The sequence below is a fragment of the Streptomyces sp. SID5464 genome, assembly GCF_009862985.1.
Classification (GTDB): domain Bacteria; phylum Actinomycetota; class Actinomycetes; order Streptomycetales; family Streptomycetaceae; genus Streptomyces; species Streptomyces chartreusis_D.
Window position 1 is genome coordinate 30,832 of record NZ_WWIQ01000002.1, and the last position, 115,343, is coordinate 146,174.

Genomic DNA, 115,343 nt, shown 5'->3' on the forward strand with positions numbered 1-115,343 from the left:
GACTGCCCGCAGCTCACGGGACGGGGCCTGCAGCTCCGTTACTTCAGGGCGCTTGCCACCAAGTGTGCTGCCCTCTTCACCCGGGGCCTTGCCACCCGTCGCGCCACCGGGCCGATCAGCCTCGCCGTCAGGCCCACCGGTTCCCAGCGGACCTGCAAGCGGCCCGGGCCGTGGCCCTCTGGTTCGAGGGTCAGGCGGTGGTGGGGGACCCGGGTCGTCAACGTCGGGAATGCCAGGGGCGCCAGGAGCAGGCCCGTGTGGGTCAAGCCCTGGTGCTGCAGGCGCAGCAAGGGGTGCCGGACTCCGGCGAAGCCCTGGAAGGGGAGGGGTGCCGCTGCCAGGTCCAGGTGGACGTGGCCCTCGAAGATCCCGGGGCGGACGGGGGAGAGGCGGAACGGGACGCTGAGACGGCGCCGGCCCGGGGCGATGAGGAGGGTCGCGCGTTGGGGGCCGACGGGGAGGCGCAGGGCCGGGTCGTACGTGCGGACGGTGAGGTCGACCGAGGCGCCCGGGCCCCGGGTGATCTCCGTGATCTCGTGGCGGAACTGGGCGCTCGGGAAGGGGCGCGTCTCCAGGTCCAGGTCGGTGATGTCGAGTTCGCGGCGGGCCCGTTCGGTCGAGGGGACCCGGTCGCCCCAGTAGGTGCGGCCCTGTTCGTCCGCCGTCACCTGCCTCGGGGCCACGCCGTGGCCCAGGCCCCGGGCCGCCAGCCCGGCCTCCGGCAGGCGGCGGTCGCGGACCAGCTGGAGGACCACTCGCTCGGCGCGGGGGAGCCGGGCGAACGCGCCCGGCGTGAGCGTGTCCAGGTACGGCGTGACGATGTCCGCGGATGAGGACAGCCACTCCTCGTCCCGGTAGGGCAGGTCACCGGCGTACATCCGGAAGTCGTGCTTGAGGAACTTGTGGTCCTTGTCCTCCCGCAGCGACTCGTGCCCGCTCTCGGCCAGGAACGTGTCGATGAGGTGCTGGACATGGATGCGGTCGCGCACGTTGGCGAGTTTGTGCCGCTGGTTGGATATCGAGGCCGCCTCCGAGGCCGCGAAGGGTGCCACGTACCAGCGGTAGACCGGCTCCGGGATGATCGTGAACGCCTTGGCCAGGCAGTACGCCTGCGCCGAGAACAGCTGGTCCTCGTAGTGGATGCCCTCCGGGAAGCGCAGGCCGTGCCGGTCGAGGAAGGCGCGGGCGTACATCTTGCTGGTGGAGAGGTGCTCGAAGAGCAGACGCGGGTCGGCCTCGATGCCGTCGAGGGTGCGGCGCTCGGCGACCAGGTGCGGCATCCACGTCGAGCGGCGGCCGTTGTCGACCCGGACGCGCTGCACCGCGCCCATCGCGAAGTCGATCTCGCGTTCGCGGTGCGCGGCGAGGAGCAGTGCGACGGCGTCCTCGGGGAGTTCGTCGTCGCTGTCGAGGAACATCAGGTACGGCGCCCGGGCGATCTCCAGGGCGCGGTTGCGCGGTGCGCTGCAACCGCCGCTGTTCCGCTCCAGGCGGAGGTGGCGGATGCGGGGGTCCTCGGCCGCCAGACGCCGTGCGACCTCCGGGGTCTCGTCCGTCGAGTGGTCGTCACTGATGACGATCTCCACGTTCGCGTGGGTCTGCCGGCGGACCGAGTCGACCGCGCGGGTGAGGCGTTCGGCGTCGTTGTAGACGATGACCGTCACGGTGACGTCGGGGGTGCTCATGCGGTCGCCTCCTGCGGGGTCGGAGCCGGGGTGCGTTCCTCGATCGGCAGCACCGGCGGCAGGGACCGCTCGTCCTGGCCGAGGAAGACCCGGCGGACGACGCGTTCGGCGGCGCGTCCGTCGTCGTACTCGCAGAACCGGCGCCGGAAGACGGCCCGGGCCTTCGCCGCGCCCTCGTCGCGCCAGGCCTCGGTGGTGAGGATCTCCGTCAACTGCTCCTGGGTGCGGGCGACGGGGCCCGGGGCCTCGGCCATCAGGTCGAAGTAGACGCCGCGGGTGGTGCGGTACGTCTCCCAGTCGTCGGCGTGGATGACGATCGGCCGGTCGAGGTTGGCGTAGTCGAACATGATCGAGGAGTAGTCCGTGACCAGGGCGTCCGCCGCCAGGCACAGCTCCTCCACCGGGTCGTAGGAGGAGACGTCGATGATCCGGCCGGTGCGGCGCAGGTTGGTGAGCGGGGAGGCGGCGCCGCCGTAGAAGTAGTGGCCGCGGACGAGGAGGACCGTGTCCTCGCCGAGGCGGTCGGCGAGGGCGGCGAGGTCCAGGCGCGGCGTCCAGCCGGCCTCGTAGTCGCGGTGGGTGGGCGCGTAGAGCACGGCGCGGCGGCCCGGCGCGATGCCGAGCCTGTCCCGGACGGCGCGGATGTCCTCGGAGCCGGCCGTGTAGTAGACGTCGTTGCGCGGATAGCCGTGGTCGAGGGAGACGTAGTGCGACGGGTACGCGCGCTCCCACATGCGGGTGGTGTGGCTGTTGGCGGAGACGCTGTAGTCCCACTTGTCGATGCGCTCCAGCAGCGCCTGGAAGTCCAGGCCCTGGGCGGCGGCCGGGTACGCCATCTGGTCGATGCCCATCCGCTTCAGGGGCGTGCCGTGGTGGGTCTGGAGGTGGATGGCGTCGGGGCGTTTGACCACCGCGTTGGGGAAGTTGACGTTGTTGACGAGGTACTTGGCGGTCGCCAGCACCTCCCAGTAGCGGCGGCTGCCGGGCACGACATGGTCGGTGCCGGGCGGCAGGAGGGCCGCGTTCTCCCCGGTCACCACCCACACCGGGTGGATCTGCGGGGCGAGTTCGGCGAGCTTCGCGGCGATCGCGGCGGGGTTGCAGGCGACGCCGCGGTTCCAGTACGCGGAGAACACCGCCAGGTGGGGATTGACGGGGCGGCCGAGCGCCCTGCGGTACTGGTGGTCGCGGAGCTTGGCGCCGGCCTGCCGCTTCCGGGCCCGTACGGCCGACTTGGCGGTGCGGCGGGTGCGGTTGACGGCCTGGAAGGCCCGGTACCTGCCGTAGGCGCCCTCTTCGAGCAGGGAGCGGCGGACGCCTTCCAGACCGGCCGGGCGCCGGTAGCCATCGGGGCGGCGGCGCAGGGCCGCCAGGGACGCCCGGCGGAAGAACTCCCGCGCGACCTCCTCCGGCATGTCCCCGCGCGCGAAGGTGCGCAGGCAGTCGCGGACCATGACGTCGTAGAGCACGGCGTGGGCGGCGCGGCGCTCCCGGGTCAGGTCGAGGAGCGACTCGTAGCGCTCGACGAGGCCGTAGCGCTGCTGGGGAGTGACCGGGGGCAGGCTCGCGGGGCGCAGCCGGCGGTCCTCGTAGGCGATGTGCGGGAGGCAGGCGACACGGTCGGCGAGCAGCAGGGCGGCCAGGGCGGCGTACGGCTCGTCGTCGGTGGTGAGCCGCTGCTCGTGCGCCCGCCAGAAGTCCGTGCGCAGCACGCGCGTGCCGAGCAGCGGGGTCAGGCGCAGCAGGGGCGCGCAGTCGTCGAGGGCGACGTCGGCACGGCCCGCCCCGGCCAGCAGGGATCCGTCCCGGGAGGGCATGCCGGAGGTGTGCCAGGTGCTGCGGACGTGGTCGAGGAGCAGGACGTCCACTTCGCCGGGCAGCTCGGCCACCCGCTCGGCGACCGTGCGCGGGGCGCCGGCGGGCAGGCCGTCCTTGGCGTGGACGAAGTGCAGCCAGCGCCCGGAGGCCCGCGCCGCGCCCGCCGCCCGGGCCGCGGCGTCACCCGTGCCCTCCGGCAGCGGGACCACGTCGACCGGACCGCCGTCCGCGGCGTGCCGGTCGGCCGTCTCCCGGGCCCAGTCGCCGACCGCGGCCACGATCAGCTCGGCGTCCGGCAGCGGATGGGCGGCGAGGGAGTCGAGGAGCTCCGTCAGATGATCCTGAACGTTCGGCCCGTGGACGATGACGCTGAGCTCGGCCATCACCAGGACTCCTTCATCTCGTCGCGTTCACGCCGCGCCGGACGCACCGTATTCGGTCATGGTGCCATCTTTGTGACAAAAGGGCCGACCGGGGTGCGCCTCACGAGGGAACGGGCACCTCGGGCTTCGGCTTGGCCTTGGGGGACTTGTCGCCGGTGAACGACTCGTACTCCTTCAGGACGTCCTCCGTCGGCCCGTCCATGCGCAGTTCCCCGCGCTCCAGCCACAGCACGCGGTCGCAGGTGTCGCGGATCGACTTGTTGTTGTGGCTGACCAGGAACACCGTCCCGGCGTGCTTGCGCAGCTCGCGGATGCGGTCCTCGGAGCGCTTCTGGAAGGAGCGGTCGCCGGTGGCCAGCGCCTCGTCGATCAGCAGGACGTCGTGGTCCTTGGCGGCGGCGATGGAGAACCGCAGCCGCGCCGCCATGCCGGAGGAGTACGTGCGCATCGGCAGCGTGATGAAGTCGCCCTTCTCGTTGATGCCCGAGAAGTCGACGATCTCCTGGTAGCGGTCCCTGACCTGCTCGCGGGACATGCCCATGGCCAGGCCGCCGAGGTACACGTTGCGCTCGCCGGTCAGGTCGTTCATCAGGGCCGCGTTGACGCCGAGCAGGGAGGGCTGGCCGTCGGTGTAGATCCGGCCGTTCTCCACGGGGAGGAGCCCGGCGACGGCCTTCAGCAGGGTCGACTTGCCGGAACCGTTGGTGCCGATCAGGCCGATCGCCTCGCCCCGGTACGCGACGAAGGACACGTTCTTCACGGCGTGCACCCGGCGCACGCCCGACGCCTTCTCCGTCTGCTTGCGGCGCACGATGCGGTTGAGGGCCGCCGTCGCGGAGCCGCGCCCGGCGCCGGTGCCGTTGACGCGGTAGACGATGTCCACGCCGTCGGCGACGACGGTGGGGATCCTGTCGTTGGTGAGGTCAGCCACGGCCGTACGTCTCCTCAGCCTTCCAGAAGTAGATGAAGCCGCCGACGCCGGCGACCAGCGCCCAGCCGGCGGCGAGCGCCCACACATGGGCCGGGAGCTGGCTCGCGTGGAAGCTGTCGATGAGGGCGAAGCGCATCAGGTCGATGTAGACGGCGGCCGGGTTGGCCGCCAGCGCCACGGTCACCACGTGCGGGAGGCTGTCCTTCTGCGCCAGCTTGTCGATGCTCCACATGACGCCCGAGACGTACATCCAGGTGCGCAGCACGAACGGCATCAGCTGCGCGATGTCCGGTGTCTTGGCGCCCATCCGGGCCATGACCATGGAGACGCCCGCGTTGAAAGTGAACTGCAGGAACAGCGCCGGCACCGCCAGCAGCCAGGACACGCGGACCGGCACGCCGAAGCAGAGCAGGATGACGACCAGGGCGCCCATGGAGAACAGCAGCTGCTGGAGCTGCTGGAGACAGAACGACAGGGGCAGCGCGGCGCGCGGGAAGTGCAGGGCGCGCACCAGGCCGAGGTTGCCGGAGATGGCGCGGGTGCCCGCCATGATCGAGCTCTGCGTGAACGTCCAGATGAACACGCCCGTGACCAGGAACGGGATGTAGTCCGGCACGCCGTGCTTGGTGCCGAGCAGCACGCCGAAGATGAAGTAGTAGACCGCCGCGTTCAGCAGCGGGGTCATCACCTGCCAGACCTGGCCGAGCTTCGCCTGGCTGTACTGGGCGGTGAGCTTGGCGGTGGCGAACGCGGTGATGAAGTGGCGGCGGGCCCACAGCTGGCGGACGTACTCGGGCAGGGAGGGGCGGGCGCCGCTGACGGAGAGGCCGTGGCGGGCGGCGAGGGCCGCGAGGTCGTCGTCGGCGGGGGCCGGTGCTTGGGGCGGTGTGTGGAGGACCTGGCTCACATCCGCTGCTTTCGTTCGGGGGGTGTGGGACCTATGGAGTCGTGAAGAGCGGTGCCGTGGGGCGGTTCTTACCGGACTCTTCATGGCTTCTTACGTCGGGACGGGACCGTATCGTCGCAACGCGAGCGTATGCCGTCCGAGCGTCGGAACGCAACCGTTTCGTCGTGACGCCCTATGCTGTCGGCATGACGACGAAGCCCGACGAGCCCCAGCAGCCCCCGCGCCGCCGGGCCCCCGCGGGGGCCGCCGTACTGCGGGAGGACGTGACGGAAGCCATCCGGGCAGCCGTCTTCGAGGAGCTCGCGGCCGTCGGCTACGCGCGGATGTCCATCGAGGGGATCGCCCGCCGGGCGGGGGTGGGGAAGACGGCGGTGTACCGCCGCTGGCGCTCCAAGCTGCACCTGGTCCTCGACATCGTCTCGGCACTCGCCGTGCAGGGCCTGCCGGCGCCGGACACCGGCTCCCTGGAGGGCGACCTGCGGCTGCTGTACGAGGTGACGTCCCGCGCCCTGCGCCACCCCGTCGCCTCGCAGATCATCCCCGACCTCCAGGCCGAGGCGGCCCGCAACCCGGACATCGCCGAGGCCCTCCAGAAGGCGCTGCGCGAGGGCCAGCACGGCGTGGCGACCGGAATCGTCACGGCGGCCGAAGCCCGCGGTGAAGTCCGCCCGGGCCTCGACCACGACCTCGCCCTCGACCTGATCTCCGGCCCGCTCTACTGGCGCTCGGTGGTGATCCGCAGCCCGAAGCTGCCCAAGGGGTATCTGGGGGCGCTGGCCCGGGCCACGGCGGGGGCGCTGAAGGCGTTGTAGGGGCGTTCTTGCCGGGTGCGGAGGGTCAGCCCCGGGCCGCCTCCGGATGCAGGCGTACCCAGCCCTCCCACGCCGACGTGATCATGTCCTGGACGTCGTGCCGGGCCTTCCAGCCCAGCTCGGCGGCGGCGCGGTCGGCCGAGGCGACGACGCGGGCCGGGTCGCCCGGGCGGCGGGGCGTGACCGTGGGCGGCCGGTCGTAGCCGGTCACCGCGTTGATGCGGTCGATCATCTCGCGGACGGAGACGCCCTCGCCCCGGCCGATGTTGAGCGTGAGGTCGCGGCCGGGGGCGGAGCGCAGGACCCGGGCAGCGGCGACATGGGCCTCGGCCAGGTCCACGACGTGGATGTAGTCGCGTACGCAGGTGCCGTCCGGGGTCGGATAGTCGTCGCCGAAGACGCGCGGCGGCGCGTCCTCCGTGAGCTTCTCGAAGACCATGGGGACCAGATTGAACACGCCGACGTCCGCGAGCTCCGGGCTCGCCGCGCCGGCCACGTTGAAGTAGCGCAGGGACGCGGTCGACAGCCCGGTCGCCCGGCCCGTCGCGCGGACCAGCCACTCACCCGCCAGCTTCGTCTCGCCGTACGGCGACATGGGCACGCACGGGGTCTCCTCGGTGACCAGGTCCACGTCGGGCATGCCGTAGACCGCCGCCGAGGACGAGAAGACGAAGGACCGCACCTTCGCGGCCGTCACCGCCTCCAGCAGGACCCGCAGGCCCTCGACGTTCTCCCGGTAGTAGTGCAGCGGCTGCTCGACCGACTCGCCCACCTGCTTCTTCGCCGCGAGGTGGACCACGCCCGTGACCGAGTGGTCCGCGAGGACGCGCGCGAGCCGTTCGGCGTCCAGGGTCGAGCCCACCACCAGCGGCACCCCGTCGGGCACCCGCTCGGCGATTCCGGTGGACAGGTCGTCGTACACCACCGCCTGCTCCCCCGCCGCGGTCATCGCCCGTACGACGTGCGCTCCGATGTAGCCGGCGCCGCCGGTGATCAACCAGGTCATGTGCGGCTGTCCCCTCGTCAGTTGGCCCATGGTGGTGGTGCTCTGTGCGGATACGTCGTCGTGCTCTCAGTGAAGCAGGCGACGCAGCCTTCCGCGTGCGACGGACAGCACACCGCGTACGCCGGGCGCCACGCGCAGCGCCAGCGCGCCCGAGTGGGTGGCGTACGGCTGTACGAGTACCACGCCGTGCCGGGCGCTCGGGACGGCGCTGCGGCGCAGCAGACCGGCGCCCGTGAGGGCGTGCGCCGTGACCTCGCGACTCACGCCGTCGCGGAAGCGGATCCGAAGGCGCAGGTCCCAAGTGCCCACGCCGGGCGCGGCCAGCGCGGCCAGGGCCACGGTCGTCTCCGCAGACCAGCCGCCGGCCGACGGCACCAGCACGGCCGTACGGCGGACCACCTCGTCCCCGTCGTCCCGGTGCCGCCATTCCACCTCCACCGCCTCCGGGCCCGCCTGCGCCAGCCGGCCGTACAGCTCGTGCAGGCGCAGCCGGAGCCGGGCGCCCCGCGCGCGTGGCCGCAGGTCCGCGTCGACGGCGAGGGGCAGCACGTGCACGGGCCGGGTGAGCAGGGGCTCCAGGGAGACCTGCGGGAGGTCTACCGACCAGACGGGCGTGCCGTCCGCGGCCCGGGCGTACGGCGGGTACAACCGGGCCGGGCGGGCCGCCAGCTCCCGCAGCCGGGGCAGGTCGCGCGGCTCCTGGGACGCCAGGACGACCCGCCCCACCAGCCGGCCGGGAGCGGCCGGGTTGCGGGCCCAGTCGTCCGCGTCGTACTCGGCGAGATGCGCCCGCGTGAGCTCCCACCACGCGCGCTGGTAGGCGGCGTCGCGCAACCCCAGTTCCCGCAGGTACATCCGCAGATCGTGGTCGAGGAACTTGGCGCGCGCGACCCGGGCGAGTTCCTTCTGCCCGGCGCCCAGCAGGACCTCGTACGCCTGCCGGCACGCCTCGGTGCGGGCCCGCCAGTTCTCGACGCCGGCCCGGTCCAGCGAGATCGACAGCCGCTCGGCGGACCGGCGCACGTGCCAGACGTACACCCGGTCCGGGACCAGGGCGATGCGCGGGGCCGCGGCCAGCACGCGCGCGGCGAAGACGACGTCCTCGTACGGGAAGCGGCCCTCGGGGAAGCGGATGCGGTGCTCGCGCAGGAAGCCGGTGCGGTAGAGCTTGTTGACGCAGAGCGTGTCGTGGACCAGGAGCGGGCGCTGCGCGGGGTGCGGTACCACGGCGTGCAGCGCGTACAGGCGCGCCTGCCAGGGCACTTCGCGCCCCGACGGCAGTTCCCGGCGTACGCACAGGCCGCTCGCCACCTCAGCGTGCGTGCCCGTCGCCGCGTCGAGCAGCGCGTCGACCGCGCCGGGCGGCAGGACGTCGTCGCTGTCCAGGAACATCACGTACGGCGACGTCACCGCGTCGAGCCCGGTGTTGCGCGGGGTGCCGCAGCCGCCGCTGTTGGCCCGGCGGCGGATGACCTTCAGACGGGGCTCCGACGCGGCGAGCCGGTCGAGCAGGTCGGCGCTGCCGTCCGTCGAGCAGTCGTCGACGGCCACGACCTCGCGCACGGCCGGCCCCTGGGCGAGCGCCGAGCGCACGGCGTCCGTCACATGGGCGGCGTCGTCGTAGCCGATGACCACGACGGCGACCTGGGGGAGAGGCCTCCCGGGGTTCTGTACGGCATTCATCACGGCGGATCGTAAGCCGGGCGAATGACATGAAAGTGGTAACACACCATCAAGGGTCACCAAAACCTGTGCAACAGCACAGAATCGGGCCGTGACGATCGGACAGTCGAGGGGGAGCGGCCGGTTGGGTACGGGCGTGGTGCCCGTGGCGGTTCCCATGGCGGTGATGCCGGGGATCGGACTGTGGGGCCTGGACCGCGGTGGCATGTGGGGTGACGAGAGCGTCACCTTCCAGGTCGCGCAGCGCACGGTGCCGCAGATCTGGCGGCTGCTGCACGACGTGGACGCGGTGCACGGCCTGTACTACCTGTTCATGCACGCCGTCCTCACCGTCCACCCGAGCGAGGTCGTGCTGCGCCTGCCGTCGGTGTGCGCGGCGACGGCGACCGCCGGCCTGGTCGCGGCCCTCGGCGTCCGGCTGGCCGGGCCGAGGGTCGGCCTGTGGGCCGGTCTCCTCTACGCGATCACGCCGATGACCGGCCACTACGCCCAGGAGGGACGGTCGTACGCGCTCGTCGCGGCGGGTGTGGCGGGGGCGACGCTGCTGTTGCTCAGGGCGGTGGAGGCGGCGACCGCCCGGGCCTGGTGGCCGTACGGGACCGTCGTCGCCCTGACCTGTCTGCTGCACGAGCTGGCGGTGCCGGTGCTCTGCGCGCACGCGCTGACGCTTGCCCTGCTGCGGGTGCCGAGGGAGGTGTGGTCGGGGTGGGGGCGTGCGGCCGGGGCGGCGGTGCTGGTCATGCTGCCGCTGGTGTGGGTGTCGCAGGGGCAGTCCGGGCAGGTGGCGTGGCTGGTGACGCCCGGGTGGGACAGGGCCGAGAGGCTGGTGCGGAACTTCTCTCCCGGCCCGGCCGGGGTGGCCTTCTGGGGGGCGCTGCTGCTGATGGCCGTCGGGCTCCGGGCGCGGCGACTGACGGCGGTCGCGCTCCCGCTGCTGGTCGTGCCGCCGGGGATCCTGATGACCGTGTCGCAGGTGCGGCCGCTCTTCCACGACCGGTACGTGCTCTACTCCCTGGCGGGAGCGTCCCTGCTGGTGGCCGCCGGGGCCGGGCGGGTGGCCGGAGCGCTGGGGCGGGTGCGGTTCGACGGGCGGCGGGTGCGGGTCGGTGGCCGGCGGGTGCGGGCCGTGCTGGGCGTCGCCGGCGTCCTCGCCCTGATCGGCACCTTCCTCCACCAGCTCCCCGTCCACCGTCAGGACCGGTCCGCCGCCCACCGCCCGGACAACCTCGCCGCCGTCTCCGCACTCGCCCTCCGCCGGCTGCGCCCCGGCGACCCGGTGCTGTTCGTGCCGTCCGTCGGGAGGCTCGCCGCGCTGGCCTACCCGAAGGGGTTCCGACAGGTCCGGGACATCGCGCTGCGGGAGTCGGCGCCCCGGTCCGGGACGCTGTGGGGCCGGGAGGCGACCCCCGGGCAGCTGCGGCACAGGCTCTCCTCGGTGGACCGCGTCTGGGTCGTCGCCGAGGCGTACGCGCTGGACCCGGGCTGGTCTCCACGCGATCCGGTCGAGCGCGCGAAACTGGCCGTCCTGGCGGAGGAGTTCACCGTCCGGGAGGAACACGCCCGGGACGGGGTGGTCCTGCGCCTTCATGTCCGGCGGGAGGCCGCGGAGGTGCCGCCGAGCGTGTCCCATGTGCCGCCCGGCTCCGCTACGACCGCTCGTCTGCCCGCGAACCACCCCGCGGCTCCGCGAGCGCGGCCGCGTCCAGGGCCGTGGTGAGCTCGTCGAGGCGGGCGCGCAGGGCGCGCACCTCGTCGGGGCCGAACCCGGTCGAGGCGGCGATCCGGCGCGGCACCTGAAGCGCCCGCCGCCGCAGCGCGGTGCCCTCCTCGGTCAGCCGCACCTCCACCGACCGCTCGTCCCGCGTGCTGCGCTCCCGGCGCACGAGCCCCGCCGCCTCCAGCCGCTTCAGCAGCGGCGACAGCGTGCCGGAGTCCAGGCGCAGATGCTCCCCGAGCTTCTTGACGGGCAGCTCGCCGTGCTCCCACAGCACCAGCATCACCAGGTACTGCGGGTACGTGAGCCCGAGGTCCTTGAGGAGCACGCGGTAGACGCCGTTGAAGGCGCGGGATGCCGCGTGCAGGGAGAAGCAGATCTGCTGGTCCAGGCGGAGCCAGTCGTCGTCCGGCGTGTTCATGCTCCCAGGGTAGCTCGTGCCCGCCATTCAATTGCGTACAACTTAATTGTGTGCTCTAATTCCGGGTGTCAGGCGGCCCGGAAGCGGGCCGCCGAACGTTGACGTGTGAGAGGGAAGGACTTCCATGGACGCGCTCTACACCGCTGTCGCCACCGCCACCCACGGCCGCGAGGGCCGCGCCGTCAGCTCCGACGGCGTGCTGGACCTCGCGCTGGGCATGCCCCAGGCGCTGGGCGGCAACGGCCAGGGCACCAACCCCGAGCAGCTCTTCGCCGCCGGGTACGCCGCCTGCTTCGGCAGCGCGCTCGGCCTCGTCGGTCGCCAGGCCAAGGTCGACGTCAGCGACGCCGCCGTGACCGCCGAGGTCTCCATAGGCAAGCAGGGCGAGGGCTTCGGGCTCGCCGTCACCCTCCGCGTGGAGCTCCCCGACAGCGTGGACGAGGCGACCGGCCGCAAGCTGGTCGAGCAGGCCCACCAGGTCTGCCCGTACTCCAACGCCACCCGCGGCAACATCGAGGTCGACCTCGTCATCGAGTAGCCACCGGCACCTCAGCCCCCGACCCGCGCCAGCACCTCCCCCGTCCGTCTGCTCCACGCCACCACCACGGCCTCCTCGGGCACCGGGTGCCAGCGCGTCAGCAGCAGCCAGCGCACGTGGTAGCGGCGGACGACGGCGGCACGCTCGGCGCGGGTCGAATCCGGGGCCAGATAGGCGCGGACGTCGGCCGCCCGGCGTTTGCGTTCCCGTTCGTCCAGGGCCGGGTCGGGCCAGATGGGCGCGGCGAGGTTCGGCCCGTACCCGGCGATGGAGTGGCCGGCCAGATACCCGTCGGTGATCACCACCTCGCCCGGCCCGATGTGCCGAGCCGCCCAGTCGTACGACGGCCAGCGCGTCGGCTGCGTGAACCCCACCGGGTCGACCGAGCGCGGCACGACCGCCCCGGCGTGCACGGTGACGAACCCGACGCACACCCCGGCAGCCGCCACCCCGCCCAGCACCCTCCTGGCCCACCGCCACGGCCGGGGCGCCGCCAGCTCCACCGCCAGCGCGAACTGCAGCGGCACCAGCACGGCCCACAGGGCCCTGGCGTACGTGTAGTGCCCGCTCACCCAGCCGTACGCCACCAGCAGGCACTCCGCCAGGAACATCAGCACCAGCGGGTCCCGCACCGATCCGCGGGCCCGCGCCCACAGGGCGGGCAGGCCCAGCAGCGCCAGCCAGGAGTTGGCGAACATCCGCTCGTACAGCTGCCGGTGCATCGCGTCCATGCCGGTGTCGCCCACCAGCGCCAGGACGTCGTAGTACGGCCAGGACACGGCGACCGCCGCGCCGGCCGCACCGGCGAGGGTCCAGCGCGCCACGACCGGCCGGCGCCACCCCCGCTGCCGCGACGCCACGATCGCCACCGCCCCGACCAGCGCCGAGGCCGCCGTGACGGGGTGGGTGAGCAGGATCAGCCCGTACAGGACGCCGATCCCGGCGTACCCCCACCAGCCGCCGAGCCCGCTCGGGCCGACGAACCGCACGGAGGGGGCGTCGTCCCGCGCGCGCACGCAGGTCCAGGCCCACGCCCAGAACGTCAGCCCGATCGCGATCGCGGACGGATACCCCAGGTTCGTCGTCATCGACATCAGCCCGAGGTAGCCGCTCCACAGGATCCGCGCGGTGCCCCACAGCAGCGTCATGAACAGCAGCGCCAGGACCGGCGCCCACGGGCGCGGGGTGAGGGCCCGGACGAAACGGCCGATCCCCGTCAGCAGCACCAGCAGATGCACCGGCCCGGCGAGCTTCACGACCGCCCAGCCGGACAGCCCCGTCAGCCGCGCCAGGACGCCCTGGGCGACGGCGTAGGGCCCGTAGTACGGGCTGTTCTCACCCGGCAGATCGGCCATGGTGTGGGCCGGATGGAGCAGATCGGCCTTGAGACGCTCGACGACCGCCGCGTGCTGACCCGCGTCGCAGCACAGCGGGACGCGCCAGTACGCCAGCGTCATCACCAGCCAGAACAGGGCGCCGAAGAACTGGTACGGGGTCGGCCGCCCCACGCGGCCGCCGCGCAGCGCCGTCGCGCCGCGGACGTTCCGCCGGAGGAGGACTCCGGCGCTCACAGGACTGTCGGGAAGGGGAGGGACTGGGGCATGCGCCGAATGTTCCCGCCGGTGCCGGAGGCCTGACCCCGGGTCACTTCATCGGGTGAGGCGACTGCACCCACCTGCCGACGTCAGTCGCACAGCGCCCGCTCCGCCGCGGCCGGCCAGCGCGCGAACCGGAACCGCGTCCGCTCGAAGGAGCCCGTGAGGTTCTGCCAGAACCGCTCGGCGGTGAGCGGCGCGCGCACCGACTCCCTCAGCTCGGCCAGCTCGCCGCAGCCCAGCGCCGCCCGGGCCGCCTTAACCGCCTCCCGGGAGGCCCCGGCCCGCAGCAGGTCCCGCTGCGGCGGGTGTTCCACCGCCCACTCCGCGAAGACCCAGTAGTTGCGCAGGAACTTCTCGTGCCCGGGCCAGCTCCACCGCTCCAGCGCGAGATGCGCGCCGACGGGACTGGCCAGCCCCCAGGCGTCGTTCACATAGGCGTCGAGCGGCGCCGCGGCTCCCGTGACACCGAGATGACGCCCCACGATCACCACGTGGTACGGGGAGTCCTCCCGCATCGGCGTGGCGTGCAGCCGGCGCGCGGCGTCGAAGTACAGCAGCGTCGGCCGGGGCGCCCGCGCGGCCCGTGCCAGCATGCCGCGCCCCTCCGGCAGGGCCGGCCAGTTGGCCACCCAGGTGGCGGTGCGCACCGGGTTGTGGTCGCCGAGGCCCTCCACGTCGGAGCTGCGCACGTTGAACGAGCCGGGCGTGCTGCGCACGTCGAACGGCGCCCGCAGCGGGCTGACCGCCGCGCACAGCCACACCAGCAGCAGCGCGCTCGCGACCCCCGTGAACCTGGTCGCCGGCACGACCAGGACCGGCAGGAGCAGCAGCAGGAGGGCGGGCAGGATCATCCGGGCGTGCATGTAGTCGCCGCCGACGCGGACGACGTACCCGGCCAGCAGCGCACCCGCCGCGAGCGGCGCCAGCAGCACTGCGAGCGAGGCCCGGCCCGGGGCGCGGTCCCGCCGCTCCCGGCGGATGCGCCGCACCAGCAGGACGGCCGTCGCGGCGAGCACGGGCACGACGGGCCACAGCCAGTACGGCCCGAGCGTCTCCTGCACATAGCCGGCGCCCCGGCCCCAGTCGCTGGCGCTCGCCTCCTTGGCGATGGCGGGCAGCGGCACCAGGATCCCGTAGTACCCCGCGCGGAACACCTCGTACGCCAGCGGCAGCGCCACCGCCGAGGCCGCCACGGCCGCGGTACCCCGCCGGGACGGGCGCAGCACCCACCACTGCGCCGTCAGGAAGCACACCGTGACCACCGCGAGATCGGGCCGGACCAGCGGCCCCAGCCCGAACACGAAGGCGGCGGCGTACGTCACCCGCGCCTGCTGACCGCGCCGGGTGCCCGTCAGCAGCCACCACGACAGGCCCGTCCAGAAGGAGCCGAGGCCGCTCTCCAGGCCCGAGGTCATGTACGACCAGAACGGCGGCACGGCCAGCAGCACGAACACCCCCGCCGGGAGCAGCAGCCCCGCGCCCCGGTGCAGCCGGCCCGTGGCGTACAGGGCGAGCCCGAACCCGGCCGTGCTCAGCAGCAGCCCCAGCCCGACCGCGAGGAACGCCGGGTCCTCGCCGGTGACCCAGGTGCCGAGCGCGAGCAGCCACTGCCACAGGGTGCCGGTCGAACTCTCCGCCCGTTCCCCCACGTTGAACACGGGCCCGTTGCCCGCCAGGATCTGCCGGACCGGACGCAGATAGATCAGCCCGTCGTCGCAGATCCAGCGCCGCCGGTAGCCCAGCACGAACAGGGCCGCGGTCGGTACGGCGACCAGGGCCGCGTGCCACCAGCGCACCGGCCGCAGCCGCTCGACGGCGCCCGGCGGCCGGGCCGATGAGGCACGCTGGCCGGGCAGGGAGGGCACGGCCTCGGGGGTGGCGGGAGTCGTCATCGCTCGACCAGCGTCCCGGACCGGGCCGGCAACCCCGGGGTGCGGCGGGCCGCGGGCAGCGGCGCACCGCCCCGCTCGCCCAGCATCAGCAGGCGTACGACCCGCTCGGCGGCCTGCCCGTCCTCGAACTCGCAGTACCGCTCCCTGAAGCCCGCCCGCAGCCGCGCCGACTCCGCGTCCTGCCAGGTGCCGGACACGAACAGCCAGGCCAGTTCCCGGTACGAGCGCGACACGTGCCCCGGCGCGTCGGCCGTGATGTCGAAGTAGGCGCCCCGGCTCGCCGTGAACGCGCCCCAGTCGTCGGCGTGCACCACGACCGGCCGGTCGAGGAGGACGTAGTCGAACATCAGGGCGGAGTAGTCGGTGACCAGCGCGTCGGCGGCGAGCAGCACGTCCTCGACGTGCGGCTCGTCGGTCGCGTCCACCACCACGCCCCGCCGGTGCAGGTCGGCGAGGCCCAGGCCGCGCGCCACGCCCCCGGCGAGCGACGGGTGCAGGCGGACGACGAGCGTGTGGCCGGGGCCGAGGTCCGCGGCGAACCGGGCCAGGTCGAACCGGTCCACGTGCCCGCCCCGCCGGTAGTCGCGACGGGTCGGCGCGTACAGCACGACCGTGTGGCCGGCGGGGATGCCGAGCCGCTCGCGCACGGCCCGGCCCCGCTCCGGGCCGGCGCCGACCAGCACGTCGTTGCGCGGGCTGCCCGTGCGCAGCGAGGTGAAGTGGCACGGGTACGCCCGCTCCCAGGCCCGCTCCGCGTGCCGGCCCGCGACCAGGCTGTAGTCCCAGCGGTCGGCGCGGTACAGCATCTGCGGCACGTCGAACCCGTGCCGGGCACCCGGCTTGGTCAGCAGGTCCGCGCCCATGTACTTGAGCGGGGTGCCCTGGTGGGTGTGGATGTGGACGCTGCCGGGGCGCTTGGCCAGGGTGCCGGGCCAGTTGACGTTGTTCACCCAGTACGTGGCCCGCGCCATGACCTCGTGGTAGCGCCGCGAGCCCGGCGTCACGTGGTCGATGCCGGGCGGCAGCGCGTCCACGGCGTCCTCCCGGACCACCCACACGCCCCGGATGTGCGGGGCGAGCTCGCGCGCCTTGGCGTGGATCGCGGCCGGGTCGCCGGACACGCCCCGGTGGTGGGTCGCCGAGTAGACCGCGAGATGCGGATCGAGGGGCCGCTTCGACTGGGCCCGGTACCAGGTGCGCACGGCGACGTCCGACGCCTTCCGCGCCACCCGCCGCCGCCCTCCCAGGGCGGCCGCGCGTACGTCCCGCAGCCCCCGCACCACCGCGTACGACGCGTAGGGCGCCGACGCCAGCAGCCGCATCTCGACCCCGCGCCAGCCGGCCGGCTCCGGGAAGCCGCCCTCGGGGAGGTGGCGGCGGTGGAATGAGCGGATCTCACGGTAGAAGTCGCCCCGGTCGGCGGGCCGCACCCGGTCCTCCCGGGACAGCACGAACAGCATGTGGTCCAGGGCCCGCTCCAGCAGCAGCGGCCGGGCCCAGTCGAGGTCGGGGCGCTGCTCCAGGAACGCGAACAGGCCCTCGTACTGCGGGAAGATCTCGAAGTGCCGGCGCCCCGGCGTCTTGGTGATCGCGCCCTGCCGGCGCTGCCGGTACTCCACCCCGATCCGGTCCAGGCAGGCGATGCGGTCCGCCAGCACCATCGACCGGTAGGTGACCGGCGCGTCCTCGTACAGCCCCGGCGCGTACCGAAGGCCGTGCTCCTGGAAGAAGGACCGGCGGTACGCCTTGTTCCAGGCGACCAGGAAGAGGTTCAGGTACTGCGGGCTCTCCCGGATGCCGAAGGTGTCCGTGCCCGCGGCGGCCAGCAGGTCGGCCGCCTCACTGCGCCCGCCCCGGCCCCACCAGTAGGTGCGCACGTGGTCGAAGACCAGGATGTCCGGCTCGCCGGTCGTTTCGAGGCGGGCGGCGACGGCCGCCAGCAGGCCCGGCGTGTAGTGGTCGTCGCTGTCGAGGAAGAGGACGTAGTCGCCGGCCGCCTGCTCCAGACCGGCGTTGCGGGCCCGGCCCAGGCCGACGTTCTCGGGCAGGTGCAGCACCCGCACCCGGGCGTCGCGGCCCGCGTACTCGTCGAGGATCGCACCGCTGCCGTCCGGCGAGCGGTCGTCCACGGCGATCACCTCGAAGTCGCCGTACGACTGGCCGAGCACCGAGTCGAGACACTCGCGCAGGAAACCCTGCACCTTGTAGACGGGGACGATGATGCTGAAGCGGGGCACTTCTTCGGTCAGCTCCTTACGAGGGTGGCTGCGGCGGGGGCCGGGACGCGCTCCGCGAGCGGGATCACGGGCGGGATCGACTCGGGCGGCTCGCCCAGGAGCACCCGGCGTACGACGCGCTCGGCGGCCCGCCCGTCGTCGAACTGGCAGAAGCGCTCCCGGAACGCGGCGCGCAGGGCCGTGGCGGACTCGTCCGCGTAAGTGCCGTCGCGGAAGACGGCCGCCAGTTCCTCGGGCGTGCGGGCGACCCGGCCGGGCGGGAACCGCATCAGGTCGAAGTAGACGCCCCGGATCTCCCGGTAGACCTCCCAGTCGTCGGCGTACACGACGATCGGCCGGTCCAGGTTGGCGTAGTCGAACATGATCGACGAGTAGTCGGTGATCAGCGCGTCGGCGGCCAGGCACACGTCCTCGGAGGAGCGGTGCCCGGTGACGTCGATGATCCGGCCGCCGCCCCGGCTCGCCCCCTGGTCGTAGAAGTAGTGGGCGCGCAGCAGCACCACGTGGTCGTCGCCGATCGCCTCGCAGAACTCCGCCAGGTCCAGGCCCGACTCGAAGCCGGTGGCGTAGTCGCGGTGCGTGGGCGCGTAGAGCAGGGCCTTCTTGCCGTCCGGGATGCCCAGCTCCTTGCGGACGCGGGCGACGTCCTCGGCGGACGCCGTGCAGTAGACGTCGTTGCGCGGATAGCCGTACTCGAGGGTCTCGTGCGCGCCCGGGAACGCCCTCTCCCACATCTCGGTGGAGTGCCGGTTGGAGGTGAGGTTGTAGTCCCAGCGGTCGACCCGGGCCAGCAGCTTGGCGAAGCTCCCGGTCGCCGCGGCCACCACGGGGTACGTCGCCTGGTCGGCGCCCATCTTCTTCAGCGGTGTGCCGTGCTGGGTCTGCAGGTGCACGCTGCCGGGGCGTTTGACGACGGCGTCCGCGAAGTTGGCGTTGTTGACGAGGTACTTGGCGCGGGCCAGCACCTGCCAGTACTTCCGGCTGCCGATCACCGCGTACTCCACGCCGGGCGGCACGGCGTCCACCGCCCCCGGCTCCACCAGGAACACCGAGCGCAGGTGCGGGGCGAGCTCGCGGGCCTTGGCGTGGATCGCGGCCGGGTTGCAGGCGTAGCCGCGGCCCCAGTACGCGCAGTACACGACGAGGTTCTCGTCGAGGGGGAGACGCAGGCCCACCGCGTACCGCAGGCGGGTGCGCAGCCCCGTGGGGCGCGGCAGCAGCGCGGCGGCCCGCACGGCCCGCCGGTTGGCGGCGCGCAGGGTACGGAACGCGGCGTACGACCCGGACGCCAGCAGCCGGTGCTGGACGCCGAGGCTGCCGCCGGGCGGCTGGTAGTCCGCGGGGCGGTGCCGGCGGTAGAGCGTGCTCGCCCGGCGGAAGAAGGCGCGCCGCCCGGCCGGCAGTCGCCGGGGACGCGCGGCCGTCTTCAGGACGGCGGCGAAGAGCTGCTCGAACAGCGGCTCCAGCCGGTCCGCGGGCAGCCCCTGCTCGACGGCCCGCGTCAGTACCAGCTCGGTCTGGTCGAGAAGCTCGGCGTGGTGCCCTCCGGGCAGGTTGAGGCGGTTGCCCTGCCGGCGCAGCAGATGCCGGACGACGACCGCGCGCAGGGTCGCCACCCGCTCCGCCCGCAGGGTGACCAGCCCGCCGAATCCGGTGTCGGTGAAGTGGTCCCCGGGGAAGGCGATGCCCTGCTCGGTGAGGAAGGCCCGGCGGTAGGCCGCGCTCCACGCCGGCAGCGCCACGCCCGTCAGCCGCGGGACCCGGCCGGGCGAGAAGGCCCCGTCCGGTGTGCCGGCCAGCAGGGGCGCCGCCGGGTTGACCGGCTCGCCCTCCCACCAGGGGGTGCGCTCGTGCTCGAAGTACAGGACGTCGACGTCGCCCACCTCGCCCAGCCGGGCGTCCAGCGCCGCCAGCGCCCCCGGCACCAGGACGTCGTCGCCGTCGAGGAAGAGCACATGGCCGCCGACCGCCGACCGCAGCCCGGTGTTGCGCGCCCCGGCCAGACCGGCCGACGGCGGCGAGTGCACCGGCGTCACCCGGGAGTCCCGCTCGGCGTACCCGGCGACGACGTCCGCCGCGGGTGAGTCGGGCGCGTCGCACACCGGGATCAGCTCGAAGTCGCCGAACGACTGGGCGAGGACCGAGTCCAGCGCCTGGGACAGCCGGCCCGCGACCCCATGGGACGGGACGACGATGCTGAAGCGGGGCATTCTGCTCTTTCTGTCGAGGGTCGAGGGACTACGGAAGCGGGGTCGCGTCAGACGACGCGACGGCGTACCGGCCTCCCGGACGGGCGCCAGGAGGGCGGCCGGCTCGGTGTCGGCCGCGACGGGCTGGAGGGCATGTGAACTCCCACGCGTGAGAACGGCTTCAGAGGACGTCGGTGACGACGGGCGGACCGGCCGGCTGCGGCACCGTGGCGAGCGGCTCGCGCGCCAGCGCGGCCGCCGCCGACGGCACCGGCCTGCGCTCGTCGAGCGGTACGACCGGCGGCAGGTCCGACTCCCCGAGGACGACCCGGCGGACGACCCGCTCGGCGGCCCGGCCGTCGTCGTACGTGCAGAACCGCTCCCGGAACGCCGAGCGCAGCTGGGCCGACCGGGACCCGCGCCAGTGGCCGGTGGCGAAGATGTCGATCAGTTCGTCCTCACCGCGCGCCACCGCGCCCGGCGGGAAGGAGCGCAGGTCGAAGTAGGTGCCGCGGGCAGCGTCGTACGCCTCCCAGTCGTCGGCGTGGATCACGATCGGACGGTCCAGGTTGGCGTAGTCGAACATCAGCGAGGAGTAGTCCGTGACCAGGGCGTCCGAGGCCAGGCACAGCGACTCGACACTCGGGTGGTCACTGACGTCGACGACCCGGCCGCAGGTGCTGGTCAGCGGGGCGTCGTAGGAGTGGTGGGCGCGGGCCAGCACGAGGAAGCGCGGGCCCAGGCGGCGCACGATCCGCTGGAGGTCGAGGGCGTGGAGCTGGGAGCGGCGGTAGTCGCGGCGGGTCGGCGCGTAGAGGATCGCCACCGTGCCCTTGGGGATGCCGAGGGAGGCGCGCAGCCGGGCCACGTCCGCCGTGGTCGCCGTGCGGAACACGTCGTTGCGGGGGTAGCCGTACTCCAGCGTGGTGTAGCGGCCGGGGTGGACCCGCTCGTGGGTGAGGGTGGTGTGGCGGTTGGCGGACAGCACGTAGTCCCACTGGTCGAGGCCCTTGAGCAGCCGGGCGAAGTCCCTGCCCCGGGCCGCCGCCGGGCGCTCCTGGAGGTCGAGGCCGATGTGCCCCAGCGGGGTGCCCTGCCCGGTCTGGATCAGGGTCTGGCCCCGGCGCTTGACCAGACGGTGGTCGAAGTCGGTGTTGCTGACCAGGTAGGCGGAGCGGGCGAGTGCCGTCCAGTAGGCGGCCGTGCCGGGGGCGAGGCGGCGCGGGCCCGGCGGGATCGTGTGGTGGTGCTCGGGACGGGCGATCCACGCCGTGCGGATGTGCGGCGCGAGATCGCGGAACGCGGACTCCAGCGCGCCCGGGTTGCAGCTGTGGCCCCGGCCGTCGTAGGCGGTGAAGACGGCCCGGTCGGCGCGCAGCGGGAGACAGCGCTGGACGCGGTAGTGGAGCCCGAGGGCGGTGGACCGCACACCGCGCAGCAGCTTCCCGGTGGTCCGCGCGACGCGGCGGTGCAGGGCCGACGCCAGCCGGAGCGTGCGGTAGGTGCGGTGCAGGCCGAAGCGGATCAGGGTGTGGTGGACCCGGCAGCGCAGGGGGACGCGGACACCGGGGGTGCGGTAACGGCGGTAGTGGGCGCGGGCCCGGCGCATGAAGTCGGCGTGCGAGCCGCGGGGCAACCGGTCCGGCCGGGAGTACACGATCGCCAGGTGATGGACCATGCGGCGGAACAACACCGGCCGCCACCGCGCCAGTTCGGGCCGCTCCTGCAAATACGCGAACACCCGGTCGTACTGGTCGAAGACATCGAAGTGCCGCTCGCTGGTGGTGCGCAGGATGCTGCCCTGCCGGCGCTGCCGGTAGTGCACGCAGACGCGGTCGAGGGTCGCGATCGACTCCGCGGTCATCAGCACCGGGTACGTCCACGGCGTGTCCTCGTAGTAGCCGGGCGGGAAGGCGAACCCCTTCTCCTCGACGAACTCCCGCCGGTAGGCCTTGTTCCAGGCGACCATCAGCAGCCTCAGCAGGCCCGGTCGGTCCTCCAGGCGGAACGGGGCCGGGCCCTGCTCGGTGAGCTGGAGGGCCGCCTGGTTGCGGACCGCCTCACCCGTCCAGTACGTGCGCGCGTAGTCGAAGACCAGGACGTCCGGATCGCCCGTCTCCTTCAGCCGGTCCGCGATGGCGCGCAGCGCGTCGGGCGTGAGGGTGTCGTCGCTGTCGAGGAACAGCAGGTAGTCGCCGCTCGCGTGGGCCGCGCCGGCGTTTCTCGCGCGGCCCAGGCCGACGTTCTCCGGCAGGTGGACGGGGTGGACGCGCGCGTCGCGGGCGGCGAACTCGTCGATGATCGCGCCGCACGCGTCCGGCGAGCAGTCGTCGACGGCGATCAGTTCCAGATCGGGACAGGACTGGGTGAGCACCGATTCGAGGCACTCGTGCAGGTACGCCTGAACCTGGTACGCGGGGACAATGACACTGAACCTGGGCAAGAGGCCATCCATCGGTCGGCGCGGGCGTTCGGCCCGGGAACGGCCGGTGGGCCGAGTTGGTTACGGCGGCTACGGCATCCGGGGGAACGCGCAAGGGGCGGACCGCGACCGGTCCGCCCCTCCAACTGCCTTGCACTGAACGCTACTTGACGGCTCCTGCCATCACGCCGGACACGAACTGCCGCTGGAACGCGAAGAAGACGGCCAGCGGGACCACCATCGAGATGAACGCGCCGGGCGCCAGCACGTCGATGTTGTTGCCGAACTGCCGTACCTGCGTCTGGAGTGCGACCGTGATCGGCTGGCTCCCGGAGTCCGAGAAGATCAGCGCGACCAGCATGTCGTTCCACACCCACAGGAACTGGAAGATGCCGAGCGAGGCGATCGCCGGACCGCCGAGCGGCATCACGACACGGAAGAACAGGCGCAGTTCACCCGCCCCGTCCAGACGCGCCGCCTCCAGCAGCTCCCGAGGGATCTCCGCGAAGAAGTTCCGCAGCAGGAACACCGCGAAGGGCAGACCGAAGCCGACGTGGAAGAGCACCACGCCGATCACCGAGCCGAAGATGCCGATGTTGCCGAAGAGTTCGGCGATCGGGATCAGCGCGACCTGCACGGGCACGACCAACAGGCCGACCACACCCAGGAACCACCAGTCCCGGCCCGGGAACTCCATCCAGGCGAAGGCGTAACCCGCCAGCGAGCCGATGATCACGACCAGCAGCGTCGCCGGGACGGTGATCCACACCGTGTTGATCAGGCTGCTGGTGATGTCGTCGTTCTCCAGCAGTTTCGAGTAGCTGTCGAAGGTGATCTGGGACGGCTCGGTGAACACCTTCCACCAGCCGCTCGCCGCGATGTCCTCCGGCGAACGGAGACTGGCCAGCAGCAGACCGATCGTCGGCACCAGCCAGAACAGGCCGACGACGATGAGGAACACCCGCACCAGCCCGCCGCTGACCCCCTCGGCCAGCCGGGACCCCAGCGACTGCTTCGTCTTCATCGCCGCACCTCCCGCCTCAGCCGACGCACGTTGAACCACATCACCGGGATCACGAGCAGCAGCAGGAACACCGAGATGGCGCTGGCGATGCCCGGCTGGTCCTCGGAGAAGCCCTTGCGGTACAGCTCCAGGGCGAGGACGTTCGCGTCGTCCTGCGCGGAGCCGGGGGCGATGATGAAGACCAGGTCGAAGATCTTCAGCACGTTGATCATGAGGGTGACGGTGACGACCGCGAGGACCGGCGCCAGCAGCGGCACCGTGACCCGTCGGAACACCTGCCACTCGGTCGCGCCGTCGACCCTGGCCGCCTCCAGGAGTTCACGCGGCACGCCCGCGAGCCCGGCCGCGATCAGCACCATCGCGAAGCCCGCCCACATCCAGATGTACGCGCCGATGATGGCCGGGGTGACCAGGGACGGGCCGAGCCAGTCCAGGCCGTTGTACGGCTCCTTGAAGTTGCTCGCGGGCAGGCGGAGTTGGGCCCCGTCGGCCGAGGCCGGCAGCGTGAAGGTGCCGTCGTCGGCGGCCGTCGCCGAGGCCACGACCCTGCCGTCCTTCACGGCCTCGACCTTCATGCCGGCGTAACCCAGTTCGGACGAGTCGACCCGGTTGAGCGTCCCCACGCCCTTGCCCCGCGTGAAGTCCTGCCAGGTCGTACCGGTGATCTTGTCCGGCTCGGGCTTCGCCGCCACGGCGGGCTTCGCGCCGTCCGGCATCAGGTCCGGCGCGACACCCACCAGGGGCAGTGAGACGGTCTCGCCCGCGCGGACGGGCGATTTGGTGATGAACGCGCCCCCGCCCGCCGGCTCCAGCGGCGACTCCCGGCCCGGGTGGGCCTTCGGGAAGGCCGACGCCTGGGCGAACGTGTCGTGCACGCCCACCCACACCGCGTTCGCGACGCCCTTGTCCGGGTCCTGGTCGTACACCAGGCGGAAGATGATGCCCGCCGCCAGCATCGAGATCGCCATCGGCATGAAGACGACCAGCTTGAAGGCCGTGCCCCAGCGCACCCGTTCGGTCAGCACCGCGAAGATCAGGCCGAGCGCCGTCGCGACCGTCGGCGCGAACACCACCCAGATGATGTTGTTCTTCAGCGCGGTGCGGATGCCCTCGTCGGTGAAGAGGGCCTTGTAGTTGTCTATTCCGGCGAAGCCGTCGCCGGACTGGTCGTAGAAGCTGCGGACCACCGAGTACCCGATCGGGTACACCACGAGCGCGCCGAGCAGGACGAGCGCGGGCAGCAGGAACAGCGCCGCGACGGTCCTGCGGGTGCCGGTCACACTCTTGCGCGACTTGGGAGCGGCAGGGGGCTTGACGCCCCCTGCCGCCGTGGCCGACGTCATGCCGTCAGCCTCCGTAGGCCGCGGCCGCTTCGGCCTCCAGCTTCGCTTGCGTGCCCGCGATGTCCTTCGGGTTCTTCAGGAAGTCCTGGAGGATCTTCCACTCGCCCTTGCCGGGGGTGCCGCCGAAGGCCTGCGGGGCCTGGTCGGACATGTCGAAGCGGAAGTCGTCACCGGCGTCGATGAGCGCCTTGGCGATCCTCTGCTGCACCGCGTTCGGGTACGCGGAGTTCGGCACGTTCTTGTTGGGCGACAGGTAACCGCCGAGCTTCGCCTGAATCTGCGCGGCGTCCGGCGAGGCCAGCCAGGTGGCCAGCGCCTGTGCTCCCTTCGAGTCCTCCAGGATCACGGCCGCGTCACCGCCCGAGACCACCGGCCCGTTGTCCCCGACCGCCGGGAACGGGAACACCTTCGCGTCCGTCCCGACCTTCATGCTCTTCGGGATGTTGACCTGTGCGAAGTCGCCCGCGGCGACCATGGCGGCCTTGGGCTGGTCCCCGCCGGTGAAGACCTGTGTGACGGAGGCCGGGAAGTCGGTCTGCAAGGCCCCGTTCGCGATGTAGTCGGGCTTGCCCCAGACCTGCGCGAGGGTGGTCAGCGCGTCCTTCACGGACGGGTCCGTCCACTTGATCTCGTGCTTGGCCAGCTGGTCGTACTTCTCCGGGCCGGCCTGCGAGAGGTACACGTTCTCGAACCAGTCGGTCAGCGTCCAGCCCTCGGCGCCGCCGACGGAGAACGGGGTGACGCCGGAGTCGTAGACGGTCTGCGCGGTGTTGAGCAGATCCGGCCAGGTCTCGGGCTCACTCGCCCCGGCGTTCTCGAAGACCTGGTTGTTGTACCAGATCAGGGACTTGTTGGCGGCCTTGTAGTAGACGCCGTACTGCTTGCCGCCCACCTTGCCGATGTCCTGCCAGCCCTGCGAGTAGTTCTCGCCGAGCTCCTTGAGCGCCTCCGAGCCGAGCGGCTTGGCCCAGCCCCGGTCGACGGCCTGTTTGATGGCGCCCGGCTGCGGCAGCATCGCGATGTCCGGCGGCTGCCCGCCGGCCACCTTCGAGCCGATGAAGTTGATGATCGGGTCCTGGGCGGGCACGAACGTGACCTTGGCGCCCGTGCGCTTCTCGAACTCCGCCAGGACCTTCTTGAAGTTGGCCTGTTCGGCGCCGGTCCACACGGCGGCGATCTCCAGGCTCGTCCCGTCGAGCTTCGGAAGGGTGACGTTGCTGGCGGCCTCCTCGGTGTTGCCCGGGCTTCCGCTGCTGTTGTTGTCGTCGCCTCCGCAGGCGGTGAGCGAGAGCGCGAGCGCTCCCGCGGCGACGGCGGCCGCGGCCTTGGCGGCTCTGCGGTGCTGGGGGGTCGCCTTGTCCCGCTGCGGCGACCAGCGTGTCCGGATGGTGCTGCTCGTCATGCGCATGACTGCCCCGTTCTTCGTTCCCTCGTCGAACGTCGAGCGCGCTCCCGTGCGATCTGGTCTACGCCCGGGTGTGCGGGGGCGGCAAGATGGCATCGGCTGTCAAGCGGGGGATCGTGACCCCCTCGTGACCAGCGACTCGTCCCTGATCAACGGACGGGGTCGGCATCCAGCCAGTGCCACGGACGAGTGCTACAGAAGCGACGGCACCTGAGCCGCCGAGACCTCCCGCGCCGCCCTTTCCAGCGCGCTGGCCAACAGTGCCAGGTCGGTCGGGCCGTTTCCGAGCTCCCGCACCGGACGCCGGGCCGGAGGGTCACCCATGCGGTGCCATTCCAGCGGTACGACCGTGGGACGCAGCGTCGCCGTCCGGGGGATACGGCCGGTGACCCGCCCGCCCTGGAACGGTGTGACCCGCCCGTCCGCACAGGTCAGCCTGCCCCGGCCGGGTGCGGGCTCCTCCGGCCCCGGGGCGGGGGTGTCGAGCGCGACGCGGAGGGTGGCCCGGCGCGCCGGTTCCGTCTCGGCCGTACGGGCGCACGGGCCGGTGGCGGCCACCAGGTGGACGCCCAGCCGCTCGCCCTCCCGGGCCACGGCCTCCAGCGCCCGCATCACCGACCCGGCCGCGGGCCGTCCGGTCGAGCCGAGGGCGGGTGAGACCAGCGCGTCCAGGTCGTCCACGACCACGACGAGCCGGGGCAGCGGCGGCGCCGCCTCCGTCCGCCGCCGGGCCGCCCCGGGCCGCAGCCGCATCGTCGAACTGGGCGGGGAGTCGAGATCCCCGGCCCCGGCGGCCGTCCCGGCGGTCGCCTCGGCCGGAGCGCCGCCCCGGGCCGTCGCCGTGCGCTGGGCGACCATACGGCCCGACAGCTCGCGCCCGGTGTGCCACTCGGCGAAGTCGGACCGCCCCAGCAGCTCGGCGCGCCGTTTCAGCTCGGCGCTCAGGGACTGCGCGAACTCGCGCATCCGGACCGGGTCGTGGGCCGTGAGGTACGTGGTGACATGCGGGACGTCCGTACACACGCGCAGTCCCTCGCCGGCCCCGCCGCCCGCGCCGGGGCCGCCCCGGCCGTCGACCAGCACGATGCCCAGCCGGTCCGGCCGCTCGGCGGCGGCCAGGGATGCGACGACCGCCCGCAGCAGCTCCGTACGGCCGCTGCCCGGCGGGCCCTCGACCAGCAGATGCGGTCCCTGGGCCGCGAGGTCCGCGCAGACCGGGCCGCGCGGCCCGGCGCCCAGCACCGCGCGCACCCGCCCGCCCAGCGCCTCGGTGTCGTCGGCCGCGTCCGCCCAGCGCGCCATCAACGACGCCGGGGTGGCACGGGCCAGGCCCAGCTCGTCCAGCAGCCGTGCCGCCTGGGGCAGCGGCGCCGAGACGCGCGGCTGCCGCTCACTCGCCGAGCCGTCCGTACGCAGCGGCGCCAGCGCCCGCGCGAACCGCTCGGCCCACGCGGGGGAGACGGCGTCGACGGTGGCGATGGTGCCGTGCCCGACGGGTCCGGCCGGTGAGTCCTCGCTCCCCACCCGGGCCACACGCATCAGCCGCAGGGCCGTCGCCACGTCCCCGCTGAGCAGCGCGACGGCACCGCACTGCCGGAACGTCGGCGCCACCGAGCAGGCCGCCTCGTAGGTCTCCGTCACGGGTGAGGCCGGGGAGGCTGCCGCGGTCTCGGCCAGGCAGACGACATGGATCCCGGCCCGGGGGCCTTCCAGCGCCAGCCGCGCGACGGCCGCACGCAGGTCGGCGCCGCCGGGATCGCCGTCCACGACGAGGACGGTGTACGGGCCGGCGAAGCCGGTGGCCGGCGCGGGGACGGGGGCGTCGTCCCGGGCCCACGAGGGGCGGCGGGGCACGGGTTTGGCGGTGCTGCTCGCCGGACCCTCACTGCCGTGAGCATCGGGGCCCGGCGCGTCGCCGCTCGGGCCGTCGGTCGCCCGGGCTCTGGAATAGCGCACGTTGCCCAGCAGCCCGTCGGCCCCCGGCGCGCCGCCTCCCGCGTCCGCCAGCTGGTCCTCCAGGCGGCGCAGGAGCTCGTCGGTGCGGGCGGCGGCCTGCTCCCGGTCGTAGGCGAGCAGCAGGCGGCAGTCCTGTCCGTGTCCGGGACGGACATGCGGCAGCCAGCCCAGCCAGGACCACTCGGCGGTGCGCTCCGCCAGGGGGCGGGAGCGGTCCGCGGCGATCAGGACGATCTCCAGTGTGTCGGGGGAGTGCAGCGCGGTGAGCTGCGCCAGCACGGCACGGGCCAGCCCGGCGAGCCGCGCCCGGGGCCCGGCCAGTCCCAGTGCGCCGACCTCGCGCAGCCCGGCGGTCACCGGCACCGCGGGCAGCAGCCCGGAGCCGTCCGGCGCGGCCCGGTCGGCCGTGCCGAGGCGGACCGCCAGCGCCTCCGGGTGCCCCGGCCCGCGCTCCCACAGCCGGGGCCCCGGCCCCAGCGCCGTCAGCAGCAGCGTGGCCGGATCCGGCCAGGTCTCCGGCACCGCCGGCCCGACGGTCGCCGAGTGCTCCGCCGCCACGTCGGCCGGCTCGTCCTCGTACGCCCCGCCCGCGGGAGCCCCCTGCTCGCCACGCCCGCCGGCCAGCCGCCGCGCCCACGCGCCGAGCCCGCCCCGCCTGCGCGTCCCCGGCGGAACGTCGGTGCCCCGCACAGGAGTGCCCTTGCGCCCGCGCCCGGACCGCTCGTCCGGGGCGCTCGCCGGGCCGCCGTCGTCCCCGGGGCGACCGCCGCTGACCGGGGCATGAGGGCCTACGCCCGTGCCGCCGCCGTCGTCGCCGTGGCGATCGCCTGCGCCCGGACCGGCTCCCTGGCCGGAACCGCCCAGCGCCCCGGCCCCGAATCGCCCCGCGTGTGTGTCCCCGGCGCCGAGCCCGTGCCGCGTCGCACCCTGCTGCCGGGGTGTGCTGGTGACGCCGTCGGGGGAGACCGCCGCCGATGAGCCCCCGGCGGCGCCGCGCTGCCGCGGAGCCCGGACCACGCCTTCCGGCGACGCCGTACGCGCCCCATCCCGTGACGGGGACGCAGGGTGCGCCGAGTCTCCGCCGGGGCCGGCGGGCCCCGAGCCCCCCTGGCCCCTGGCGATGCCCTGCTCCGACACACCGCCAGCCGGCCGCGAAGCCTCCGCGGCAGCTCCCGCACCCCTGCCCTCGGCCCGAGGTGCCCCGCCCTGCCCCGGCACCACCGCCGAGTCCTCCGAGCCGTGCCCCGCGGTACCCGGCGTGCCCCAGGCCGCCGAGCCGTAAGCGTGACGGGTCGGCGCGTCAGGGCCGGAGGGCGCGGCAGCCCCGGAGGATCTGCCCAGGTCGGCCGGACTCCCAGGGCCCGAAGACCTGGCGGCCCCGGCAGGGATGGAATGCGGCGCGCGCGTGCCCGCCCCCGCCCCGCCGACGGCACCCGGCACGCGCACGTGCCCCTCCCCGTCCGGCGTCGTGTCCACCCGGCCCCCCGGCCCCCCGGCGGGAGCCAGTCGCAGGGCCGATTCGCCGATCCGCAGCAGCGCCCCGGGGGCGAAACGGAGCGCCCGGCCGCCGACACGCGTGCCGTCCAGCGTCGTGCCGTTCGTGGAGTCGAGGTCGGCCACCGAGACGCGGCCGTCGGCGCTCACCGTCACCGCGCAGTGCAGCCGGGAGACGTCCGGGTCGTCCAGCGGCACGTCGGCGTCGGCGGAGCGGCCGATGCGGATCTCGCCGCCGTGCAGCAGGTGGACGCCACCGGCGTCGGGCCCGGCGACCACCTGGAGCTGGGCCGGGGCGTCGTCCAGCTCGGGATGCGGCTCCGGCTCGCCCGGCGCGCCCACGGACAGCACGGCACCGTCGGTCAGCGGTGGCTCGCCGAGCGTGCAGCGCTGGGCGTCGAGCCGCTGCTCCCCGGCGTACAGCACCGGGGAACCCGAGCCGTCACCGCCGAGGACCACCTGGGCGAGCCCCGAGGCCACCGCCGCGAGCGCCGTGCCGGCGGGCGCAGTGACCAGCACGTCGCAGCGCGCGGCGCGGTCCCGGGCCGGAGCCGCCAGGCCCAGCGGGTCTACGACGGTCAGCCGGATCTGCATCGCCGTCAGCGGTCCCTTCTGCCCGGGCGCGGAGTCCCCAACCCGCCCCCAGCACGTCGGCCAGTACTGCACGCATCCTCGCACCTGCCACTGACAGCGCGCCCCTCGCTCCGGAACAAGTGATCTTGATTGGTCGGCTCTGCCCGCAAAAGTGCCTGAGAGATGACCCACTCGCGATCAGTTGAGATCGGTCACGCTCACTCTCGGCAACCTCGAGACCGAGGTGAGCGTCTTTCCTTCGAACGCGTGTGAGAACGCATACGTAAGACCCACAGAATGACGACACCCCGGTCCCCGGCGGCACGGCACTACAGTGGGTCGGACAGGCCAGCAGGCAAGGCAAGCACCAGGGAGCGCATGACGTGCGGCCGGTAGGCAGCAAGTACCTGCTCGAGGAGCCGCTCGGACGCGGCGCCACGGGCACCGTCTGGCGAGCCCGCCAGCGCGAGACCGCGGGCGCCGAGGCGGCCGTGCCGGGACAGCCCGGCGAGACCGTCGCGATCAAGGTCCTCAAGGAGGAGCTGGCCGGCGACCCGGACATCGTCATGCGGTTTCTCCGGGAGCGCTCCGTCCTGCTCCGGCTGACCCACCCGAACATCGTCCGGGTCCGCGACCTGGTCGTCGAGGGCGAGCTGCTGGCGCTGGTCATGGACCTCGTCGAGGGCCCCGACCTGCACCGCTACCTGCGCGAGAACGGGCCTTTCAGCCCCGTCGCCGCGGCACTGCTCACCGCCCAGATCGCCGACGCGCTCGCCGCCAGCCACGCCGACGGCGTGGTCCACCGCGACCTCAAGCCGGCGAACGTCCTGCTCCAGCAGTACGACGGGCAGATGCACCCGCTGCTGACCGACTTCGGCATCGCCCGCCTGGCCGACTCCCCGGGCCTGACCCGCACCCAGGAGTTCGTCGGCACGCCCGCGTACGTCGCGCCCGAGTCCGCCGAGGGCCGCCCGCAGACCTCCGCCGTCGACATCTACGGCGCCGGCATCCTGCTGTACGAGCTGGTCACCGGCCGTCCGCCGTTCTCCGGCGGCTCCGCCCTGGAAGTGCTGCACCAGCACCTGAGCGCCGAGCCGCGCCGTCCCTCCACGGTCCCCGACCCGCTGTGGACGATCATCGAGCGCTGCCTGCGCAAGAACCCGGACGAGCGGCCCAGCGCCGAGAACCTCGCCCGTGGCCTGCGCGTCGTCGCCGAGGGCATCGGTGTGCACGCGAACTCCGCGCAGATCGCCGCCGCCGAGGGCGTCGGCGCGCTCCTGGCGCCCGACCCGGCGCCCGCACCCGTGCCGGACACGCCCGGCGCGGGCGACGCCGACCCCACCCAAATCCTCCCGCAGGGCGCCGGCTCGTACGACCCGAACGCCGCGACCAACGTCATGCCGCACACCGGCGGCCCGGCCGGCGCCGCCGACCCCACCGCCGTCCTGCCCGCCGGGCCGGGCCGGGGCGCGGCCGACCCGACCGCCGTCATGCCGCCGGTCCCGCCGGGCTCGCCCGGCCACCCCGGTCAGCAGGGCGGGCCCGAGGACCCGCACCCCTGGCAGAACCAGCTGCGGGCGGCCCGCGACCGCAACGAACAGACGCAGGTCCAGTACCTCGACCCGAACGAGGACCCGCTGCGCCGCCGCCCCCAGCGGCAGGTCGCCCGGCCCCAGCAGCAGCCTCCGCGCCGCCAGGCACCCCCGCCGGGGCCCGGCTACGGCCACCCGCAGCAGCAGCCCCAGCAGTACGCCCCCCAGCCCCAGCGGCCCCAGCCGCCGCAGCGGTATGCCCCGCCGGCGCCGCCGCCCCAGCAGCCGCAGCGGCCCCAGCGCGAGCCCCGGCAGCCGCGGCAGCGCAGCGCCAACCCGATGCGGATCCCCGGGCTCGGCTGCCTGAAGGGCTGTCTCTTCACGATCGTCATCCTGTTCGTCGCGGGCTGGCTGATCTGGGAGCTGAGCCCGCTCCAGGAGTGGATCGGCACCACCAAGGGCTACTGGGACCAGCTCACCGACTGGTTCAACACCGTGACCGGCTGGTTCGAGAAGCTCGGCGGTAGCAGTTCGGGCACGAACTGACCGGAACCACCCTGCGGGGTTGGTGATTTGTCGACACCTGGCGGGTGATTTCTGCCTCCGCAGTGAAGGTTGGCTCTCCGGACGCGTAGTTTTAACGACAACACGCGTCGGTAGGAGCAGCCTTGGCACGGAAGATCGGCAGCCGGTACACCGCCCACCAGATCCTGGGGCGGGGCAGCGCCGGCACGGTGTGGCTGGGCGAGGGTCCCGAAGGCCCCGTCGCCATCAAGCTGCTGCGCGAGGACCTCGCGTCCGACCAGGAACTCGTCGGGCGGTTCGTGCAGGAGCGCACGGCGCTGCTCGGCCTGGAGCACCCGCACGTGGTGTCGGTGCGCGACCTGGTCGTCGACGGCAACGACCTGGCGCTGGTCATGGACCTCGTCCGGGGCACCGACCTGCGGACCCGGCTGGAGCGGGACCGCCGCCTCGCGCCCGAGGCGGCCGTCGCGATCTCGGCCGACATCGCCGACGGGCTGGCGGCCGCGCACGCCGCGGGCGTCGTGCACCGGGACGTGAAGCCGGAGAACGTCCTCCTGGACATGCAGGGCCCCCTGGGCCCGGGCGGCTCCCACCGCGCCCTGCTGACCGACTTCGGCGTGGCGAAACTCATCGACACCCCGCGCCGGACCAAGGCCACGAAGATCATCGGCACGCCGGACTACCTCGCCCCGGAGATCGTCGAGGGGCTGCCGCCCCGCGCCTCCGTCGACATCTACGCCCTCGCCACGGTCCTCTACGAGCTGCTCGCGGGCTTCACCCCGTTCGGCGGCGGCCACCCGGGCGCGGTCCTGCGCCGCCACGTCACGGAGACGGTCGTCCCGCTGCCCGGCATCCCCGACGAGCTGTGGCAGCTGCTCGTCCAGTGCCTCGCCAAGGCCCCGGCCTCGCGGCTGCGGGCCTCGGAGCTCGGGGCCCGGCTGCGGGAGCTGCTGCCGATGCTGGCGGGCATGCCGCCGCTGGAGGTGGACGAGCCGGACACGGAGTCCGCCGAGGAGGCAGACCGGGAGGAGCAGCCCGCCGGACCGGCACCGGCCGAGCGGGTCCGGCGGCGGGGCGCGGTCCCTCTGGTGCCGGGCGCGAAACCGGCGGACTCCAACCGGGACACCCACACCTCGATGCGCGTACCGGCCCCCGACGAGCTGGCCGGGGGCGCCCACGGCACGGCCCGGGCCCCGCGCGCGTCGGGCACGCCCCGGCCGGGGTCGGCCCGCAACCGCGCCCTGGCCCGGCGCCGCCGCGTGGCCCTCGGCGCGGGCGCGGTCGTCCTGGCGGCGGCGGTCGGCGTCGGGGCGTGGCTGTCCACCTCGGGCGACGACGCGAGCGCACCTCCCCAGGACACGAAGAACTCGGCCCCGCAGTCCCCCTGACCTCCCAGCCGGCACCGGCCGGCCAGGACCGCCCGGCGATGGCCGCCGGGCGGAGCCGTTACGCTGGAGGGCGTGGCAGTCGTCGATGTATCCGAAGAGCTCAAGTCCCTCTCCTCGACCATGGAGTCGATCGAGGCCGTTCTGGACCTCGACAAGCTGAGGGCAGACATCGCCGTGCTCGAGGAGCAGGCGGCCGCGCCGTCCCTGTGGGACAACCCCGATGAGGCGCAGAAGATCACCAGCAAGCTGTCCCACCTCCAGGCCGAGGTGCGCAAGGCGGAGGCCCTGCGCGGTCGTATCGACGACCTCGCGGTTCTCTTCGAGATGGCCGAGGAGGAGGACGACCCGGACACCCGTGCCGAGGCGGAGTCCGAGCTCGTCGCCGTGAAGAAGGCGCTGGACGAGATGGAGGTCCGCACGCTCCTGTCCGGCGAGTACGACGCCCGGGAGGCCCTGGTGAACATCCGGGCCGAGGCCGGCGGCGTCGACGCCGCCGACTTCGCCGAGAAGCTCCAGCGCATGTACCTGCGGTGGGCCGAGCAGCGCGGCTACAAGACCGAGATCTACGAGACGTCGTACGCGGAGGAGGCCGGCATCAAGTCGACCACCTTCGCCGTCCAGGCGCCCTACGCGTACGGCACGCTCTCCGTCGAGCAGGGCACGCACCGGCTGGTGCGCATCTCGCCCTTCGACAACCAGGGCCGGCGGCAGACCTCCTTCGCGGGCGTGGAGATCCTGCCCGTGGTGGAGCAGTCCGACCACGTCGACATCGACGAGAGCGAGCTGCGGGTCGACGTCTACCGGTCCTCGGGCCCCGGTGGTCAGGGCGTGAACACCACGGACTCCGCGGTGCGCATCACCCACATCCCCACCGGCATCGTCGTCTCCTGCCAGAACGAGCGCTCGCAGATCCAGAACCGGGCGACGGCCATGAACGTGCTCCAGGCCAAGCTGCTGGAGCGGCGCCGCCAGGAGGAGCAGGCCAAGATGGACGCCCTCAAGGGCGACGGCGGCAACTCCTGGGGCAACCAGATGCGTTCGTACGTGCTGCACCCGTACCAGATGGTCAAGGACCTGCGCACCGAGTTCGAGGTCGGTAACCCCGAGGCCGTTTTCAACGGGGAGATCCAAGGATTCCTCGAAGCCGGAATTCGCTGGCGCAAGCAGCAGGAGAAGTAAGTTTGTCGACAAGGCAACTGCCGACGTCAGGGCGGCAGTTGCCTTTTCTGTGCCCGCATGTCTGGGTTTTACATCACACTCACAGAGTCAGACTCCCGGCATTGCCCCCGTAGTTGGACATGGCGCCCGCAAACGCCCTTGACGTGCCTTTGAAAAATGGGAAGGGTAAAGCGCGGCATGCGTATCTCTGGGGCGCATGTGAACCGGGGGGCTCCACACCGCAGCTACCCCCGTCGAGCACAGCTCCAAACGCTGCCTAATGACGATGAGCTACTGGGGGTAGCAACCACATGACGAAGAAGACGCGGATCCGTGTCGCGCGGATAGCGGCCGGTGCCGTGATCGCCGCCGGTGCCTCGCTGACCGCCGCCGGTGCCGCATCCGCCGCGGAGTCCGAGGACTGCCTGCTCGGCATCCTGTGCGCCGAGGAGTCGCCGGTCCCGACGCCGCCGACCACCCCGCCGGTCCCGACCGACATCCCCACCGACGTCCCGACGGACCTCCCGACCGACCCGCCGTCGACCGAGGACCCGACCGACGAGCCGACCGAGCCCACGGACGAGCCCACCGAGCCGACCGAGGACCCGACGTCCCAGCCGACCGACCCGGGCAACGGCAACGGCAACGGCGGCGGGAACGGCAACGCCAACGGTGGCGGGAACGGCGGTGGCAACGCCGCCGACCCCGACGGCGGCGCCGCCCCGCAGGAGGAGGGCTCCTCGTCCCTCACCGACACCGGCTCGGACGCCACCCCGGCGCCGCAGGCCCAGGGCAACGGCCAGGAGCTCGCCGAGACGGGTGCCGCGCAGACCACCTTCCTGGTGATCGGCGCCGCCACGATGATCGCCGGCGGTGTCGGCTTCCGCGTCCTGCCGCGCCTCATGGGCGGCCGCGGCGGGGCTGCCGCCTGACGGTAGCCGCGTCCGTACGGACGGTAGGCGCAGCGCACAGCGCCGAGGGCCCGGAGCGTTCCGCTCCGGGCCCTCGGCCGTGTCTTAAGGGGTCTTTCGAGCCGCTGAGCGCGCCGCTAGGCGGTCTGGTGCGCCAGCAGCGCGACCGCGGCGATCAGCACGGTCAGCAGTGCGATCAGGGTCATCGGGTTCAGACCCGCGAGGAAGTTCTCCTGCTGCATCCGCTCGCGGTTCGCACGGCACACAGGGCACCGGCCCTCGCTCACGGGCGCCGCGCAGTTCGCGCACACCAGCCGGTCGTACGTCATGCGCTCGCCCTCCTTGCGCCGGTTCCTTGTGTGTAACGCTCGCGGGGGCGCGAACGTTCCCTCTCCACTGTGCCAGGTTCCTCCGGAGGGTGCGCGGTCCGCTGCAGTTCCCCGCACCCCTTGAGGTCGGCACAAAACAGCACATCCACGGCGCAACCACAGCGGGTGACTGCGGTCTGCTGCCCGGTTCGCGTATGGTCACGCTCATCTACCCCCGGCGACCCGTGGTGCATCCGTGATCCGATTCGACAATGTCTCCAAGGTCTACCCCAAGCAGACCCGCCCCGCCCTCAGGGATGTCTCCCTGGAGGTCGAGAAGGGCGAGTTCGTCTTCCTCGTGGGGTCCTCCGGCTCCGGAAAGTCCACCTTCCTGCGGCTGATCCTCCGCGAGGAGCGGTGCAGTCACGGGCAGGTGCACGTTCTCGGCAAGGACCTCGCGCGCCTGTCCAACTGGAAGGTGCCGCAGATGCGGCGCCAGCTGGGGACGGTCTTCCAGGACTTCCGCCTGCTGCCGAACAAGACGGTCGGCGAGAACGTCGCCTTCGCGCAGGAGGTCATCGGCAAGTCGCGCGGCGAGATCCGCAAGTCCGTGCCGCAGGTGCTCGACCTCGTCGGGCTCGGCGGCAAGGAGGACCGGATGCCCGGCGAGCTGTCCGGTGGTGAGCAGCAGCGTGTGGCCATCGCCAGGGCCTTCGTCAACCGGCCCAAGCTGCTCATCGCCGACGAGCCCACCGGCAACCTCGACCCGCAGACCTCCGTCGGCATCATGAAGCTGCTCGACCGCATCAACCGGACGGGCACGACCGTGGTGATGGCCACGCACGACCAGAACATCGTGGACCAGATGCGCAAGCGCGTCATCGAACTGGAGAAGGGCCGCCTCGTCCGCGACCAGGCCCGCGGTGTCTACGGCTACCAGCACTGAGACCGCACCAGAGAGTCACGGAAAGGCATAACCAGTCGCCATGCGCGCCCAGTTCGTCCTGTCGGAGATCGGCGTCGGTCTCCGCCGCAATCTGACGATGACCTTCGCCGTCGTCGTCTCCGTCGCCCTGTCGCTCGCCCTGTTCGGCGGGTCGCTCCTGATGAGCGACCAGGTCAACACCATGAAGGGCTACTGGTACGACAAGGTCAACGTCTCGATCTTCCTCTGCAACAAGAGCGACGCCGAGTCCGACCCCAACTGCGCCAAGGGCGCGGTGACGGACGACCAGAAGAAGCAGATCAAGGCCGACCTCGACAAGATGGACGTCGTCCAGACGGTCACCTACGAGTCGCAGGACCAGGCGTACAAGCACTACAAGGAGCAGTTCGGCGACTCCCCGCTGGCCAGCTCCCTCACGCCGGACCAGATGCAGGAGTCGTACCGCATCAAGCTGAAGGACCCGCAGAAGTACCAGGTGATCGCCACCGCCTTCAACGGCCGGGACGGCGTGCAGTCCGTGCAGGACCAGAAGGGCATCCTGGACAACCTCTTCAAGCTGCTGAACGGCATGAACTGGGCCGCGCGCGCGGTGATGGCGCTGATGCTGGTCGTCGCGCTGATGCTGATCGTCAACACCGTGCGCGTCTCGGCGTTCAGCCGCCGGCGCGAGACCGGCATCATGCGCCTGGTCGGCGCCTCGGGCTTCTACATCCAGGCGCCGTTCATCATGGAGGCCGCGGTCGCCGGGCTCATCGGCGGCACGCTCGCGTGCGCCTTCCTGCTGATCGCCCGGTACTTCCTCATCGACCACGGACTGGCCCTGGCCGACCAGCTGACACTGATCAACTTCATCGGCTGGGACGCCGTCCTGACGAAGCTGCCGCTCATCCTCGCCACGAGCCTGCTGATGCCCGCGTTGGCCGCGTTCTTCGCGTTGCGCAAGTACTTGAAGGTGTGACGCATACCAAGAGGGGCCGTACGGTCAACCAGCCGTACGGCCCTTCCCCTTGTCCTAGACTCACCGCCATGTCAGGTCGTGACCCGTTCTGTCAGCCCCGTCGCATCCGCCGCGGGGCCGCCCTGACATTGATGTTCGCCAGCGTGCTCGTCGCCGGCGCGGCCACGGGATCCCTCCCGCAGGCCGAGCGGAAGTCCGCGCCGGACGAGGCCCGTTCGGCCGTCCCGGCCGGGCACCACGCGGACGTCACCAGGGCGGCCGAGGAGGCCATGGCCGTCGGCAAGTCGCCGATGGAGGCCGCGAAGCGTGCCGTCAGCCGCAGCGGGGACCGCTGGGGAGCCGTCTACTCCCGGGGCGAATACGAGGAGTTCGAGGAAAGCCTCGACGGCCAGTACACCGGCGTCGGCCTGTGGGCGCGCAGCGAACGTGACGGCCGCATCGAGGTGACGAAGGTGCGCGCCGGGTCGCCCGCGGCCACCGCCGGGATCCGCCCCGGAGACCTGCTGCGCAGCGTCGACGGCGAGAAGACCGACGGGCGGCCCGTCACCGAGATCGTCTCCTTACTGCGCGGGGACGCCACCGACGCCCCCGCCGGCACCACCGTCCGACTCGGCCTGGAGCGCGGTACGCGCGCGTGGACCGAGACCCTGCGCCGGGCCCAGCTGTCCACGGACTCGGTCGATGTTCGAAAAGCCGCCGGCCCGGTCACCGTCATCCGGGTCGACACCTTCACCAAGGGCTCCGGCGACCAGGTCCGCGAGGCCGTCCGGCAGGCCCCGCCCCGCGCCGGGATCGTCCTCGACCTGCGCGGCAACTCCGGCGGCCTGGTCACCGAGGCGGTCACCGCCGCCTCCGCCTTCCTCGACGGCGGTCTGGTCGCCACGTACGACGTCGACGGCCGGCAGCGCGCCCTGCACGCCGAGCCCGGTGGCGACACGACGAGACCCCTGGTCGCGCTCGTCGACGGCGGGACGATGAGCGCGGCCGAACTCCTCACCGGCGCTGTCCAGGATCGCGGACGGGCGCTCGTCGTGGGCTCCCGGACCTTCGGCAAGGGCTCGGTCCAGATGCCGAGCCGGCTGCCCGACGGCTCCGTCGCGGAGCTGACCGTCGGGCACTACCGCACCCCTTCCGGCCGAGCGGTCGACGGCCGGGGCATCACGCCCGACCTGGAGGCCGACGAGGGAGCCCTCCAGCGGGCCGAGACCGTGCTGCGCGGCCTGGCCGGTCCCTCGTAATCCACTTCCCGCGGGCCCCCTCCGTAGTGCGAAAATGGGCGGCACTATGGCTAAGGAAAAAGGGCGCAAGCTGATCGCGCAGAACAAGAAGGCGCGGCACGACTACCTCATCATCGACACCTACGAGGCCGGTCTGGTCCTCACCGGCACCGAGGTGAAGTCGCTGCGCCAGGGACGGGCGTCGCTGGTCGACGGCTTCGTGCAGATGGACGGGCACGAGGCGTGGCTGTACAACGTGCACGTGCCGGAGTACAGCCAGGGCACGTGGACCAACCACAGCGCGCGGCGCAAGCGGAAGCTGCTGCTGCACCGCGAGGAGATCGACAAGCTGGAGTCGAAGTCGCAGGAGACGGGTCACACCATCGTGCCCCTCGCCCTGTACTTCAAGGACGGCCGCGCCAAGGTCGAGATCGCGCTGGCGAAGGGCAAGAAGGAGTACGACAAGCGTCAGACGCTCCGCGAGAAGCAGGACCGGCGCGAGGCCGAGCGGGTGATCTCGGCGGTGCGGCGGAAGCAGCGGGCGTAGGCCCTCCGGGGTGCGTGGGAATACGCTGGCATCGACCTGCGTTGGTCACGTACGATGGCACCTGCACCTCACAGCGGGTGCGAGTCCCCTCTCGCGGGGGACGACGATTGAAAAATCAACATGGGGATGATCGGTTTCGACAGCGGCTGTCGAAGCAGGGGAAGCGTGTCGAGGAAGCGGCCATGATCTCGTAAACCACAGGCCGAAAAAAATAATCGCCAATTCCAAGCGATCCATCTCCCAGGGCGAGCTCGCCCTCGCTGCCTGATCTTCAGGTAGCGAGCAGCGGCTCCCCTACTTAAGGGAGTGTCAGCCCGGGGGTGTTCCCGACCCGGATCCTGGCATCATCTAGGGAACTAAACCTCGATCCCGGTCACGGGGTGAAGAGGGAAACCACACAGTGACTGGGCCCGTCGGAGACTTGTCGGCGTGATCTCCGGGGCCGAGAAAAGCACAGCCGACTGCACACGGAGAAGCCCTGGTTCCACACCGTTGGACGCGGGTTCGATTCCCGCCATCTCCACTCATCCCATGTGGGCACAGGCCCCGTCGCTCACGAGCGGCGGGGCCTTTGTCATGCGTGACGCGTACTCGCCCGCTCCGTCAGCCGCGGCGCCAGCAGCGTCGTCTCCGGTACGGGCGTGCCGTGCAGTTTCTCCATCAGCAGTTCCACCGCTCGGGTGCCCAGCTCCGTCGCCGGCAGGGTGACCGACGTGGTCGTCGCGGGGTCGTCGGGGCAGACGGCCGTGATCGACAGGTCCTCGGGGATGCGCAGGCCGAGCTGCTGGAAGGCCGTGATCAGGGGCTCCAGGAGGGGCGCGTTGTGGACGACCAGGGCCGTCAGCGCGGGGTGATCGCGCAGCAGTCGGTCCGCGAGGTGGTGGGCCGTGGCCGGGGCCGATCCGGCGGGGTGCACCGAGGAGGCCAGCCCGTGGCGGTCGGCTGCGGCCGTGAAGCCCTCGACCAGGCGGTGGGCCGAGGCGGTCCCGCGGAGGTGGACCTCCGGCGGCGAGCTGACCAGGGCCACGGTGCGGTGGCCGAGGCGGGCCAGGTGGTGCACGCACGCCTCGCCCGCTGCCCGGTAGTCCAGGTCCACGCAGGTCAGACCGTGCGGGTCGGCGGGCAGGCCGAGCAGGACGGAGGGGCGGTTCAGGGAGCGGAGCAGGGGGAGACGTGGGTCGTGGAGGCCGATGTCCATGACCAGTAACGCGTCCACCAGCGCCGATTCCCTGACGCGGGTCAGGCCCTCCTCATGGGTGAGGAGCAGGACGTCGTGGTCGTACCCGCGTGCCGCTGTCACCACGGACTGCGTCAGACGCATCATCGCCGGTACGTGGACGCCGGCGCGCAGCGGGGCTGCCACGCCCAGGACCTTCGGCGTGCCGTGCGCCGGTGCGCCCGGCTGCGGGCGGTAGCCCAGCTCCCGGACCGCCGCCTCGACCCTGCGCCGGGTCTCGTCGGAGATCGGGCGCTTGCCGCTCAGCGCGTACGACACGGTGCTGGGGGAGACCCCGGCCCGTCGCGCCACGTCCGTGATCCTGACCATCAGGACGGCTCCAGCCCCAGCGTCAGGGAGCCGGTTCCGGCCCGTGCCCGGGCCTCGTGGCCGGCGGCGGCGAGCGCCCAGGGGGCCGCCGGGTCGCTGCATGTGGCCCGCAGGGTGTCTGCCTCGCGTACCACGGTGAAGGTGACGTCCCCGACCCGTACCGTCGTCTGGTCACCGGGCCGGAGGCCGTAGGCCCGCAGCGTCACCCCGTCGGCGTGGTCGTAGTCCGGACGGTCGTCCACCGCGCCCACCGGGATCACCGCACCCGGCCTGACCAGCAGCGGCACGCTCAGGAAGGGGTGCCGCTCGCGCACCCAGCGCGGGCCGGTCACCGGCTCGCCGGTGAGGAAGTGGGTCCAGGCGCCTTCGGGGACGTAGTACGTGACGTCGCCCTCGTCGCTGAACACCGGTGCCACGAGGAGGTCCGGGCCGAGCATGTACTGCCGTTCCAGGTGAGCGCAGCCCGGGTCGTCCGGGAACTCCAGCACCATCGCCCGCATCATCGGTACGCCCTCGGTGTGGGCGGCCCGGGCCGTCTCGTACAGGTAGGGCATGAGGCGCAGCTTCAGCCGGATGAAGTGGTGCGCGACCTCCACCGACTCCTCGTCGAACAGCCAGGGGACGCGGTAGGAGCTGCTGCCGTGCAGGCGGCTGTGCGAGGAGAGCAGGCCGAAGGCCAGCCAGCGTTTGAACACGGCCGGTGTCGGCGTGCCCTCGAAACCGCCGATGTCATGGCTCCAGAAGCCGAAGCCGGACAGGCCCAGGGACAGGCCGCCGCGCAGCGACTCCGCCATCGACTCGTACGTCGCCTCGCAGTCGCCGCCCCAGTGCACCGGGAACTGCTGGCTCCCCGCCGTCGCCGAGCGGGCGAAGAGGACGGCCTCCGCCTCGCCGCGGTGCTTGCGCAGCACCTCGAAGACCGTGCGGTTGTACAGGTACGTGTAGTAGTTGTGCATCCGCTCCGGGTCGGAGCCGTCCGACCAGGTCACATCCAGCGGCACCCGTTCGCCGAAGTCGGTCTTGAAGCAGTCGACGCCCTGGGCGAGCAGCGCCTCCAGCTTGGCGGCGTACCAGTCGCGGGCGGCCGGTGACGTGAAGTCGACCAGGGCCATGCCGGGCTGCCACAGGTCCCACTGCCAGACGCTGCCGTCCGGGCGCTTCAGCAGATGCCCGAGTGCCTTGCCCTCGGCGAACAGCGGGGAGCGCTGGGCGATGTACGGATTGATCCAGACGGAGACGCGCAGGTCACGGGCCTTGAGCCGGGCCAGCATGCCCTCCGGGTCGGGGAAGACCCGTGCATCCCACTGGAAGTCGCACCAGTGGTGCTCGCGCATCCAGAAGCAGTCGAAGTGGAAGACGGACAGGGGGAGTTCGCGTTCCCGCATGCCCTCGATGAAGGACGTCACCGTCTCCTCGTCGTAGGACGTCGTGAAGGACGTCGACAGCCACAGGCCGAACGACCAGGCGGGCGGCAGCGCCGGGCGGCCGGTCAGGGCCGTGTACTTGCGCAGGATGTCCTTCGGGGTCGGGCCGTGGACGACGTAGTACGTCAGCTCCTGCGTCTCGGCGCTGAACTGCACCCGCGACACGACCTCCGAGGCGACCTCGAAGGACACCTTGCCCGGGTGGTCGACGAAGACGCCGTAGCCCGCGTCCGTGAGGTAGAAGGGCACGTTCTTGTAGGCCTGTTCGCTGCAGGTGCCGCCGTCCGCCTGCCAGACGTCGACGACCTGGCCGTTCTTGACCAGCGGGCCGAAGCGCTCGCCCAGGCCGTAGACGGACGTGCCGACCTGGAGGACCAGCTGTTCGCGCAGGTGGTGCGCGCCGGTCGCGTCCCGCATGATGCCCATGCTCTTGTGGCCGCTGCTGGTCAGGGTGCGGCCGTGCGAGAGGAACTCGACGTGCCAGGGGCCGCCGCGGGCCACCCGCACCGACAGGTCGCCCGAGGTCAGGGTCGCGTACTCGTCGTCGTACGAGACCTGCGGGGTGGCTCCCGACCCGGTCAGCTCGAACTCGGGCCCCCGCCGCTCCCCTCCCGTGAAGTGCGTCAGCGTCAGGCCGATCACGTCGGGCATGGGCGTGTGCGCGCGGAGCGCCAGGACGGGGCCCTTCAACAGGTCCCCGCGGGTGCGGACGGGCCGGGTCGGCGCGTGGATCTCCAGCGTGCCGTCCGACTCGGTGACGTCGAGCACCTCGGCCGGGTACGCCGCGGTGACGCCCTCCCGGAGCAGCCAGTAGCCGTCGGTGAACTTCATGGTGGGGGGTCCTTCTTCCCGTGCCCGCAGGGGGTGGCACGTGACGTCGAAGCGCTTCGACGAATGAACGTATGTGGGGGTGCGTGAGGGCGTCAATGGGGCGTGCATGGTTCGGTGAAGCGATTCGACGCCCCGTACCGGGACAACGCCAGGGCCACGGCCGCCGCCGTCACCGGGATGGCGTATCCCGCCGTCGCCGACATGTGCTCCACGGTCCAGCCGCCGAGCGCGCTGCCGCAGGCGATGCCGCCGAGCAGCCCGGTCACCGCCAGGGTCATGCCCTCGTTCAGCCGGCCCTCGGGGGTGCGCTGCTGCACCAGCGTCATGGTGGTGACCATCGTCGGAGCCGTCGCCATCCCGGCGATCAGCAGCGCACCGGCCAGGAGCGGCAGCGAGCCGATGAGGGCGGCCGCGAGCAGCGGCAGGGTCAGCAGCGCCGTCATCGCGGCCACACACCACGGCAGCCGGGACGCGGCCGGCCCGGCGGGCTTCGCGGCCCCGTACAGCAGACCCGCCGCGCACGAGCCCGCCGCCTGGAGCGCCAGCACGACACCGGCCGCCGACCGGTGCCCCAGCGCGTCCGCGAACGCCAGCGTGACGACCTCCGTCGAGCCGAACACCGCGCCCATCGCCAGGCAGACCGCGAGCAGCGGCGGCATCCCGGGGGCGCGCAGCGGCGCCTTCGCGGGTATGTGCGCGCGGACCGGTGGCTCCGTGGCACGCCGGGTCGTGAACAGGACCATGCCGGTCAGCAGCAGCACCGCCCCGACGAGCGTGCCCGCCTCCGGGAAGAACGCCCCGCACAGGAAGGCCGCGAGCACCGGGCCCAGCATGAAGCACAGCTCGTCCGCGGCCTGCTCGAAGGAGTTGGCGGTGTGCAGGCCCTTGGTGTCACCGGCCAGCAGGTGCGCCCAGCGGGCCCGGGACATGCCGCCGGTGTTGGGGGTCGTGGCGGTGGCGGCGTAGGAGGCGAACAGGGTCCAGTCGGGGGCGTCGTAGCGGACGCACAGCAGCAGGGCGAGCGAGCCGAGGACGGCGAACACCGTGGCGGGCAGGGCCACCCGGGCCTGGCCGTGCCGGTCGACGAGGCGCGCGGTCCACGGCGCGACCACCGCGGTCGCCGCGAGCCCCGTCGCCGTGACGGCACCGGCGAGGGCGTACGAGCCCCGCGTTGCGGCGATCATGACGACCGCGCTGACGCTGAACATGCCCATCGGCAGCCGGGCGATCAGGTTCCCGGCGGTGAACGCACGGGCGCCGGGCAGCCCGAAGAGGCGGCGGTACGGGGTGAGTTGCGGCATCCGCCCACCGTCACCCGGAGACGACCGGGCGGTCCAACACCTGTTCCGTGCGGAATCACGCACCTGGGTTGTAGGACTGGCGGGAAATATTCGCCGCCTGTTCTTCATACAGAGATATGGAGAGCCCTTAATGGCGCATGGAAAAGATGCTCAACGGGGAAATCCTTCACTCTTTTGCCGCGCATCCGCCGAAGTGGGCCGACGGTTAGTCGGTACATGACCGAGGCGACCAGGAAAGAAGGCTGGGCGGTAACGCTCGGCCCCTACACCTACATTCCCGCTCCAGCCCACTCGTCGGCCACCGTCAAAGGCACGCTCACCAAGGGCGGTTGCCCGGTCGCGCTCCAGGTGACCGAGCCGGTTCTGCGCGATTTCATCGATGCCATGAGCGTGCTGGAAAAGGATCTCGCCCGGCGGTGGATCAGTGCGACGGAATGGCCCGCTTTCGCGCTCGCTGAATAGTCGGGCCGCGCTATGTACGACAAAGGAAATGAGGGCACCGGCCGGCACCGGGCGCCCACACGGGATTTCGTGACCCCGCTGACGCCCCCGGATCCGACCTGGGACCCGGCGGAGGAACTGGCGTTCATCCTCGAGGAGGCGCTCGGGGAGCAGGGGCCGAGGATCCCCGTCCCACGTGACGTGGCACCGGCCGCCCCCGCGGACCCGGCCCCGGCCCCGGCCCCGGCCGAGCGCATGCAGCGGCTCCAGGACATCACCGAGGAACTGCCGCCCGTGCGGGAGGTCCCCCGGCGGCACCGCAAGGTCCGGGCCCGCCGAGCACCGGGCGTGCTCCGCTGGACCAGCTTCCTCATCGCCGTCCTGACGGCCGTCATCGCCTCCGCGGTGGGCCTCCTGAGCGGCATGGTCGCCTACGACCCGCTGCGCCTGGTCGCCGCGTCCCCAGCGGAGCGCACCCTCCGCACCTGGTGGCCCCTGCTGGTGTACGGGCCCTGGCTGGTGGCCTCCCTGTCCGTCCTGCGGGCCGCGCTGCACCAGCGCCGTGCCGTGCACTCCTGGTGTGTGGTGCTGGTCTTCTCGTGCGTCGCCGTGCTGCTGTGCGTCGCCCAGGCGCCGAGGACCGTCCTCGGTACCGCGGCCGCGGCCCTGCCCGGGCTGGCGGCGCTGGCGTGCTTTCAGCAAGTCGTCCGGCAGATCACGCTGACGCGTCCGCCCGTGCGCACGGTGCCTCGGCACCGGCTGGGGCAGGTTCCGTCGAGGGAATGCCCTGGTGGGGAGGGCCCGGATGGCCAGGTGCCGGGCGTCGGTGCCGGTTCGGGGGCGGCCGCGGGTGAGTGCGTGGGTGAGGGCGAGGGGCCCGAGAAGACCGCCGGGGGCTGATCGGGCAGGCCGCCGTTGTAGGTTCACGGCATGTCCGGCCACCTCGATCCCCGACTCCTGCGTGCCTTCGTCACCGTCGCCGAGGAACTGCACTTCACCCGTGCCGCGGTGCGCCTGCACACGGCCCAGCAGGCGCTGAGCCGGGACGTGCGGCGGCTGGAGCGGGAGCTGGGCGCCGAGTTGTTCGTCCGGACCACCCGGCAGGTGGCGCTCACGCCCGACGGAGGGCGGCTGCTGCCGTACGCCCGCCGCGTGCTCCGGGCGCAGGAGGAACTGCTCGCCGCCTTCGACCGGGCCCGGCCCCTGCTGGTGGACCTCAACTCCCCGGGCCTGGTCACACCGCGGCGCGTGCTGCACCGGGCGCGTGAACTCTCCCCCGGGCACGAGCTGATGGCCCGCTACGAGAGCGGACTGACCGGAGCCGCCGGGGAGTTGCTCGCGGGCCGGCTGGACGCGTCGTTCGGACGGTTCGCCGGGCTGGACCCGGCGCTGCGGGCCGGGCTGGACCACCAGCCCGTGCGGTACGAGCCGATGGCGATCGTGCTGCCCGAGGACCACCGGCTGGCCCCGCTGGCTCAGGTGCCGCTCGCCGAGCTGGTCGGCGAGGCCGTCTACGCGGGCGCCGGCAATCCCCGCACGCCGGAGTGGACCGGCCTCGCGCGGCTGCTGTTCGAGGGACGGGGCATCGAGATCGCGCCACCGGCGCCACTGGCCGTCGGGGAGGAGGAGTTCCAGCGGATCATGGCCCGTACGCGCCACCCGGTCCTGGCCGTCGTGGGGTTCCCGGCCATGCCGGCGACGGTGTCACGTCCCCTGGTCGATCCCGTTCCGCTCTCTCCCGTGTCGCTGGTGTGGCGCAAGGGCCTGACGCACCCCGCGCTCGATGCGCTGCGGCGGGCGGCGGCGCGGCTCGCGGCGGAGGAGGGGTGGCTGCGCAGGCCCGCCGGAGGGTGGGTTCCCGCCACCGACGATGTCCTCATGGCGTCTCACGGCTGACACGATTCGGCACGCCGTCCACACACAACCTCCGCGTGCGCTACATTCGACGCCTGAGCACGGTGTGGTAATAGGGGGCGCTCTGGACGGGTTGGGGACCCGGTCCGGACGACGGGTGCTCAGGTCGCAAGCGCACCTGAACCATCCCGTGGGGGGAAGTGCGTGCGCGTGACACAGTGGCGAGAAGACGCCCAACCCGAATGGCCCGAGGCCGCAGCGAGGACCAGTGAACTCCCCGCGGACGGCAGAGCCCGGGACCGGAGAGCCACGCAGGTCTTCTCCGGCGGCGACGTCCAGGTGACGGGCGCTCGCCCGTCCGCCGGGACGGACGTGACGGAGATACTGCGCGGCATTCCCCGGCAGAGCGAGGGCGAGGCCGACTCGTTCGCCGCGGGCACCGCGGCGCGGCCGGCCGTCCGCGACCCCTGGCAGGAGGACGCCGACGCGGCCGGGCACGGTGCCGGTTCCGCCGGGCACGGTCTCGATTCCGCCCCGCACGGTCCTGAATCCGCCGGGCACACCCACGATCCGCACGAGGTGACCGTCCAGCTCGACGCCGTTCAGCTCGGGGACGGATTCGTACGGCAGGCCAAGGAAGGCATCGGCGCGGTCACCGCCGCCGACCGGCCCGTCTTCGTGGACGAGTCCGGCCGCCGCAGCAGGCGTCTCCGCCGGATCGGCATGGCCGTCGCCGTGGCCTGCGGGGTCTACGCCGTCGTCATCGTCGCCACGGTGCTGTCGGGCAACTCCAACGCGCCCTGGCTGCCCGTGCCCGGTCAGGAGGAGGGCCGGCCGGCCGGGCAGGTCGACACACCGTCGCTGCCCGCGGAGTCGGCACCGACCGGTGACACCGGCGCCACCGCCCCGGGCAGCGCGCCGACGACGGACGAGGCCACGGCACCCTCGCCCGGCCCCGGCGCCCTCGAACCCGCGGCCTCCCCGGGCCCGGGCCGTGCCGGTGCGACCGCCAAGCCCTCACCGACCGCGACCCGGACCACACCGGCCCCGGGCACGGGCGTGACCGACCCGACCCCGACGCAACCGTCGGCCCCGCCGAGTTCGCCCGCCCCCGACCCGACGCCGACGAGCAACCCCACGCCCGGGCCGACCCAGACCACCGGCACCGTCGACGACGGCGACACGGGCACCGTCGCCGACGGCCCGCCCGAGCCCCAGCCGACCCCCGAACCACCAGCTGCGTAGCGGCTCCGCCGGTTCGGCGGGAGTCGCCGGGGCTGTCGGGCCTCGCTGATCAGCCGGGCTGTCGGGTCTGCCGAGTCGTGGCCGGAGCGCCGAGCCCGCGGTCTGCTGACCTGTTGGCCATCGGGCCTGCCGAGTCGGCCTGTCGGGCGGAGTCGACGGGCTTGCCGGGTCCTGCTGGTCAGCCGGGTCACCGGGCGCGCCGGGTCGGTCCATCGGCAGGGGCCGCCGGGCCTGCCGATGAGCCGGAGCGCCGGACGCCGAGTCGGTCGATCGACCCGGGTCGTCGAGCCTGCGGCCTGCTGACCAGCCAGGTCCTTGGGCCGGCCGGGCCAACCGTCTGGCCGGGCCCTGCCCGTCGATCGGCTCGGGCGGGGCCGTGGTGGCCGGCCGACTGGCCGGCTTCCGTAGGCCGGGCCTGGCTGAGCGGCCTCAGCTCCGCCGGGCCGGTTGACAGGCAGGGGAGGGCTCCCCGGGCCGCCGCACCTCCGCCCGCCTGGCAGGCCGTCCGCCGTCCGGCCGCCCGGCACACCCACCGCCGAACCCGACCGCCCGATCCGCCCCGACCGGGCCCGTCACCCCTCCCCACATCACCCCGTCCCCGCACCACCCCGGAGTACCACCCAAATGGCAACCCGTTCTCATCGCCCCGGCACCGCGACCGGTGCCCCTGGCGGTTCCCGTGGGCGTTTGCGTCGGCGGCTGCCCATGCGGCTGCTGCTGCCGCTGCTCGTGCTGGTCGCTCTGCTGGCGATGCTCATGCTGCGCGGCTACGTGCACAGCGAGATCCTGGCCGACCACCGGGTCGGCCCGCCCGCGGCCAACGACCAGGTCCCGAAAGAGATCCTCAAGGGCGGGCCCGTCATCGACACCCGTGAAGGGCGGCCCACCAGTCTGGAACTCCCGGACCACGAGCTGGTGCTGACCTTCGACGACGGGCCCGACCCGAAGTGGACGCCCAAGGTCCTCGACGTGCTGAAGAAGCACGACGCCCGGGCCGTCTTCTTCATCACCGGCACGATGGCGTCCCGCTACCCGGACCTCGTCCAGCGCATGGTCGACGAGGGACACGAGATCGGGCTGCACACCTTCAACCACCCCGACCTGTCGTTGCAGAGCAAGAGCCGGGTCGACTGGGAACTGTCCCAGAACCAGCTCGCGCTGGCCGGTGCGGCCGGCATCCGCACCTCGCTGTTCCGCCCGCCCTACTCGTCGTTCGTCCAGAACATGGACAACAGGTCCTGGCCGGTCACCGAATACATCGGCAGCAAGGGCTACATCACCATCGTCAACAACACCGACAGCGAGGACTGGCGCAGGCCCGGCGTCCGGCAGATCATCCGCAACGCCACGCCGAAGGGCGGCAAGGGCGCCATCGTGCTGATGCACGACTCCGGCGGCGACCGCTCCCAGACCGTCGCCGCGCTCGACCGGTACATCACCGGGCTGAAGGACCAGGGCTACCGCTTCCACACCCTCACCGCCGCCCTGGACGCCCCCAGCGCGCACACCCCGGTCGCGGGACTGGAGGCGGTCAAGGGCGAGGCGTGGGTCTTCCTGGTGCAGGCCTCCGAGAAGACGACCGGCGTTCTGGTCACGGGTCTCGCCGTCGTCGGCGTGCTGGTCTTCGGGCGTCTCGGGCTGATGCTGATCCTGTCCGTCGCGCACGCCCGGCGGGTCCGCCGGCGCGGCTTCCGCTGGGGCGCGACCGTCACCGAACCCGTGTCCGTCCTCGTGCCCGCCTACAACGAGGCCAAGTGCATCGAGCAGACGGTCCGTTCCCTCGTCGCCAGCGACCATCCCATCGAGGTGCTGGTCATCGACGACGGCTCGACCGACGGCACCGCCCGCATCGTCGAGAACCTCGGGCTGCCCGGCGTACGCGTCATCCGGCAGCTCAACGCGGGCAAGCCCGCCGCCCTCAACCGGGGCATCGCCAACGCCCGCCACGACCTGATCGTGATGATGGACGGCGACACCGTCTTCGAACCGACCACCGTCCGCGAACTGGTGCAGCCCTTCGGCGACCCGCGCGTGGGCGCCGTCGCGGGCAACGCCAAGGTCGGCAATCGGGACTCGCTCATCGGCGCGTGGCAGCACATCGAGTACGTCATGGGCTTCAACCTCGACCGCCGCATGTACGACGTGCTGCGCTGCATGCCGACGATCCCCGGCGCGGTCGGCGCGTTCCGGCGCAGCGCCCTGGAACGCGTCGGCGGCATGAGCGACGACACGCTCGCCGAGGACACCGACATCACCATGGCCCTGCACCGCGACGGCTGGCACGTGGTGTACGCGGAGAAGGCCATCGCCTGGACCGAGGCCCCGGAGTCCGTCCAGCAGTTGTGGTCCCAGCGCTACCGCTGGTCGTACGGCACGATGCAGGCGATCTGGAAGCACCGCCGCTCCCTCGTCGAGCGGGGCCCCTCGGGCCGCTTCGGCCGCGTGGGCATGCCGCTGGTGTCGATGTTCATGGTCGTGGCGCCCCTGCTGGCCCCGCTCATCGACGTGTTCCTGCTGTACGGGCTGGTGTTCGGCCCGACCGAGAAGACCATCGGCGCCTGGCTGGGCGTCCTCGCCGTACAAGGGGTGTGCGCGGCCTACGCGTTCCACCTGGACAAGGAACGCATGACCCACCTGATCTCGCTCCCGCTCCAGCAGCTCCTGTACCGCCAGCTCATGTACGTCGTCCTCCTCCAGTCCTGGATCACCGCCCTCACCGGCGGCCGGCTGCGCTGGCAGAAGCTCCGGCGTACGGGCGCGGTGGGCCTGCCCGGGGGCGGAACCGTGCCCCAGCAGCAGATGGACGGGAGGCCGGTCGCATGACCACGGCTTCCGTGACCGAGGCTCCGCAGAAGGAGCAGACCCCTTCCGGACGGCCCGTCCGCGACCGTTATTTCGACCTGTTGCGAGCCCTCGCGCTGTTCCGCGTCGTGCTGTACCACCTCACCGGCTGGGCCTGGCTGCCGCTGGTGTTCCCGTCGATGGGCGTGATGTTCGCCCTCGCCGGCAACCTCATGGCCCGCTCGCTGAAGCGCCCGCCCGTCCAGGTGATCCGCGGCCGGATGCGCCGCCTGCTGCCCCCGCTGTGGCTGCTGGGCGTCGTGGGCGTCACCGGCATGGTCCTCCAGGGCTGGGGGCCGGACGCCGACGGGCATCCCGGCTGGTGGTTGCTCCACCTCACGTTCTGGATCGTCCCGCTGAGCGACCCGCCCTACGCGGAGGGCCTGCCCGGGCTCCACGGTTACGTCGGCGAGAACTGGGCCGCCGACCTCGCGGGCCCGCTGTGGTACATCCGCGCCTACCTCTGGTACGTCCTGCTGTCCCCGCTGCTCCTCAAGGCCCTGCGCGCGATGCCGGTGGTCACGCTCGCCATGCCGATCGCCCTGGCGGTGGCCTTCGAGCGGGGCTACCTCGATCTGCCCGGCGAGCGGATCCCCTCGGCGCTCACCGACTTCTCCACCTTCGGCGCCTGCTGGATCCTCGGCATGGCCCACCAGGAGGGCATCCTGCGGCGGCTGCCGCGCTACCTCGTCCCCTCCGTGGCGCCCGCCATCGCGCTGGCCGGCCTCTGGTACGCCCTGCACCACGGCTTCGGCCCGGGCAACGACCTGGACAGCATGCCCCTGGCGCAGGCCCTGTGGTCCTTCGGCACGGTGCTCCTGCTGCTGCACGTCAGCCCGTCCTGGTCCGAGTGGCCGCGCCGGCTGCGCCGCTGGGCGGGGCCGATCGGCCTGCTCAACTCCCGGGCGGTGACGATCTACCTCTGGCACAACATCTGCATCCTGGTCGCCGTGACCCTGTGGGACCGGCTGTGGAGTGTCACCGTGCTGGAGCAGAACGTCCCCGGGCTGCTGGAGAGTCCGTGGCCGGTGCTGCTCCTGGTGTGGGTGCTGATCGGCGGCTGCGTCATGGCGTTCGGCTGGGTCGAGGACCTGGCGGCGAAGCAGAAGCCCCGGTTGTGGCCGGCAAGTGAGCCTCGGGTGAGGGTTCGAGGGAGCCGGAGGCGCCGGGCAAGCGGCGGTTAGGGCCTGCCGCCCGGATCGCGTCCCGGTGTGGAAAACTGCCCGGGTTGCGCATGTGAACAACTGTGCCCAGTGAGTGGCCGGGGGAGCGGTGGGATGAGTAAGCGGCAGACACAGAAGATGCTGCGGCTGATGGCGAGCGGAGAACCGGTCGAGCTCACCAGCCCGATGGCGTCCGTGAAGAAGCTCGCCCGGCTGGCCTTCGTCGCCCAGCAGTTCGGCTACGAGTACGCGGACGTCCGGCAGAGCAGCGGCCGCAACGGCGCGCTCACCATGCTGATCCTGCCCGACCCCAGCCCGCAGGCCCGGGCCCGGGCCGCACAGAACTGGGCGCAGTACCCGGGCGCCGGTGACGGCGTCTCCCTCCCGCCGCTCGTGCCGGACGCCTTCGAGCTCCTCAAGGCCCGCATCAACTTCGACCTCACCGGCAAGAGCGCCGAGAAGCGCATGGGCTACGGGGCCCTCGGCGCCACCGCGGGCTGCGTGATCCTCGCCTTCCGCGCCGGCGGTGAGTCCTTCGACTTCATCGCGGCGGGTGTGGTGTGGCTGCTGGTCATGGCGATCCTCGGCATCGGGCTGCTGGTCACGCGGCGGCGCAACGCGAAGTTCGCCGCGCGCTTGCAGGCGGCCGGCTTCCTGCCGGTGACCGATGAGAACGGGCGGCTGCGGTACCTGCCGCCCGGGGCGCAGATGCCGGGGCACGGCAATCCCTTCGGGGGAGGGCCGTACGGCGGCGGGCAGGTGCCCGGGGTGCCGGGTCAGCCCGGCGGGATGCCCGCTCCGACCGGAGGCGCCCCCGCGGGTCACGGACAGCAGGCGCCGGGACCGTATGCCCAGCCGGCACCGGGCCCCTACCCCGCCCAGCCGGCACCGGGCCCCTACCCCGCCCAGCCGGCACCGGGCCCCTACCCCGCCCAGCCGGCACCGGGCCCCTACCCCGCCCAGCCGGCACCGGGTGCGTACCCCGCCCAGCCCGGGCCGGGTCCGTACGGTGGCCGGCCCGCGCCCGGCCCGTACCCCGCCCCGCCCGCGCCCGGCCCGTACGGTGCTCAGCCCCCCGGCCCTTACAGTCAGCCGTATTCGCAGCCGTATCCCCAGCAGAACCCCCACGGGCAGCCCCCGCAACGCTGACCCGACGCCACCGGACCTCTCATCCCGCCCCGGCCCGGGGTGAGAGCAAAGTTCCCTTGCGGTCACCCGATGGCACAGCCACGAAACGCGTCCTCCCTACCTTCGGGATCAGCACTCATGGAACGACCGAGTCCCGGAGCAAGTGGAGGCGTCATGACAGGCCCTGGCACGGCACCCGCACCCCCGAGCAGGGGCGGACGCTGGATCCAGCACTGGGATCCGGAGAACGAGACCTTCTGGAAGGAGACCGGCGAGAAGATCGCCCGCCGGAACCTCTTCTTCTCCGTGCTCTCCGAGCACATCGGATTCTCGATCTGGACCCTGTGGTCCGTTCTGGTCCTCTTCATGGGCCCGGAGTACGGACTGACCCCGGCCGACAAGTTCATGCTGACCTCGATGGTCACGCTCGTCGGCGCCGTCGTCCGAGTCCCCTACACCTTCGCCGTCGCGATCTTCGGCGGCCGGAACTGGACGATCATCTCCGCCGGCCTCCTCCTCGTCCCGACCGTCGCCGCGTTCACCGTGATGGAACCGGGCACCTCCTTCTCCACCTTCCTCCTCGTCGGCCTGCTCGCCGGCATCGGCGGCGGCAACTTCGCCTCCTCCATGACCAACATCAACGCCTTCTTCCCGCTGCGGAAGAAGGGCTGGGCCCTCGGCCTGAACGCGGGCGGCGGCAACATCGGCGTACCGGTGATCCAGCTGGCCGCCCTCGCGATCATCGGCGCCGGCGGCGGGCCGCGCGTGCTGCTCGGGATCTACATCCCGCTGATCCTCGTGGCCGCCGTCATGGCCGCGCTCTTCATGGACAACCTCGAGAACGTGAAGAACGACACCGGCGCCGCCAAGGACGCCGCGCGGGACGCCCACACGTGGATCATGTCCTTCCTCTACATCGGCACGTTCGGGTCCTTCATCGGCTACAGCTTCGCCTTCGGGCAGGTCCTCCAGAACCAGTTCGGACGCACCCCGCTGGAGGCGGCGTACGTCACCTTCATCGGTCCGCTCCTCGGCTCGCTGATCCGGCCGCTGGGCGGCTGGATGGCCGACAAGTACGGCGGCGCGAAGATCAGCCTGTGGAACTACGTCGCCATGGGAGTCGCCACGTCGGTGCTGATCGGTGCCTCCATGGAGAAGTCGCTGGCGCTGTTCACCGCCGCGTTCGTGGTGCTGTTCGTGCTCAGCGGGCTCGGCAACGGCTCGACGTTCAAGATGATCCCGGGCATCTTCCAGAACAAGGCCCTCGCCAAGGGACTGGAGGGCGAGGCTGCCGCGGCCTACGGGCGCCGGCTCTCCGGGGCATCCATGGGCCTCATCGGCGCGGTGGGCGCGCTCGGCGGCGTCGGCATCAACCTCGCCTTCCGCCAGTCCTTCCTCTCCTACGGCTCCGGCACCGGGGCGTTCGTCGCCTTCCTCGCCTTCTACGCGGTGTGCTTCGCGGTCACCTGGGCCGTATACCTTCGCCGTACGGCTCCCCGGGTACCCGCCACCACGGCGACCTCGGAGGCGAAGCCGCAGCTCAGCTACGCCAAGGTGTGACGTAACACCAGCGACATCAAGCCGATCCGGGCCTGTCACGAGCCGTTGACAGGCTCGATCGGCATGTAGGTACGCCGTACCCACGAAGTACGACGACTCGGGACGAGAGCCATGTACGAGGAAGAACAGCGACCGGACCACGGACCCCTGGCGGGTTTCACCGTGGGCGTGACGGCCGCGCGCCGGGCCGACGAGCTGGGGACGCTGCTCCAGCGGCGCGGTGCCGCCGTCCTGCACGCCCCTGCCCTGCGGATCGTGCAGCTCGCCGACGACAGCGAACTGCTGGGCGCGACGAAGGAGCTCATCCGCCAGGTGCCGGACATCGTGGTCGCCACGACCGCGATCGGCTTCCGGGGCTGGGTCGAGGCCGCTGACGGCTGGGGACTCGGCGACGATCTGCTGTCGCGGCTCGGCGGTGCACGGATCCTGGCGCGCGGGCCCAAGGTCAAGGGCGCGGTCCGGGCCGCCGGGCTGACGGAGGAGTGGTCGCCGTCGTCGGAGTCCATGGCCGAGGTGCTCGACCGGCTGCTGGAGGAGGGCGTCGACGGGCGGCGGATCGCCATCCAGCTGCACGGTGAGCCGCTGCCCGGGTTCGTGGAGGCGCTGCGGGAGGGCGGGGCGGAGGTCGTGGGCGTGCCCGTCTACCGGTGGATGCCGCCGGAGGACATCGCCCCGGTGGACCGCCTCCTGGACGCGACGGTCTCCCGGGGCGTGGACGCGCTGACCTTCACCAGCGCCCCGGCCGCGGCCTCCCTGCTCTCCCGGGCGGAGGAGCGCGGGATGCTCCCCGAGGTGCTGGGGGCCCTGAGCCACGACGTGCTGCCGGCCTGCGTCGGCCCGGTCACCGCCCTGCCGCTGCAATCCCGCGGCATCGACACGATCCAGCCCGAGCGCTTCCGGCTCGGCCCCCTCGTCCAGCTCCTCTGCAAGGAACTGCCCGGCCGGGCACGCTCGCTGCCGATCGCCGGGCACCGGGTGGAGATCCGCGGCCACGCCGTCCTGGTCGACGGCGACCTCAAGCCCGTGCCGCCCGCCGGCATGTCCCTGCTCCGTGCCCTCTCCCGCCGCCCCGGCTGGGTGGTCGCCCGCGCGGAACTCCTGCGCGCCCTCCCCGGCTCGGGCCGCGACGAACACGCGGTCGAGACGGCCATGGCCCGTCTCCGCACGGCCCTCGGCACCCCGAAACTGATCCAGACGGTGGTCAAGCGGGGTTACCGCCTCGCCCTGGACCCGGCAGCGGAGACGAAGTACGCGGACGCGTGAGCGTGTCCGCGAGTTGAGCGGGATACCGCCACACCGACACCCGCCGCGCGGCCCTGGGCGACGCGCGGCCCGTGCGAGGGGTTTCCGGCGCCGGAGTGGGCAGGCACTGTAAGAGGGAACGGTTTCCCAGCCCTCTCACTGGCACCTCACCGCAATCTCGCGACCGGGGTGCACCCCTAGGCGGTGACAGGCACATGGCACTGGGTACGGCCACGGCCCCGTACGAGCTGCGGTTCGACGCCGGGCGGATCTGCCTCGATCTGCTCTCCACCACGCATCCGGAGGAACGGCTCGACTCCGTGGACGTGCTGCGCGCCTGGATCACCGGCTCCGGGCTGGTCCCGGCGGACACCGCCCTGGCCCACGCCGACGCCGCCTGGCTGGTCGCCTTCCGCGAACTGCGCGGCCAGGTCGACCGGTTGGTGCGCGGCTGGTCGGGATCCGGAGCCCGGGCGTACGACTTCGCGCTCGCGCGCGTCAACGACGTCGCCCGTACCGCGCCCCCGGCCCCGTGCGCCGTCCGAGGGGGAGACGGCGAGCTCGTACGGCAGTTGGACGGCCCGCCCGGCTGCCCCGCCCTGCTCGCGGCCGTCGCCCGGGACGCCGTGGACCTGCTGACCGACCCCGCCGCCCGCGCGGCCCTGCGCCAGTGCGAGGGCGACAGCTGTCCCATCGTGTACCTCGACACCTCCCGGGGGCGCAGGAGGCGCTGGTGCTCCAGCGAGGTCTGCGGGAACCGCGAACGGGTGGCCCGGCACCGCCGCCGCGCGGCGCTCACCCGCGTTTAAGTCCCTTTTGCCCACCGAGGCAGGGTCGTTGATCGGTTACTGCACCCAATTCACCTGTCCTAAATGCGACTTCTGTGGACGCACTGTCGAAGTGATTTCGATTACATGCCGTTTACCTACGCACCCGTAGGGAAAGCCTGGCTTGATCTGGTCGATGTGGCGGAAATGTAAAGAACGTGGGGTGGGAATGTGCTCCCATGTCCCCCTCGTCACGTCACTTCGAAGAAATCTGTCACGCCACTTTGAACACCCAACGCCTCGCGTCCGTACGGCATGTGGAGCGACCGACTGGGGGAACCCCCGGACACCGGAGGTGGGCGTGCGCAAGGATTCCGTCGTGGCCAATGAACGTGCACCGAGGGCCCGACATCGCATGTCCCAGCCCTCGGAACCCGACGAGGAGCTGATGCGTGCGCTGTATCGCGAACACGCCGGACCCCTGCTGGCGTACGTCCTGCGCCTGGTCGCCGGAGACCGGCAGCGCGCCGAGGACGTCGTGCAGGAGACGCTCATCCGTGCCTGGAAGAACGCCGGTCAGCTCAATCGGGCGACCGGATCGGTACGCCCCTGGCTGGTGACGGTCGCCCGGCGCATCGTCATCGACGGCCACCGCAGCCGGCAGGCCCGGCCGCAGGAGGTCGACCCGTCGCCGCTGGAGGTCATCCCCGCGGAGGACGAGATCGACAAGGCGCTGTGGCTGATGACTCTGTCGGACGCACTCGACGACCTGACCCCCGCCCACCGGGAGGTGCTCGTCGAGACGTACTTCAAGGGGCGTACCGTCAACGAGGCGGCCGAAACCCTGGGCATACCCAGCGGAACCGTCCGCTCCAGGGTCTTCTACGCTCTGCGTTCCATGAAGCTGGCACTGGAGGAGCGGGGGGTGACGGCGTGATGAGTGTTTACGGGGGTAACCAGGGGTTCGGTACGGGAGGCATGGGTATGTCTGGTCCCATGCAGGAATCTCCGGTGCCGAACGAGCACGAGACCGTCGGCGCCTACGCTCTCGGCATCCTCGACGACGCCGAAGCAACCGCTTTCGAAGCCCACCTCGCGACCTGTGAATGGTGCGCCCAGCAGCTCGACGAACTGGCCGGCATGGAGCCGATGCTCGCCGCCCTCGCCGACCTGCCCGGCTCCGGCACACCGGCGATCGGCGAGTCGCTGTCCGCGAAGCCCCGGCCGCGCCTGGTGGAGAAGCTGGTCGACGAGGTCGCCGACCGCCGCGCCCAGAAGCGCCGCCGCAGTTTCTACATGGTGGCCGCGGCCGGCGCGCTGATCATCGGCGGCCCCTTCGTCGCGGTGGCGACGAACAGCGGCGGTGACGGCGGCGGCGCGGAGAACCGCCCGCTCGCGGCGAGCCCCGCCAAGGAGGCCTTCGACGGCATCTCCGACAAGATCTCGGCCACCGACCCGACCACCAAGGTCACCGCGACGGTCGCCCTCCAGAAGAAGGACTGGGGGACGGGCGTGGTCACCGAGCTCAAGAACGTCAAGGGCCCGCTGAAGTGCGCCCTCGTCGCGGTCGGCAAGAACGGCGAGCGGGAGACCCTCTCCTCCTGGTCCGTCCCGGAATGGGGCTACGGCCTCCCGGACGCCAAGTCCGAGAAGGCCAAGGAGCCCCTGTACGTCCAGGGCGGCGCCGCCTTCGGGCCGAACGAGATCGACCACTTCGAGGTCGTGACCTTCGACGGCAAGCGGCTGGTCGAGGTCGACGCGTAGCCTTACCGGGTCCCCTTCGCGTACGGTGGACGGCTGCCCAGCACGTCAGAAGGGGGCCCGGTGGCCGCTCAGGCTCAACAGGAAACCGCGCTCGACTCCCTGAGAGACAGAGAGATCAGCGTCGAACAGGAACACCTGGACCGGGTGTACCGGCGCCTCGAGGAGAAGATCCACGAGGCCGAGTTCCTCATGAACGACGCGGCCCAGCGCGGCCAGGTCGGCACGCCCGGCGCGCTCGCCGAGCGGGACGCCCAGGTCTTCCGGGCCGGCATACACCTCAGCCGGCTGAACAACGAGTTCGAGGACTTCCTCTTCGGCCGTATCGACCTGCTGCGCGGCAAGGACGGCAAGAAGGGCCCCGACGGCGCGTACACCGCCGTGGAGCCCGCCGAGGGCGCGGTCCGGGAGGACAACACCGCCGACATCGCCGAGACACTGCACATCGGCCGCATCGGTGTCCTCGACCAGGACTACGCCCCGCTGGTCATCGACTGGCGGGCCCCGGCCGCCGCTCCCTTCTACCGCTCGACGCCCGTGGACCCCGGCCGGGTCGTCCGCCGCCGGGTCATCCGCTCCAAGGGCCGCAAGGTGCTGGGCGTCGAGGACGACCTGATGCGCCCCGAGCTGACGGCCTTCCTCGACGGCCACGAGTTGCCCGTCATCGGCGACGGCGCCCTGATGGCCGCGCTCGGCCAGGCCCGCAGCCACACCATGCGCGACATCGTCGCCTCCATCCAGGCCGAGCAGGACCTGGTCATCCGCGCCCCCGCCGCCTCCGTGACGTACGTCGAGGGCGGCCCCGGCACCGGCAAGACCGCCGTCGCCCTGCACCGCGCGGCCTACCTCCTCTACCAGGACCGGCGCCGGTACGCGGGCGGCATCCTGATCGTCTCGCCGACCCCGCTGCTCGTCGCCTACACCGAGGGCGTGCTGCCCTCCCTCGGCGAGGAGGGCCAGGTCGCCATCCGCGCCATCGGCTCACTCGTCGACGGCGCCGAGGCCACGCTCTACGACCCGCCTTCCGTGGCCCGCGCCAAGGGCTCCTCCCGCATGCTCAAGGTGCTGCGCAAGGCCGCGCGCGGAGCCCTGGAGCTGAACGATCCACCGGCCCGGCTGCGCGTCGTCGCCTTCGGCCGCCGCCTGGAGCTGGAGGCCGAGCAGCTGGCGGGCATCCGCCGCGCCGCCCTCGGCGGCACCGCCCCCGTGAACCTGCTGCGCCCCCGCGCCCGCAAGCTCCTGCTGGACGCCCTGTGGGAGCAGTCCGGCGCGGCGGGCCGCCACACCGACCCGGAACTCGCCGCCGAGCTGCGCTCCTCCTTCGACGAGGACATCACCTCCGAGGACGCCTTCACCGCCTTCCTCGATGCCTGGTGGCCGGAGCTGACCCCGGCGGCCGTCCTGGACGCCATGGCCGACGAACGGCGCCTCGGCCGCTGGGCCCGCCGCATCCTCAACCCCGGCGAGATCCGCAAGGTCGCCCGCTCCCTCAGGCGCGACGGCCGCTCCGTGCACGACATCGCGATGCTCGACGAGCTCCAGGCCGTCCTCGGCGCCCCCGCCCGCCCCCGCAAGAAGCGCGAGCTCGATCCGCTCGACCAGCTCACCGGCCTGGAGGAGCTGATGCCGGTGCGCGAGGAGACGCAGCGCGAGCGCGCCGAGCGCCTCGCGCAGGAGCGCACCGAGTACGCGCACGTCATCGTCGACGAGGCCCAGGACCTCACCCCGATGCAGTGGCGCATGGTCGGCCGCCGCGGCCGGCACGCCACCTGGACGGTCGTCGGCGACCCGGCCCAGTCCTCCTGGTCCGACCCGGACGAGGCCGCCGAGGCCCGCGACGAGGCCCTCGGCACCCGCCCGCGCCGCCGCTTCGAGCTCACCGTCAACTACCGCAACCCGGCCGAGATCGCCGAGCTGGCCTCGAAGGTGCTCGCCCTGGCCATGCCCGGCTCCCAGTCCCCGAAGGCGGTCCGCTCCACCGGCGTCGAGCCCCGCTTCACGGTCGTGCGCGACACCTTGGCCGAAACCGTCCGTGCCGAGGCCGCCCGGCTGCTGGAGCGGGTCGACGGCACGGTCGGCGTCGTCGTCGCCATGCAGCGCCGCGAGGAGGCCCGGCGCTGGCTCGCCGGGCTCGGCGACCGGGTCGTGGCACTCGGCAGCCTGGAGGCGAAGGGCCTGGAGTACGACGCGACGGTCGTGGTCTCCCCGGCGGAGATCGCCGACGAGTCCCCGGCCGGTCTGCGTGTGCTCTACGTCGCACTGACCCGGGCCACCCAGCAGCTCACGGTCGTCTCGGCGGACCGGGACGAGCCGGACGCGGCGGGCGTACCGGACCTGCTCAGGGACTGATCCGGCCGCCCGGCGGACCGCGCCCTGATACCCAGGTGCCGGCGAAATGAACTCCCGGTACGGGAATCGCCTTACGGGATCTGTTTGTTAGCCTGGATGTGGCACCGGCCCGATCCAAGCCCCCGGGCCCAACCATCGTCGCTACGAGCGACCACTTGCCGCGAGGCGAGCATGGCGGGTCGGTGCCGCTTACTTCCCAAGAGACCCACGTCAGACGTGACGTGGGTCTCTTTTCGCTGGCTGGTTCCGCGAACAAAACGTTCGCAATCGAGGGTGGCTACCTGCTACTCAGCGGTAGGTGCGACGATCGGACGGCACAAATCAGCGTCAGGTGAAAGCAGAGGAAGTCGGCCATGGCAACGGCGCCCAGCGTCTCCTACTCGATGACGGTCCGGCTGGAGGTGCCCGCGAGCGGAACCGCCGTCTCGCAGCTCACCACCGCCGTGGAGTCCTCCGGAGGCTCGGTGACCGGCCTCGACGTCACCGCGTCCGGTCACGAGAAGCTCCGAATCGACGTCACCATCGCGGCCTCGTCGACCGCGCACGCGGACGAGATCGTCGAGGAACTCCGCGGCATCGAGGGCGTCACGCTGGGCAAGGTCTCGGACCGGACCTTCCTCATGCACCTCGGCGGCAAGATCGAGATGGCGTCGAAGCACCCCATCCGCAACCGTGACGACCTGTCCATGGTCTACACGCCGGGCGTGGCCCGCGTCTGCATGGCGATCGCCGAGAACCCCGAGGACGCCCGCCGCCTCACCATCAAGCGCAACTCCGTTGCGGTCGTGACGGACGGCTCGGCCGTGCTGGGCCTGGGCAACATCGGCCCGAAGGCCGCGCTGCCCGTCATGGAGGGCAAGGCGGCCCTCTTCAAGCGGTTCGCCGGCATCGACGCCTGGCCGATCTGCCTCGACACCCAGGACACCGACGCGATCGTCGAGATCGTCAAGGCGATCGCCCCGGGCTTCGCCGGCATCAACCTGGAGGACATCTCCGCGCCCCGCTGCTTCGAGATCGAGGCCCGGCTGCGCGAGGCCCTCGACATCCCCGTCTTCCACGACGACCAGCACGGCACCGCGATCGTCGTCCTCGCCGCCCTCACGAACGCGCTGCGCGTCACGGGCAAGGCGATCGAGAACATCCGGGTCGTCATGTCCGGCGCCGGCGCGGCCGGTACGGCCATCCTGAAGCTGCTGCTGGCCGCGGGCGTGAAGAACGCGGTCGTCGCCGACATCCACGGCGTCGTGCACGCCGGCCGCGAGGACCTCGTGGACGCCGCCCCCGACTCGGCGCTGCGCTGGATCGCCGACAACACCAACCCCGAGGGCCTGACCGGCACGCTCAAGGAGGCCGTGCGCGGCGCCGACGTCTTCATCGGCGTCTCGGCCCCGAACGTCCTCGACGGCGACGACGTGGCCGCCATGGCCGACGGAGCCATCGTGTTCGCGCTCGCGAACCCGGACCCCGAGGTCGACCCGGCAATCGCCCGCCAGACCGCGGCCGTTGTGGCCACGGGCCGTTCCGACTTCCCGAACCAGATCAACAACGTGCTGGTCTTCCCGGGTGTCTTCCGCGGTCTGCTGGACGCCCAGTCCCGCACGGTCAACACCGAGATGATGCTGGCCGCCGCGACCGCCCTGGCGGACGTGGTGACCGAGGACGAGCTGAACCCGAACTACATCATCCCGAGCGTCTTCAACGACAAGGTCGCGGGCGCGGTCGCCGGAGCGGTCCGGGAGGCCGCGAAGGCGGTCGGCGCGGCGGCGACGACCTCGCAGCCGTAGGGCGACAGCCCTGCGGCCGGCTGTGAGGATTGCCACGACTGGCCTGGCAACGGCGCGTCGGGGAACCCCACCCCTTGGGCCGCCCTCTATCGTGTCGGCCAGGCTCAGGCCCTCTTTTCGTGTGACTCCCAAGGGTGTTCTCACGACTCCTGCGGGTGCCGGATTGGCTTTCCCGCCGCAGGTAGAGGCAGGATGCGTCCCTGGGCGCGAGGGTCTGACGACGGACCCGGGTCCGGGGACTCACGGAGGACCCTGGCAGCATCGGCTTCGATCTGACGCCTCAACGGCAAGATGAACACGGGAGTAACAACATGAACCGCAGTGAGCTGGTGGCCGCGCTGGCCGACCGCGCCGAGGTGACCCGCAAGGACGCCGACGCCGTGCTGGCCGCGTTCGCCGACGTGGTCGGCGACATCGTCTCCAAGGGGGACGAGAAGGTCACCATCCCCGGCTTCCTGACCTTCGAGCGCACCCACCGTGCCGCTCGCACCGCCCGCAACCCGCAGACCGGCGAGCCCATCCAGATCCCGGCCGGCTACAGCGTGAAGGTCTCCGCGGGCTCCAAGCTCAAGGAAGCGGCCAAGGGTAAGTGACCTGGCCGTTCGTACGTCTCGGGACGACGTACGAGGCACAGTGACACCAAAGGGGCGGCCACCCGAACCGGGTGGCCGCCCCTTTGGGCATCACTGCGCGTGCTGTCCGAGCGCCTCGCCCGGTCTGGGTCAGCCGAGTGCCTTGCCCGGCAGCTCGACCTTCGCGCCCAGCTCCACGAGCTTCTCCATGAAGTTCTCGTAGCCGCGGTTGATGAGGCCGATGCCGTGGACGCGGGACGTGCCCTGGGCCGCCAGTGCCGCGATGAGGTACGAGAAGCCGCCGCGGAGGTCGGGGATGACCAGATCGGCGCCCTGGAGCTTGGTGGGGCCGGAGACGACGGCCGAGTGCAGGAAGTTGCGCTGGCCGAAGCGGCAGTCGGAGCCGCCCAGGCACTCGCGGTAGAGCTGGATGTGCGCGCCCATCTGGTTCAGGGCGGAGGTGAAGCCGAGGCGGGACTCGTAGACCGTCTCGTGGATGATGGACAGGCCCGTGGCCTGGGTGAGGGCCACCACCAGCGGCTGCTGCCAGTCGGTCTGGAAACCGGGGTGGACGTCCGTCTCCAGCGCGATGGACTTGAGCTGGCCGCCGGGGTGCCAGAAGCGGATGCCCTCGTCGTCGATCTCGAAGGCCCCGCCCACCTTCCGGTAGGTGTTCAGGAACGTCATCATCGAGCGCTGCTGGGCGCCACGGACGTAGATGTTGCCCTCGGTCGCCAGCGCGGCGGACGCCCAGGACGCGGCCTCCAGGCGGTCGGACAGCGCGCGGTGGGTGTAGCCGCCGAGTTTGTCCACACCGGTGATGCGGATCGTCCGGTCGGTGTCCATCGCGATGATGGCGCCCATCTTCTGAAGGACGCAGATCAGGTCCTCGATCTCCGGCTCGACAGCCGCGTTCGAGAGCTCGGTGACGCCCTCGGCGAGCACCGCCGTCAGCAGCACCTGCTCGGTCGCGCCGACGGACGGGTACGGCAGCCGGATCTTCGTGCCCCGCAGCCGCTGCGGGGCCTCCAGGTACTGCCCGTCCGCCCGCTTCTCGATCCGCGCGCCGAACTGCCGCAGCACGTCGAAGTGGAAGTCGATGGGCCGGCCGCCGATGTCGCAGCCGCCGAGGCCCGGGATGAACGCGTGGCCGAGGCGGTGCAGAAGGGGGCCGCAGAAGAGGATCGGAATACGGCTGGAACCCGCGTGGGCATCGATGTCAGCGACGTTCGCGCTCTCCACGCGCGTCGGATCCATCACCAGTTCGCCGGGTTCGTCCCCCGGACGGACCGTCACACCGTGCAGCTGCAACAGACCCCGCACGACCCGTACGTCACGGATGTCCGGAACATTGCGGAGCCGGCTCGGAGCGCTGCCCAGCAGCGCTGCCACCATGGCCTTCGGTACGAGGTTCTTCGCACCGCGGACACGGATCTCGCCCTCCAGCGGGGTTCCGCCGTGGACAAGCAGGACATCGTCGTTGACGGTCATGAATCTCGCGTTCCGTGGAGTCGGGCAGGGGCCAGGAGGGAAAGGGTAATCGCCCTCCACCCCCCTTCCGTAAGCCTGAGTCAGACCCAGCCACGTCATAGCTCTGTCACAACACGAACCGTTCCGTGCCGGGTACGTGGGGTCACGGTCACGTCCGTGCGCTCGGGACGCATCGGTGCGCCCTGAGCTGCGTTCACTCGCGTCCCCGCATTGGCTCCCCACGGGGAGGGAAGATGCGGGATCATGTCTGGCATGACCGAGGTGTCCTCGCTCACAGGGCGGTTGCTCGTGGCCACGCCCGCCCTGGCGGACCCGAACTTCGACCGCGCGGTGGTGCTGCTCCTCGACCACGACGAGGAGGGCTCTCTCGGTGTCGTCCTGAACCGCCCCACCCCGGTGGACGTGAACGACATCCTGGAGGGCTGGGGGGACCTCGCCGGCGAGCCCGGCGTCGTGTTCCAGGGCGGCCCGGTGTCGCTCGACTCGGCCCTCGGGGTCGCCGTCGTCCCCGGCGGCGCGTCCGGGGAGGCCGCCCCGCTGGGCTGGCGCCGGGTGCACGGCGCGATCGGCCTGGTCGACCTGGAGGCCCCGCCGGAGCTGCTGGCCTCCGCCCTCGGCTCCCTGCGGATCTTCGCCGGATACGCCGGCTGGGGGCCCGGCCAGCTGGAGGACGAGCTGGTGGACGGCGCGTGGTACGTCGTCGAGTCGGAGCCAGGTGACGTCTCCTCGCCGTCCCCGGAGAGACTCTGGCGCGAGGTGCTGCGCCGCCAGCGCAACGAGCTGGCGATGGTGGCGACGTACCCGGACGACCCTTCGCTCAACTGATGTCTGTGACCTTCAGTACCCTTGGGCCTATGAGCACTCTCGAGCCCGAGCGCGGGACTGGTACGGGGACCCTCGTAGAGCCGACGCCGCAGACCTCCCACGGTGACGGTGACCACGAGCGCTTCGCCCACTACGTCCAGAAGGACAAGATCATGGCGAGCGCCCTCGACGGCACCCCCGTCGTGGCGCTGTGCGGCAAGGTCTGGGTGCCGGGCCGCGACCCGAAGAAGTACCCCGTGTGTCCCATGTGCAAGGAGATCTACGAGTCCATGGGCTCCGGCGACGACGACAAGGGCAAGGGCGACAAGTAGGCCCGACCCGCGTGGCGTAAAGCCTCCAGGGTGCGTTTTGCGCGCCCTGGGGGCTTTTGTGCTGTCCGGGCGTTGCGCAGGATGCGTCTGCCGGTCACAGAGTGGTTGAGACCTCTTGTGGGCGTGTTCATGCAGTCCCTAGCCTCCGGGGTGTTGTGCACAGCGAAACCTTCATTGCGCATGTTGCAACACCCTTTCGGAGGAGCACTCCATGAAGCTGTCCGTCCGATACGCCGCGCTCACCGCGCTCGCCGCTCTCCTGGCCACCGCCTGCGCGCCCCAGACCTCCACGACCTCCTCCTCCGACAAGGACGAGAAGACCGGCACGCTGCGCGTGTGGCTCTTCCAGGAGGTCGGCAACACCCCCAAGGAGAAGGCCGTCGACTCCGTCGTCGCCGCCTTCGAGAAGGCCCACAAGGGCACCGAGGTCGACGTCGAGTACATCCCCGTCGACACCCGCGCCCAGCGCGTCAAGGCCGCCTTCAACGACCCCGCCTCCGCTCCCGACGTGATGGAGTACGGCAACACCGACACGGCCGGGTATGTGAGGGACGGCGGACTCCTCGACGTCACCGAGGAGTTCGGCGACTGGGACGAGGCGAAGGACACCGACCCGACGGCCAAGCAGTCGGTGACGGTGGACGGCAAGATCTACGGCGCCCCCTTCTACGTCGGCGTCCGCGCGCTCTACTACCGCACGGACGTCTTCGAGGAACTCGGCCTGTCCGTCCCGAAGACGATGGACGAACTGGCCTCCACCGCCCGCAAGATACGCGCGGCGAAGCCCGAGCTGTACGGGCTCGTGGTCGGCGGCGCCTACACCTACGGCGCGATGCCGTTCGTCTGGGCCAACGGCGGTGAACTCGCGAGTGGCAAGGGCGGTTCGTACGCCTCCGGCATCGACAGCCCGGAGGCCCGGACGGGCATCGAGGCGTACACGTCCCTCTTCGGCGACGACAACTGTCCGGCCGCCAAGTGCGCGGGCATGGGCGGCAACGACACGATCTCCGCGTTCGCCGCGGGCAAGGCCGGGATGGCGATCGGCGGCGACTTCAGCCACAGCGCCGTCGAGGCCGGGAAGGTCAAGGGCAAGTACGCCGTCGTCCCGCTGCCGGGGGTGAAGTCCGGCTCGATCGCACCGGCCTTCGCGGGCGGTAACAACATCGGCGTCCTGAAGAGCACGTCCCACCGCACACTCGCGGTCCAGCTGATGGAACAGCTCGCCTCCAAGAAGACCCAGACCGAACTCTTCGACGCGATGGGCTTCCTGCCGACCTTCACGGACGTCCGCCAACAGGTCGCGGCGAAGGAACCGTTCGTGAAGCCCTTCGTGCAGACCCTGTCGGCCGGCACGAAGTTCGTCCCCGCCTCACCCGCCTGGGCCCAGATCGACTCCTCGCTCGTCCTGCCCACGATGTTCCAGGAGATCATCAGCGGCAAGAAGGACGTGGCCGCCGCGTCCGAGGACGCCGCGAAGAAGATGAACACCGCGTTCGGCTCCGCCGGGTGATCCGGGTGAACGACAGCAGGGAACCGACCGGGGGCGAGGCGGCCGGATCCGGCTCGGCCGGGGCCGGTGCGGGTGGGGACGGCCCCGCACGGGCCACCGGCCCGGCGGGAGCCGCGCGCGACACGCTCGGCGGCCTTTCCGTGGCCGCTCCCCTGACCGTCACCGCGCCGCGGGCGGTGCCGGTGGGGCCGCCCGCGGGTCGCACTCCGTCGGCGGACGGTTCCGGCCAGGCCCCCGCCGCGCATCGTGGCGGGGCGCGGGGACGGCCTTCGGCCGGGGGCCCGTGCGGGGCCCGCCGAGGCACGGTCGGCAAGTCCCCGCTCGTGTCCGGCGGCTGGACACCGTGGCTCTATCTCGCGCCCGCGCTCGTCGTGCTCGGAGGGCTGCTCGTCTACCCCATTTATCAGCTCGGGCTGATCTCCTTCTTCGAGTACACGCAGGCGCAGGTCAGCGGTGGGGAACCGACGGTGTTCCGGGGGGTCGCGAACTACGCCGAACTGTTCGGCGATCCGCAGTTCTGGCAGGTGCTGCTCGCCACCGTGCTGTTCGCGGGCGCCTGCGTCGTGTGCACGCTGGCGGTCGGATGTGCCCTGGCCGTGCTGCTCACACGCGTCCGGGCCGTACCGCGGCTCGCGCTGATGCTGGCAGCCCTGGGCGCGTGGGCCACCCCGGCCGTGACCGGCTCCACGGTCTGGCTGTTCCTCTTCGACCCGGACTTCGGCCCGGTCAACCGGATCCTGGGCCTCGGCGACCACTCGTGGACGTACGGGCGTCTCAGCGCCTTCTTCCTCGTCCTGCTCGAAGTGGTGTGGTGCTCCTTCCCGTTCGTGATGGTGACCGTCTACGCGGGGATTCGCGCCGTGCCCACCGAAGTGCTGGAGGCCGCCTCCCTCGACGGCGCCTCGCAGTGGCGCATCTGGCGCTCCGTGCTCGCCCCGATGCTCCGGCCCATCCTGGTCGTCGTCACCATCCAGTCGGTCATCTGGGATTTCAAGGTCTTCACCCAGATCTACGTCATGACGGGCGGCGGCGGCATCGCGGGCCAGAACCTCGTGCTGAACGTCTACGCCTACCAGCAGGCGTTCGCGTCCTCGCAGTACAGCCTCGGCTCGGCGATCGGCGTCGTGATGCTGCTGATCCTGCTCGCCGTCACGCTGGTGTACCTGCGGCTGCTGCGCCGCCAGGGGGAGGAACTGTGAATCCACTGCGCGTACGTGTGCGCCGCCCGGGACGGCTGGCCGCCGAGGCCTCGGCTCTGCTGGTCGCGGTCGTCGTCGCCTTCCCCCTCTACTGGATGGTGCTCAGCGCCTTCAAACCGGCCGGGGAGATCGAGTCGAGCGAGCCCAGGCCGTGGACGCTCGCGCCTTCTCTGGACTCCTTCCGGCGGGTCTTCGGGCAGCAGGAATTCGGCCGTTACTTCCTCAACAGCCTCGTCGTCGCGGGGTGTGTCGTGATCGCCTCCGCGCTGATCGCGTTTCTCGCCGCGACCGCCGTGACACGATTCCGGTTCCGCCTCCGGACCACCTTGCTGATCATGTTTCTGGTGGCCCAGATGGTGCCCGTGGAGGCACTGACGATCCCCCTCTTCTTCCTCATGCGGGACTTCGGTCAGCTGAACACGCTGGGCTCGCTGATCCTGCCGCACATCGCCTTCTCGCTGCCCTTCGCGATCTGGATGCTGCGGGGGTTCGTGAAAGCCGTTCCGGAGGCCCTGGAGGAGGCCGCCTACATCGACGGGGCGAGCAGGGCGCGATTCCTGTGGCAGATCCTTTTCCCGCTCGTCCTGCCCGGCCTCGTGGCCACCAGCGTGTTTTCCTTCATCTCCGCCTGGAACGACTTCCTCTTCGCCAAGTCGTTCATCATCAGCGACACGTCCCAGTCGACGCTGCCGATGGCGCTGCTGGTCTTCTACAAGCCCGACGACCCGGACTGGGGCGGCGTCATGGCGGCCTCCACGGTGATGACCATTCCGGTGCTGATCTTCTTCGTACTCGTGCAGCGACGGCTGGTGTCGGGGCTGGGCGGGGCGGTAAAGGACTGACGTGACTGAACTGATTCCGACTCCCCGCAGCGTCGCCCCCGGTTCCGGCGAGGTGCGGCTGACGGCGCACTCCCGGCTCCACGCCGACACCGGGACGCAGGGCGTCGGCCACTGGCTGCGCACCGTCCTCTGGAAGGCCACCGGCCTGCCGCTGCGCGAGGGGCGGGCACTCGACGATGCCGGCGGCGACGGCATCGGGCTCCGAATCGACCCGGAACTCGGCCCCGAGGAGTACCGCCTCGTCAGCGACTCGACCGGCGTCCTCATCGAGGGCGGCGACCCGGCCGGTGTCTTCTGGGGTGCCCAGACGCTGCGGCAGTTGCTCGGCCCCGACGCGTACCGCCAGGCCCCGCTCAGCCGCGAACGCGCCTGGGCCGTGCCGTACCTGACGATCGAGGACGCCCCCCGATTCCGCTGGCGCGGCCTGATGCTGGACGTCGCCCGGCACTTCATGCCCAAGGAAGGGGTCCTGCGCTATCTCGATCTGATGGCGGCGCACAAACTCAACGTCTTCCACTTCCATCTGACGGACGACCAGGGCTGGCGCATCCAGATCGAACGGCATCCACGGCTCACGGAGATCGGCTCCTGGCGGGCGCGGACGAAAACCGGCCACTGGGCCTCACCACTGTGGGAGGAGAAGCCGCACGGCGGCTACTACACCCAGGACGACATCCGGGAGATCGTCGCCCACGCCGCCGCGCGGCATATCACCGTCGTCCCCGAAATCGACGTACCCGGCCACTCGCAGGCCGCCATCGCCGCGTACCCGGAACTCGGCAACACCGACGTCATCGACACGACCGCCCTCTCCGTCTGGGACACCTGGGGAATCAACCCGAACGTACTCGCCCCCACTGACAACACCCTGCGCTTCTACGAGGGCGTCTTCGAGGAAGTGCTGGAGCTGTTCCCGTCGGAGTTCGTCCACGTCGGCGGCGACGAATGCCCCAAGGACCAGTGGCGGCGGTCCGAGACCGCCCAGGCGCGCATCACGGAACTCGGCCTCGCGGACGAGGACGAGCTCCAGTCGTGGTTCATCGGGCACTTCGACAACTGGCTCTCCGCGCGCGGGCGCAGGCTCATCGGCTGGGACGAGATCCTGGAGGGCGGGCTGGCGAAGGGCGCGGCCGTGTCCTCCTGGCGCGGCTACGCCGGGGGCATCGCCGCCGCCCGGGCCGGCCACGACGTCGTCATGTGCCCCGAGCAGCAGGTGTACCTGGACCACCGTCAGGATCCGGGCCCCGACGAGCCGGTACCGATCGGGTGGGTGCGCACCCTGGAGGACGTCTACCGGTTCGAGCCCGTGCCGCCGGAGTTGACGCCCGAGGAGGCCCGGCACGTGCTCGGCACCCAGGCCAACGTGTGGACCGAGGTGATGGAGGACGCCGCACGCGTGGACTACCAGACGTTCCCCCGTCTCGCGGCTTTCGCCGAGGTCGCCTGGAGCGCCCTGCCCGCCCCGGCGGAACGGGACTTCGCCGGCTTCGAGCGCCGCATGACCGCCCACTACCGGCGGCTCGACGCCCTCGGCGTCGCCTACCGGCCACCCGCCGGCCCGCTGCCCTGGCAGCGGCGCCCCGGAGTGCTGGGCCGCCCGATCGACGGCCCGCCGCCCAACCGGTAGCACCGGGCCCCGCTACCGAACAGCTCGAACAGGCCACGGAAAATGCGCACAAGGGTCACCGAAAGTGCCAATCGCCACGCACTGGCAAACCCGTGCGAAAACGGACCATCTCCCCGGTGAGGTGGGCGAATGCCTCCTAGCGGACCCGTGTCTTCGGCTCTCGCCAAGATGTGCCAGAGTTGCCACGTCCGCCCTGTCAGCACGTACCGTACGGCAGCACAGGTGGGACCAGGTGGGGCAGCGGGAAGGGGCAGCCGGTTTGACCACGCACGCACCGCAGGCGGCGCAGGCCGTCACGCTGCCCACGACGCTGGACGAGGCCGTGGCGGCACTCACCGCAGTGCCCGCCGCCGTGCCCGTCGCGGGCGGCACCGACCTGATGGCCGCCGTCAACTCCGGGCAGCTCCGGCCCGCCGCGCTGGTGGGACTCGGCAAGATCAGCGAGATCCGCGGCTGGCAGTACCAGGACGGACACGCGCTGCTCGGCGCGGGCCTCACGCACGCGCGCATGGGCCGCCCCGACTTCGCGGCCCTGATCCCGGCGCTCGCCGCCGCCGCGCGCGCCGCGGGCCCGCCGCACATCCGCAACGCGGGCACCCTGGGCGGCAACATCGCCTCGGCCGCCCCCACCGGGGACGCGCTGCCGGTGCTGGCCGCCCTGGAGGCGACCCTGATCATCGCGGGCCCGGGCGGAGCCCGCCGGGAGATCCCGGTGTCGCACCTGCTGGCCGGGATGGACATGCTGCGCGCCGGTGAACTCATCGGCTACGTGCGCGTGCCGCTGCTGCACGCCCCGCAGGTCTTCCTGAAGGCGACCGGCCGTACCGGCCCGGGGCGCGCGGTGGCCTCCGTGGCCCTGGTCCTGGACCCCGCGCGCCGGGGTGTGCGCTGCGCGGTGGGCGCCATAGCGCCGATGCCGCTGCGGCCCCTGCAGGCCGAGCAGTGGGTGGGCCGGCTCATCGACTGGGACAACAACCGCGCGCTCGTTCCGGAGGCCCTGAACGCCTTCGGGGAGTACGTCGCCGCGGCCTGCATCCCCGACGCGGCCCCGGCCGAGGACGGCTCCGTACCGCAGCTTCCGCCCGCCGTACTGCACCTGCGGCGCACCGTCGCCGCGCTGGCCCGACGAGCACTGGGGAGGGCGCTGTCGTGACCGACGACCAGCACGGAGAGGGCACGCCCCGGGGCGGGAGCCGCTGGGACCCGCTGCCCCAGGGCGAGTACGACGACGGCGCCACCGCCTTCGTCGAACTCCCCGAGGGGGGCGTCGACGCCCTGCTGGCCGCCGACAGTCCCCTCGCCGCGCCCGGCCACGGCTACGTACCGCCGCAGATAACGGTCGACCCCGCCACGACCGCCGGAACCGACCCGGCGGCCCCGGGCGCGTGGCCGGTGCCCGGCGCGCCCGTCGACGGCGCCCAGTGGCACGGCCCGCACGCGGCACCCCGGCAGGGCCACGAGCAGGGCGGCCACCACCAGCCCGGACACGACACGGGGGAGCGGTCCTACGGCTCGCAGGCGCCGTACGGATCCGGCACGCCCTACGGCTCCGACGCGCAGGCGGGGCGGCACGGCGGGAACGACCGCTTCACGTACAACCCGGGAGCCACCGGGCAGTGGAACTTCGAGGAGGCCGCGACGGCGGAGACCGCGCCCGGCCATGACGTGACCGGTCAGTGGTCCATCCCCGTCGCCGGGGGCGACCTTCCGGACGAGTCGGGCGAGTTCACCACGTCCTCGCTGGTCGAGCAGTGGGGCGGCACCCCGCCGCCCACGCTGCCGGGCGGCGCGCCCGCGCCGTGGGCGACACAGGCGGCGGGCCGGCCGTGGGGGCAGCAGGTCCCGCACGACACGGCGGGGCAGGAGCAGGCCGGGCCGGGCTATCCGCACGGGCACGAGCAGGGCGGCGGGCACGGGCACGAGCAGCCGGGGGCTGCCGGACCGGCCTCCGGGTACGCACCTGACCCGGGCGCGCGGAGCCCCCACGCCCCGGAGCAGCAGCCCGCCGGGCCCATGCCGCAGGAGGCGGGCCCGGCGGCCGGTCACGCCCCGGGAGCGACCGACGGCAGCGGTCACGGGCAGTGGCCGGAGGGCGCGGAACAGGCGCCGCAGTGGCCGGAGGGCGCGGAACAGGCGGCGGAGTCGTCCGGCTTCGCCGGCCATGGGCCGGAGTCGTCAGGGTTGGGCGGCCACGGGCCGGAGATGCCCGGCGCCGGTCACGCACCCCAGCCGCCCGGCGGCGCCGACCACGCGCCGGAGCAGCCGGCGTTCGCCGACCACGGCGCGGAGCCGTCTGCCTTCGCCGGCCACCGCCCGGAGCAGCCGGCTTTCACCGACCACGGCTCGGATCCGCACGGCATCACGGAGCACGGCCCGGAGCCGCACGGCGTACCCGGCCACGGTTCGGAGCCGCACGGCGTGCCCCACCACGGGGCGGATCAGTCCGCTGCCACGGGCCACGGACCGGATCCGTCGACCTTCGCCGACCACCGCCCGGAGCAGCCGGCCTACGCCGATCACGGGCCGGAGTCGCACGGCGTGCCCGGCCAGGGGGCGGATCAGTCCGCCTTCGCGGACCACGGCTCGGAGTCGTCCGACTTCGCCGAACACCGCCCGCGGTCGCACGCCTTCACCGACCACCACGGCCCCGAGCCCTCCGGCCCAGCCGGACACGCGCCGGAGCCGTCGGGGCACGTCGGTGAGCCGACCGAGCACGCTGCTGCCGCCGATGACGCACCCGAACGGTCCGCGTCCCCCCAGCCGTACCCCGAGGCCCCGGGGGAGTCCCCCGGCGAGTCCGCGCCCGAGGCGCACGCGGAAGCCGCCGCGCACCCGCAGGCCGCCCAGGAAGCCTCACAGGACGCTCCCGGCCCCGGTGAGGCCGCTGAGGACGCCCCAGAGGCCGCAGAGGACGCTGACGCCCCCGCCGAGCCACCGGCCGGGCCCCTCCCGGCCGAGGCGGACCCGGACGCCGTGCCGGAGGCCGCCGACGGCGAGACCCCGAACGACCCGGCACCGCAGGACCCGTCCGCCGACTCGCACGACGCGGGCCGCACCGAGGGCGAGGCGTCCCAGGACGCGCCCTCCACCGTCCCGCAGGAGGAACACCCCCTCGCCTCCTACGTCCTGCGCGTCAACGGCACCGACCGCCCCGTCACCGACGCGTGGATCGGCGAGTCCCTGCTGTACGTGCTGCGCGAGCGGCTCGGTCTCGCGGGGGCCAAGGACGGCTGCTCGCAGGGCGAGTGCGGCGCGTGCAACGTCCAGGTCGACGGGCGGCTCGTCGCGTCCTGCCTGGTCCCGGCCGTGACCGCCGCCGGCAGCGAGGTCCGTACCGTCGAGGGCCTGGCCGAGGACGGCCGGCCGTCGGACGTGCAGCGGGCGCTCGCGCGCTGCGGCGCCGTGCAGTGCGGCTTCTGCGTACCCGGCATGGCGATGACCGTGCACGACCTCCTGGAGGGCAACCCGGCGCCCACCGAGCTGGAGACCCGCCAGGCGCTGTGCGGCAACCTGTGCCGCTGCTCCGGCTACCGGGGCGTGGTGGACGCCGTGCAGGAGGTCGTCGCAGAACGCGAGGCACATCGCGCGCCCGCCGACGGTGACACCGCCGAGGCCCGTATCCCGCACCAGGCGGGCCCGGGTGCGGGCAGCGTCAACGCGTCGGCCTTCGGCCCGCCCCCGGACCCGCACACTCCGGACCCGCACACTCCAGACCCGCATGACCAGCCCTACGGCCAGGACGGAGGCCCCGCGTGAGCAACGAAGCAGCCACCGCGCAGGCCGCACAGGCCGCGGAGGCCGCCCCCGCCCCCGAACCGCTGCCGCACGGCCTGGGAGCCTCCCTCCCGGCCGCCGACGCCCGCGCCAAGACCGAAGGCACCTTCCCGTATGCCGCCGACCTGTGGGCCGAGGGCCTGCTGTGGGCGGCCGTGCTGCGCTCACCGCACCCGCACGCGCGCATCGTGTCCATCGACACCTCCCACGCGCGCGAGATGCCCGGCGTACGCGCCGTCGTCACTCACGAGGACGTCCCCGGCAGCCCGCTGCACGGCCGCGGGAAGGCCGACCGTCCGGTCTTCGCCTCCGAGGTCGTACGCCATCACGGCGAGCCCATCGCCGCCGTCGCGGCCGACCACCCGGACACCGCGCGGATGGCCGCCGCCGCCGTCATCGTCGAGTACGAGGTGCTCGATCCGGTCACCGACCCGGAGCAGGCCTTCGAGGCGGAGCCGTTGCACCCCGACGGCAACCTGATCCGGCACATCCCGCTGCGCCACGGCGACCCGGAGGCGGCCGGCGAGATCGTCGTCGAGGGGCTGTACCGCATCGGCCGCCAGGACCCCGCGCCCATCGGCGCGGAGGCGGGCCTGGCCGTACCGCGCCCGGACGGCGGTGTGGAGCTGTACCTCGCCTCCACCGACCCGCACGCCGACCGCGACACGGCCGCCGCCGCCTTCGGCCTGGAACCCGAGCGGGTCAAGGTCGTCGTCACCGGCGTCCCCGGCGCCACGGCCGACCGCGAGGACCAGGGCTTCCAGCTCCCGCTCGGCCTGCTGGCGCTGCGGACCGGCTGCCCGGTGAAACTCACGGCCACGCGCGAGGAGTCCTTCCTCGGGCACACCCACCGGCACCCCACCCTGCTGCGCTACCGCCACCACGCCGACGCCGAGGGCAGACTCGTGAAGGTGGAGGCGCAGATCCTGCTCGACGCGGGCGCCTACGCCGACACCTCCGCCGACGCCCTGGCCGCCGCCGTCGCGTTCGCCTGCGGCCCGTACGTCGTCCCGAACGCCTTCATCGAGGGCTGGGCCGTACGCACCAACAACCCCCCGTCCGGCCACGTGCGCGGCGAAGGCGCCATGCAGGTCTGTGCCGCCTACGAGGCGCAGATGGACAAGATCGCCAAGAAACTCGGCATCGACCCGGCCGAGGTGCGGCTGCGCAACGCCATGGCGACGGGCGACGTGCTGCCGACCGGCCAGACCGTGACCTGCCCGGCCCCCGTCGCCGAACTGCTCCAGGCCGTGCGGGACTTCCCCCTCCCCCCGCTGCCCAAGGACACGCCCGAGGAGGAGTGGCTGCTGCCCGGCGGCCCCGAGGGCGCGGGCGAACCGGGCGCGGTGCGCCGGGGCGTGGGCTACGGCGTGGGCATGGTGCACATGCTCGGCGCGGAGGGCGCGGACGAGGTCTCCACGGCGACCGTGAAGGTCCACGACGGCGTGGCGACCGTGCTGTGCGCGGCCGTCGAGACCGGCCAGGGCTTCACGACCCTGGCCCGGCAGATCGTGCAGGAGACGCTCGGCATAGACGAGGTGCACGTGGCGCCGGTCGACACCGACCAGCCCCCCGCGGGCGCGGGCTGCCGGGGCCGGCACACCTGGGTGTCGGGCGGTGCGGTGGAGCGTGCGGCCAAGATGGTCCGCACGCAGCTCCTCCAGCCGCTCGCCCACAAGTTCGGCATGTCCACGGAGCTGCTCCAGATCACCGACGGCAAGATCACGTCGTACGACGGCGTCCTGTCGACGACCGTCACCGAGGCGCTGGACGGCAAGGAACTGTGGGCCACCGCCCAGTGCCGCCCGCACCCGACCGAGCCGCTGAACGAGGCCGGCCAGGGCGACGCCTTCGTCGGCATGTCCTTCTGCGCGATCCGCGCGGTGGTGGACGTCGACATCGAGATCGGCTCCGTACGGGTCGTGGAACTGGCCGTCGCCCAGGACGTGGGGCGGGTCCTGAACCCGGCCCAGCTGACCGCCCGGATCGAGGCGGGCGTGACCCAGGGCCTGGGCATCGCGCTGACCGAGAACCTGCGCACCCCGCGCGGCCTGATCCGCCACCCGGACCTGACCGGTTACGCCCTCCCGACGGCCCTCGACGCGCCCGACATCCGCATCGTCAGGCTGGTCGAGGAGCGTGACGTCGTCGCCCCCTTCGGGGCGAAGGCGGTCAGCGCGGTGCCGGTGGTGACGTCCCCGGCGGCCATCGCGTCCGCCGTACGGGCCGCCACGGGGCGCCCCGTGAACCGGCTGCCGATCCGCCCGCAGGCCGCGGTGGTCACGGAACGGTCCTGATGCCCGCACTGGACGGGGTCGTCCTGGTCACCGGTGTGATGGCGGCCGGCAAGTCGACGGTCGCCCAGGCACTGGCGGAGACCCTGCCGCGAGCCGCGCACGTCCGCGGGGACGTCTTCCGGCGCATGATCGTGTCGGGCCGGGAGGAGTACGTCCCCGCCGCCGGGGACGAGGCCGAGGCCCAGCTCCGGCTCCGGTACCGCCTCTCGGCGGCGACGGCGGACGCGTACGCCGAGGCCGGGTTCACGGCGGTCGTGCAGGACGTGGTGCTGGGCGAGGACCTGCGGACGTACGCCGGTCTGGTGCGCACCCGGCCGCTGTACGTGGTCGTCCTCGCGCCGCGGCCCGAGGCGGTGGCCGCGCGGGAGGCGGAGCGGCCCAAGACGGGATACGGCGCCGGCTGGACCGTCGGCACGCTGGACGAGGCGCTGCGCGCGCGGACGCCGCGCATCGGACTGTGGCTGGACACCTCGGAGCTGACGGTGCGGCAGACGGTGGAGGCGATTCTGGCGGAAAGGGAACGCGCCAGGGTCGTTTGAGCGTCATGTGAGGTGAGCGCGTCGCAGTCGTCGGGCGCGCGTCGCTGTTCCGGGGCGTTGTCAGTGGTGGGGCGTACTGTTCTGGGCAGTGGGGGACGGCTGCCGGGTCTGGCCGGGCGGACTGCCGTGCTCCGCCAGGGGACGGTGAGCAAGCACATGCGGGGGAGCCCATGAGTACGACCGATGCCGGTTCCGCGATGATCACCCTGACCGAGTCCGAGCTGGATCCGTGGGTGACGCACGCGTCGACGCGGCACTGGCTGACCGGACCCGGACTGCCGTGCGACAGCGGCGTGCTGAGCTTCGCCGCGCTGGGCCGGGAGGGTCTGCGCACGGTAGCGGACTCGACGGGCGATCCGGAGGACCGGCTGTCGGCGGAGCTGCGCGAGCAGCTCGTGATAGGCGGACTGCTCGGCCCCGGCGGCCTGGAGACGGAGTCGGTCCTGCTGGACGGCGCGACGGGCGAGATCTCGACGACGTACTTCCTGCACGACTGCCCCGACCTGATGGACCGCCGCCCCCTGGCGCCCTCACTGCGGACGCTGGTGCGCTTCGCCGAGGCGACGGACGAACTGGCGGGCCTGCGCGGCCAGTTCGCCTCCTATGCGGGCCGCTTCGGTCCGAAGGCGGTGGCGGAGGCGTCCCAGCACCTGCTGGCGGTGTTCCGGGACGGGACGGACGGCGAGCCGGCCCCGTTCTGGAAGATGGCGGCGCTGATCCGCCCGCTGTCCCTGGTCGCGGGCCGGGGCGGCGCCTCCGGCCTGTCCCTGGACCTCCCGCACCGCCTTCTGGACCAGGAGTTCGGCCCCGGCAAGGTGGCCCGCTTCGAGGACGTCGACTTCCCCGCGACCCTCACGCACGAGCCGACCCGCCGCTTCCTGCGCGAGGTGGGCCTGCCGGAGGACGCCCACGTCTTCTCTCTGGACACGGACGTCCCGCTGGCGACGCTGGCCGAGTACCACGCCGACACGGACGGCCCGGCGGAGCTCCCCTCCGGGGCCCACCGCCTGATACGCCTCGGCCATCTCGTCGAGGACAACAGCCTGGTCATCGACGGCGTGACGGGCGCGGTCCTGAACTGGAGCGAGCCCGAGGCGACGCTGTCACCGCTGAACACGGACGTGTCGACCCTGGCGTTCACCCTCTGGCTGCTGCACCGCGAGCGGGCGATCGACGCCCAGTCCGACCACGAGCTGACGACCGACACCTACGACCAGTTGGCCATGACGATGCTCCAGGTGCTCTCGGCGGTCGACCCGACGGGCGTCACGGCGGGCAGGTCGGGCCGTCACTACTGGACGGACGCGTTCCAGGACGAGGCGGGCGGGGTGTTGTAGGAACGGGGTGCCGTACGACCGGGTCCACGCGCCGGAGTGTGGTCCAGCCGGCCCAGCCACGCTGCTCCAGCAGCTCGATGAACCGACGGGTGGCCGGCACGGTGTCGAAGACGAGCCTGTCCATCAACTCCGCGAGCGCGGGCTCGATGCCGGCCGGGTCGCCGAGGTACTCATCGCCCCGCTCGTCGGCCAGGTTCGTGACGTAGGCGGCCACCCGGTCGGCCAGCTCGACGAGCTGCGGGTCGTCGTCGCTCCGGTCGAGCGCCTCACCCAGATCCAGATAGAACGCGACGAACTCCGGATCGGCGATCTGCTCCTGCTTGCGCGCGACCCATTCCGCCATTAGCCCGGGCGAGCGCGCGGCCAGCGGGATCCAGCCGTCGCGCTCGGCCTGGACGATCCGCTCGTCGACGCCGAGCGCCCGCAGCCGGTCGAGGAAGGCGACGACCTCCGGGGGCAAGGCCAGACTCTCCCCGGAGACCAGGCGAGCGATCCGCTCACGATGCCGCTGCCGCTGCTGGATCTCCGCCTCCAGCCGCCTGTCGATGTCCGCGACGGCGGAGACGAACTCCTCGTCGTCGGCCTGGAGCAACTCCCGCACGCGCGCCAGCGGAACCCCGGCCTCGGCGAGAGTCCGGATCCTGATCAGCTCCACCACGGCGCCGGCGTCGTACCGCCGATAACCGGAGTGGTCCCGCTCGGGCTCCGGCAGCAGTCCCCTGGCGTGGTAGTGCCGCACCGTGCGCACGGTCACTCCGGCATACGCCGCCAGCTCGCCGATGGTCAGCATGGGACCAGTCTGACTTCTGGTTCAGGTGGCCGGCCCGCCGACCGGCTGGTGTCCGTTCCGGATGATTCCGGCGATGGCCGGGGCGTGGGTGAAGACCAGCCGGTGATCGGCGTCGAGCCAGGAGGCGGAGATGTCCGGCCGTTCGCGCACCAGCCGTTCGATGCCGGCGCGCCAGAGCCGGTTGTGCCGAGGTGCCCGCCCTTCGCAGCTGTCACCGGCGATCGCGGCAGACATGATCATGCGGACCGGCAGGTCGATCTCCCGGTACCGGCCGAGGATCCCGGACCGGACCACGTCCATCTCAAGGTTCAAGTCCATGATGTCCCTGCCGGTGAGCGACACCTGACGCGCGGCATCCCCACCCCTCTCGCCCGCCAGGTCGTCCGCCATCGCGCGGAACTGCGCCAGGTCGACGCCGGTGATGAACGGTTCGGGCAGCGGGTTCGCCCCGTCGATGAGAACGAGTTGGGCGACACGGTCAGGACACTCGGCCGCATAGTGCACGGCCAGATCCGCGCCCAGCGAGTAGCCCACGAGCAGGGGCGGTGAGGGGAGGTCGAGCTCCGCCAGCACGGCACGGAGATCGCCCAGGAACGCGTCGAAGCAGTACCGTTCGGCGGCCGAGGCGAGGCCATGCCCCCGGAGATCGAAGGTCACCACGTCGTACTCGCGCCGCAGCAACTCGGTCAGCTCCTGCAGATCGGCCTGTGTGCAGTTCAGCCCAGGGCAGAGGATCAGGGGGCGTCGTCCCTGGCCGCCACGGCACACGGGGATGGTGACACCGTCGTGCCGAACGGTGAAGTGCCTCGTGGTGCTGTCGTCTCTCGCAGTCATGCGGCCATGCTGGGACGTTGCCCCTGCGTCAGGGTCAAGGCGGGACGCGTGAACCGAGCGGTGATCCGGGCCTCGCCCCCACCCGGCTGCTCCCGTTGCGCCCTGATTGCGCCCTACCCCGCTCCCGAACGCAGCCACATGCTCGGTTCCATGGGGGATTCAGGAGAGTCGACCGTCATCCCGTTATCCGACCCGGACGGACACCGGCAGCAACCACCGGGGGCGCCGCAGCCGTGGGAGAAGACCGACCGGGCCCAGGCCGCGCTGGAAGGCGCCACCGGCCCCGAACCGCCCGCTCCACCCGTCTGCCCCAACTGCGGACTGGTGGGTGACCGGCGTGTCACCTACTACGGCTGGCACGTCCTCCTCGAACCGGACATGCCGGTGCCCGCGCACATGGTGCCCGCCTGGCACCGCTGGTACGTGGATTCCAACGGGACGGCGTGGAACAGCCGCGAGGACGAGCCCGCGCCCGGTGCGGTGTGCCGAGTACCGCATCGGATCGCCTGCCCCGGGCTGAGGCTCGAGGAGGTCGGCCTCTGGCGATGGCTGGACGCCGTACGAGCGGAGAACGCACGCCGGGCCCAGCGACGGGCCGATCGTGAAGCCGACCCGGGAGCCCTTCCGAATGCCGGCTGACGAGGCCCTCACCGCCTCGTCCGCCTGCGGATGGAGGCCGTGGCGGGATTCGAACCCACGTAACTCGCTTTGCAGGCGAGCCCCTGAACCACTCGGGCACACGGCCGGGACCGAGGTCGGGGCCCTCGACCCAGCGAGCTCATGGCCCTGTTCGTTCTCGGTGCCGTGACCATAAGTCGGGCGGTTGCCGGGGCTCAAGGGCATCCGGCGGGGTGCAACGCGACTGCCATACGCCGTTCATGGAAGGGGATGTCCGAAAGGAGGGGCGTACGACCAAGGTCCCAGGAGGGGACCGTCTCGCGACAGGGGTCAAAGTGTCGCGTGGACCTTACGCTGGCGGTCATGACCGTGCCGGAGCCGCGTGATGCAGATGTCGTGGATGCCGATGACCTGCCATCCGTCCCGGCGGTGGACGAGACCGTGCTGGGGCGGGCGTACCGGGCGCTGAGCTTCGGGATCGTCTCCGTGGTGCTGCTCATCGCCTTCGAGGCGACGGCGGTCGGTACGGCGATGCCCGTCGCGGCGCGGGAGTTGGACGGGGTGCCGTTGTACGCGTTCGCGTTCTCCGGATACTTCACGACCAGTCTGTTCGGGATGGTGCTGTCCGGGCAGTGGTCGGACCGGCGTGGGCCCCTCGGGCCGTTGACGACGGGCATCGCCTCCTTCGGGGCCGGGCTGTTGCTGTCGGGGACCGCCGGGGCGATGTGGGTGTTCATCCTGGGGCGGGCCGTGCAGGGACTCGGCGGCGGGCTGGTGATCGTCGCGCTGTACGTGGTCGTCGGGCGGGCGTATCCGGAGCGGCTGCGGCCGGCCATCATGGCCGCGTTCGCCGCGAGCTGGATCCTGCCGTCGATCGTCGGCCCGCTCGCCGCCGGCGCGGTGACCGAGCAGCTCGGGTGGCGATGGGTGTTCATCGGGATCCCCGTGCTCGTCGTCTTTCCGCTCGCGCTCGCACTGCCGCAGATACGGCGCCGTGCGTCCGGACCGGTGTCGGCACCGGAGCCGGACTCGGACTCCTCTGCTCCCGGCCGACCCCCCTCCCTCAACCGCCGCCGCATCCGCCTGGCCCTGGCCATCTCCCTCGGTGCCGGCCTGCTCCAGTACGCCGCCCAGGACCTGCGCCCGCTCTCGCTCGTGCCGGGCGCGGCCGGACTGGCCCTCCTGGTGCCGGCCGTGCTCGGGCTGCTCCCGCGCGGCACCTACCGGGCCGCTCGCGGGCTGCCCTCCGTCGTGCTGCTGCGCGGCGTCGCGGCGGGCTCCTTCATCGCCGCGGAATCCTTCGTGCCGCTGATGCTGGTGACGCAGCGCGGGCTCAGTCCGACACTGGCCGGGTTCTCGCTCGCCGCGGGCGGTGGGACGTGGGCGCTGGGCTCGTGGGTGCAGTCGCGGCCGCGGTTCGAGCCGTACCGGGAGCGGTTGACGACGCTCGGCATGCTGCTGGTGGCGGCGGCCATCGCCACCGCGCCGAGTGTGCTGATCGACTCCGTGCCCGTCTGGACCGTGGCCGTCGCCTGGGCGTTCGGCTGCTTCGGCATGGGCCTCGTCATCTCGTCCACGAGCGTGCTCCTGCTCCAGCTCTCCGCCCCCGAGGAGGCCGGCACCAACTCCGCCGCCCTCCAGATCTCCGACGGCCTCTCCAACGTCGTGCTGCTCTCCGCCGGCGGCGCCGCCTTCGCCACCCTCGGCGGCGGCACGGTGACGCACACCACCACCGACACCACCGCCTCCCATCCCGCCGCCTTCACCGCGGTGTTCCTGCCGATGGCGGTGGTCGCGCTGGTGGGGGCCTGGGTGACCACGCGGCTGCGGGAGCGGTGAGGAGCGCTTCCCCGCTGTGACGTGGATCCCACCCGGGCATGACCCGGGCTTGTCCGCGCATGGGCAGTGGTGGGGCGCCGGTAGGGTGGCCCGGTTGTCATACGTAGCCGAGCCGTCAGGCTCCCCTCGAACGAGCCGCCCGACCCCCAACGGAGACCGTGACTACCACCGCCGGCACAAGCTCTGCCTCGCACCACCTGTCCCCGGCGTTCCCCGGCCGCGCCCCCTGGGGTACCGCCAGCAAGCTGCGCGCCTGGCAGCAGGGCGCGATGGAGAAGTACATCCAGGAGCAGCCGCGGGACTTCCTGGCGGTCGCCACCCCCGGCGCCGGCAAGACGACCTTCGCGCTGACGCTGGCGTCCTGGCTGCTGCACCACCACGTCGTGCAGCAGGTCACCGTGGTGGCCCCGACCGAGCACCTGAAGAAGCAGTGGGCCGAAGCCGCGGCCCGCATAGGCATCAAGCTCGACCCGGAGTACAGCGCCGGGCCGCTCGGCAGGGAGTACCACGGGGTCGCCGTGACGTACGCGGGTGTCGGTGTGCGGCCGATGCTCCACCGGAACCGGGTGGAGCAGCGCAAGACCCTCGTCATCCTCGACGAGATCCACCACGCCGGTGACAGCAAGTCCTGGGGCGAGGCCTGTCTGGAGGCCTTCGAGCCCGCCACCCGCCGGCTCGCCCTCACCGGTACGCCCTTCCGGTCCGACACCAACCCCATCCCCTTCGTGACGTACGAGGAGGGGCAGGACGGAATCCGGCGGTCCGCCGCCGACTACACCTACGGGTACGGCAACGCGCTCGCCGACAACGTCGTCCGGCCCGTCATCTTCCTCTCCTACAGCGGCAACATGCGCTGGCGCACCAAGGCCGGTGACGAGGTCGCCGCGCGGCTCGGCGAGCCCATGACCAAGGACGCCATCAGCCAGGCCTGGCGGACCGCTCTCGATCCGCGTGGTGAGTGGATGCCCGCCGTGCTGCGCGCCGCCGACCAGCGCCTGACCGAGGTCAGGAAGGCCATCCCGGACGCCGGCGCGCTCGTCATCGCCTCCGACCAGGACTCGGCGCGTGCGTACGCCAAGCTGATCCGCGAGATCACGGGCAGCAAGGCGACCCTCGTGCTGTCCGACGACGCCGGCGCCTCCGAGCGGATCGACGAGTTCAGCGCGAACACCGACCGGTGGATGGTCGCCGTGCGGATGGTGTCCGAGGGCGTCGACGTGCCCCGGCTCGCGGTGGGTGTGTACGCGACGACCATCTCGACGCCTCTCTTCTTCGCGCAGGCCGTCGGGCGTTTCGTACGGTCCCGGCGGCGCGGCGAGACCGCGTCCGTGTTCCTGCCGACCGTGCCCGACCTGCTCTCCTTCGCCAACGAGATGGAGCGCGAGCGCGACCACGTCCTCGACAAGCCCAAGAAGGAGGGCGAGGAGGACCCGTACGCCGAATCCGAGAAGGAGATGGAGGAGGCGAACAAGGAGCAGGACGAGGACACCGGTGAGCAGGACATGCTGCCCTTCGAGGCGCTGGAGTCCGACGCCGTCTTCGACCGGGTCATGTACAACGGCGCCGAGTTCGGCATGCAGGCCCACCCGGGCAGCGAGGAGGAGCAGGACTACCTCGGCATCCCCGGGCTGCTGGAGCCCGACCAGGTCCAGCTGCTGCTGCAGAAGCGGCAGGCCCGGCAGATCGCGCACAGCCGCAAGAAGCCGGACGAGGAGGCCGACCTGCTCGAACTGCCCGCCGAGCGGCGGCCGGTCGTCTCCCACAAGGAGATGATGGAGCTGCGGCGGCAGCTCAACACGATGGTCGGCGCCTACGTCCACCAGAGCGGCAAGCCGCACGGCGTGATCCACACGGAGCTGCGGCGCGTGTGCGGGGGGCCTCCGGCGGCGGAGGCGACGGCGGGGCAGCTGCGGCAGCGGATCGCCAAGGTCCAGGAGTGGGCTACGCGGATGAAGTGACTCGCCAGTCGTCACGGGGCCGGGCAGCGCCCGGCCCTTCCGCATGTGTGGGTGTCGTGTGTGCTCCGTGGGGCGTCATGAGGTGCCTGTTGCACGTATCCGGGCAAAGGGGGCCAGCCGACCCTGGTCCGTGCCCGGATTCTGGACGGAGCCTTCCGCTCAGCGAACTCCCTTCGCTACTGTCCGGCTACGCACACGCCCCGTGGCAGCGCCGCCGCGGAGCGCAGCCGTGAAGCGACGCGGTCCGGACAGGCCGGGCCGCCGGCCGATCGGCGGCCTCTGAAACGCGTTGCCGACGGGACTCGGTGACGCATCCGCCGACCAGGGGGCCGTCGACCTCACCACTAAGGAGTGGGCGTCGTGACCGCGGAGACCTCCCAGACGCTCGACAGGGGACTGCGCGTCCTCAAGCTGCTCGCCGACACGGACCACGGGCTGACCGTGACCGAGCTCTCCCTCAAACTGGGCGTCAACCGGACCGTGGTGTACCGGTTGCTCGCCACGCTGGAACAGCACGCGCTGATACGCCGTGACCTGGGCGGACGTGCCCGGGTCGGGCTCGGTGTGCTGCGTCTGGGGCGGCAGGTCCATCCCCTCGTACGGGAGGCCGCGATGCCGGCGCTGCGGTCGCTCGCCGAGGACATCGGCGCGACGGCGCACCTGACCCTGGTCGACGGGGCGGACGCGCTCGCCGTGGCCGTGGTGGAGCCGACCTGGACGGACTATCACGTCGCCTACCGGGCCGGGTTCCGCCACCCCCTGGACCGGGGCGCCGCGGGCAAGGCGATACTCGCGGCCCGGCAGCACCCGATGACGGACCCCGGGTTCATCCTGACCCACGGCGAGCTGGAGGCCGGCGCGTGCGGGGCGGCGGCCCCGCTGCTGGGGGTGACGGGTGTCGAGGGCAGCGTGGGCGTGGTGATGCTGGCGGACGTGGTGCCGGAGCGCGTGGGGGCCAGGGTCGTCGAGGCGGCCCGAGAGGTCGCGGACGCGCTGCGCTGACGTCTGCGGAGCCTGCCGGGCGCCCTCGTGCCAGGCCCCCGGCGACCTGGGCCCGGCCCGATTCCCCACCCGAGTTAGATTGATCCCGTGTTCTCTCGCCTCACGCGCCCCCAGGCCATCGCCGTCTGCGCCCTGCCCGTCGTGGCTCTGCTCGCCACGGCGGTGTTCGCGCCGCTGCCGTTCTCGGTGGCGCAGCCCGGGCAGACGACGAACGTGCTCGGGGAGGACAAGGGCGCCCCGGTGATCACGATCTCGGGCGCGCCGGCCCGGGACACCCGTGGCCAGCTGCGCATGACCACCATCGTGGCGACCTCACCGGAGACCCGGGTCTCGCTCCCGGACATCGTCGACAGCTGGTTCCGCACGGACCGGGCGGTCATGCCGCGCGACGCGATCTACCCGAGCGGCGACACCGTCCAGGAGATCGAGCGGCACAACGAGGAGCAGATGAAGGAGTCCCAGGACGCGGCGACGCAGGCCGCGCTGAACTATCTCGGCCTCGACGACAAGGACGTCAAGGTCGGCCTGAGGCTCGCGGACGTGGGCGGGCCCAGTGCGGGGCTGCTGTTCTCCCTGGGGATCATCGACAAGCTCGACGGCGACGGCACCGGTGGTGATCTCACCGGGGGCCGTGTCATCGCCGGCACCGGCACGATCGCCGCCGACGGCAAGGTCGGGGCGGTGGGCGGCGTCGCCCTCAAGACCCAGGCCGCCAAGCGGGACGGAGCGACCGTGTTCCTCGTCCCGAAGGCGGAGTGCGCGGACGCGCGGGCCGAACTGCCGAAGGGTCTGCGGCTGATTCCGGTGACCACGCTGAAGAGCACGGTGAGTTCACTGGTGGCCCTGGAGACGGGTAAGGGGTCAGTGCCCAGCTGTTAGAGAGCGGTGGCTGCCGTCCCCGGCCGGGTGGCGAGCCTTAATCCGACCTCTACGAGGGTCCAGCCGAGGCGGGTGCGGAGGCCATGGTTGTTCCGGGCGGTGGGGCGCGGGCCTCCGGCCGCGGCACGGAGTTCGGTGGCGCGGGCGTGGTGCAGGGCGAGGTGGATGTCCGGGTGCATCTCAGTCCGTCCTGATCGGGAAGGCGTGGGTGTGGAGGCGGACCTGCTCGGCGCCGGGGGTGTCCTCGGTGGTTGCGCGGTCGCGGTACGTCTCGACCAGCGCGTGCATCTTCTCGACGAGCTCCCGCGTCAGTTCGGGCGTGAGCTGCAGGGTCCAACTGCTCATGTCCCAGGAGCGGCTCCACTCCTCGGGCCATGAGCCGCGGTTGCCCAGCCACGTCGACAGGTCCTGGGTCTGCGTGGTGGCGACCTCGTGGAGGTACATGTCCGCCGCGCCGCGCACGGTCGGGTCCGAGTCGTTGAGGAGGGCGTCGTCGAAGCGCAGGCCGCGGTGGACCGCCTGCCACCATCGCTCGCGCCCCTTGCCCCGCTCGGGGGCGTCCTCGACGAAGCCGTACTCCGCGAGCTGACGCAGGTGGTAGCTGGTGGCGCCGCTGGACTCGCCCAGCTTCGCGGCGAGTTGCGAGGCGGTGGCCGGGCCGCCGAAGCGCAGGGCGTCCAGCAGCTGCATCCGCAGGGGGTGCGCGAGTCCGCGCAGGGATCGGGCGTCGAGTTGCCGTACGTGTGTCTTCTCGGTCTCACTCACCATGCAAAGGTAGCGTTGCAAAGGGACCTTTGCAACGTCTTCTTTGTAAGTCTTTCCGGTAAGTCACCCCTCCCTGACCAATCCCTCCTCCACCATCCAGTCCAGCGCCACCTGATGCGGATCCTCACCCTCCACATCGACCTTCGCGTTCAGCGTCCGCGCCACCCCGTTGTTCAGCCTCGCCGTCACCGGATCCAGCACGTCCGAGATCGCCGGCCACCGCCTGAGGGTCTTCGCGTTGATCATCGGCGCCGCGTTGTAGTTCGGGAAGAACTTCCTGTCGTCCGCCATGACCGCCAGGTTCATGGAGTTGATGCGCCCGTCGGTGGTGAACACCTCCCCGTACGGGCAACTGCCCTTCGACGTCTGGGTGTAGATGATCCCCGTGTCCATCTGCGTGACGTTCCGCGCCGGCAGCTCCATCCCGTACGCCCGCTGCATGCCCGGCAACCCGTCCGCCCGGTTCGCGAACTCGACCTCCACGCACAGCCTCACCGCCCCCGGGTCGGACTTCGCCAGCTTCGCCACGTCCGACAGGGTCTTCGTGCCGTACTTCCTCGCGTTCTCCTGGTTCATCGCCAGCGCGTAGGTGTTGTTCAGGGACGACGGCCGCAGCCAGGCCAGCCCGTTCGCCGCGTCGGCCTTCCGGACCGCCTCCCACTGCTCGCGCGGATCGGTGATCGGCTCGCTGTTCCCCAGGTACGTGATCCACGCCGTGCCCGTGTACTCGTACCCGGCGTCGGCGTCGCCCTTGCGGACCGCCTCGCGGCTGCCGATGGACCCCTGGATGCCCGTGCGGTCGAGTACCTCCGCCCCGGCCGCCTCCAGGGCGATGCCCATGATCGCGCCGAGGATCAGCCCCTCGGTGAACGACTTGGACGTCACCGTCAGGCTCGCGCCCTTCAGCGGCTCGCCCCGCCCGACCGACCCGGGCCGCACGTCGTCCGCCATGGGGGAGCCGCTGGTCAGTCCGCAGCCGGTGACCAGCAGCCCCGCTGCCACCAGGCACGTACGCCGTCTCATGGCTGGAGCCCCCGCGGCCGCAGGAACACTTCCGCCAGCGAGGCCAGCCAGTCCACCAGCAGCGCCAGGACCACCGTGAGGACCGAGCCCAGCACCAGCACCGGCATCCGCTGGTTGGTGATCCCGGTCGTGATCAGTACGCCCAGTCCGCCGCCCCCGCCGAAGACGGCCAGGGTCGCCGTGCCGACGTTCAGGACGAGGGCCGTGCGGACACCCGCCAGGATCAGCGGGACCGCCAACGGCAGTTCTACCCGGGTCAGGACCCCCATCGGCGACATGCCGATGCCCCGCGCCGCCTCCAGCAGCGTCGGGTCGTTCGCCTTCAGGCCGGTGATGGTGTTCGACAGCACGGGCAGGACGGCGTAGGCGATGATGCCGATCAGGGCGGCCCGGCGGCCGATGCCCAGCCAGATGACGAGGAGCGCCAGCAGGCCGATGGCGGGCGTCGCCTGGCCCATGTTGGCGAACGCCATCGCCACCGGAGTGGCCCTGCGCAGCGCCCCGCGGGTCAGCAGGATCCCCAGCGGGATCGCGATGATCAGCACGAAGAACGTGGAGATCGCGGTCAGTTGGACGTGCTGCCACAGGGCCTTGGAGACCTGGCCGCCCGACAGGGCGTTCCGGGACAGCGCGTCCAGGTCGGCCTGCTGGAACCAGAGCCAGGTGGCGAGCAGTACGGCCACCAGGACGGCGGGCAGCACGGTCAGCTTCTGCCATCCGACGTGCCGGGGCGGCGGGCCGGGTGGCGTCCGGGGCGCCTCGGCCTGCTCTTCGTCCGCCGGTCCGGGGGCCGTTCGCACCGGTCCGGGAGCGGTCACCGCGTCCCTCCGAGGCCGCCCACGCCCGTGACGCCCCCGCCGCCCTCCTGCTCCGCGTGCGTCTGCGCCGCCCGCAGTTCCTCCAGCTCGTGCTGGTGCTCCAGCGCGTCCAGCCGGTCGGCCTCCAGCATGTCGTGCACGGAGTTGAGGAGCGTCTCCATGTCGACGACGCCGGTGTACTCACCGCGCCGCCCCGTGACCGCCACCCGCCCGGCGTTGTCGGTGAGCACCGCCTCCAGCGCGTCCCGCAGGGTCGCGTCCCGGGTGACCGTGTCGTGCACCAGCGTCCCGGCACGGGCCAGCGACCCCCGCGCCCGCATCAGATCACCGCGCCTGAGCCACTTGTAGGGCCGGCCGCGCCGGTCGAGCAGCAGGACCTCGTTGGTGCCGCCGACCCGCAGCCGGTTGAAGATCTGCTGCAACGGGTCGTCGATCATCACCGTCGGATAGTCGGTGATCTCCACGTCCCGCACGCGGGTGAGGTTCAGCCGCTTCAGCGCCGCCCCGGCACCGACGAACCCGGACACGAAGTCGTCCGCCGGGTTCGTGAGGATGGCCTCCGGGGTGTCGAACTGCGCGATGTGGGACCGGTCGCGCAGGACGGCGATCCGGTCGCCGATCTTGATCGCCTCGTCGAAGTCGTGCGTGACGAAGACGATCGTCTTGTGCAGCTCGTGCTGGAGCCGGATCAGCTCGTCCTGGAGATGGTCGCGGGTGATCGGGTCCACCGCCCCGAACGGCTCGTCCATCAGCAGCACCGGGGGGTCGGCGGCCAGGGCACGGGCCACGCCCACCCGCTGCTGCTGACCGCCGGAGAGCTGGCGCGGATAGCGGCCGTGGAACTCGCCGGGGTCGAGGCCGACGAGGTCGAGCAGCTCCTCGGTCCGCGCCCTGATCCGGGCCTTCGGCCAGCCGATCATCCTCGGTACGAGCGCGATGTTCTGCGCGACCGTCATGTGCGGGAAGAGCCCGGCGGACTGGATCGCGTAGCCGACCTTGCGGCGCAGCCCCACCGGGTCGATGTCGGTGACGTCCTCACCGCCCATGCGGATACGGCCGCCGGTCGGCTCGATCAACCTGTTGATCATCTTGAGCGTGGTCGACTTGCCGCAGCCCGAGGGGCCGACCAGGACGACGACCTCGCCCGCCTTGATCTCCATGCTCACGTTGTCCACGGCCGGCTGCGCGCTGCCGGGGTACCGCTTGGTCAGGCTCTCCAGCTCGATGGAGGCCCCGTGGCCGCCGGTCTCAGGCACGGATCCCCCCGGGAATGGTCAGCCGCCCGATCAGGACGTACGCGGCGTCGAACAGCAGTGCCAGGATGATGATGCCGAGCGTGCCCGCGAGGACCTGGTTGAGCGCGTTGGCGCTGCCCAGCGAGGCGAGGCCGCGGAAGATGACGTTGCCGAGGCCGGGTCCCGAGGCGTACGCCGCGATGGCCGCGATGCCCATCAGCATCTGGGTCGCGACCCGGATCCCGGTCAGGATCGGCGGCCAGGCCAGCGGCAGCTCGATCCGCAGCAGCCGGGCCGGCCGGGACATGCCGATGCCCGTGGCCGCGTCCACCAGTGACGGGTCGACCCCGCGCAGCCCGACGATCGCATTGCGCACGACCGGCAGCAGTCCGTACAGCGTCAGGGCGATCACCGTCGGCGGCACGCCCAGCCCCACGACCGGGATGAGCAGACCGATCAGGGCGAGCGCCGGCACGGTCAGGACGGTGGCGGTGGTCGTGGTCGCGAGGTTCCCGGCCCACTCGCTGCGGTAGGTGGCGACCCCGATCAGGACCCCGAGCACGGTCGCGACGACCATGCACTGGAAGACGGCGCTGGCGTGCTGGTAGGCGTCCGTGAGCAGCTGCTGGTGCCGGTTCGCCACGTACTCCCAGAAGTTCACACCCGCTCACCCCACGATTCAGGTCTCCTCCGCGGCCTGCTCCACCAGCGGGATGATCCGCAGCGGAACGGGGTTCTCCATGACGATCGCCGTGGAGGCCCGGACGATGCCATCAAAACCGACGACCCGGTCGATCACACGCTGGAGATCGGCGTTCGAGCGGGCCACCAGCCGGCACAGCATGTCCCCGGTGCCGGTGGTGGTGTGCAGCTCCAGCACCTCCGGCACGGTCGCCAAGTGGGCCCGCACATCGGCGCCTTGGCCCTGCCGGATCTGGAGCGTCGCGAACGCCGTGACCGGGTAGCCGAGCGCCGCCGGGTCCACCTCCGGGCCGAAGCCGCGGATGACTCCGTTCGACTGAAGCCGGTCGAGCCGCGCCTGCACGGTGCCCCGGGCCACGCCGAGCCGCCGCGACATCTCCAGCACCCCGATCCGCGGCTCGCGGGCCAGCAGCAGGAGGATCCGGCCGTCCAGATGATCGATCGCCACAGCAGCCTCCCGGGTGGTCATCCTGTACAGAAGGGCCGGTGATACGGCCGTATTGCTGAACAGATTGCCCAGCGGAATCGCAAACTATTGCGCACCTTGCCGAGCGGGGAGACCCTGCGGCTATGACGCAGACCACACACCACACTCCCGACACCGCCCGGCAGGCCGACCCCTTCCCGGTCAAGGGAATGGACGCGGTCGTCTTCGCCGTGGGCAACGCCAAGCAGGCGGCGCACTACTACTCCACCGCCTTCGGCATGAAGCTGGTCGCCTACTCCGGACCGGAGAACGGCAGCCGCGAGACCGCTGCGTACGTCCTGGAGAACGGCTCCGCCCGCTTCGTCCTCACCTCGGTCATCAAGCCGTCCAGCGACTGGGGCCACTTCCTCGCCCGGCACGTGGCCGAGCACGGCGACGGCGTCGTCGACCTCGCCATCGAGGTGCCGGATGCGCGCGCCGCGTACGCCTACGCCCTGGAGCACGGCGCCCGCTCGGTCGCCGAGCCGTACGAGCAGAAGGACGAGCACGGCACGGTCGTCCTGGCCGCCATCGCCACCTACGGCGAGACCCGCCACACCCTCGTCGAGCGCTCCGGCTACGACGGCCCGTACCTGCCCGGCTTCGTCGCGGCCGAGCCGATCGTCGAGCCGCCCGCCCAGCGCACCTTCCAGGCCATCGACCACTGCGTCGGCAACGTCGAGCTCGGCCGGATGAACGAGTGGGTCGGCTTCTACAACAAGGTGATGGGCTTCACGAACATGAAGGAGTTCGTGGGCGACGACATCGCCACCGAGTACAGCGCGCTGATGTCGAAGGTCGTCGCCGACGGCACGCTCAAGGTCAAGTTCCCGATCAACGAGCCGGCCATCGCCAAGAAGAAGTCCCAGATCGACGAGTACCTGGAGTTCTACGGCGGCGCGGGCGTCCAGCACATCGCGCTCAACACCAACGACATCGTCCAGACGGTCCGCACCATGCGCGCGGCCGGCGTGGAGTTCCTGAACACGCCCGACTCGTACTACGACACCCTGGGGGAGTGGGTCGGCGAGACCCGGGTCCCGATCGACACCCTGCGCGAGCTGAAGATCCTCGCCGACCGCGACGAGGACGGCTACCTGCTGCAGATCTTCACCAAGCCGGTCCAGGACCGCCCGACCGTGTTCTTCGAGATCATCGAGCGGCACGGCTCGATGGGCTTCGGCAAGGGCAACTTCAAGGCCCTGTTCGAGGCGATCGAGCGGGAGCAGGCCCGCCGCGGCAACCTCTGATCCGATCGCCCCTGTGAGGCGTGCGGGTGTCACGGGGCACCCGCACGCCTCACTCCTCGTCCATCTCGGGCAGTTCCTCGTCCGGCGGTTCCCCCAGCGCCTCGGACGCCGCCCGAGCCGCCGGCGCGTGCAGCGGCGAGAAGTGCGGGTTGATGCGCAGCGCCTCCGCCAGGTGCCGCCGGGCCGCCCCGTACCGCTCCAGCTCACGCTCGATCATGCCGCGGTGGTAGGCGTACACGGCGCTGCGCACCCCGCCCCCGCCCTCACCGTCCGTCGCCCGCACCGCGTAGCGCAGCGCCTCCCCGGACCGCCCGGCCCGGTGCAGCGCCCAGCCCAGGGCGTCGGCGACCTCCGTACCCGGCTGGCGCTTCCACTCCGCCCGCAACCGCCGTACCGCGGACCGCGGATCACCGTGGTCGGCCTCGAACTGGCCGAGGACCAGCTCCTCGTCGGCCCCGCCCGCGGCGGCGCCGCGGACCCGCTCCCGCAGCAGGTCGTACTGCACCCGTGCCGCCTCCGGCATACCCAGCGACTCGTACAACTCGCCCAGCTCCAGGGCGTAACGCGGACACGGCTGCTTGGCCAGCGCCACCTGGTACGCGTTCAGCGCCTCCGTCGTCCGGCCCAGCCCGGCGAGCACCCTGCCCTGCCCGGCCTGCGCGGCCCGCTGGTCCGGGTCGAGGCGCACCGCCTCCCGGAAGTGCCGCAGCGCGTCCTCCAAGTCGCCGCGCTCCCACGCCAGCTGCCCGGCCCGCTCCAGGTAGGCCGCCCGCTCGGCCGGGGCCCGCGCGCCCGCCGCCGCGTCCGCCAGCGAGGCCGCCGCGTCCTCCCGCCAGCCCCGGTCCCGGTAGACGGCCGCGGCCCGCGCCAGCACGGCCGGACCGGAGCGCAGTTCCGTCAGCCGGTCCAGCGTCCGCTTCGCCGCCGCGTGCTCACCGAGCCCGGTGTAGGCGTCGATGAGCAGTGGGTACGTCGTCCACCGCCGGGGCTCCAGCTTCAGCGCCGCCTCGCCCCAGCGGCGCGCGGCGGGGAAGTCCCGGCGGGCGTTCGACAGGGCGGCCAGCCCGGCCAGGGCCCGGACGTTCCGCTCCGGCCGGACCGCGAGCGACGTCCGCAACGCCTTCTCCGCGCGCGGGTAGTACCCGGGGTCCGCGAGCCGCCGCCCCTGCTCCACGTAGGCCGCCCCGAGCACCGCCCAGGACGTCGCGTCCTTCGGACGGGTGCGCACCCGCTTCTCCCGCTCGTCGATCAGCTCCGCCAGATCGGGCAGCGCGGCCGGCACCCCGGCGCCGACCGCCGCCATGGCCAGCGCCCCCGGAGACGGCGGAGCGGGCTCGGCGGGCCGCCCCCACGGCAGCAGCACCAGCACCCCGCCGAGCACGGCACACCCCGCCACGGAGGCGATCAGCACCCGCCGCGCACGAACGCGGCGCCCCGGGCCGCTCTCCCGCCGCTCCGGACCCTCCTGCTGGTTCTCCATGGCGATCACTGTGCGTCAGTACGACGACCACACCCGGGCAGGTGAAGGGTGCCGCCGACGGGGTTCACACCGATGGCCCCGGGTGCGAACCTGTGATCATGAGCCGTATCGAAGCGCCCCGCTCCGACGACGCACACACCGCAGCGAGCGGTGACCTCGTCGACCTGCTGCTCGGCGGCCTCCCCGCCGAGGCGGTCCTCACCGACCCCGACGTCACGGCCTCCTACGCCCACGACATGGCGAGCTTCTGCCCGGCCGGCGCCCCGGCCGTGGTCGTCCTGCCCCGCACGGTCGAGCAGGTCCAGCACGTCATGCGCACCGCCACCGCCCTGCGCGTCCCGGTCGTCCCGCAGGGCGCCCGCACCGGACTGTCCGGCGCCGCCAACGCCTCCGACGGCTGCATCGTGCTCTCCCTGACCAAGATGGACCGGATCCTGGAGATCAACCCGGTCGACCGCATCGCCGTCGTCGAGCCCGGCGTGATCAACGCCGCCCTCTCCCGGGCCGTCGGCGAACACGGCCTGTACTACCCGCCGGACCCCTCCAGCTGGGAGATGTGCACCATCGGCGGCAACATCGGCACGGCCTCGGGCGGCCTGTGCTGCGTGAAGTACGGGGTCACCGCCGAGTACGTCCTCGGACTGGACGTGGTGCTGGCCGACGGGCGGCTCATGTCCACCGGCCGCCGCACCGCCAAGGGCGTCGCCGGGTACGACCTGACCCGGCTGTTCGTCGGCTCCGAGGGCTCGCTCGGCATCGTCGTACGGGCCGTGCTCGGCCTGCGCCCCAAGCCGCCCGAGCAGCTCGTGCTGGCCGCCGAGTTCGCCTCCGGGGCCGCCGCCTGCGACGCCGTGTGCCGCATCATGGAGGGCGGCCACGTCCCGTCACTCCTCGAACTCATGGACCGCACGACGGTCAAGGCCGTCAACGACCTGGCGCAGATGGGCCTCCCGGAGAGCACCGAGGCCCTGCTGCTCGCCGCCTTCGACACCACCGACCCGGCCGCCGACCTCGCCGCCGTCGGCGCGCTGTGCGAGGCCGCCGGCGCCACCCAGGTCGTACCGGCCGACGACGCGGCGGAGTCCGAACTGCTCCTCCAGGCGCGTCGGTTGTCGCTCACCGCGCTGGAGGCGGTCAAGGGCGTGACGATGATCGACGACGTGTGCGTGCCCCGCTCCCGCCTCGCCGAGATGCTCGACGGGGTCGACCGGATCGCCGAGAAGTACCAGCTCACCATCGGGGTCGTCGCCCATGCGGGCGACGGCAACACCCACCCGACGGTGTGCTTCGACCCGGCCGATCCCGACGAGTCCCGGCGCGCCCGCGAGTCCTTCGACGAGATCATGGCCCTCGGCCTGGAACTCGGCGGCACCATCACCGGCGAGCACGGCGTCGGCGTGCTGAAGAAGGAGTGGCTGGCGCGCGAGATCGGCCCCGTCGGGATGGAGATGCAGCGGGCCGTCAAGCAGGCCTTCGACCCGCTGAACCTCCTGAACCCGGGCAAGCTCTTCTGACGGACGCAGCGGACGGGCCTCGAAGGCCTCACTGGGCGAGCAGCTGGGCCAGCTCGTCGTCGAGACCGAGCTGCTCACCCTCCGTCCCCGGCGGGACCACCCGCAGCGTGCGCTCCAGCCAGGCCGACACCGGGGCCGCCGGGGCCTCCAGCAGGGCGTCCCCGTCGGGTGACCTCAGCGCCACCAGCACGACGGTGCGCCCCTCGGCCTTCGTCGGCCACACCCGCACGTCCCCCCGCCCGCACGGCCGGAACACGCCCTCCACCAGCAGGTCCCGGGCGAACGTCCAGTGCACGGGGTGCGCGGAGTCGATGTGGAAGGTGACGTGGACGGCGTACGGATCGTCGGTGACGTACCCGAGCCGGGCCGGCACCGGGATCCGGCGCTCCGGCGACAGGACGAGTTTCAGCTCCAGTTCGCGTTCCACCACGGTGCGCATGGCGGTGTTCCCCTCTCTGCAGGCTGCCCGCGAGGGCCGGTCGGGAGGAGAGAGCGCGCGGGCGCGGCGGCATTACGCGCGTTGCCGGAAGTTTTTTCGCAGGGGGAGGCGCGGGGCGTGCGACGCGTAGCACATCGGTGCTCGAAAGGGGTGGGTCCGGTGGGAGCGGCGGTGGGGGTTGCGCACGTCTGATAGATGTGGAGGCCCCCATTTGGCCCTCGAGCAGATACGGGACGACGGAGATGAGCGCCCCAACCCCGGCCCCCGGTGACGACAGGCCCCGCGAAGGTTATTACCCGGACCCGTCCATTCCTGGATATGTCCGGTACTGGAACGGTGCCTCCTGGGTGCCGGGCACCAGCCGTCCCGCACCCAAGGACGGCGAGACGCTCGCGCCGCCGCCCGGTGCGGGGGCGGAACAGCCCGGCGCCGCCTCCGCCTCCGGCGCCGCCTCCGCCTCGGTCGAGGAGACCGGCCCGCACTTCTTCGACGAGGACCCGGTCGACGAGCCGTCCCCTGCCGACGCCCAGCACGGCAGCCGTCCCGAACCCGCGTCGGCGTGGGGCGCCGACCGCTCCCGCCAGTCCGGCTTCGGCGGCGACCAGGACCGCCGCGTCTCGTGGGGCGCACAGCAGGCCGCGCAGGGCGCGGACCCGAGGGTGCCGCACGCCGACCGGCAGCCGGCCGGGGAGCCCGCCGCCGACGGCACGGCCGATGTCCCTCCCGCGGACCAGGAGGCGGACGCCGCGGCCGCCGGCAGCACGTTCGTCTTCCGCCGCCCGACGGGGAAGGCCGGAGGAGGCGCCACCGCCGATGCCCCCGACGAGGGCACGATGACGTTCCGCGCGGTGTCGCCGCGTCAGGGCCCGGCCGCTTCCGCGGGCTCGGGCGGTTCGGGCAGTGGCCCGGCGGGGTCCGGGTTCGGTGGGCAGGGCGGGCCGGGCGGATCCGGCGGCAACCCGCCAGGATCGGGTTTCGGCTCTCAGGGAGCAGCGGCCGGCTTCGGGGCGCCGGGCTCGGCGGGGTCCGGTTTCGGGGCCCAGGCCGGCCCGGGCGGCAGCCCGGCGGGACCCGCGTTCGGCGCGCAGGGCGGCGCGGCCGCCTCCGGTGACGCCTCGCACCGCCCCGGCTTCGGTGCCGGGAAGGCCGCCGCCGCCCGGGCCGCCGCACAGGCCGGCGCCGGCGCCCAGGCCTCCGCGGCCGCCCCGACGGCGCTGTCCGGGCCCCAGGCGGCGCCCACCGTCCCCCCGCAGTCCGGCGGCCCCCAGCCCGCGCAGTCCGGCGGCCCCCAGCCCGCGCAGTCCGGCGGCCCCCAGCCCGGCCCAGCCGCCTCCGCCACGCCGCTCAGCGCCGGCTCCGGAGGCGGCCAGTCCTCCTGGGCGCAGCAGGTGCACCGGCTCGCCGGAGCGGGCGGCGACGAGCAGCCCGTCGCGCCCTGGAAGCCGCCGACCGAGGACGTGTTCCAGGCGGCCGCCCGGCGCCAGGCGTCGGCCCGCCCCGCGGGGCTCGGCAAGCGGCTGGCCGCCCGGCTGCTGGACACCCTCGTCCTCGCCGGCGTCACCGCCGGGGCCGCCGTACCGCTCGGCATCAAGGCGATCGACCACGTCAACGAGAAGATCGACGCGGCCAAACTCTCCGGCGAGACCGTCACGGTCTGGCTGCTCGACGGCACCACGTCGGTGTACCTCGGCATCGTCCTGGCCGTCCTGCTGCTCGTCGGCGTCGTCTCCGAGGTGCTGCCCACCGCCAAGTGGGGCCGCACCCTCGGAAAGAAGCTGATGGGTCTCGAAGTGCGGGACATCGAAGGCCACGACGCCCCGGAGTTCGGCGCGGCGCTGCGGCGCTGGGTGGTCTACAGCGTGCCCGGACTCCTCGTCGTCGGGATCGTCGGCATCGCCTGGTGCCTCTTCGACAAGCCGTGGCGCCAGTGCTGGCACGACAAGGTCGCGCACACGTTCGTGGCCGGCTGAGCCGTACCTCGGACGGCCGTCTGCCGGATGCGGAGCCGGGGGGTTCGCGGTCGACTCGGGCCATGAGCAGTGAACCGCCCCCCGGCTCCGGTCAGCAGCCCCCGGAAGACGATCCGCTCAAGAAGCGGCCCCCGGGCGAGCAGCCCGGCGAGGGCGCGGGCTCGCCCTACGACCCGCGATACCCGGGCGGCGGCCCCGGCGATGTCCCTCCCGGCGGCGGCCGGGGCGGTGGCCCCTACGGCGGTCCTCCCGGCGGCGGCCAGGGCGGTGGCCCTTATGGCGGTCCTCCCGGCGGCGGCCCTTACGGCGGTTCCCCCTACGGCGGCGGCTCCTACCCCACCGACCCCCTCGCCGGCATGCCCCCGCTCGCCGACGGCGTCAAGCGCGCGCTCGCCCGCATCATCGACGTGATCCTGGTGGGTGCCGTCGTCGTGCTGCTCACCTGGGGCTTCGGCGTCAACGAGTACGACGTGGACAGCGACCGCATCGAGGCCGGCAAGTCCTTCTGGCAGTCGGCGGTCGCCACCGTCCTCTACATCGCCTACGACACCTTCCTCACCGCGCGGACCGGCCAGACCCTCGGCAAGAAACTGCTGCACCTGCGCGTGGCCAACCTCGACAACGGCGCCACGCCCTCCGTGCAGAACGCGTTGATGCGCGCGGCGGTGCTGTGGATCCCGTGCTTCTTCTGCTGCTTCTGCGTCTGGCTCGTGATCTCGGGCGGTTGGATCCTCTTCGACCGGCCCTACCGGCAGGGCCCGCACGACAAGGCGGCCAAAACGGTCGTGGTCAGTACCAACTGAGGCCCGGACGCATCACACAGCCGTCAGGAGACCGCCCGCTCCCGCACCGGCTCCGGGGCCGGTGCGGCGACCGATGCCCGCACGGGTTCCTCGGGCGCGGGCTGTTCCACCGCGGCCGGGCGCTTCCCGGGCAGCGGCACCGTCATGGCGACCAGCAGCCCGAGGGCGAGCGCCGCGACGGCGATGATCGCGATCCCCACGCCCGAACTCGTCTGTGACAGCAGCAGCATGGCGAGGGTCGAGAGGATCACGGTGCAGGAACCGTAGGCGAGCTGTGCGGCGGTCGGACGGGGCATGGCCATCATGTCCTCGAAAGTGGGGGTCCACGGGGGTGTCGGCCTGGCGTTCCGCCGGCTTCCGGGCGTTCTGCCAAGCGACATTCTCATCGGCAGGGTGCCCGAGTGGAACGAACGGTAAGCGTGACCTAATCAACAGGGCCGGAGCACAGGGGGCGCACGGAGTCATGGCGTCCAGGTAGTGGACATATGCGCGCGCCCACCGGACGGTGGCACGTGCCTGCCGGACGTCGGCGGGTGCCTGCCGGGCACCCGAACGGTTGTCCGCAAAACGAACATGGACTCCGCATAGTGCACTTGACCTGTCCAAGTCAAGATCTGTCTTTTCTTCTAAACCTCTAGTCAAATGTCGTCACTTGACTACACGCGTTGATCACGCGCGCGCGGACTCCGTTCACACCAGACCTCTTCCTCCGCGCGCACGAACGCGGGGGAGGAACTCAAGTGACCAGTAGACCCTGGACGTTCAGAGCGGCAGCCATAGGCGTGGCGCTCGCGGCGGCCACGGCCACCGTCTCCGTGTACGGCGTGGCCCAGGCCGACGACACCTCCGCTCCCAGGTCCACCACCGTGGACCGGCACGACCCGGCGGATCGTCACCACGGCGAGCACGACCTCGAAGGCCCGCTGAGCAAGACCCAGGAGGCTCAGCGCCAGGAGGCCCTGAAGCAGGTCATATCCGGCAAGTCCACGGTGAAGAACCGTGACGGCTCGAAGGTCGTCCAGCTCAAGAGCAAGAAGGGCGACAGCAAGTACGTCGAGCTCGGCCGCGAGAAGACCGACAAGATCTTCACCATCCTGGTCGAGTTCGGCGACCAGATCAGCGAGTTCGGCGGCACGCCCGGCCCGCTGCACAACCAGATAGCCAAGCCGGACCGCACGAAGGACAACTCCACGGCCTGGCGCGCGGACTACGACCAGAAGTACTTCGAGGACCTCTACTTCGGCACCGGCAAGAACGCCGAGTCGGTGAAGAAGTACTACGAGAAGCAGTCCTCCGGCCGCTACTCGGTCGAGGGCGAGGTCTCCGACTGGGTCAAGGTCCCCTACAACGAGGCCCGTTACGGCAACAACGCCTGCGGTGACACCAACTGCCCGAGCGTGTGGAACGTCGTCAGCGACGGTCTGAACGCGTGGGTCTCCCAGCAGAAGGCGGCTGGGAAGACCGACGCCGAGATCAAGGCGGACGTCAAGCAGTACGACCAGTGGGACCGCTACGACTTCGACGGCGACGGCGACTTCAACGAGTCCGACGGCTACATCGACCACTTCCAGGTCGTGCACGCCGGTGAGGACGAGTCCGCGGGCGGCGGCGCCCAGGGCGAGGACGCGATCTGGGCCCACCGCTGGTACGCCTTCGGCACCGACGCCGGCGCCACCGGCCCGGAGAACAACAAGCTGGGCGGCGCGAAGATCGGCGACACCGGCATCTGGGTCGGCGACTACACCGTCCAGCCGGAGAACGGCGGACTCGGCGTCTACGCCCACGAGTACGGCCACGACCTCGGCCTGCCGGACCACTACGACACCAGCGGCGGCGGCGACAACTCCACCGGCTTTTGGACCCTGATGTCCTCCGGCTCCTGGCTCGGCACCGGCAAGAACGAGATCGGTGACCTGCCCGGCGACATGACCGCCTGGGACAAGCTCCAGCTGGGGTGGCTCAAGTACGACACCGCGAAGGCCGCGACCAACTCGTGGCACAAGCTGGGCGTCGCCGAGTACAACACGAAGCACAAGCAGGGCCTCGTGGTCGAGCTGCCCAAGAAGAAGGTCACCACCGAGATCGTGCAGCCCGCGCAGGGCACCAACCAGTGGTGGAGCGGCAGCGGCGACAACCTCAAGAACACGCTGGCCCGTTCGGTCGACCTCACCGGCAAGAAGTCGGCGTCCCTGACGCTCGACGGCTGGTACGACATCGAGGCCAACTACGACTACCTCTACACCGAGGTGTCGACCGACGGCGGCGCCAACTGGACCCCGCTCGACGGCACGGTGGACGGCCAGCCGCTCCCGCGTGACGGCAGCGACAAGCCGGTCCTGACCGGCACGTCCGGCGCGTACAGGAAGCTGGCGTTCCCGCTGGACGCCTACGCGGGCAAGAAGATCGACCTGCGCTTCCGCTACCAGACCGACGGCGGCGTGGCCCAGAAGGGCTTCACGGCCGACCGCATCACGGTGACCGCCGACGGCGCCGCGGTCTTCTCCGACGACGCCGAGTCCGCGGACCCGGCCTGGAAGGCGAACGGCTTCTCCCGCATGGGCGCGTCCTTCACCAAGGACTACGCGCAGTACTACATCGCGGAGAACCGCCAGTACGTGTCGTACGACAAGACCCTCAAGGTCGGCCCGTACAACTTCGGCTTCTCCAAGACCCGTCCGGACTGGGTGGAGCACTACCCGTACCAGAACGGTCTGTTGATCTGGAAGTGGGACACCTCCCAGCAGGACAACAACACCAGCGTCCACCCGGGCACGGGTCTGCTGCTGCCGGTCGACTCGCACCCGAAGGCGCTGAAGTGGACCGACGGCACGCTGATGCGCAACCGCATCCAGGCCTACGACTCGCCGTTCAGCCTGTACCGCACGGACGGCATCACGCTGCACAACGCGGACGTCGCCACGAGCATCCCGTCGTCGAAGGGGGTGTCGGTCTTCAACGACCGAGTGAACACCTACTACGACGAGGCGAACAAGACCGGCGGCGTCAAGATCACTGACACCAATACCAAGATCAAGATCATCAAGGAGGCCAAGGACGGCTCGACGATCGAGCTCGAAGTAGGCCCCGCGGCGAAGTAGATCGCGTTTTCGCAGGTCAGAGCATGATCGGCGGCGACCCCCTGGCGGGTCGCCGCCGATCCGTGTTTAGGTGCGTCCTGTGGTTCTCTTATTGACACCGACCGACGCACCGACCGACACGGGGGTATGACCGCATGGCCGCAGGAGGCTTCTGCAAGCTGCCGAACGGCACCGTGGTGGTGGCGCTGAACCTGCCCAGTCCCGCCGCCGACGGCCCCGGATCCGTCCGCGTGCTCGTCCACGCGGCGAACCGTGCCCGAGCCCTGACCAGGCTCCGCAACCTGGGCCTGCGCGCGGTCTACCTGCGCGGCAACGCCGCCCCGCCGTCCCCCGACGAGATCACGGCCGTCCTGCACCACCCCGACGGCCTCATATGGCGCACGGCCCCTGACAACGGTGTCGTGACCGGCCCCGACCTCGCCCTGGAACTGTGGCGCCCGATCAGAGCCCTCCTGCGGCGCCCGACAGCCCAGACCTGACCCTCAGGGCCGGGCCTGTCGGGTCACTGGACGACCGGCTTGCCCGACAGCTCCACGCCCGCCTCGCGGAGCTCCTCCAGGGCCCGCTCGGTGGTTTCCTGGGCCACGCCCGCCGTGAGGTCGAGGAGGACGTGCGTGCGGAAGCCCTCCTTCGCGGCGTCCAGGGCCGTGGCGCGTACGCAGTGGTCCGTGGCGATGCCGACCACGTCCACCTCGGTGACCTCGCGGGAGCGGAGCCAGTCGGCCAGGGGCGTGCCGTTCTCGTCCGTGCCCTCGAAGCCGCTGTACGCCGCCGCGTACGCGCCCTTGTCGAAGACGGCGTCGACGGAGCCGGACGCGACGGCGGGGGCGAAGTTCGGGTGGAAGCCGACGCCCTCCGTGCCGGCGACGCAGTGCGCGGGCCAGGAGCGGACGTAGTCGGGGTTGGTGGAGAAGTGGCCGCCGGGGGCGATGTGGTGATCGCGGGTGGCCACGACGTGCTGGTAGCCGGACCCGGCGGCCTGCCCGATCAGCTCGGTGACGGCGGCGGCCACATCGGCACCGCCGGCCACCGCGAGGCTGCCCCCCTCGCAGAAGTCGTTCTGCACGTCTACGACGATCAAGGCGCGGCGCATGGTCGGTGTCCTTCGGCTATGAGGTCGGCAAGCCCGGCCGGTGAACTTCCGAGCCTATTGACATGGGGGAGGAGACGGGAGGGGGCACGGCTCGGCGCATCGCGGCACATCCCCTAGCTACCCGAGGCGCCGTGCGCGTACTCCGTCGGAATGACGGGCTCCCCGCGCGAGAGCTGCGTGGCCGACATCGGGAGCCCCGCACGCGCCGCCGCGTGCCGGTCCCGCGCCGCGTCCAGCGGCTCACGGGCGACCACCTCGCCGCCCTTGACCAGCTCCACGAGCAGCTGCCGGTCCGCGAGCTCCGTCGGCACCGGCCCGGTGCCGACCACCTCGGCCTCGGCGACCCCGTAGGAGTCCAGCCGCCGCGCGGCCCACTTGCGCCCGCCCACGGACGTCTTGCCCCCGCTCGACTTCTTCGCCACCGGCACCAGCGGAGCGTTCGGCTCCGCGGACTCGGCCCGCGCGACCAGCTTGTAGACCATCGAGGACGTCGGGTGCCCGGACCCGGTCACCAGCTGCGTACCGACGCCGTACGCGTCCACGGGCGCCGCCGCCAGCGAGGCGATCGCGTACTCGTCCAGGTCCGAGGTCACGATGATCTTCGTGTCGGTCGCGCCCAGCTCGTCCAGCTGCTGCCGCACCCGGTGCGCCACCAGCAGCAGATCGCCGGAGTCGATCCGCACCGCTCCGAGCCCGGGCCCGGCGACCTCCACGGCCGTACGGACCGCCTCGGCGACGTCGTACGTGTCCACCAGCAGCGTCGTGCCCCGCCCGAGCGTGTTCACCTGGGCCTGGAAGGCGTCCCGCTCGCTGTCGTGCAGCAGGGTGAAGGCGTGGGCGGAGGTGCCGACGGTGGGGATGCCGTAGCGGAACCCGGCGGCCAGGTCCGAGGTGGTCGCGAAGCCGCCCACGTACGCGGCCCGGGACGCCGCCACCGCCGCCAGCTCGTGCGTGCGCCGGGCGCCCATCTCGATCAGCGGCCGGTCCCCGGCGGCCGACGACATGCGCGAGGCGGCCGCGGCGATCGCCGAGTCGTGGTTGAGGATCGACAGGATCACGGTCTCCAGCAGCACGCACTCGGCGAAGGTGCCCTCGACCCGCATGATCGGCGAGCCCGGGAAGTACACCTCGCCCTCGGGGTAGCCCCAGATGTCCCCGCTGAAGCGGTAGCCGGCGAGCCATGCGAGGGTCTCCTCGCCGACGATCTCGCGCTCGCGCAGGAAGTCGAGCACGCCCGCGTCGAAACGGAAGTTCTCCACCGCGTCCAGGACCCGCCCGGTGCCCGCCACGACTCCGTAGCGGCGCCCGTTCGGCAGGCGCCGGGTGAAGACCTCGAACACGCTCCGCCGCTCGGCCGTGCCCGCCTCCAGGGCGGCCCGCAGCATCGTCAGCTCGTACTGGTCCGTGAAGAGCGCCGTCGAGGGAACATCCACCGGCAGCCCAAGGTCCGCTGTGTTCATGACGAGGATGGTACCCCCATTTCGTCAGTCTGACGATTTTCATCAAGGCCCCCGGCTTCCAGGCCCGTTTGTGCGACTACCCCCCTCGGGTGGCAGCATGGGCAGTGTGACGTCACCCGCGCCCCTGGAGATCGAACGCACCGAGTCGGCGGAGGAGGTCTTCGCCGTACCCGAGCCGGACGTCCCCTGGGTCACCATCGTGCACAACGACCCGGTCAACCTCATGAGCTATGTGACGTACGTCTTCCAGACGTACTTCGGCTACTCCAAGGACAAGGCCACCAAGCTCATGCTCGACGTCCACCACAAGGGCCGGGCGGTCGTCTCCAGCGGCAGCCGCGAGGAGATGGAACGCGACGTGCAGGCCATGCACGGCTACGGCCTGTGGGCCACCCTCCAGCAGGACCGCAAGTAGCCAGCTCCCCGCCCAGCAGCGAAAAGGCGTTCATGCCCGGAACCTTCGAACCGCTTCCCGGCGGCGGCGCGGCCGTCGCCCTCGACGACGTCGAGATCTCCATCATCCGGTCGCTGGCCGTCCAGCTCCTGGAGCTCATCGGCCCCGGCCCCGCCGAGGACGCCCCCGGCGACCCGCTCGCCGAGCTGTTCGCGGAGGGCCCGAGCGAGCCGCCCGCCGACCCGGTGCTCAGGCGCCTGTTCCCGGACGCCTACAGCGACCCCGAGCAGCCCGCCTCGCCCCGGGACGCCGAGGAGCAGCGGGCGTACTCCGCCGAGTTCCGCCGCTACACCGAGAACGACCTGCGGGCCGGCAAGCGGGACAACGCCCTCGCCGTGATCCGGTCCCTGGACGCGCTCTCCTCGGCCTCGGCCGGCGAGGGCGGCGCGGTGCTGAAGCTGTCGGTGGAGGAGTCCCAGCAGTGGCTGTCGGCCCTGAACGACCTGCGGCTCGCGATCGGCTCGCGGCTGGAGATCACCGAGGAGGAGGACACCGACCTCCTCTACCGCCTCCCGGACGAGGACCCGCGCAAGCCGATGGTGATGGCCTACCTCTGGCTGGGTGGACTCCAGGAGACGCTGGTCGGAACCCTTATGCCCTGATCCGTGCAGGTTCCGTGACCGCCGGGTGACCGATCGGTGTTCGCTCAGAGGACACTCAAATCCGGATAACGATCGCGTCACTGTGCCCGTCTTCTATGCCGCCTTGGGCTGCGCTTTGTCCGGTTTTCCCTGTGCGGTGCGTCACAATCCACCCAGGTGATCAGTGTTGCGGCCGTGATAAATCTTCACGACCGCCCGGCCGACACCACCCGAATGTCCGGCCGGGTGCGCCACCGAGCCGACAACCGTCGGCCAGGCACCGCTCCATCATTCCGGGGGGATCGAGACCCGATCCGAGGCCGACGAAGGTCCGGGTCGGCATGGAGAAAGGCGCACCACACATGACCTCTGCGCAGGTCGACACGGACAACGTCTCCGAAGAGGGGTACGAGCGCGGACTCGGCAGTCGCCAGGTCCAGATGATCGCGATCGGCGGCGCCATCGGCGTCGGTCTGTTCATGGGTGCCGGAGCGAACATCGCCAAGGCCGGCCCCAGCATCATCCTCATGTACGCCCTCGCGGGCGTCGTCATCTTCTTCATCATGCGGGCCCTGGGCGAGCTGCTCCTGTACCGCCCCGTCTCCGGCTCCTTCGCCGAGTACGCCCGCGAGTTCCTCGGCCCGTTCTTCGGGTTCGTCACGGGCTGGACGTACTGGCTCATGTGGGTGGTCACCGGCATGGCCGAGCTCACGGCCGCCGCGATCTACATCCACTTCTGGTTCCCGGAGATCCCGCAGTGGGTCAGCGCCCTGGTGTTCCTGGTGGTGCTCTTCGGCGTCAACCTGATCTCCGTCAAGATCTTCGGCGAGGTCGAGTTCTGGTTCTCGATGATCAAGGTCACGGCCATCATCGGCATGATCGTCATCGGTCTCGGCGTGCTCACCCTCGGCTTCTCCGACGCCGGTGACACCGCCACCGTCTCCAACCTCTGGTCGCACGACGGCTTCTTCCCGAACGGCATCGGCTCCAGCCTGATGACGCTCCAGGGCGTCATGTTCGCCTACCTCGCCGTCGAGCTCGTCGGTGTCACCGCGGGCGAGTCCGAGAACCCCGAGAAGACCCTGCCCAAGGCCATCAACACCCTGCCCTGGCGCATCATCGTCTTCTACGTCGGCGCCCTGCTGGTGATCCTCTCCGTCGTCAAGTGGACCGAGTTCTCCGCCGGCGAGAGCCCGTTCGTCCACGCGTTCGGCGAGATCGGCATCCCGCTCGCCGCGGGCATCGTCAACTTCGTGGTGCTCACCGCGGCCCTGTCGTCCTGCAACTCGGGCATGTACTCGACCGGCCGGATGCTGCGCGACCTGGCCGCCAACAGCGAGGCCCCGCAGGCTTTCGGCAAGCTCAACGCCCGCAAGACGCCCGCCGTCGGCATCACGGTCTCCGTGGCGCTCATGGGCATCGGCGTCGTCCTGAACTACGTCGTCCCGGAGAAGGCGTTCCTCTACGTCACCTCCGTCGCCACCGCGGCCGGCATCTGGACCTGGATGATGATCCTCGTCAGCCACATCCGCTACCGCGCCGCGGTCGACGCGGGCCGGCTGCGCGCCTCGTCCTTCCCCGCTCCCGGCGGTGCGCTCTTCAGCTGGGTCGCGCTGCTCTTCCTCGTCGGCGTGACCTGCATGATCGCGTACGACAAGGACGCGCGGGTCTGCCTGTACGTCGCGGCCGGCTGGGCCGTCGCCCTGGGCATCGGCTGGGCGGTCCTCAAGAGCCGCAACCCGCAGATCGCCGAGCGCCGCGACCCGGAGTTCGAGAAGGTCGGCTGACCAACCCGCGAGGACGTCCCGCCGCGGGGAGTACTCGTGGCACTCCCCGGCGGCTGCCGCTCAGGGCGTCCGGCATGTGGGCCGTTCCGTACCATCCATCGGTACGGAACGGCCCTTCTGCTTATCCTGACGAACATGCTGACCATCACCCAGGCCCTCGTCGACCAGATCGTCGCCCACGCGCGCAAGGACCACCCCGACGAGGCGTGCGGCGTGATCGCGGGCCCCGCGGGCTCGGACCGCCCCGAGCGCTTCATCCCGATGCTGAACGCGGCCATGTCGCCCACGTTCTACGAGTTCGACTCCGGCGACCTGCTCAAGCTCTACCGCGAGATGGACGACCGTGACGAGGAGCCGGTGGTGATCTACCACTCCCACACGGCGACCGAGGCCTACCCCTCCCGCACCGACATCTCGTACGCGAACGAGCCCGGCGCGCACTACGTCCTCGTCTCCACGGCCGACACCGACGGGGCCGGCGAGTTCCAGTTCCGCTCCTTCCGGATCGTGGAGGGCGAGGTCACGGAGGAGGAGGTCGAGATCGTCGAGGCGTACTGAGCGGGGCCTGAACAGTGCGGTCTCACTCCCCGGCCCGAAAACGTCCGCGATGTGGGATCACATTCCAGGACCCGGACCGGGAATCGATACGATGACCGCATGGTTTTCCACGACGTGAGCGACAAGACGCCGGGCCTGCTGCTCGTTGCGCGGCTGCACGTCGACCTGTGCAGGCTCGCCAGCGCCATCTGTTGACGCCGATCCCTGCCGCCGTACGGCCGTGAGCCGCGGCGCTGCACACACGCACCACCCCGCTGTTCTTGCGCTGCCGCGCGCCCGACTGACTACTCCCGACAGGAGCCCTGAGCCATGGCCATCGAGGTCCGCATCCCGACCATCCTCCGCCAGTACACCGACGGTCAGAAGGCGGTGGAGGGCAGCGGTGACACCCTCGCCGAGCTGTTCGCCGACCTCGAGACGCGGCACGCCGGCATCCAGGCCCGCATCGTGGACGGCGACCAGCTGCGCCGTTTCGTCAACGTCTACCTGAACGACGAGGACGTGCGCTTCCTCGACGGCATCAAGACCAAGCTGACGGACGGCGACAACGTCACGATCCTGCCGGCCGTAGCCGGCGGCATGGTCTGATCACCGATGCGATACGACTCACCCCTGGCCGCGGTCGGCAACACCCCCCTGGTGCGCCTGCCGCGGCTGTCGCCGTCCGCCGAGGTCCGTGTCTGGGCGAAGCTGGAGGACCGCAACCCGACCGGGTCGGTCAAGGACCGCCCGGCCCTGCACATGATCGAGCAGGCGGAGAAGGACGGCCGCCTGACCCCGGGTTGCACCATCCTGGAGCCGACCAGCGGCAACACCGGCATCTCCCTGGCCATGGCGGCGAAGCTCAAGGGCTACCGCATCGTGTGCGTGATGCCGGAGAACACCTCCCAGGAACGCCGGGACCTGCTGGCCATGTGGGGCGCCGAGATCATCTCCTCCCCGGCGGCCGGCGGCTCCAACACCGCCGTGCGCGTCGCCAAGGAACTCTCGGCCGAGCACCCGGACTGGGTGATGCTCTACCAGTACGGCAACCCGGACAACGCGGGCGCCCACTACGCGACGACGGGCCCCGAGATCCTCGCGGACCTGCCCTCCGTCACGCACTTCGTGGCGGGCCTCGGCACCACCGGCACGCTCATGGGCGTGGGCCGCTACCTGCGCGAGCACAAGCCGGACATCCAGATCGTCGCCGCCGAACCGCGCTACGACGACCTGGTCTACGGCCTGCGCAACCTCGACGAGGGCTTCGTCCCCGAGCTGTACGACGCGTCGGTCCTCACCAGCCGCTTCTCGGTCGGCTCGGCGGACGCGGTCACCCGCACCCGCGAGCTGCTCCAGCAGGAGGGCATCTTCGCCGGCGTCTCCACGGGCGCCGCGCTGCACGCCGCGCTCGGCGTCGGCAAGAAGGCCGTGAAGGCCGGTGAGCCGGCCGACATCGTCTTCGTCGTCGCCGACGGCGGCTGGAAGTACCTGTCGACGGGCGTCTACACGGCGGCCACGACGGAGGAGGCCATCGAGACGCTCCAGGGCCAGCTCTGGGCGTAACCCGACGCCGAACACCGTGAAGGGCCGGAGCGAGCTCCGGCCCTTCACGTTTCCCACCGGCGCCTCCGGCCAGGTCTGGCCCGGTCCCGGCGCGGTGGGGCGGCCGCCCGGGCGTGGTTCGGTTTCCGGTCCGGCCCGGTGGCGAGTTCGTTTCCAGCGGCTGCCGGGCGCGTTTCGGTCCTCGGCCCGGTCCGGTTGCGGGCTGCCCGGAGGTAGTCGGCCGGGCACGCCGGTGCCGCAGGGCGGTCACGCTGCCGCGCTGGTGCTGCACTTGCTCCTCCTCAGCCGCGGCGAGGCCGGCCGCCGAGGGCCGGCCGAAGCCACTGCCCGGCCCTCGGCGCGGGCCGCCGGACCGGCTGCGGGCTGTCACGCTTGGCCGTCCCGGTCGGTCGTCGCGCCGGCCGATCCGCGGGCCGATCCGCCCGGCTCGCGCGTCGGGCCGGCGCATCGGGCTGTCGCGAGGCCGTCCCGTTCGGCTTTCGCCCGGCTGGTCCGCCCTGCTCGTGCGTCCAGTCCATCCGTCCGCCCCCGCCCGGCCGAGCCGCCCGGCCCGTGCACCGATCCGTCCGGCCCGCGAACCCGGCCGACGTCCGGCCCCCGGGCTGGGCCAGCCGCGGGTCTCCGTGCGGGCGTCGCACGGTGCGTCCCGGCTCTCAGCCGGTCAGGTATCGCACCTGGTCCCAAAGGGCCGGGTCCACCACGCCGATGCGTCGGCGGAAGCCCCACACCGGGACCTCCCGCAGTTCGTCCGTCTCCAGGAAGCTCGCGCGGCCCTGGGCGTCGCCGACCGAGCCCGGGGGGAGGGGGATCACGCCGGTGCGCCCGTGGCGGAACCGGGTGGTGATCTTCGCGACCGTCGCCCGCTCCCCGCGCACCGCAAGCACCAGGCACGGCCGGTCCTTCGTGCGCGCCTCGTCCTCGTAGGGGACGTCCGCCCACCAGATCTCCGCCGGCTGCGGCAGCCCCGCCACCGCGGCGGTCCGCGCCGCCGTCCGGCCCCGCCGCGCCGACGACCGCCGACCCCAGCCGTCGACGAGCGTGGCGACGAGCGCGAGCAGTACCACCGCGGCGAGCGCCAGCCACCAGGACGTGTCCATACTGAGACGTTACCGGCGCCATCCCCTCCCCCGCGCCCTTCTCACGAGGATCACACCCGGCGCTGCCAGCCGAACCGGTGACACCACAGGTGAGTTCGCCCACAACAGCCCTTGGCGGAGGAGCGACCGGAGGTTTTGCGCCTTACGCTCGACGCACCGCACGACCCCCGACGCCCCTCTCAGACATTCCCGCCAGCGGAGGTTTCTGCTTCATGAAGCTCACCGTCGTCGGCTGCTCGGGGTCGTTCCCGTCCGCGGAATCGGCCTGCTCGAGCTACCTCGTCGAGGCCGACGGCTTCCGGCTGCTTCTCGACATGGGCAACGGTGCCCTGGGCGAGTTGCAGCGCCACTGCGGTCTCTACGACCTCGACGCGATCTTCCTCAGCCATCTGCACGCCGACCACTGCATCGACATGTGCGCGTACTTCGTCGCGCGCTACTACCGCCACGACGGCGGCCGCTGTGATCCGCTGCCCGTCTTCGGACCGGAAGGCACGGAACACCGGCTGACCACCGCCTACGCCGACACCCCCTCCGCCTCCTCCATGAGCGAGGTCTTCGACTTCCACACGGTCAAGCCGTCCACCTTCGAGATCGGCCCGTTCACGGTGCACACCGAGCGGGTGGCCCACCCCGTGGAGGCGTACGGCATCCGCGTCGAACACGACGGCAAGGTCCTGACGTACTCCGGCGACACCGGCGTGAGCCCCGCCCTGGACGAACTCGCCCGGGACGCCGACCTGTTCCTGTGTGAGGCGGCGTTCACGCACGGCAAGGAGAACATCCCCGACCTGCACCTCAACGGCCGCGAGGCGGGCGAGACGGCGGCCCGGGCAGGTGCCCGGCGTCTGGTCCTCACCCACATCCCGCCGTGGACGGACCCGCAGGCCAACCTCGCCGACGCCCGCGCGGTCTACGACGGTCCGGTGGACCTGGCGGCGCCCCGGCAGACGTACGAGATCTGAGCACCCGAGCACGACGAGGCCCCGGAACCGAAGCGGTTCCGGGGCCTTCACCGTGTGCGGCTACTTCGCCTCCGCCTTCTGGAGCTCGGCGAGTTCCTCGTCGGACTCGCGGCCCGGCGTCGGCAGGTTGAACTTGGTGATCGCGAAGCGGAAGACCACGTAGTAGACCGCCGCGAAGCACAGGCCCACCAGGGCCAGCCCCCATGGGTTGGTCGCGATGCCCAGGTTCAGGAAGAAGTCCACAGCGCCGGCCGAGAAGCCGAAGCCGTCCTTCATCCCCAGGGCCCAGGTCAGCGCCATCGAGACACCGGTCAGCACGGCGTGGATCGCGTACAGCACCGGGGCGATGAACATGAAGGTGAACTCGATCGGCTCCGTGACGCCCGTGACGAACGAGGTCAGCGCGAGGGAGAACATCATGCCGCCGACGACCTTGCGGCGCTCGGGCCGGGCGCAGTGCACGATCGCCAGGCAGGCGGCCGGCAGGGCGAACATCATGATCGGGAAGAAGCCGGTCATGAACTGTCCGGCGCTCGGGTCGCCCGCCAGGAACCGGGCGATGTCGCCGCTCTTGCCCTCGTAGGTGCCGGCCTGGAACCAGGGGAAGGAGTTCAGCAGGTGGTGCATGCCGATCGGGATCAACGCACGGTTTGCGACACCGAAGATGCCCGCGCCGACGGCCCCGGAGCCCACCAGCCACTCACCGAAGTTGTGCAGGGCCGTACCGAGGACCGGCCAGATGTAGCCGAAGACGATGCCGATGACCAGGCCCGCGAAGGCGGACAGGATCGGGACCAGGCGGCGGCCGCCGAAGAAGCCCGCCCAGTCGGGCAGCTTGGTGCGGTAGAAGCGCTGGTAGAGCAGGGCCACCACGAGGCCCATGACGACACCGCCGAGCACCTTGGCGTCGACGGGCGCGTCCGTCATGACGACCTTGCCGTCGACCGCCGTCGCCACCTTGGGCAGGTTGGCGTCGGTGAACGTGGCCAGCACGTTCTTGAAGACCAGGTAGCCGACGACGGCGGCGAGAGCGGTCGAGCCGTCCGACTTCTTCGCGAAGCCGATCGCGATGCCCACGGCGAACAGCAGCGGCATGTTGTCGAGGATCGCGTTGCCGCCCGCGGTCATGAAGCCCGCGATCTTGGTGATGAACTCCGGGAACGACTCCCGCCCCAGCATGTCGGTGTTGCCGAGGCGGACCAGGAGGGCGGCGGCCGGCAGCACGGCGACGGGCAGCATGAGGCTGCGGCCGATACGCTGCAGGACCGCCATCACCGCAGACCCCTTCTTCGGGCTCGCGGGCGCGGCTGTGGCTGTGGACATGAACTTCCTCCATGGGGCACGGCGCCGCCCAGGAAGAGTTCGACGGGGGACGGCGGCGTCTCAAAAGGGGAACGCGGTCTCCACCGCGCGACCTCCACCAGTGAGTGGTGTAGACCAGTTGTAGCACGGTAGGCCGAACGAGTGGAACCCGTCTTTGTCGAGAGGCAGGCTCGTGGTGTAGACCAGTCGAACGGACGGTCGCACACTGACGTGACACCATCGTTCGGCACCACGACATCGCCGCTCGCACAGTCGGGCCGGCTGTGGGTTACTGCGACAAAGCGGTTCGGATCAGGGAGAACGAACATGGCCACCAAGGCTGAGAAGATCGTTGCCGGGCTCGGCGGCATCGACAACATCGAAGAGGTCGAGGGCTGCATCACCCGCCTGCGGACCGAGGTCGTGGACCCCGCCAAGGTCGACGAGACCGCCCTGAAGGCCGCCGGCGCCCACGGCGTCGTCAAGATGGGCAGCGCGATCCAGGTCGTCATCGGCACCGACGCCGACCCCATCGCCGCGGAGATCGAAGACATGATGTGAAGCGCGGGGATCGTCCCGGGCTTCACCCCCTGACCGGCCCCCGGGGTCGGTTGCGAGGGCCCCTCCCCACCGCGGGAGGGGCTCCTTCCGCATGTACGGATAGGCTCGGCGGCATGTCTCGAATCGACGGCCGCACCCCCCAGCAACTCCGCCCGATCACCATCGAACGCGGCTGGAGCAAGCACGCCGAAGGCTCCGTCCTCGTTTCCTTCGGCGACACCAGGGTCTTCTGCACCGCCTCCGTCACGGAAGGCGTCCCGCGCTGGCGCAAGGGCAGCGGTGAAGGCTGGGTCACCGCCGAGTACTCCATGCTGCCCCGCTCCACCAACACCCGCGGCGACCGCGAGTCCGTCAAGGGACGCATCGGCGGCCGCACCCACGAGATCAGCCGCCTCATCGGCCGTTCGCTCCGCGCCGTCATCGACTACAAGGCACTCGGCGAGAACACCATCGTCCTCGACTGCGACGTCCTCCAGGCCGACGGCGGCACGCGCACGGCGGCCATCACCGGCGCCTACGTGGCCCTGGCGGACGCCGTCGCCTGGGCACAGCGCAAGAAGCTCATCAAGGCCGGCCGCCAGCCCCTGACCGGCACCGTCAGCGCCGTCTCCGTCGGCATCGTCGGCGGCGTCCCCCTCCTCGACCTCTGCTACGAGGAGGACGTCAAGGCCGACACCGACATGAACGTCGTCTGCACCGGCGACGGCCGCTTCGTCGAGGTCCAGGGCACCGCCGAGGCCGAACCCTTCGCCCGTGACGAACTCAACGCCCTCCTCGACCTCGCCGTCGCCGGCTGCACGGAACTCGCCGCCCACCAGCGCGCGGCGCTTGATACCGTCCTCCAAAAGTAAAGGGCGCACCAAGACAGGTGCTCGGCACGGGCAACCGTGCCGAGCACGCCCGCGTCTGAAGGAGTACGGGCGCACGGCTCATCCCTGTGCGTCCGGCCAGCCGCACGGGCCGCCCGGCCCGACCGACGAGAGGGACCGTTCCATGGCCGCGAGCCGCCGACGTCGCACCGCAGCCGTCGCCGCCACCCTGGCGGCCGTCGCGCTGACCGCCGGACTCACCACCGGCTGCGCCGCCGTGGACAAGGCGCTGGACTGCGTCCAGACCGCCGACGCCATCGCCGACAGCGTCACGGAACTCCAGCAGGCCGTGGACAACGCCGCGAACGACCCGACGCAGCTCGACGAGTCCCTCGACTCCATCGACAAGAACCTGGACAAGATCGGCGACAAGACCGACAACGCGGACGTCAACAAGGCCGTCGACGACCTCAACCAGGCTGTCGGCAACGTCCGTACGGCGGTCAAGAACGGCGACGAGACGCCCGACATCAGCCCGGTCACGGACGCGGCGGGCGAACTGACCA

At 71.9% G+C, this 115,343-nt stretch carries 96 protein-coding genes, 1 tRNA gene and 1 other RNA gene (1 of these 98 running past the window's edge); 60 read left to right on the forward strand and 38 right to left on the reverse strand.

From position 1 onward, the window contains the following. Positions 1-38 precede the first annotated feature (38 nt). From GTY47_RS01525 to GTY47_RS01540, 4 genes are all read right to left on the reverse strand, one after another. Complete coding sequence (locus GTY47_RS01525) at positions 39-1,685, reverse strand: glycosyltransferase family 2 protein (RefSeq protein ID WP_010039824.1); 1,647 nt, start codon at positions 1,683-1,685, stop codon at positions 39-41. Continuing rightward, a complete protein-coding gene (locus tag GTY47_RS01530) occupies positions 1,682-3,886 on the reverse strand; it encodes a CDP-glycerol glycerophosphotransferase family protein (protein WP_010039825.1) in 2,205 nt (734 codons plus the stop codon). Before GTY47_RS01530 ends, GTY47_RS01525 begins: the two co-directional genes overlap by 4 nt. Before the next feature lie 100 nt (positions 3,887-3,986). Next, the gene (locus tag GTY47_RS01535) at positions 3,987-4,817 is read right to left on the reverse strand and encodes an ABC transporter ATP-binding protein (protein WP_010039826.1); all 831 of its coding nucleotides are present in this window, start codon (positions 4,815-4,817) and stop codon (positions 3,987-3,989) included. Next, positions 4,810-5,724: an ABC transporter permease gene (locus GTY47_RS01540; RefSeq protein WP_010039827.1), complete on the reverse strand. Its 915-nt coding sequence runs from the start codon at positions 5,722-5,724 to the stop codon at positions 4,810-4,812. Before GTY47_RS01540 ends, GTY47_RS01535 begins: the two co-directional genes overlap by 8 nt. 185 nt (positions 5,725-5,909) lie before the next feature. On the opposite strand from GTY47_RS01540, the gene GTY47_RS01545 reads away from it, so the two are divergent. Next, positions 5,910-6,536: a TetR/AcrR family transcriptional regulator gene (locus GTY47_RS01545; RefSeq protein WP_010039828.1), complete on the forward strand. Its 627-nt coding sequence runs from the start codon at positions 5,910-5,912 to the stop codon at positions 6,534-6,536. Between the two features lie 25 nt (positions 6,537-6,561). Here GTY47_RS01545 and galE read toward each other — a convergent pair whose 3' ends face one another. After that, positions 6,562-7,542 (reverse strand): UDP-glucose 4-epimerase GalE, encoded by a 981-nt coding sequence (gene galE, locus GTY47_RS01550; protein ID WP_010039829.1) that lies wholly within the window; start codon positions 7,540-7,542, stop codon positions 6,562-6,564. 66 nt (positions 7,543-7,608) lie between these two features. Then, positions 7,609-9,225: a glycosyltransferase family 2 protein gene (locus GTY47_RS01555; RefSeq protein ID WP_040903186.1), complete on the reverse strand. Its 1,617-nt coding sequence runs from the start codon at positions 9,223-9,225 to the stop codon at positions 7,609-7,611. Positions 9,226-9,316: 91 nt separating this feature from the next. Here GTY47_RS01555 and GTY47_RS01560 point away from each other — a divergent pair, with 91 nt between their 5' ends. Further along, positions 9,317-10,942 (forward strand): glycosyltransferase family 39 protein, encoded by a 1,626-nt coding sequence (locus GTY47_RS01560; RefSeq protein ID WP_324604447.1) that lies wholly within the window; start codon positions 9,317-9,319, stop codon positions 10,940-10,942. Here GTY47_RS01560 and GTY47_RS01565 read toward each other — a convergent pair. Then, positions 10,872-11,360 (reverse strand): MarR family transcriptional regulator, encoded by a 489-nt coding sequence (locus GTY47_RS01565; RefSeq protein ID WP_010039834.1) that lies wholly within the window; start codon positions 11,358-11,360, stop codon positions 10,872-10,874. The genes GTY47_RS01560 and GTY47_RS01565 overlap by 71 nt on opposite strands. A 124-nt stretch (positions 11,361-11,484) precedes the next feature. Here GTY47_RS01565 and GTY47_RS01570 point away from each other — a divergent pair, with 124 nt between their 5' ends. Then, positions 11,485-11,898: an organic hydroperoxide resistance protein gene (locus GTY47_RS01570; RefSeq protein ID WP_010039835.1), complete on the forward strand. Its 414-nt coding sequence runs from the start codon at positions 11,485-11,487 to the stop codon at positions 11,896-11,898. A gap of 11 nt (positions 11,899-11,909) precedes the next feature. Here GTY47_RS01570 and GTY47_RS01575 read toward each other — a convergent pair whose 3' ends face one another. The 9 genes from GTY47_RS01575 to GTY47_RS01615 all read right to left on the reverse strand — a co-directional run bounded on the left by GTY47_RS01575 (position 11,910) and on the right by GTY47_RS01615 (position 30,052). Further along, complete coding sequence (locus GTY47_RS01575; protein WP_010039836.1) at positions 11,910-13,469, reverse strand: hypothetical protein; 1,560 nt, start codon at positions 13,467-13,469, stop codon at positions 11,910-11,912. 113 nt (positions 13,470-13,582) lie between these two features. Beyond that, positions 13,583-15,388, reverse strand: a complete 1,806-nt coding sequence (locus GTY47_RS01580) for a hypothetical protein (RefSeq protein WP_010039837.1) — start codon at positions 15,386-15,388, stop codon at positions 13,583-13,585. Further along, entirely contained in the window at positions 15,385-17,625 is a 2,241-nt protein-coding gene (locus GTY47_RS01585; RefSeq protein WP_010039838.1) for a bifunctional glycosyltransferase family 2 protein/CDP-glycerol:glycerophosphate glycerophosphotransferase, read from the reverse strand. Before GTY47_RS01585 ends, GTY47_RS01580 begins: the two co-directional genes overlap by 4 nt. An 8-nt stretch (positions 17,626-17,633) precedes the next feature. Continuing rightward, positions 17,634-19,835, reverse strand: a complete 2,202-nt coding sequence (locus GTY47_RS01590; protein ID WP_010039841.1) for a CDP-glycerol glycerophosphotransferase family protein — start codon at positions 19,833-19,835, stop codon at positions 17,634-17,636. Positions 19,836-19,995: 160 nt separating this feature from the next. Continuing rightward, a complete protein-coding gene (locus GTY47_RS01595) occupies positions 19,996-22,257 on the reverse strand; it encodes a bifunctional glycosyltransferase family 2 protein/CDP-glycerol:glycerophosphate glycerophosphotransferase (protein ID WP_010039843.1) in 2,262 nt (753 codons plus the stop codon). Between the two features lie 142 nt (positions 22,258-22,399). Then, on the reverse strand, positions 22,400-23,260 hold the full coding sequence (locus tag GTY47_RS01600; protein ID WP_010039845.1) for a carbohydrate ABC transporter permease: 861 nt from the start codon (positions 23,258-23,260) through the stop codon (positions 22,400-22,402). Beyond that, positions 23,257-24,540 carry a sugar ABC transporter permease gene (locus GTY47_RS01605; protein WP_086012513.1) on the reverse strand — a complete coding sequence of 428 codons (1,284 nt, stop codon included), beginning with the start codon at positions 24,538-24,540 and terminating at the stop codon, positions 23,257-23,259. The genes GTY47_RS01600 and GTY47_RS01605 overlap by 4 nt, the downstream gene beginning before the upstream one ends. Before the next feature lie 67 nt (positions 24,541-24,607). Further along, on the reverse strand, positions 24,608-26,011 hold the full coding sequence (locus GTY47_RS01610) for an ABC transporter substrate-binding protein (RefSeq protein WP_010039852.1): 1,404 nt from the start codon (positions 26,009-26,011) through the stop codon (positions 24,608-24,610). Positions 26,012-26,200: 189 nt separating this feature from the next. After that, positions 26,201-30,052 (reverse strand): FHA domain-containing protein, encoded by a 3,852-nt coding sequence (locus GTY47_RS01615; RefSeq protein WP_010039853.1) that lies wholly within the window; start codon positions 30,050-30,052, stop codon positions 26,201-26,203. 362 nt (positions 30,053-30,414) lie between these two features. On the opposite strand from GTY47_RS01615, the gene GTY47_RS01620 reads away from it, so the two are divergent. The 4 genes from GTY47_RS01620 to GTY47_RS01635 all read left to right on the forward strand — a co-directional run bounded on the left by GTY47_RS01620 (position 30,415) and on the right by GTY47_RS01635 (position 35,566). After that, positions 30,415-32,109, forward strand: coding sequence for a serine/threonine-protein kinase (locus GTY47_RS01620; RefSeq protein WP_010039854.1), 1,695 nt, complete (start codon positions 30,415-30,417; stop codon positions 32,107-32,109). 122 nt (positions 32,110-32,231) lie between these two features. Then, positions 32,232-33,476, forward strand: a complete 1,245-nt coding sequence (locus GTY47_RS01625; RefSeq protein WP_010039855.1) for a serine/threonine-protein kinase — start codon at positions 32,232-32,234, stop codon at positions 33,474-33,476. 72 nt (positions 33,477-33,548) lie between these two features. Continuing rightward, positions 33,549-34,655: a peptide chain release factor 2 gene (gene prfB, locus GTY47_RS01630; protein ID WP_010039856.1), complete on the forward strand. Its 1,107-nt coding sequence runs from the start codon at positions 33,549-33,551 to the stop codon at positions 34,653-34,655. A 290-nt stretch (positions 34,656-34,945) separates the two neighbouring features. Further along, on the forward strand, positions 34,946-35,566 hold the full coding sequence (locus GTY47_RS01635) for an LPXTG cell wall anchor domain-containing protein (protein ID WP_010039857.1): 621 nt from the start codon (positions 34,946-34,948) through the stop codon (positions 35,564-35,566). Positions 35,567-35,682: 116 nt separating this feature from the next. Here the strand turns inward: GTY47_RS01635 and GTY47_RS01640 are convergent, their stop codons facing one another. Then, positions 35,683-35,874, reverse strand: coding sequence for a hypothetical protein (locus tag GTY47_RS01640; protein WP_010039859.1), 192 nt, complete (start codon positions 35,872-35,874; stop codon positions 35,683-35,685). 235 nt (positions 35,875-36,109) lie between these two features. Between GTY47_RS01640 and ftsE the strand changes: the two genes are divergently transcribed. From ftsE to ssrA, 5 genes are all read left to right on the forward strand, one after another. Continuing rightward, positions 36,110-36,799 carry a cell division ATP-binding protein FtsE gene (gene ftsE, locus GTY47_RS01645; protein WP_003990615.1) on the forward strand — a complete coding sequence of 230 codons (690 nt, stop codon included), beginning with the start codon at positions 36,110-36,112 and terminating at the stop codon, positions 36,797-36,799. Between the two features lie 40 nt (positions 36,800-36,839). Beyond that, entirely contained in the window at positions 36,840-37,757 is a 918-nt protein-coding gene (ftsX, locus tag GTY47_RS01650) for a permease-like cell division protein FtsX (RefSeq protein WP_010039864.1), read from the forward strand. Positions 37,758-37,825: 68 nt separating this feature from the next. Continuing rightward, positions 37,826-38,995, forward strand: coding sequence for a S41 family peptidase (locus GTY47_RS01655; protein WP_173937288.1), 1,170 nt, complete (start codon positions 37,826-37,828; stop codon positions 38,993-38,995). A 46-nt stretch (positions 38,996-39,041) separates the two neighbouring features. Then, complete coding sequence (smpB, locus tag GTY47_RS01660; protein WP_010039871.1) at positions 39,042-39,521, forward strand: SsrA-binding protein SmpB; 480 nt, start codon at positions 39,042-39,044, stop codon at positions 39,519-39,521. 122 nt (positions 39,522-39,643) lie between these two features. Continuing rightward, positions 39,644-40,047: a transfer-messenger RNA gene (ssrA, locus tag GTY47_RS01665) on the forward strand. A gap of 48 nt (positions 40,048-40,095) precedes the next feature. Here ssrA and GTY47_RS01670 read toward each other — a convergent pair. The 3 genes from GTY47_RS01670 to GTY47_RS01680 all read right to left on the reverse strand — a co-directional run bounded on the left by GTY47_RS01670 (position 40,096) and on the right by GTY47_RS01680 (position 44,623). Further along, positions 40,096-41,067: a LacI family DNA-binding transcriptional regulator gene (locus tag GTY47_RS01670; protein WP_010039878.1), complete on the reverse strand. Its 972-nt coding sequence runs from the start codon at positions 41,065-41,067 to the stop codon at positions 40,096-40,098. Continuing rightward, complete coding sequence (yicI, locus tag GTY47_RS01675; protein ID WP_010039881.1) at positions 41,067-43,322, reverse strand: alpha-xylosidase; 2,256 nt, start codon at positions 43,320-43,322, stop codon at positions 41,067-41,069. The genes GTY47_RS01670 and yicI overlap by 1 nt, the downstream gene beginning before the upstream one ends. A 92-nt stretch (positions 43,323-43,414) precedes the next feature. Beyond that, the gene (locus tag GTY47_RS01680) at positions 43,415-44,623 is read right to left on the reverse strand and encodes an MFS transporter (protein ID WP_010039883.1); all 1,209 of its coding nucleotides are present in this window, start codon (positions 44,621-44,623) and stop codon (positions 43,415-43,417) included. Positions 44,624-44,839: 216 nt separating this feature from the next. Here GTY47_RS01680 and GTY47_RS01685 point away from each other — a divergent pair, with 216 nt between their 5' ends. From GTY47_RS01685 to GTY47_RS01755, 15 genes are all read left to right on the forward strand, one after another. Further along, entirely contained in the window at positions 44,840-45,085 is a 246-nt protein-coding gene (locus GTY47_RS01685; RefSeq protein ID WP_010039886.1) for a hypothetical protein, read from the forward strand. Positions 45,086-45,097: 12 nt separating this feature from the next. Continuing rightward, a complete protein-coding gene (locus GTY47_RS01690; protein WP_010039887.1) occupies positions 45,098-45,964 on the forward strand; it encodes a hypothetical protein in 867 nt (288 codons plus the stop codon). Positions 45,965-45,994: 30 nt separating this feature from the next. Further along, positions 45,995-46,960, forward strand: a complete 966-nt coding sequence (locus tag GTY47_RS01695; protein ID WP_010039889.1) for a LysR family transcriptional regulator — start codon at positions 45,995-45,997, stop codon at positions 46,958-46,960. Between the two features lie 168 nt (positions 46,961-47,128). Next, positions 47,129-48,163, forward strand: coding sequence for a hypothetical protein (locus tag GTY47_RS01700; RefSeq protein ID WP_231911170.1), 1,035 nt, complete (start codon positions 47,129-47,131; stop codon positions 48,161-48,163). A gap of 624 nt (positions 48,164-48,787) precedes the next feature. Then, positions 48,788-50,986, forward strand: a complete 2,199-nt coding sequence (locus tag GTY47_RS01705) for a bifunctional polysaccharide deacetylase/glycosyltransferase family 2 protein (protein WP_029181164.1) — start codon at positions 48,788-48,790, stop codon at positions 50,984-50,986. Continuing rightward, positions 50,983-52,188, forward strand: a complete 1,206-nt coding sequence (locus GTY47_RS01710; protein WP_010039895.1) for an acyltransferase family protein — start codon at positions 50,983-50,985, stop codon at positions 52,186-52,188. The genes GTY47_RS01705 and GTY47_RS01710 overlap by 4 nt, the downstream gene beginning before the upstream one ends. A 93-nt stretch (positions 52,189-52,281) precedes the next feature. Continuing rightward, the gene (locus GTY47_RS01715) at positions 52,282-53,316 is read left to right on the forward strand and encodes a membrane protein (RefSeq protein WP_010039897.1); all 1,035 of its coding nucleotides are present in this window, start codon (positions 52,282-52,284) and stop codon (positions 53,314-53,316) included. Positions 53,317-53,469: 153 nt separating this feature from the next. Next, a complete protein-coding gene (locus GTY47_RS01720) occupies positions 53,470-54,855 on the forward strand; it encodes a nitrate/nitrite transporter (protein WP_010039899.1) in 1,386 nt (461 codons plus the stop codon). 111 nt (positions 54,856-54,966) lie between these two features. Continuing rightward, positions 54,967-56,118 (forward strand): uroporphyrinogen-III synthase, encoded by a 1,152-nt coding sequence (locus GTY47_RS01725; RefSeq protein WP_010039902.1) that lies wholly within the window; start codon positions 54,967-54,969, stop codon positions 56,116-56,118. A 194-nt stretch (positions 56,119-56,312) separates the two neighbouring features. Then, positions 56,313-56,906, forward strand: a complete 594-nt coding sequence (locus GTY47_RS01730) for an ABATE domain-containing protein (RefSeq protein WP_010039905.1) — start codon at positions 56,313-56,315, stop codon at positions 56,904-56,906. 373 nt (positions 56,907-57,279) lie between these two features. After that, a complete protein-coding gene (locus tag GTY47_RS01735) occupies positions 57,280-57,801 on the forward strand; it encodes a sigma-70 family RNA polymerase sigma factor (protein ID WP_010039908.1) in 522 nt (173 codons plus the stop codon). Continuing rightward, complete coding sequence (locus GTY47_RS01740) at positions 57,801-58,628, forward strand: zf-HC2 domain-containing protein (RefSeq protein WP_078602830.1); 828 nt, start codon at positions 57,801-57,803, stop codon at positions 58,626-58,628. Before GTY47_RS01735 ends, GTY47_RS01740 begins: the two co-directional genes overlap by 1 nt. A gap of 60 nt (positions 58,629-58,688) precedes the next feature. Further along, the gene (locus tag GTY47_RS01745) at positions 58,689-60,974 is read left to right on the forward strand and encodes a UvrD-helicase domain-containing protein (RefSeq protein WP_010039910.1); all 2,286 of its coding nucleotides are present in this window, start codon (positions 58,689-58,691) and stop codon (positions 60,972-60,974) included. Positions 60,975-61,327: 353 nt separating this feature from the next. Then, positions 61,328-62,758 (forward strand): NAD-dependent malic enzyme, encoded by a 1,431-nt coding sequence (locus tag GTY47_RS01750; RefSeq protein WP_010039911.1) that lies wholly within the window; start codon positions 61,328-61,330, stop codon positions 62,756-62,758. A 311-nt stretch (positions 62,759-63,069) separates the two neighbouring features. Continuing rightward, the gene (locus GTY47_RS01755) at positions 63,070-63,351 is read left to right on the forward strand and encodes an HU family DNA-binding protein (protein ID WP_003990598.1); all 282 of its coding nucleotides are present in this window, start codon (positions 63,070-63,072) and stop codon (positions 63,349-63,351) included. Between the two features lie 129 nt (positions 63,352-63,480). On the opposite strand, the gene murA is transcribed toward GTY47_RS01755, so the two are convergent. After that, a complete protein-coding gene (gene murA / locus GTY47_RS01760; RefSeq protein ID WP_010039912.1) occupies positions 63,481-64,821 on the reverse strand; it encodes a UDP-N-acetylglucosamine 1-carboxyvinyltransferase in 1,341 nt (446 codons plus the stop codon). A 252-nt stretch (positions 64,822-65,073) separates the two neighbouring features. On the opposite strand from murA, the gene GTY47_RS01765 reads away from it, so the two are divergent. The 11 genes from GTY47_RS01765 (at position 65,074) to GTY47_RS01815 (ending at position 79,082) form a co-directional block, all read left to right on the forward strand. Continuing rightward, complete coding sequence (locus GTY47_RS01765) at positions 65,074-65,646, forward strand: YqgE/AlgH family protein (RefSeq protein ID WP_010039913.1); 573 nt, start codon at positions 65,074-65,076, stop codon at positions 65,644-65,646. Positions 65,647-65,675: 29 nt separating this feature from the next. After that, positions 65,676-65,957, forward strand: coding sequence for a DUF3039 domain-containing protein (locus tag GTY47_RS01770; RefSeq protein WP_010039914.1), 282 nt, complete (start codon positions 65,676-65,678; stop codon positions 65,955-65,957). 211 nt (positions 65,958-66,168) lie between these two features. Next, positions 66,169-67,467, forward strand: coding sequence for an extracellular solute-binding protein (locus GTY47_RS01775; RefSeq protein ID WP_010039915.1), 1,299 nt, complete (start codon positions 66,169-66,171; stop codon positions 67,465-67,467). Between the two features lie 323 nt (positions 67,468-67,790). After that, positions 67,791-68,666 (forward strand): sugar ABC transporter permease, encoded by an 876-nt coding sequence (locus tag GTY47_RS01780; RefSeq protein ID WP_029181166.1) that lies wholly within the window; start codon positions 67,791-67,793, stop codon positions 68,664-68,666. Beyond that, entirely contained in the window at positions 68,663-69,508 is an 846-nt protein-coding gene (locus GTY47_RS01785; protein ID WP_010039918.1) for a carbohydrate ABC transporter permease, read from the forward strand. The genes GTY47_RS01780 and GTY47_RS01785 overlap by 4 nt, the downstream gene beginning before the upstream one ends. Before the next feature lies 1 nt (position 69,509). Next, the gene (locus GTY47_RS01790) at positions 69,510-71,135 is read left to right on the forward strand and encodes a beta-N-acetylhexosaminidase (protein ID WP_010039920.1); all 1,626 of its coding nucleotides are present in this window, start codon (positions 69,510-69,512) and stop codon (positions 71,133-71,135) included. Between the two features lie 259 nt (positions 71,136-71,394). Continuing rightward, on the forward strand, positions 71,395-72,288 hold the full coding sequence (locus tag GTY47_RS01795; protein ID WP_010039921.1) for an FAD binding domain-containing protein: 894 nt from the start codon (positions 71,395-71,397) through the stop codon (positions 72,286-72,288). Next, positions 72,285-74,891: a 2Fe-2S iron-sulfur cluster-binding protein gene (locus GTY47_RS01800; protein ID WP_010039922.1), complete on the forward strand. Its 2,607-nt coding sequence runs from the start codon at positions 72,285-72,287 to the stop codon at positions 74,889-74,891. Before GTY47_RS01795 ends, GTY47_RS01800 begins: the two co-directional genes overlap by 4 nt. Continuing rightward, positions 74,888-77,206, forward strand: coding sequence for a molybdopterin cofactor-binding domain-containing protein (locus GTY47_RS01805; RefSeq protein ID WP_010039923.1), 2,319 nt, complete (start codon positions 74,888-74,890; stop codon positions 77,204-77,206). The genes GTY47_RS01800 and GTY47_RS01805 overlap by 4 nt, the downstream gene beginning before the upstream one ends. A gap of 8 nt (positions 77,207-77,214) precedes the next feature. Beyond that, on the forward strand, positions 77,215-77,745 hold the full coding sequence (locus GTY47_RS01810) for an AAA family ATPase (protein ID WP_029181167.1): 531 nt from the start codon (positions 77,215-77,217) through the stop codon (positions 77,743-77,745). Between the two features lie 170 nt (positions 77,746-77,915). After that, positions 77,916-79,082 (forward strand): SUKH-4 family immunity protein, encoded by a 1,167-nt coding sequence (locus GTY47_RS01815; protein WP_010039925.1) that lies wholly within the window; start codon positions 77,916-77,918, stop codon positions 79,080-79,082. On the opposite strand, the gene GTY47_RS01820 is transcribed toward GTY47_RS01815, so the two are convergent. Together GTY47_RS01820 and GTY47_RS01825 are read right to left on the reverse strand one after the other, a co-directional pair. After that, positions 79,012-79,872, reverse strand: coding sequence for a MerR family transcriptional regulator (locus GTY47_RS01820; RefSeq protein ID WP_010039927.1), 861 nt, complete (start codon positions 79,870-79,872; stop codon positions 79,012-79,014). The genes GTY47_RS01815 and GTY47_RS01820 overlap by 71 nt on opposite strands. Positions 79,873-79,893: 21 nt before the next feature. Continuing rightward, positions 79,894-80,706 carry an alpha/beta hydrolase gene (locus GTY47_RS01825; RefSeq protein ID WP_010039929.1) on the reverse strand — a complete coding sequence of 271 codons (813 nt, stop codon included), beginning with the start codon at positions 80,704-80,706 and terminating at the stop codon, positions 79,894-79,896. A 150-nt stretch (positions 80,707-80,856) separates the two neighbouring features. On the opposite strand from GTY47_RS01825, the gene GTY47_RS01830 reads away from it, so the two are divergent. Continuing rightward, a complete protein-coding gene (locus GTY47_RS01830; RefSeq protein ID WP_029181168.1) occupies positions 80,857-81,345 on the forward strand; it encodes a DUF6083 domain-containing protein in 489 nt (162 codons plus the stop codon). A gap of 31 nt (positions 81,346-81,376) precedes the next feature. Here the strand turns inward: GTY47_RS01830 and GTY47_RS01835 are convergent. Further along, positions 81,377-81,451 (reverse strand) — tRNA-Cys (locus tag GTY47_RS01835). A gap of 236 nt (positions 81,452-81,687) precedes the next feature. Here GTY47_RS01835 and GTY47_RS01840 point away from each other — a divergent pair. From GTY47_RS01840 to GTY47_RS01855, 4 genes are all read left to right on the forward strand, one after another. Further along, the gene (locus GTY47_RS01840) at positions 81,688-83,163 is read left to right on the forward strand and encodes an MFS transporter (RefSeq protein ID WP_029181169.1); all 1,476 of its coding nucleotides are present in this window, start codon (positions 81,688-81,690) and stop codon (positions 83,161-83,163) included. 158 nt (positions 83,164-83,321) lie between these two features. Beyond that, on the forward strand, positions 83,322-85,121 hold the full coding sequence (locus GTY47_RS01845) for a DEAD/DEAH box helicase (RefSeq protein ID WP_029181170.1): 1,800 nt from the start codon (positions 83,322-83,324) through the stop codon (positions 85,119-85,121). Between the two features lie 360 nt (positions 85,122-85,481). Then, complete coding sequence (locus GTY47_RS01850) at positions 85,482-86,123, forward strand: helix-turn-helix domain-containing protein (RefSeq protein WP_010039937.1); 642 nt, start codon at positions 85,482-85,484, stop codon at positions 86,121-86,123. A gap of 87 nt (positions 86,124-86,210) precedes the next feature. Continuing rightward, on the forward strand, positions 86,211-87,002 hold the full coding sequence (locus GTY47_RS01855; RefSeq protein WP_010039939.1) for a S16 family serine protease: 792 nt from the start codon (positions 86,211-86,213) through the stop codon (positions 87,000-87,002). Here GTY47_RS01855 and GTY47_RS40595 read toward each other — a convergent pair. From GTY47_RS40595 to GTY47_RS01885, 7 genes are all read right to left on the reverse strand, one after another. Then, the gene (locus tag GTY47_RS40595) at positions 86,999-87,181 is read right to left on the reverse strand and encodes a hypothetical protein (protein WP_010039940.1); all 183 of its coding nucleotides are present in this window, start codon (positions 87,179-87,181) and stop codon (positions 86,999-87,001) included. The two genes, GTY47_RS01855 and GTY47_RS40595, sit on opposite strands and share 4 nt — an antisense overlap. Position 87,182: 1 nt before the next feature. Then, complete coding sequence (locus GTY47_RS01860; RefSeq protein ID WP_029181171.1) at positions 87,183-87,767, reverse strand: helix-turn-helix domain-containing protein; 585 nt, start codon at positions 87,765-87,767, stop codon at positions 87,183-87,185. A gap of 63 nt (positions 87,768-87,830) precedes the next feature. Next, positions 87,831-88,790: a glycine betaine ABC transporter substrate-binding protein gene (locus GTY47_RS01865; protein ID WP_029181172.1), complete on the reverse strand. Its 960-nt coding sequence runs from the start codon at positions 88,788-88,790 to the stop codon at positions 87,831-87,833. Further along, complete coding sequence (locus GTY47_RS01870) at positions 88,787-89,608, reverse strand: ABC transporter permease (RefSeq protein WP_010039944.1); 822 nt, start codon at positions 89,606-89,608, stop codon at positions 88,787-88,789. The genes GTY47_RS01865 and GTY47_RS01870 overlap by 4 nt, the downstream gene beginning before the upstream one ends. After that, entirely contained in the window at positions 89,605-90,864 is a 1,260-nt protein-coding gene (locus tag GTY47_RS01875) for a betaine/proline/choline family ABC transporter ATP-binding protein (RefSeq protein ID WP_010039945.1), read from the reverse strand. The genes GTY47_RS01870 and GTY47_RS01875 overlap by 4 nt, the downstream gene beginning before the upstream one ends. Beyond that, the gene (locus GTY47_RS01880) at positions 90,857-91,504 is read right to left on the reverse strand and encodes an ABC transporter permease (protein ID WP_010039946.1); all 648 of its coding nucleotides are present in this window, start codon (positions 91,502-91,504) and stop codon (positions 90,857-90,859) included. The genes GTY47_RS01875 and GTY47_RS01880 overlap by 8 nt, the downstream gene beginning before the upstream one ends. Positions 91,505-91,522: 18 nt before the next feature. After that, a complete protein-coding gene (locus tag GTY47_RS01885) occupies positions 91,523-91,993 on the reverse strand; it encodes an Lrp/AsnC family transcriptional regulator (protein ID WP_010039949.1) in 471 nt (156 codons plus the stop codon). 122 nt (positions 91,994-92,115) lie between these two features. Here GTY47_RS01885 and hppD point away from each other — a divergent pair, with 122 nt between their 5' ends. Then, entirely contained in the window at positions 92,116-93,261 is a 1,146-nt protein-coding gene (gene hppD, locus GTY47_RS01890) for a 4-hydroxyphenylpyruvate dioxygenase (RefSeq protein ID WP_010039950.1), read from the forward strand. A 49-nt stretch (positions 93,262-93,310) separates the two neighbouring features. Here the strand turns inward: hppD and GTY47_RS01895 are convergent, their stop codons facing one another. Further along, a complete protein-coding gene (locus GTY47_RS01895; protein WP_029181173.1) occupies positions 93,311-94,741 on the reverse strand; it encodes a tetratricopeptide repeat protein in 1,431 nt (476 codons plus the stop codon). Positions 94,742-94,833: 92 nt separating this feature from the next. On the opposite strand from GTY47_RS01895, the gene GTY47_RS01900 reads away from it, so the two are divergent. Then, positions 94,834-96,255: an FAD-linked oxidase C-terminal domain-containing protein gene (locus GTY47_RS01900; RefSeq protein ID WP_010039954.1), complete on the forward strand. Its 1,422-nt coding sequence runs from the start codon at positions 94,834-94,836 to the stop codon at positions 96,253-96,255. A 28-nt stretch (positions 96,256-96,283) separates the two neighbouring features. Here GTY47_RS01900 and GTY47_RS01905 read toward each other — a convergent pair whose 3' ends face one another. Further along, complete coding sequence (locus tag GTY47_RS01905; protein ID WP_010039957.1) at positions 96,284-96,694, reverse strand: SsgA family sporulation/cell division regulator; 411 nt, start codon at positions 96,692-96,694, stop codon at positions 96,284-96,286. Positions 96,695-96,936: 242 nt separating this feature from the next. Here GTY47_RS01905 and GTY47_RS01910 point away from each other — a divergent pair, with 242 nt between their 5' ends. Together GTY47_RS01910 and GTY47_RS01915 are read left to right on the forward strand one after the other, a co-directional pair. Further along, positions 96,937-98,664 carry an RDD family protein gene (locus GTY47_RS01910; RefSeq protein ID WP_078602832.1) on the forward strand — a complete coding sequence of 576 codons (1,728 nt, stop codon included), beginning with the start codon at positions 96,937-96,939 and terminating at the stop codon, positions 98,662-98,664. 62 nt (positions 98,665-98,726) lie between these two features. Further along, a complete protein-coding gene (locus GTY47_RS01915; RefSeq protein ID WP_010039962.1) occupies positions 98,727-99,467 on the forward strand; it encodes an RDD family protein in 741 nt (246 codons plus the stop codon). A 23-nt stretch (positions 99,468-99,490) separates the two neighbouring features. Here the strand turns inward: GTY47_RS01915 and GTY47_RS01920 are convergent, their stop codons facing one another. Further along, positions 99,491-99,763 (reverse strand): hypothetical protein, encoded by a 273-nt coding sequence (locus GTY47_RS01920; protein ID WP_173937290.1) that lies wholly within the window; start codon positions 99,761-99,763, stop codon positions 99,491-99,493. Positions 99,764-100,207: 444 nt separating this feature from the next. Between GTY47_RS01920 and GTY47_RS01925 the strand changes: the two genes are divergently transcribed. Both GTY47_RS01925 and GTY47_RS01930 read left to right on the forward strand, forming a co-directional pair. After that, complete coding sequence (locus tag GTY47_RS01925) at positions 100,208-102,565, forward strand: immune inhibitor A domain-containing protein (protein WP_029181174.1); 2,358 nt, start codon at positions 100,208-100,210, stop codon at positions 102,563-102,565. Positions 102,566-102,699: 134 nt separating this feature from the next. Beyond that, positions 102,700-103,044, forward strand: a complete 345-nt coding sequence (locus GTY47_RS01930) for a hypothetical protein (RefSeq protein WP_010039968.1) — start codon at positions 102,700-102,702, stop codon at positions 103,042-103,044. A 23-nt stretch (positions 103,045-103,067) separates the two neighbouring features. Here GTY47_RS01930 and GTY47_RS01935 read toward each other — a convergent pair whose 3' ends face one another. After that, positions 103,068-103,658, reverse strand: coding sequence for an isochorismatase family protein (locus GTY47_RS01935; RefSeq protein WP_010039970.1), 591 nt, complete (start codon positions 103,656-103,658; stop codon positions 103,068-103,070). Positions 103,659-103,771: 113 nt separating this feature from the next. Then, a complete protein-coding gene (locus GTY47_RS01940; RefSeq protein WP_010039972.1) occupies positions 103,772-105,118 on the reverse strand; it encodes a nicotinate phosphoribosyltransferase in 1,347 nt (448 codons plus the stop codon). A 97-nt stretch (positions 105,119-105,215) separates the two neighbouring features. Here GTY47_RS01940 and clpS point away from each other — a divergent pair, with 97 nt between their 5' ends. The 7 genes from clpS (at position 105,216) to GTY47_RS01970 (ending at position 110,043) form a co-directional block, all read left to right on the forward strand. Then, positions 105,216-105,533 carry an ATP-dependent Clp protease adapter ClpS gene (gene clpS / locus GTY47_RS01945; RefSeq protein WP_010039975.1) on the forward strand — a complete coding sequence of 106 codons (318 nt, stop codon included), beginning with the start codon at positions 105,216-105,218 and terminating at the stop codon, positions 105,531-105,533. Positions 105,534-105,565: 32 nt separating this feature from the next. Then, positions 105,566-106,174: a DUF2017 domain-containing protein gene (locus GTY47_RS01950; RefSeq protein ID WP_010039977.1), complete on the forward strand. Its 609-nt coding sequence runs from the start codon at positions 105,566-105,568 to the stop codon at positions 106,172-106,174. Between the two features lie 341 nt (positions 106,175-106,515). After that, positions 106,516-107,940, forward strand: a complete 1,425-nt coding sequence (locus GTY47_RS01955; RefSeq protein WP_010039979.1) for an amino acid permease — start codon at positions 106,516-106,518, stop codon at positions 107,938-107,940. A gap of 135 nt (positions 107,941-108,075) precedes the next feature. Next, positions 108,076-108,498, forward strand: coding sequence for a M67 family metallopeptidase (locus GTY47_RS01960; protein WP_010039980.1), 423 nt, complete (start codon positions 108,076-108,078; stop codon positions 108,496-108,498). Between the two features lie 99 nt (positions 108,499-108,597). Further along, the gene (locus GTY47_RS41790; protein ID WP_010039981.1) at positions 108,598-108,693 is read left to right on the forward strand and encodes a putative leader peptide; all 96 of its coding nucleotides are present in this window, start codon (positions 108,598-108,600) and stop codon (positions 108,691-108,693) included. Positions 108,694-108,807: 114 nt separating this feature from the next. Further along, positions 108,808-109,086: a MoaD/ThiS family protein gene (locus tag GTY47_RS01965; RefSeq protein ID WP_010039982.1), complete on the forward strand. Its 279-nt coding sequence runs from the start codon at positions 108,808-108,810 to the stop codon at positions 109,084-109,086. 6 nt (positions 109,087-109,092) lie between these two features. After that, positions 109,093-110,043, forward strand: coding sequence for a cysteine synthase (locus GTY47_RS01970; RefSeq protein WP_010039983.1), 951 nt, complete (start codon positions 109,093-109,095; stop codon positions 110,041-110,043). Positions 110,044-110,696: 653 nt separating this feature from the next. On the opposite strand, the gene GTY47_RS01975 is transcribed toward GTY47_RS01970, so the two are convergent. Beyond that, positions 110,697-111,140 (reverse strand): type II toxin-antitoxin system PemK/MazF family toxin, encoded by a 444-nt coding sequence (locus GTY47_RS01975; protein WP_010039986.1) that lies wholly within the window; start codon positions 111,138-111,140, stop codon positions 110,697-110,699. Between the two features lie 212 nt (positions 111,141-111,352). Between GTY47_RS01975 and GTY47_RS01980 the strand changes: the two genes are divergently transcribed. Next, on the forward strand, positions 111,353-112,105 hold the full coding sequence (locus tag GTY47_RS01980; protein ID WP_010039988.1) for an MBL fold metallo-hydrolase: 753 nt from the start codon (positions 111,353-111,355) through the stop codon (positions 112,103-112,105). A 60-nt stretch (positions 112,106-112,165) separates the two neighbouring features. Here the strand turns inward: GTY47_RS01980 and GTY47_RS01985 are convergent, their stop codons facing one another. Then, entirely contained in the window at positions 112,166-113,428 is a 1,263-nt protein-coding gene (locus tag GTY47_RS01985) for a PTS transporter subunit EIIC (RefSeq protein ID WP_029181175.1), read from the reverse strand. A gap of 306 nt (positions 113,429-113,734) precedes the next feature. Between GTY47_RS01985 and GTY47_RS01990 the strand changes: the two genes are divergently transcribed. The 3 genes from GTY47_RS01990 to GTY47_RS02000 form a co-directional block, all read left to right on the forward strand. Beyond that, positions 113,735-113,968, forward strand: a complete 234-nt coding sequence (locus GTY47_RS01990) for a PTS glucose/sucrose transporter subunit IIB (protein ID WP_010039992.1) — start codon at positions 113,735-113,737, stop codon at positions 113,966-113,968. A 113-nt stretch (positions 113,969-114,081) separates the two neighbouring features. Beyond that, positions 114,082-114,819 (forward strand): ribonuclease PH, encoded by a 738-nt coding sequence (gene rph / locus GTY47_RS01995; protein WP_010039995.1) that lies wholly within the window; start codon positions 114,082-114,084, stop codon positions 114,817-114,819. Between the two features lie 142 nt (positions 114,820-114,961). Next, on the forward strand, positions 114,962-115,343 hold the 5' portion of the coding sequence (locus tag GTY47_RS02000) for a hypothetical protein (RefSeq protein WP_010039997.1). 17 nt of this gene lie beyond the right edge of the window; 382 of the gene's 399 nt are visible here — the first part of the coding sequence; the start codon lies at positions 114,962-114,964; the stop codon falls past the right edge of the window.

Bases quoted from the DNA above. Each gene is read 5' to 3' on its own strand.
- hppD (WP_010039950.1), top strand. From the start codon at position 92,116: ATGACGCAGACCACACACCACACTCCCGACACCGCCCGGCAGGCCGAC.
- GTY47_RS01980 (WP_010039988.1), top strand. From the start codon at position 111,353: ATGAAGCTCACCGTCGTCGGCTGCTCGGGGTCGTTCCCGTCCGCGGAA.
- GTY47_RS01730 (WP_010039905.1), top strand. From the start codon at position 56,313: ATGGCACTGGGTACGGCCACGGCCCCGTACGAGCTGCGGTTCGACGCC.
- GTY47_RS01545 (WP_010039828.1), top strand. From the start codon at position 5,910: ATGACGACGAAGCCCGACGAGCCCCAGCAGCCCCCGCGCCGCCGGGCC.
- GTY47_RS01825 (WP_010039929.1), bottom strand. From the start codon at position 80,706: ATGACTGCGAGAGACGACAGCACCACGAGGCACTTCACCGTTCGGCAC.
- GTY47_RS01600 (WP_010039845.1), bottom strand. From the start codon at position 23,260: ATGAAGACGAAGCAGTCGCTGGGGTCCCGGCTGGCCGAGGGGGTCAGC.
- GTY47_RS01640 (WP_010039859.1), bottom strand. From the start codon at position 35,874: ATGACGTACGACCGGCTGGTGTGCGCGAACTGCGCGGCGCCCGTGAGC.
- GTY47_RS01970 (WP_010039983.1), top strand. From the start codon at position 109,093: ATGCGATACGACTCACCCCTGGCCGCGGTCGGCAACACCCCCCTGGTG.
- GTY47_RS40595 (WP_010039940.1), bottom strand. From the start codon at position 87,181: ATGCACCCGGACATCCACCTCGCCCTGCACCACGCCCGCGCCACCGAA.
- GTY47_RS01580 (WP_010039837.1), bottom strand. From the start codon at position 15,388: ATGACGACTCCCGCCACCCCCGAGGCCGTGCCCTCCCTGCCCGGCCAG.
- smpB (WP_010039871.1), top strand. From the start codon at position 39,042: ATGGCTAAGGAAAAAGGGCGCAAGCTGATCGCGCAGAACAAGAAGGCG.
- GTY47_RS01770 (WP_010039914.1), top strand. From the start codon at position 65,676: ATGAGCACTCTCGAGCCCGAGCGCGGGACTGGTACGGGGACCCTCGTA.
- GTY47_RS01955 (WP_010039979.1), top strand. From the start codon at position 106,516: ATGACCTCTGCGCAGGTCGACACGGACAACGTCTCCGAAGAGGGGTAC.
- GTY47_RS01735 (WP_010039908.1), top strand. From the start codon at position 57,280: ATGTCCCAGCCCTCGGAACCCGACGAGGAGCTGATGCGTGCGCTGTAT.
- GTY47_RS01750 (WP_010039911.1), top strand. From the start codon at position 61,328: ATGGCAACGGCGCCCAGCGTCTCCTACTCGATGACGGTCCGGCTGGAG.
- GTY47_RS01685 (WP_010039886.1), top strand. From the start codon at position 44,840: ATGACCGAGGCGACCAGGAAAGAAGGCTGGGCGGTAACGCTCGGCCCC.
- rph (WP_010039995.1), top strand. From the start codon at position 114,082: ATGTCTCGAATCGACGGCCGCACCCCCCAGCAACTCCGCCCGATCACC.
- GTY47_RS01740 (WP_078602830.1), top strand. From the start codon at position 57,801: ATGAGTGTTTACGGGGGTAACCAGGGGTTCGGTACGGGAGGCATGGGT.
- GTY47_RS01680 (WP_010039883.1), bottom strand. From the start codon at position 44,623: ATGCCGCAACTCACCCCGTACCGCCGCCTCTTCGGGCTGCCCGGCGCC.
- ftsX (WP_010039864.1), top strand. From the start codon at position 36,840: ATGCGCGCCCAGTTCGTCCTGTCGGAGATCGGCGTCGGTCTCCGCCGC.
- GTY47_RS01715 (WP_010039897.1), top strand. From the start codon at position 52,282: ATGAGTAAGCGGCAGACACAGAAGATGCTGCGGCTGATGGCGAGCGGA.
- murA (WP_010039912.1), bottom strand. From the start codon at position 64,821: ATGACCGTCAACGACGATGTCCTGCTTGTCCACGGCGGAACCCCGCTG.
- GTY47_RS01655 (WP_173937288.1), top strand. From the start codon at position 37,826: ATGTCAGGTCGTGACCCGTTCTGTCAGCCCCGTCGCATCCGCCGCGGG.
- GTY47_RS01905 (WP_010039957.1), bottom strand. From the start codon at position 96,694: ATGCGCACCGTGGTGGAACGCGAACTGGAGCTGAAACTCGTCCTGTCG.
- GTY47_RS01590 (WP_010039841.1), bottom strand. From the start codon at position 19,835: ATGCCCCGCTTCAGCATCGTCGTCCCGTCCCATGGGGTCGCGGGCCGG.
- GTY47_RS01960 (WP_010039980.1), top strand. From the start codon at position 108,076: ATGCTGACCATCACCCAGGCCCTCGTCGACCAGATCGTCGCCCACGCG.
- yicI (WP_010039881.1), bottom strand. From the start codon at position 43,322: ATGAAGTTCACCGACGGCTACTGGCTGCTCCGGGAGGGCGTCACCGCG.
- clpS (WP_010039975.1), top strand. From the start codon at position 105,216: ATGGGCAGTGTGACGTCACCCGCGCCCCTGGAGATCGAACGCACCGAG.
- GTY47_RS01815 (WP_010039925.1), top strand. From the start codon at position 77,916: ATGAGTACGACCGATGCCGGTTCCGCGATGATCACCCTGACCGAGTCC.
- GTY47_RS01555 (WP_040903186.1), bottom strand. From the start codon at position 9,225: ATGAATGCCGTACAGAACCCCGGGAGGCCTCTCCCCCAGGTCGCCGTC.
- GTY47_RS01975 (WP_010039986.1), bottom strand. From the start codon at position 111,140: ATGGACACGTCCTGGTGGCTGGCGCTCGCCGCGGTGGTACTGCTCGCG.
- GTY47_RS01530 (WP_010039825.1), bottom strand. From the start codon at position 3,886: ATGGCCGAGCTCAGCGTCATCGTCCACGGGCCGAACGTTCAGGATCAT.
- GTY47_RS01710 (WP_010039895.1), top strand. From the start codon at position 50,983: ATGACCACGGCTTCCGTGACCGAGGCTCCGCAGAAGGAGCAGACCCCT.
- GTY47_RS01990 (WP_010039992.1), top strand. From the start codon at position 113,735: ATGGCCACCAAGGCTGAGAAGATCGTTGCCGGGCTCGGCGGCATCGAC.
- GTY47_RS01935 (WP_010039970.1), bottom strand. From the start codon at position 103,658: ATGCGCCGCGCCTTGATCGTCGTAGACGTGCAGAACGACTTCTGCGAG.
- GTY47_RS01920 (WP_173937290.1), bottom strand. From the start codon at position 99,763: ATGCCCCGTCCGACCGCCGCACAGCTCGCCTACGGTTCCTGCACCGTG.
- GTY47_RS01610 (WP_010039852.1), bottom strand. From the start codon at position 26,011: ATGCGCATGACGAGCAGCACCATCCGGACACGCTGGTCGCCGCAGCGG.
- GTY47_RS01705 (WP_029181164.1), top strand. From the start codon at position 48,788: ATGGCAACCCGTTCTCATCGCCCCGGCACCGCGACCGGTGCCCCTGGC.
- GTY47_RS01570 (WP_010039835.1), top strand. From the start codon at position 11,485: ATGGACGCGCTCTACACCGCTGTCGCCACCGCCACCCACGGCCGCGAG.
- GTY47_RS01985 (WP_029181175.1), bottom strand. From the start codon at position 113,428: ATGTCCACAGCCACAGCCGCGCCCGCGAGCCCGAAGAAGGGGTCTGCG.
- galE (WP_010039829.1), bottom strand. From the start codon at position 7,542: ATGACCTGGTTGATCACCGGCGGCGCCGGCTACATCGGAGCGCACGTC.
- GTY47_RS01910 (WP_078602832.1), top strand. From the start codon at position 96,937: ATGAGCGCCCCAACCCCGGCCCCCGGTGACGACAGGCCCCGCGAAGGT.
- GTY47_RS01725 (WP_010039902.1), top strand. From the start codon at position 54,967: ATGTACGAGGAAGAACAGCGACCGGACCACGGACCCCTGGCGGGTTTC.
- GTY47_RS01895 (WP_029181173.1), bottom strand. From the start codon at position 94,741: ATGGAGAACCAGCAGGAGGGTCCGGAGCGGCGGGAGAGCGGCCCGGGG.
- GTY47_RS01635 (WP_010039857.1), top strand. From the start codon at position 34,946: ATGACGAAGAAGACGCGGATCCGTGTCGCGCGGATAGCGGCCGGTGCC.
- GTY47_RS01950 (WP_010039977.1), top strand. From the start codon at position 105,566: ATGCCCGGAACCTTCGAACCGCTTCCCGGCGGCGGCGCGGCCGTCGCC.
- GTY47_RS41790 (WP_010039981.1), top strand. From the start codon at position 108,598: ATGGTTTTCCACGACGTGAGCGACAAGACGCCGGGCCTGCTGCTCGTT.
- GTY47_RS01930 (WP_010039968.1), top strand. From the start codon at position 102,700: ATGGCCGCAGGAGGCTTCTGCAAGCTGCCGAACGGCACCGTGGTGGTG.
- GTY47_RS01820 (WP_010039927.1), bottom strand. From the start codon at position 79,872: ATGCTGACCATCGGCGAGCTGGCGGCGTATGCCGGAGTGACCGTGCGC.
- GTY47_RS01670 (WP_010039878.1), bottom strand. From the start codon at position 41,067: ATGGTCAGGATCACGGACGTGGCGCGACGGGCCGGGGTCTCCCCCAGC.
- GTY47_RS01720 (WP_010039899.1), top strand. From the start codon at position 53,470: ATGACAGGCCCTGGCACGGCACCCGCACCCCCGAGCAGGGGCGGACGC.
- GTY47_RS01830 (WP_029181168.1), top strand. From the start codon at position 80,857: ATGGGGGATTCAGGAGAGTCGACCGTCATCCCGTTATCCGACCCGGAC.
- GTY47_RS01525 (WP_010039824.1), bottom strand. From the start codon at position 1,685: ATGAGCACCCCCGACGTCACCGTGACGGTCATCGTCTACAACGACGCC.
- GTY47_RS01755 (WP_003990598.1), top strand. From the start codon at position 63,070: ATGAACCGCAGTGAGCTGGTGGCCGCGCTGGCCGACCGCGCCGAGGTG.
- GTY47_RS01565 (WP_010039834.1), bottom strand. From the start codon at position 11,360: ATGAACACGCCGGACGACGACTGGCTCCGCCTGGACCAGCAGATCTGC.
- GTY47_RS01840 (WP_029181169.1), top strand. From the start codon at position 81,688: ATGACCGTGCCGGAGCCGCGTGATGCAGATGTCGTGGATGCCGATGAC.
- GTY47_RS01915 (WP_010039962.1), top strand. From the start codon at position 98,727: ATGAGCAGTGAACCGCCCCCCGGCTCCGGTCAGCAGCCCCCGGAAGAC.
- GTY47_RS01765 (WP_010039913.1), top strand. From the start codon at position 65,074: ATGACCGAGGTGTCCTCGCTCACAGGGCGGTTGCTCGTGGCCACGCCC.
- GTY47_RS01865 (WP_029181172.1), bottom strand. From the start codon at position 88,790: ATGAGACGGCGTACGTGCCTGGTGGCAGCGGGGCTGCTGGTCACCGGC.
- GTY47_RS01940 (WP_010039972.1), bottom strand. From the start codon at position 105,118: ATGAACACAGCGGACCTTGGGCTGCCGGTGGATGTTCCCTCGACGGCG.
- GTY47_RS01775 (WP_010039915.1), top strand. From the start codon at position 66,169: ATGAAGCTGTCCGTCCGATACGCCGCGCTCACCGCGCTCGCCGCTCTC.
- GTY47_RS01965 (WP_010039982.1), top strand. From the start codon at position 108,808: ATGGCCATCGAGGTCCGCATCCCGACCATCCTCCGCCAGTACACCGAC.
- GTY47_RS01695 (WP_010039889.1), top strand. From the start codon at position 45,995: ATGTCCGGCCACCTCGATCCCCGACTCCTGCGTGCCTTCGTCACCGTC.
- GTY47_RS01615 (WP_010039853.1), bottom strand. From the start codon at position 30,052: ATGCAGATCCGGCTGACCGTCGTAGACCCGCTGGGCCTGGCGGCTCCG.
- GTY47_RS01690 (WP_010039887.1), top strand. From the start codon at position 45,098: ATGTACGACAAAGGAAATGAGGGCACCGGCCGGCACCGGGCGCCCACA.